115 protein-coding genes and 4 pseudogenes (1 of these 119 cut by a window edge) are annotated in these 109,105 nt (G+C 65.1%); 58 read left to right on the forward strand and 61 right to left on the reverse strand.

The genetic code is table 11. The features are described 5' to 3' along the window. Positions 1–60: 60 nt before the first annotated feature. Genes G584_RS12630 through G584_RS12635 form a run of 3 tightly spaced genes read left to right on the forward strand, consistent with a single transcriptional unit; the run spans position 61 to position 654 of the window. Positions 61–156: a cytochrome c oxidase subunit 3 gene (locus G584_RS12630; protein ID WP_245563314.1), complete on the forward strand. Its 96-nt coding sequence runs from the start codon at positions 61–63 to the stop codon at positions 154–156. An 8-nt stretch (positions 157–164) separates the two neighbouring features. Further along, positions 165–503 carry a cytochrome C oxidase subunit IV family protein gene (locus tag G584_RS0104655; protein WP_028493570.1) on the forward strand — a complete coding sequence of 113 codons (339 nt, stop codon included), beginning with the start codon at positions 165–167 and terminating at the stop codon, positions 501–503. Beyond that, complete coding sequence (locus tag G584_RS12635; RefSeq protein ID WP_157626378.1) at positions 490–654, forward strand: hypothetical protein; 165 nt, start codon at positions 490–492, stop codon at positions 652–654. The genes G584_RS0104655 and G584_RS12635 overlap by 14 nt, the downstream gene beginning before the upstream one ends. Before the next feature lie 9 nt (positions 655–663). Here G584_RS12635 and G584_RS0104665 read toward each other — a convergent pair whose 3' ends face one another. From G584_RS0104665 to pgi, 6 genes are all read right to left on the reverse strand, one after another. Beyond that, positions 664–1,365 (reverse strand): hypothetical protein, encoded by a 702-nt coding sequence (locus tag G584_RS0104665; RefSeq protein ID WP_028493571.1) that lies wholly within the window; start codon positions 1,363–1,365, stop codon positions 664–666. An 84-nt stretch (positions 1,366–1,449) separates the two neighbouring features. Beyond that, on the reverse strand, positions 1,450–3,825 hold the full coding sequence (gene ctaD / locus G584_RS0104670; protein WP_028493572.1) for a cytochrome c oxidase subunit I: 2,376 nt from the start codon (positions 3,823–3,825) through the stop codon (positions 1,450–1,452). Positions 3,826–3,839: 14 nt separating this feature from the next. Next, positions 3,840–4,850 carry a cytochrome c oxidase subunit II gene (gene coxB / locus G584_RS0104675; RefSeq protein ID WP_028493573.1) on the reverse strand — a complete coding sequence of 337 codons (1,011 nt, stop codon included), beginning with the start codon at positions 4,848–4,850 and terminating at the stop codon, positions 3,840–3,842. A 12-nt stretch (positions 4,851–4,862) separates the two neighbouring features. Beyond that, on the reverse strand, positions 4,863–6,686 hold the full coding sequence (locus G584_RS0104680) for a heme o synthase (RefSeq protein WP_028493574.1): 1,824 nt from the start codon (positions 6,684–6,686) through the stop codon (positions 4,863–4,865). A 168-nt stretch (positions 6,687–6,854) separates the two neighbouring features. Then, positions 6,855–8,444 (reverse strand): phosphoenolpyruvate carboxykinase (ATP), encoded by a 1,590-nt coding sequence (pckA, locus tag G584_RS0104685; RefSeq protein WP_028493575.1) that lies wholly within the window; start codon positions 8,442–8,444, stop codon positions 6,855–6,857. A gap of 52 nt (positions 8,445–8,496) precedes the next feature. Further along, entirely contained in the window at positions 8,497–9,762 is a 1,266-nt protein-coding gene (gene pgi, locus G584_RS0104690; protein WP_028493576.1) for a glucose-6-phosphate isomerase, read from the reverse strand. A gap of 32 nt (positions 9,763–9,794) precedes the next feature. Here pgi and G584_RS0104695 point away from each other — a divergent pair, with 32 nt between their 5' ends. The 7 genes from G584_RS0104695 to groL all read left to right on the forward strand — a co-directional run bounded on the left by G584_RS0104695 (position 9,795) and on the right by groL (position 18,160). Beyond that, positions 9,795–12,092: a GNAT family N-acetyltransferase gene (locus G584_RS0104695; RefSeq protein WP_028493577.1), complete on the forward strand. Its 2,298-nt coding sequence runs from the start codon at positions 9,795–9,797 to the stop codon at positions 12,090–12,092. Next, entirely contained in the window at positions 12,070–12,843 is a 774-nt protein-coding gene (locus tag G584_RS0104700) for a TrmH family RNA methyltransferase (protein WP_028493578.1), read from the forward strand. The genes G584_RS0104695 and G584_RS0104700 overlap by 23 nt, the downstream gene beginning before the upstream one ends. Then, positions 12,840–14,159: a DUF4129 domain-containing protein gene (locus tag G584_RS0104705; protein ID WP_028493579.1), complete on the forward strand. Its 1,320-nt coding sequence runs from the start codon at positions 12,840–12,842 to the stop codon at positions 14,157–14,159. The genes G584_RS0104700 and G584_RS0104705 overlap by 4 nt, the downstream gene beginning before the upstream one ends. Then, complete coding sequence (locus G584_RS0104710) at positions 14,111–15,025, forward strand: AAA family ATPase (protein ID WP_015716025.1); 915 nt, start codon at positions 14,111–14,113, stop codon at positions 15,023–15,025. The genes G584_RS0104705 and G584_RS0104710 overlap by 49 nt, the downstream gene beginning before the upstream one ends. An 11-nt stretch (positions 15,026–15,036) precedes the next feature. Beyond that, positions 15,037–16,113, forward strand: coding sequence for a DUF58 domain-containing protein (locus G584_RS0104715; RefSeq protein ID WP_083964861.1), 1,077 nt, complete (start codon positions 15,037–15,039; stop codon positions 16,111–16,113). Positions 16,114–16,210: 97 nt separating this feature from the next. After that, the gene (gene groES, locus G584_RS0104720) at positions 16,211–16,516 is read left to right on the forward strand and encodes a co-chaperone GroES (protein ID WP_015716023.1); all 306 of its coding nucleotides are present in this window, start codon (positions 16,211–16,213) and stop codon (positions 16,514–16,516) included. Between the two features lie 12 nt (positions 16,517–16,528). After that, positions 16,529–18,160 carry a chaperonin GroEL gene (gene groL / locus G584_RS0104725; RefSeq protein WP_028493581.1) on the forward strand — a complete coding sequence of 544 codons (1,632 nt, stop codon included), beginning with the start codon at positions 16,529–16,531 and terminating at the stop codon, positions 18,158–18,160. Between the two features lie 89 nt (positions 18,161–18,249). Here the strand turns inward: groL and dnaE are convergent, their stop codons facing one another. Then, positions 18,250–23,190, reverse strand: coding sequence for a DNA polymerase III subunit alpha (gene dnaE, locus G584_RS0104730; RefSeq protein WP_028493582.1), 4,941 nt, complete (start codon positions 23,188–23,190; stop codon positions 18,250–18,252). A gap of 71 nt (positions 23,191–23,261) precedes the next feature. Between dnaE and G584_RS0104735 the strand changes: the two genes are divergently transcribed. The 3 genes from G584_RS0104735 to G584_RS0104745 are packed head-to-tail and all read left to right on the forward strand — an operon-like array spanning position 23,262 to position 24,550. After that, positions 23,262–23,567: a type II toxin-antitoxin system Phd/YefM family antitoxin gene (locus G584_RS0104735; protein WP_028493583.1), complete on the forward strand. Its 306-nt coding sequence runs from the start codon at positions 23,262–23,264 to the stop codon at positions 23,565–23,567. 13 nt (positions 23,568–23,580) lie between these two features. Further along, the gene (locus G584_RS0104740; protein WP_051209170.1) at positions 23,581–24,009 is read left to right on the forward strand and encodes a type II toxin-antitoxin system VapC family toxin; all 429 of its coding nucleotides are present in this window, start codon (positions 23,581–23,583) and stop codon (positions 24,007–24,009) included. After that, entirely contained in the window at positions 23,990–24,550 is a 561-nt protein-coding gene (locus G584_RS0104745; RefSeq protein ID WP_028493585.1) for a 5-formyltetrahydrofolate cyclo-ligase, read from the forward strand. Before G584_RS0104740 ends, G584_RS0104745 begins: the two co-directional genes overlap by 20 nt. Here the strand turns inward: G584_RS0104745 and G584_RS0104750 are convergent. The 5 genes from G584_RS0104750 to dnaX all read right to left on the reverse strand — a co-directional run bounded on the left by G584_RS0104750 (position 24,547) and on the right by dnaX (position 30,058). Continuing rightward, positions 24,547–25,461 (reverse strand): 2-oxoacid:ferredoxin oxidoreductase subunit beta, encoded by a 915-nt coding sequence (locus tag G584_RS0104750; protein WP_028493586.1) that lies wholly within the window; start codon positions 25,459–25,461, stop codon positions 24,547–24,549. The two genes, G584_RS0104745 and G584_RS0104750, sit on opposite strands and share 4 nt — an antisense overlap. 2 nt (positions 25,462–25,463) lie before the next feature. Beyond that, positions 25,464–27,317 carry a 2-oxoacid:acceptor oxidoreductase subunit alpha gene (locus G584_RS0104755; protein WP_028493587.1) on the reverse strand — a complete coding sequence of 618 codons (1,854 nt, stop codon included), beginning with the start codon at positions 27,315–27,317 and terminating at the stop codon, positions 25,464–25,466. A gap of 75 nt (positions 27,318–27,392) precedes the next feature. Beyond that, complete coding sequence (locus tag G584_RS0104760; RefSeq protein WP_028493588.1) at positions 27,393–27,854, reverse strand: hypothetical protein; 462 nt, start codon at positions 27,852–27,854, stop codon at positions 27,393–27,395. 49 nt (positions 27,855–27,903) lie between these two features. After that, entirely contained in the window at positions 27,904–28,185 is a 282-nt protein-coding gene (locus tag G584_RS0104765) for a metal-sensitive transcriptional regulator (protein WP_028493589.1), read from the reverse strand. Between the two features lie 7 nt (positions 28,186–28,192). After that, positions 28,193–30,058, reverse strand: a complete 1,866-nt coding sequence (dnaX, locus tag G584_RS0104770) for a DNA polymerase III subunit gamma/tau (RefSeq protein WP_028493590.1) — start codon at positions 30,056–30,058, stop codon at positions 28,193–28,195. Between the two features lie 17 nt (positions 30,059–30,075). On the opposite strand from dnaX, the gene G584_RS0104775 reads away from it, so the two are divergent. Then, positions 30,076–30,567, forward strand: a complete 492-nt coding sequence (locus G584_RS0104775; protein WP_028493591.1) for a hypothetical protein — start codon at positions 30,076–30,078, stop codon at positions 30,565–30,567. Further along, a complete protein-coding gene (gene argB / locus G584_RS0104780) occupies positions 30,560–31,306 on the forward strand; it encodes an acetylglutamate kinase (protein WP_028493592.1) in 747 nt (248 codons plus the stop codon). The genes G584_RS0104775 and argB overlap by 8 nt, the downstream gene beginning before the upstream one ends. Here argB and G584_RS0104785 read toward each other — a convergent pair. From G584_RS0104785 to G584_RS0104825, 9 genes are read right to left on the reverse strand one after another with little or no spacing between them, the layout of a single operon-like run. Further along, a complete protein-coding gene (locus G584_RS0104785) occupies positions 31,296–31,799 on the reverse strand; it encodes a type 1 glutamine amidotransferase domain-containing protein (RefSeq protein ID WP_028493593.1) in 504 nt (167 codons plus the stop codon). The two genes, argB and G584_RS0104785, sit on opposite strands and share 11 nt — an antisense overlap. Beyond that, the gene (locus G584_RS0104790) at positions 31,762–32,232 is read right to left on the reverse strand and encodes an NUDIX hydrolase (RefSeq protein WP_028493594.1); all 471 of its coding nucleotides are present in this window, start codon (positions 32,230–32,232) and stop codon (positions 31,762–31,764) included. The genes G584_RS0104785 and G584_RS0104790 overlap by 38 nt, the downstream gene beginning before the upstream one ends. Positions 32,233–32,261: 29 nt before the next feature. After that, on the reverse strand, positions 32,262–32,858 hold the full coding sequence (locus G584_RS0104795) for a MazG family protein (RefSeq protein ID WP_028493595.1): 597 nt from the start codon (positions 32,856–32,858) through the stop codon (positions 32,262–32,264). After that, positions 32,833–33,282, reverse strand: a complete 450-nt coding sequence (locus G584_RS0104800; protein WP_028493596.1) for a hypothetical protein — start codon at positions 33,280–33,282, stop codon at positions 32,833–32,835. The genes G584_RS0104795 and G584_RS0104800 overlap by 26 nt, the downstream gene beginning before the upstream one ends. Before the next feature lie 8 nt (positions 33,283–33,290). Next, complete coding sequence (locus G584_RS13065) at positions 33,291–34,040, reverse strand: hypothetical protein (protein ID WP_028493597.1); 750 nt, start codon at positions 34,038–34,040, stop codon at positions 33,291–33,293. Next, complete coding sequence (locus G584_RS0104810) at positions 34,037–34,540, reverse strand: nitrous oxide reductase accessory protein NosL (protein WP_028493598.1); 504 nt, start codon at positions 34,538–34,540, stop codon at positions 34,037–34,039. The genes G584_RS13065 and G584_RS0104810 overlap by 4 nt, the downstream gene beginning before the upstream one ends. Before the next feature lie 52 nt (positions 34,541–34,592). Further along, positions 34,593–35,288 carry a nitrous oxide reductase accessory protein NosL gene (locus G584_RS0104815; protein ID WP_028493599.1) on the reverse strand — a complete coding sequence of 232 codons (696 nt, stop codon included), beginning with the start codon at positions 35,286–35,288 and terminating at the stop codon, positions 34,593–34,595. Further along, positions 35,272–35,949: an ATP-binding cassette domain-containing protein gene (locus tag G584_RS0104820; protein ID WP_028493600.1), complete on the reverse strand. Its 678-nt coding sequence runs from the start codon at positions 35,947–35,949 to the stop codon at positions 35,272–35,274. The genes G584_RS0104815 and G584_RS0104820 overlap by 17 nt, the downstream gene beginning before the upstream one ends. Further along, positions 35,928–37,115 (reverse strand): right-handed parallel beta-helix repeat-containing protein, encoded by a 1,188-nt coding sequence (locus G584_RS0104825; RefSeq protein ID WP_245563316.1) that lies wholly within the window; start codon positions 37,113–37,115, stop codon positions 35,928–35,930. The genes G584_RS0104820 and G584_RS0104825 overlap by 22 nt, the downstream gene beginning before the upstream one ends. Positions 37,116–37,205: 90 nt before the next feature. Here G584_RS0104825 and G584_RS0104830 point away from each other — a divergent pair, with 90 nt between their 5' ends. Genes G584_RS0104830 through G584_RS0104840 form a run of 3 tightly spaced genes read left to right on the forward strand, consistent with a single transcriptional unit; the run spans position 37,206 to position 38,551 of the window. Then, the gene (locus G584_RS0104830) at positions 37,206–37,619 is read left to right on the forward strand and encodes a copper chaperone PCu(A)C (protein ID WP_028493602.1); all 414 of its coding nucleotides are present in this window, start codon (positions 37,206–37,208) and stop codon (positions 37,617–37,619) included. Next, the gene (locus G584_RS0104835; protein ID WP_028493603.1) at positions 37,616–38,206 is read left to right on the forward strand and encodes an SCO family protein; all 591 of its coding nucleotides are present in this window, start codon (positions 37,616–37,618) and stop codon (positions 38,204–38,206) included. Before G584_RS0104830 ends, G584_RS0104835 begins: the two co-directional genes overlap by 4 nt. Positions 38,207–38,209: 3 nt before the next feature. Then, positions 38,210–38,551: a hypothetical protein gene (locus tag G584_RS0104840; RefSeq protein ID WP_028493604.1), complete on the forward strand. Its 342-nt coding sequence runs from the start codon at positions 38,210–38,212 to the stop codon at positions 38,549–38,551. 8 nt (positions 38,552–38,559) lie between these two features. On the opposite strand, the gene G584_RS0104845 is transcribed toward G584_RS0104840, so the two are convergent. After that, positions 38,560–39,357, reverse strand: a complete 798-nt coding sequence (locus G584_RS0104845) for a ZIP family metal transporter (RefSeq protein ID WP_028493605.1) — start codon at positions 39,355–39,357, stop codon at positions 38,560–38,562. A 66-nt stretch (positions 39,358–39,423) separates the two neighbouring features. Between G584_RS0104845 and prfA the strand changes: the two genes are divergently transcribed. Beyond that, entirely contained in the window at positions 39,424–40,488 is a 1,065-nt protein-coding gene (gene prfA / locus G584_RS0104850) for a peptide chain release factor 1 (protein ID WP_028493606.1), read from the forward strand. Further along, complete coding sequence (locus G584_RS0104855) at positions 40,488–40,955, forward strand: NUDIX hydrolase (RefSeq protein ID WP_015715940.1); 468 nt, start codon at positions 40,488–40,490, stop codon at positions 40,953–40,955. Before prfA ends, G584_RS0104855 begins: the two co-directional genes overlap by 1 nt. 100 nt (positions 40,956–41,055) lie before the next feature. Here the strand turns inward: G584_RS0104855 and G584_RS0104860 are convergent, their stop codons facing one another. Further along, the gene (locus G584_RS0104860; protein ID WP_028493607.1) at positions 41,056–41,745 is read right to left on the reverse strand and encodes a hypothetical protein; all 690 of its coding nucleotides are present in this window, start codon (positions 41,743–41,745) and stop codon (positions 41,056–41,058) included. A gap of 94 nt (positions 41,746–41,839) precedes the next feature. On the opposite strand from G584_RS0104860, the gene G584_RS0104865 reads away from it, so the two are divergent. Further along, a complete protein-coding gene (locus G584_RS0104865) occupies positions 41,840–42,889 on the forward strand; it encodes an NADH:flavin oxidoreductase/NADH oxidase (protein WP_028493608.1) in 1,050 nt (349 codons plus the stop codon). 84 nt (positions 42,890–42,973) lie between these two features. On the opposite strand, the pseudogene G584_RS11955 reads toward G584_RS0104865, so the two are convergent. Then, positions 42,974–43,343 (reverse strand): annotated as a pseudogene (locus G584_RS11955) (nucleotidyltransferase domain-containing protein). Then, a pseudogene (locus G584_RS11960) lies at positions 43,300–43,675 on the reverse strand (HEPN domain-containing protein). The pseudogenes G584_RS11955 and G584_RS11960 overlap by 44 nt, the downstream one beginning before the upstream one ends. A 28-nt stretch (positions 43,676–43,703) precedes the next feature. Here G584_RS11960 and G584_RS0104880 point away from each other — a divergent pair. After that, positions 43,704–44,663, forward strand: a complete 960-nt coding sequence (locus tag G584_RS0104880) for a quinone oxidoreductase family protein (protein ID WP_028493609.1) — start codon at positions 43,704–43,706, stop codon at positions 44,661–44,663. On the opposite strand, the gene G584_RS0104885 is transcribed toward G584_RS0104880, so the two are convergent. Continuing rightward, positions 44,619–45,560 (reverse strand): carbohydrate kinase family protein, encoded by a 942-nt coding sequence (locus G584_RS0104885; RefSeq protein ID WP_028493610.1) that lies wholly within the window; start codon positions 45,558–45,560, stop codon positions 44,619–44,621. The genes G584_RS0104880 and G584_RS0104885 overlap by 45 nt on opposite strands. Before the next feature lie 131 nt (positions 45,561–45,691). On the opposite strand from G584_RS0104885, the gene G584_RS0104890 reads away from it, so the two are divergent. Both G584_RS0104890 and G584_RS0104895 read left to right on the forward strand, forming a co-directional pair. Continuing rightward, the gene (locus tag G584_RS0104890) at positions 45,692–47,518 is read left to right on the forward strand and encodes an aldehyde ferredoxin oxidoreductase family protein (RefSeq protein ID WP_028493611.1); all 1,827 of its coding nucleotides are present in this window, start codon (positions 45,692–45,694) and stop codon (positions 47,516–47,518) included. A 56-nt stretch (positions 47,519–47,574) separates the two neighbouring features. Next, entirely contained in the window at positions 47,575–48,084 is a 510-nt protein-coding gene (locus tag G584_RS0104895; protein WP_028493612.1) for a ubiquitin-like small modifier protein 1, read from the forward strand. Here G584_RS0104895 and G584_RS0104900 read toward each other — a convergent pair. Genes G584_RS0104900 through G584_RS0104910 form a run of 3 tightly spaced genes read right to left on the reverse strand, consistent with a single transcriptional unit; the run spans position 48,081 to position 50,186 of the window. After that, a complete protein-coding gene (locus tag G584_RS0104900; protein ID WP_028493613.1) occupies positions 48,081–48,761 on the reverse strand; it encodes an ATP-binding cassette domain-containing protein in 681 nt (226 codons plus the stop codon). The two genes, G584_RS0104895 and G584_RS0104900, sit on opposite strands and share 4 nt — an antisense overlap. Then, positions 48,758–49,393 carry an ABC transporter permease gene (locus G584_RS0104905; RefSeq protein ID WP_028493614.1) on the reverse strand — a complete coding sequence of 212 codons (636 nt, stop codon included), beginning with the start codon at positions 49,391–49,393 and terminating at the stop codon, positions 48,758–48,760. The genes G584_RS0104900 and G584_RS0104905 overlap by 4 nt, the downstream gene beginning before the upstream one ends. Continuing rightward, positions 49,380–50,186 carry an ABC transporter substrate-binding protein gene (locus G584_RS0104910; RefSeq protein ID WP_028493615.1) on the reverse strand — a complete coding sequence of 269 codons (807 nt, stop codon included), beginning with the start codon at positions 50,184–50,186 and terminating at the stop codon, positions 49,380–49,382. The genes G584_RS0104905 and G584_RS0104910 overlap by 14 nt, the downstream gene beginning before the upstream one ends. 22 nt (positions 50,187–50,208) lie before the next feature. Between G584_RS0104910 and G584_RS0104915 the strand changes: the two genes are divergently transcribed. Continuing rightward, positions 50,209–50,490: a DUF309 domain-containing protein gene (locus G584_RS0104915; protein ID WP_028493616.1), complete on the forward strand. Its 282-nt coding sequence runs from the start codon at positions 50,209–50,211 to the stop codon at positions 50,488–50,490. Continuing rightward, positions 50,487–51,467 (forward strand): asparaginase, encoded by a 981-nt coding sequence (locus tag G584_RS0104920; protein ID WP_028493617.1) that lies wholly within the window; start codon positions 50,487–50,489, stop codon positions 51,465–51,467. The genes G584_RS0104915 and G584_RS0104920 overlap by 4 nt, the downstream gene beginning before the upstream one ends. Before the next feature lie 15 nt (positions 51,468–51,482). On the opposite strand, the gene G584_RS0104925 is transcribed toward G584_RS0104920, so the two are convergent. Together G584_RS0104925 and G584_RS0104930 are read right to left on the reverse strand one after the other, a co-directional pair. Beyond that, entirely contained in the window at positions 51,483–51,803 is a 321-nt protein-coding gene (locus tag G584_RS0104925) for an FUN14 domain-containing protein (protein WP_028493618.1), read from the reverse strand. A 36-nt stretch (positions 51,804–51,839) separates the two neighbouring features. Next, positions 51,840–52,391 (reverse strand): HD domain-containing protein, encoded by a 552-nt coding sequence (locus G584_RS0104930; protein ID WP_028493619.1) that lies wholly within the window; start codon positions 52,389–52,391, stop codon positions 51,840–51,842. Between the two features lie 16 nt (positions 52,392–52,407). Here G584_RS0104930 and ispF point away from each other — a divergent pair, with 16 nt between their 5' ends. Both ispF and G584_RS13070 read left to right on the forward strand, forming a co-directional pair. Further along, positions 52,408–52,866 (forward strand): 2-C-methyl-D-erythritol 2,4-cyclodiphosphate synthase, encoded by a 459-nt coding sequence (gene ispF / locus G584_RS0104935; RefSeq protein WP_028493620.1) that lies wholly within the window; start codon positions 52,408–52,410, stop codon positions 52,864–52,866. A gap of 15 nt (positions 52,867–52,881) precedes the next feature. Next, positions 52,882–53,013, forward strand: a complete 132-nt coding sequence (locus G584_RS13070) for a hypothetical protein (protein WP_272595911.1) — start codon at positions 52,882–52,884, stop codon at positions 53,011–53,013. A gap of 39 nt (positions 53,014–53,052) precedes the next feature. Here G584_RS13070 and G584_RS0104945 read toward each other — a convergent pair whose 3' ends face one another. Continuing rightward, positions 53,053–53,724 (reverse strand): tetratricopeptide repeat protein, encoded by a 672-nt coding sequence (locus tag G584_RS0104945; RefSeq protein WP_038050731.1) that lies wholly within the window; start codon positions 53,722–53,724, stop codon positions 53,053–53,055. A gap of 90 nt (positions 53,725–53,814) precedes the next feature. Between G584_RS0104945 and G584_RS0104950 the strand changes: the two genes are divergently transcribed. Both G584_RS0104950 and G584_RS0104955 read left to right on the forward strand, forming a co-directional pair. After that, on the forward strand, positions 53,815–55,281 hold the full coding sequence (locus G584_RS0104950; RefSeq protein WP_028493622.1) for a tetratricopeptide repeat protein: 1,467 nt from the start codon (positions 53,815–53,817) through the stop codon (positions 55,279–55,281). 64 nt (positions 55,282–55,345) lie between these two features. Continuing rightward, a complete protein-coding gene (locus G584_RS0104955) occupies positions 55,346–56,164 on the forward strand; it encodes an SAM hydrolase/SAM-dependent halogenase family protein (protein WP_028493623.1) in 819 nt (272 codons plus the stop codon). Here the strand turns inward: G584_RS0104955 and surE are convergent. From surE to G584_RS0104970, 3 genes are all read right to left on the reverse strand, one after another. Then, positions 56,112–56,861: a 5'/3'-nucleotidase SurE gene (gene surE / locus G584_RS0104960; protein WP_028493624.1), complete on the reverse strand. Its 750-nt coding sequence runs from the start codon at positions 56,859–56,861 to the stop codon at positions 56,112–56,114. The two genes, G584_RS0104955 and surE, sit on opposite strands and share 53 nt — an antisense overlap. Positions 56,862–56,916: 55 nt before the next feature. Beyond that, positions 56,917–57,123: a cold-shock protein gene (locus G584_RS0104965; protein ID WP_015715977.1), complete on the reverse strand. Its 207-nt coding sequence runs from the start codon at positions 57,121–57,123 to the stop codon at positions 56,917–56,919. Between the two features lie 113 nt (positions 57,124–57,236). Then, on the reverse strand, positions 57,237–57,704 hold the full coding sequence (locus tag G584_RS0104970) for an FKBP-type peptidyl-prolyl cis-trans isomerase (RefSeq protein WP_028493625.1): 468 nt from the start codon (positions 57,702–57,704) through the stop codon (positions 57,237–57,239). Between the two features lie 129 nt (positions 57,705–57,833). On the opposite strand from G584_RS0104970, the gene cysK reads away from it, so the two are divergent. Further along, on the forward strand, positions 57,834–58,748 hold the full coding sequence (cysK, locus tag G584_RS0104975; protein ID WP_015715974.1) for a cysteine synthase A: 915 nt from the start codon (positions 57,834–57,836) through the stop codon (positions 58,746–58,748). Here cysK and G584_RS0104980 read toward each other — a convergent pair. Genes G584_RS0104980 through G584_RS0105000 form a run of 5 tightly spaced genes read right to left on the reverse strand, consistent with a single transcriptional unit; the run spans position 58,745 to position 62,636 of the window. Next, entirely contained in the window at positions 58,745–59,383 is a 639-nt protein-coding gene (locus G584_RS0104980) for an outer membrane lipoprotein carrier protein LolA (RefSeq protein WP_028493626.1), read from the reverse strand. The genes cysK and G584_RS0104980 overlap by 4 nt on opposite strands. 11 nt (positions 59,384–59,394) lie before the next feature. After that, a complete protein-coding gene (locus G584_RS0104985) occupies positions 59,395–60,156 on the reverse strand; it encodes a hypothetical protein (RefSeq protein ID WP_028493627.1) in 762 nt (253 codons plus the stop codon). Further along, positions 60,153–61,274, reverse strand: coding sequence for an ABC transporter permease (locus tag G584_RS0104990; protein ID WP_028493628.1), 1,122 nt, complete (start codon positions 61,272–61,274; stop codon positions 60,153–60,155). Before G584_RS0104990 ends, G584_RS0104985 begins: the two co-directional genes overlap by 4 nt. Further along, entirely contained in the window at positions 61,271–62,128 is an 858-nt protein-coding gene (locus G584_RS0104995; RefSeq protein ID WP_028493629.1) for an ABC transporter ATP-binding protein, read from the reverse strand. The genes G584_RS0104990 and G584_RS0104995 overlap by 4 nt, the downstream gene beginning before the upstream one ends. Further along, positions 62,091–62,636 carry a TetR/AcrR family transcriptional regulator gene (locus G584_RS0105000; protein ID WP_245563318.1) on the reverse strand — a complete coding sequence of 182 codons (546 nt, stop codon included), beginning with the start codon at positions 62,634–62,636 and terminating at the stop codon, positions 62,091–62,093. The genes G584_RS0104995 and G584_RS0105000 overlap by 38 nt, the downstream gene beginning before the upstream one ends. Positions 62,637–62,794: 158 nt before the next feature. On the opposite strand from G584_RS0105000, the gene G584_RS0105005 reads away from it, so the two are divergent. From G584_RS0105005 to G584_RS0105040, 8 genes are all read left to right on the forward strand, one after another. Next, complete coding sequence (locus G584_RS0105005) at positions 62,795–63,457, forward strand: PspA/IM30 family protein (RefSeq protein WP_028493631.1); 663 nt, start codon at positions 62,795–62,797, stop codon at positions 63,455–63,457. Positions 63,458–63,524: 67 nt separating this feature from the next. Next, a complete protein-coding gene (locus tag G584_RS0105010) occupies positions 63,525–64,166 on the forward strand; it encodes a hypothetical protein (RefSeq protein ID WP_028493632.1) in 642 nt (213 codons plus the stop codon). A 13-nt stretch (positions 64,167–64,179) separates the two neighbouring features. Next, positions 64,180–66,027 (forward strand): 1-deoxy-D-xylulose-5-phosphate synthase, encoded by a 1,848-nt coding sequence (gene dxs / locus G584_RS0105015; protein WP_028493633.1) that lies wholly within the window; start codon positions 64,180–64,182, stop codon positions 66,025–66,027. Then, positions 66,014–66,628, forward strand: a complete 615-nt coding sequence (locus tag G584_RS0105020) for an MBL fold metallo-hydrolase (RefSeq protein ID WP_028493634.1) — start codon at positions 66,014–66,016, stop codon at positions 66,626–66,628. The genes dxs and G584_RS0105020 overlap by 14 nt, the downstream gene beginning before the upstream one ends. Further along, positions 66,625–67,635 (forward strand): hypothetical protein, encoded by a 1,011-nt coding sequence (locus G584_RS0105025; RefSeq protein ID WP_028493635.1) that lies wholly within the window; start codon positions 66,625–66,627, stop codon positions 67,633–67,635. Before G584_RS0105020 ends, G584_RS0105025 begins: the two co-directional genes overlap by 4 nt. Before the next feature lie 38 nt (positions 67,636–67,673). Continuing rightward, positions 67,674–68,309 carry an SPASM domain-containing protein gene (locus tag G584_RS0105030; protein ID WP_028493636.1) on the forward strand — a complete coding sequence of 212 codons (636 nt, stop codon included), beginning with the start codon at positions 67,674–67,676 and terminating at the stop codon, positions 68,307–68,309. Between the two features lie 28 nt (positions 68,310–68,337). After that, positions 68,338–68,766, forward strand: coding sequence for a c-type cytochrome (locus tag G584_RS0105035; RefSeq protein WP_028493637.1), 429 nt, complete (start codon positions 68,338–68,340; stop codon positions 68,764–68,766). A gap of 57 nt (positions 68,767–68,823) precedes the next feature. Then, the gene (locus G584_RS0105040) at positions 68,824–69,801 is read left to right on the forward strand and encodes a hypothetical protein (protein WP_245563320.1); all 978 of its coding nucleotides are present in this window, start codon (positions 68,824–68,826) and stop codon (positions 69,799–69,801) included. Here G584_RS0105040 and G584_RS0105045 read toward each other — a convergent pair. From G584_RS0105045 to G584_RS0105070, 6 genes are all read right to left on the reverse strand, one after another. Continuing rightward, a complete protein-coding gene (locus G584_RS0105045) occupies positions 69,788–70,108 on the reverse strand; it encodes a NifB/NifX family molybdenum-iron cluster-binding protein (RefSeq protein WP_015715960.1) in 321 nt (106 codons plus the stop codon). The genes G584_RS0105040 and G584_RS0105045 overlap by 14 nt on opposite strands. A 25-nt stretch (positions 70,109–70,133) precedes the next feature. After that, the gene (gene moaC, locus G584_RS0105050; protein WP_028493639.1) at positions 70,134–70,613 is read right to left on the reverse strand and encodes a cyclic pyranopterin monophosphate synthase MoaC; all 480 of its coding nucleotides are present in this window, start codon (positions 70,611–70,613) and stop codon (positions 70,134–70,136) included. Positions 70,614–70,639: 26 nt separating this feature from the next. Further along, entirely contained in the window at positions 70,640–72,139 is a 1,500-nt protein-coding gene (locus tag G584_RS0105055) for a TRAP transporter large permease (protein WP_028493640.1), read from the reverse strand. After that, positions 72,136–72,675, reverse strand: a complete 540-nt coding sequence (locus tag G584_RS0105060; RefSeq protein ID WP_028493641.1) for a TRAP transporter small permease subunit — start codon at positions 72,673–72,675, stop codon at positions 72,136–72,138. The genes G584_RS0105055 and G584_RS0105060 overlap by 4 nt, the downstream gene beginning before the upstream one ends. 115 nt (positions 72,676–72,790) lie before the next feature. After that, positions 72,791–73,999 (reverse strand): MFS transporter, encoded by a 1,209-nt coding sequence (locus G584_RS0105065; RefSeq protein ID WP_028493642.1) that lies wholly within the window; start codon positions 73,997–73,999, stop codon positions 72,791–72,793. Positions 74,000–74,009: 10 nt separating this feature from the next. Then, the gene (locus G584_RS0105070) at positions 74,010–74,843 is read right to left on the reverse strand and encodes a universal stress protein (protein ID WP_028493643.1); all 834 of its coding nucleotides are present in this window, start codon (positions 74,841–74,843) and stop codon (positions 74,010–74,012) included. Between the two features lie 32 nt (positions 74,844–74,875). On the opposite strand from G584_RS0105070, the gene folP reads away from it, so the two are divergent. The 3 genes from folP (at position 74,876) to G584_RS0105085 (ending at position 76,779) form a co-directional block, all read left to right on the forward strand. Next, entirely contained in the window at positions 74,876–75,694 is an 819-nt protein-coding gene (folP, locus tag G584_RS0105075) for a dihydropteroate synthase (RefSeq protein WP_028493644.1), read from the forward strand. Between the two features lie 2 nt (positions 75,695–75,696). Beyond that, complete coding sequence (gene folB, locus G584_RS0105080) at positions 75,697–76,053, forward strand: dihydroneopterin aldolase (RefSeq protein WP_015715953.1); 357 nt, start codon at positions 75,697–75,699, stop codon at positions 76,051–76,053. A 180-nt stretch (positions 76,054–76,233) separates the two neighbouring features. Further along, positions 76,234–76,779, forward strand: coding sequence for a LabA-like NYN domain-containing protein (locus G584_RS0105085; RefSeq protein ID WP_015715952.1), 546 nt, complete (start codon positions 76,234–76,236; stop codon positions 76,777–76,779). An 8-nt stretch (positions 76,780–76,787) separates the two neighbouring features. On the opposite strand, the gene ndk is transcribed toward G584_RS0105085, so the two are convergent. After that, positions 76,788–77,201, reverse strand: a complete 414-nt coding sequence (ndk, locus tag G584_RS0105090) for a nucleoside-diphosphate kinase (protein ID WP_028493645.1) — start codon at positions 77,199–77,201, stop codon at positions 76,788–76,790. A 21-nt stretch (positions 77,202–77,222) separates the two neighbouring features. Continuing rightward, the gene (locus G584_RS0105095) at positions 77,223–78,155 is read right to left on the reverse strand and encodes a PP2C family protein-serine/threonine phosphatase (protein ID WP_028493646.1); all 933 of its coding nucleotides are present in this window, start codon (positions 78,153–78,155) and stop codon (positions 77,223–77,225) included. A 387-nt stretch (positions 78,156–78,542) separates the two neighbouring features. Here G584_RS0105095 and G584_RS12645 point away from each other — a divergent pair, with 387 nt between their 5' ends. From G584_RS12645 to G584_RS0105110, 5 genes and pseudogenes are all read left to right on the forward strand, one after another. Further along, complete coding sequence (locus tag G584_RS12645) at positions 78,543–79,013, forward strand: hypothetical protein (RefSeq protein WP_157626380.1); 471 nt, start codon at positions 78,543–78,545, stop codon at positions 79,011–79,013. Between the two features lie 118 nt (positions 79,014–79,131). Beyond that, positions 79,132–79,449 (forward strand): annotated as a pseudogene (locus tag G584_RS13205) (RtcB family protein); the annotation flags it as partial. Between the two features lie 33 nt (positions 79,450–79,482). Then, a pseudogene (locus G584_RS13210) lies at positions 79,483–79,587 on the forward strand (hypothetical protein); the annotation flags it as partial. A gap of 1,188 nt (positions 79,588–80,775) precedes the next feature. Then, on the forward strand, positions 80,776–82,008 hold the full coding sequence (locus G584_RS13215) for an RtcB family protein (protein ID WP_420834810.1): 1,233 nt from the start codon (positions 80,776–80,778) through the stop codon (positions 82,006–82,008). 41 nt (positions 82,009–82,049) lie between these two features. Then, a complete protein-coding gene (locus tag G584_RS0105110; protein WP_028493648.1) occupies positions 82,050–83,519 on the forward strand; it encodes a phosphodiester glycosidase family protein in 1,470 nt (489 codons plus the stop codon). A 129-nt stretch (positions 83,520–83,648) separates the two neighbouring features. On the opposite strand, the gene pyk is transcribed toward G584_RS0105110, so the two are convergent. The 4 genes from pyk to dnaA form a co-directional block, all read right to left on the reverse strand. Further along, positions 83,649–85,073, reverse strand: a complete 1,425-nt coding sequence (gene pyk, locus G584_RS0105115; protein WP_028493649.1) for a pyruvate kinase — start codon at positions 85,071–85,073, stop codon at positions 83,649–83,651. Further along, positions 85,060–86,328 carry a phosphopyruvate hydratase gene (gene eno, locus G584_RS0105120; RefSeq protein ID WP_028493650.1) on the reverse strand — a complete coding sequence of 423 codons (1,269 nt, stop codon included), beginning with the start codon at positions 86,326–86,328 and terminating at the stop codon, positions 85,060–85,062. Before eno ends, pyk begins: the two co-directional genes overlap by 14 nt. Before the next feature lie 53 nt (positions 86,329–86,381). Further along, a complete protein-coding gene (gene dnaN, locus G584_RS0105125) occupies positions 86,382–87,530 on the reverse strand; it encodes a DNA polymerase III subunit beta (protein WP_028493651.1) in 1,149 nt (382 codons plus the stop codon). Positions 87,531–87,831: 301 nt separating this feature from the next. Then, the gene (gene dnaA / locus G584_RS0105130; RefSeq protein WP_028493652.1) at positions 87,832–89,145 is read right to left on the reverse strand and encodes a chromosomal replication initiator protein DnaA; all 1,314 of its coding nucleotides are present in this window, start codon (positions 89,143–89,145) and stop codon (positions 87,832–87,834) included. On the opposite strand from dnaA, the gene mnmG reads away from it, so the two are divergent. The 4 genes from mnmG to G584_RS0105150 are packed head-to-tail and all read left to right on the forward strand — an operon-like array spanning position 89,129 to position 93,308. After that, a complete protein-coding gene (gene mnmG / locus G584_RS0105135) occupies positions 89,129–91,003 on the forward strand; it encodes a tRNA uridine-5-carboxymethylaminomethyl(34) synthesis enzyme MnmG (protein WP_276324491.1) in 1,875 nt (624 codons plus the stop codon). The genes dnaA and mnmG overlap by 17 nt on opposite strands. Positions 91,004–91,037: 34 nt before the next feature. Continuing rightward, entirely contained in the window at positions 91,038–91,766 is a 729-nt protein-coding gene (rsmG, locus tag G584_RS0105140; protein WP_028493654.1) for a 16S rRNA (guanine(527)-N(7))-methyltransferase RsmG, read from the forward strand. Continuing rightward, the gene (gene soj, locus G584_RS0105145; RefSeq protein WP_028493655.1) at positions 91,760–92,512 is read left to right on the forward strand and encodes a chromosome-partitioning ATPase Soj; all 753 of its coding nucleotides are present in this window, start codon (positions 91,760–91,762) and stop codon (positions 92,510–92,512) included. Before rsmG ends, soj begins: the two co-directional genes overlap by 7 nt. Further along, positions 92,496–93,308, forward strand: coding sequence for a ParB/RepB/Spo0J family partition protein (locus tag G584_RS0105150; RefSeq protein WP_028493656.1), 813 nt, complete (start codon positions 92,496–92,498; stop codon positions 93,306–93,308). The genes soj and G584_RS0105150 overlap by 17 nt, the downstream gene beginning before the upstream one ends. Here the strand turns inward: G584_RS0105150 and G584_RS0105155 are convergent. Genes G584_RS0105155 through G584_RS0105165 form a run of 3 tightly spaced genes read right to left on the reverse strand, consistent with a single transcriptional unit; the run spans position 93,296 to position 96,283 of the window. Beyond that, positions 93,296–95,365: a DNA internalization-related competence protein ComEC/Rec2 gene (locus G584_RS0105155; protein ID WP_038050738.1), complete on the reverse strand. Its 2,070-nt coding sequence runs from the start codon at positions 95,363–95,365 to the stop codon at positions 93,296–93,298. The genes G584_RS0105150 and G584_RS0105155 overlap by 13 nt on opposite strands. Continuing rightward, entirely contained in the window at positions 95,352–95,660 is a 309-nt protein-coding gene (locus G584_RS0105160) for a ComEA family DNA-binding protein (RefSeq protein ID WP_028493658.1), read from the reverse strand. Before G584_RS0105160 ends, G584_RS0105155 begins: the two co-directional genes overlap by 14 nt. Continuing rightward, positions 95,633–96,283 carry a YcxB family protein gene (locus tag G584_RS0105165; protein WP_028493659.1) on the reverse strand — a complete coding sequence of 217 codons (651 nt, stop codon included), beginning with the start codon at positions 96,281–96,283 and terminating at the stop codon, positions 95,633–95,635. The genes G584_RS0105160 and G584_RS0105165 overlap by 28 nt, the downstream gene beginning before the upstream one ends. Before the next feature lie 23 nt (positions 96,284–96,306). On the opposite strand from G584_RS0105165, the gene G584_RS0105170 reads away from it, so the two are divergent. The 5 genes from G584_RS0105170 to pfkA all read left to right on the forward strand — a co-directional run bounded on the left by G584_RS0105170 (position 96,307) and on the right by pfkA (position 99,860). Beyond that, positions 96,307–96,957, forward strand: coding sequence for a glycerophosphodiester phosphodiesterase (locus G584_RS0105170; protein ID WP_028493660.1), 651 nt, complete (start codon positions 96,307–96,309; stop codon positions 96,955–96,957). 10 nt (positions 96,958–96,967) lie between these two features. Then, positions 96,968–97,498, forward strand: a complete 531-nt coding sequence (locus G584_RS0105175) for an inorganic diphosphatase (RefSeq protein WP_028493661.1) — start codon at positions 96,968–96,970, stop codon at positions 97,496–97,498. Between the two features lie 85 nt (positions 97,499–97,583). Next, positions 97,584–98,081 carry a hypothetical protein gene (locus tag G584_RS0105180; RefSeq protein ID WP_028493662.1) on the forward strand — a complete coding sequence of 166 codons (498 nt, stop codon included), beginning with the start codon at positions 97,584–97,586 and terminating at the stop codon, positions 98,079–98,081. Position 98,082: 1 nt separating this feature from the next. Next, entirely contained in the window at positions 98,083–98,895 is an 813-nt protein-coding gene (gene rsmI / locus G584_RS0105185) for a 16S rRNA (cytidine(1402)-2'-O)-methyltransferase (RefSeq protein WP_028493663.1), read from the forward strand. Further along, positions 98,892–99,860 carry a 6-phosphofructokinase gene (pfkA, locus tag G584_RS0105190; RefSeq protein ID WP_028493664.1) on the forward strand — a complete coding sequence of 323 codons (969 nt, stop codon included), beginning with the start codon at positions 98,892–98,894 and terminating at the stop codon, positions 99,858–99,860. Before rsmI ends, pfkA begins: the two co-directional genes overlap by 4 nt. Positions 99,861–99,887: 27 nt before the next feature. On the opposite strand, the gene G584_RS0105195 is transcribed toward pfkA, so the two are convergent. The 6 genes from G584_RS0105195 to G584_RS0105220 form a co-directional block, all read right to left on the reverse strand. Further along, positions 99,888–100,343, reverse strand: coding sequence for a hypothetical protein (locus tag G584_RS0105195; RefSeq protein ID WP_028493665.1), 456 nt, complete (start codon positions 100,341–100,343; stop codon positions 99,888–99,890). 16 nt (positions 100,344–100,359) lie between these two features. Beyond that, a complete protein-coding gene (gene pheT, locus G584_RS0105200; protein WP_028493666.1) occupies positions 100,360–102,708 on the reverse strand; it encodes a phenylalanine--tRNA ligase subunit beta in 2,349 nt (782 codons plus the stop codon). Next, positions 102,705–103,766 (reverse strand): phenylalanine--tRNA ligase subunit alpha, encoded by a 1,062-nt coding sequence (gene pheS / locus G584_RS0105205; protein ID WP_028493667.1) that lies wholly within the window; start codon positions 103,764–103,766, stop codon positions 102,705–102,707. Before pheS ends, pheT begins: the two co-directional genes overlap by 4 nt. Positions 103,767–103,837: 71 nt before the next feature. Continuing rightward, positions 103,838–104,755: a restriction endonuclease gene (locus G584_RS0105210; RefSeq protein ID WP_211218399.1), complete on the reverse strand. Its 918-nt coding sequence runs from the start codon at positions 104,753–104,755 to the stop codon at positions 103,838–103,840. 15 nt (positions 104,756–104,770) lie between these two features. Further along, complete coding sequence (locus G584_RS0105215) at positions 104,771–105,430, reverse strand: DUF5639 domain-containing protein (protein WP_028493669.1); 660 nt, start codon at positions 105,428–105,430, stop codon at positions 104,771–104,773. A 43-nt stretch (positions 105,431–105,473) separates the two neighbouring features. Next, a complete protein-coding gene (locus G584_RS0105220; RefSeq protein ID WP_028493670.1) occupies positions 105,474–106,523 on the reverse strand; it encodes an MFS transporter in 1,050 nt (349 codons plus the stop codon). A 21-nt stretch (positions 106,524–106,544) separates the two neighbouring features. Between G584_RS0105220 and G584_RS0105225 the strand changes: the two genes are divergently transcribed. Both G584_RS0105225 and alr read left to right on the forward strand, forming a co-directional pair. Next, complete coding sequence (locus G584_RS0105225) at positions 106,545–108,671, forward strand: primosomal protein N' family DNA-binding protein (RefSeq protein WP_028493671.1); 2,127 nt, start codon at positions 106,545–106,547, stop codon at positions 108,669–108,671. 1 nt (position 108,672) lies between these two features. Further along, positions 108,673–109,105, forward strand: the 5' portion of a protein-coding gene (gene alr / locus G584_RS0105230) for an alanine racemase (RefSeq protein ID WP_028493672.1). The gene runs 692 nt beyond the window's last position; the window shows 433 of its 1,125 coding nt (coding positions 1–433); the start codon lies at positions 108,673–108,675; its stop codon lies off the right edge, out of view.

Raw genomic sequence — 109,105 nt, forward strand, 5'->3', positions numbered from 1 at the left:
GCTGGAGAAGATGCTTCAGGAGCGGTATGCCCCCCGTACACAGACTCTTACACATAACTCTTGACACGACCCGTGGGGGTGGAGGTGGCAGGGCTTTACTGGCACTTCGTGGATTTGGTCTGGGTTTTCATCTTTGCCTTCTTTTACCTGTTCTAGGAGGCAGCATGAACCACGGCACGGAGATCCATCGGGGGGAACAGCACCAGCCCATCGGTACCTATCTAGCGGTCTGGGGACTCCTCTTTCTCCTCAGCACCCTGTCCTACCTCCTGGACTACTTCAAGGTGGAACCCGTGAGCTTACGGCGCTTCCTCATCACCGCCTTTGCCCTCCTCAAAGCGGGGCTTATCGTGGCCTACTTCATGCACCTGCGCTTTGAGCGTGTGGGCCTGGTCTACGCCATCCTTTTGCCTCCCCTTCTCCTCCTGGCCCTGGTGGCCATCTTGCTCCCCGAGGGGCAGTATGTGGCGACGGTGCGGCATTTCTTCCTTGGCGGCCCTTAGCCTGGTCCTGGCCCACCACACCGAAACCCGCCCCAGCGACCTGGGATCGGGCTGGTGGGGGATTTTGGTGATGGCCCCGGTTCCCTTCCTCCTGGTGGGGGGTGTGGCCTGGTACCTCTGGCGCCGGCGCTCGAGGCCCAGGAAGCCTTGAGCCCAAAAGCTACCTCAAGCCCCTGAGCCGCTCCAGGAAGGCCAGCCCAAAAGCCTCCTCCCGCACCCTGCGCCTTAGGCCCTCGAGGTCCACTGGCCTCCTCGCCACCACCTCCAGGGCCACCTTGGGCAGGGGAGCCGCCTCCAACAAGGCGAAAAAGCCTTCGTCGGCCCAAGGGGGGACCCAGGCCCCGCTGCGGCAGAGGAACACCCGGTGGAAGACCCCTTCCACTGGCCCCCCAGGATCCTTGACCCTCTCCACGGGAACCGCAGGCACGGGTTCCAGGGAAGGATCGCGCCAGGAAGGGTAGAAAACCCTAAGCCTGGCCCCTTGGCGGGCGTAATAGACCATCCAGTCGTCGCAGGCGGGTTCCACGCCCAAAGGGCGGTAGCCCGCATCATGATGGGCATCAAAGAGCATTACCTCCCGCACTCCCTGGTGCACGTCTGAATGGAAGGCCAAGGCGTTGGAATCCGCATAGTAAAGGCGGGCCTCCGGGGCGAAGGCAAAGCGCTCCCAGAATCCCTCCCATCCCCGGGCCTGGGGCAAGGGAAGCCCCCTTAGGAGGAAGGCCAAGGCCCGCTCCTCCCAGACCTCCCCAAGGTAGTAGGGGGTCTCAAAGTGGGCCCAGGAGTAAAGGAAAGCCAAAGGGTCTTGGGGATCCTGGGGCACGGGGAAAAAGTAATCAAAATCCACCACCAAAAGGCGCATCCCTTCCCATAGATAGCAAAGCCCCCGCCTTTTGGGCGGGGGCTAAGGCCCAGCGTGCTTTCCCGTAGGGAAACACCTCGAGGCTTACCAAACGTAGAAGATGGTGACGATTACCAGCCAGACCGCATCCACCAGGTGCCAGTACATGCTGGCCGCCTCGAGGGTACCGTGGTGGTGCTGGCTGACCTTACCCCTTAGGGCTTGCAGGTAGGCCAGGATCAGGCCAAAGCCCCCGATGACCACGTGCAGGCCGTGGAGGCCCACGATGGTGAAGAAGGTGGCGGTCCACAGATTCTCCTGCCAGCTGGAGTGGCGGTGGAATTCGTAGAACTCGTAGGACTGCACCAGGAAGAAGAGGACACCCAGGATGATGGTGACCAAAAGGCCAAAGCGGAAGGGGCTGAACCGGCCACGCCTCAGGTCGTGGTGGGCAAAGTGCACGGTGAAGGAGGAGCTCACCAGGAAGAAGGTGTTGAGGAGGGCAAGCCAAAGGGCAGGCCGTTCCTCCGGGGGTACCGCCGCCCCGGTGAGGCGCAGGTAGAGGTAGCCGGCGATGAGGATGGCGAAGAGGCCCACTTCCGAAACCATGAACCAGGCCATCCCCATCCAGGCGTTGGACTTGCCGGAAAGGGTGTGGTGCTCCACCGGGTGGCTGTACTCGTCCTCGAGGGCCCAGCGGATAAGGCCGTAGGCGAAGAGGGCCAGGAAGACCCACATCCACACGTTGGGCACGGGCAAGGCTGCCACGGAAACGAAGAAGGCGAAGAGGGTAGCGGCGGAGTAAAAGGGCCAGAAGGAGCTATTGGGCAGGTGGATGTGGCTGGGGTCTTCGGGCTTCAGCTCCACCCCCTTCTTGGCCCAGTCGTAGAGAGGCCGCTCAGAGGGGAAGTCCTTGGGCAGGACCACGTCAAAGTTATGGGCCTTGGGCGGGGAGCTGGTGAGCCACTCCAGGGTGTAGCCACCCCAGGGGTTATCCGGAGCCTTCTCCCCGGAGCGCAGGCTCTTCCACATAACGTAGATCCAGACCAGACCCCCGAGGCCCAGGATGAAGGCCCCAATGGTGGAGATCAGGTTAAGCTCCGGCCAGCCGGCGATGTCCGCATTGTAGGTGTAGTACCGGCGGGGCATCCCCAGGAAGCCCAGGGCGTACTGGGGTAGGAAGACCGTCAGGTAGCCCACCAGGAAGAGCCAGAAGTGGAGCCGCCCCAGGCGCTCGTCGTACATGCGGCCCGTCATCTTGGGCCACCAGTAGTAAAGACCAGCGAAGGCCCCAAAGCCCGAGCCCGCCATCAGCACGTTGTGGAAGTGGGCCACCACGAAGTAGGAGTCCTGGAAGTGGTAGTCCAGGGGGACCATGGAGAGCATAACCCCGGTAATGCCACCCAGGAGGAAGTTGAAGATGAAGCCCAGCACCCAAAGGAGGGGAGTCTTCATCTGCAGGTGCCCACCCCAAAGGGTGCCGATCAAGTTGAAGAGCTTCACCCCTGTGGGCACGGCGATGAGGGCGGTGAAGAAGGCGAAGGCGATCTGGAAGATGGTGGACTCCCCCACGGTGAACATGTGGTGGGCCCAGACCATGGTCCCCAGCACCACGATGCCCATCTGGGCCCAGACCATTTGCTTGTAGCCGAAAAGGGGCTTACGGGCAAAGGTAGAGGCTACTTCCGCCAGGATGCCGAGGTAAGGCAGGAGCATCACATACACCGTGGGGTGAGAGTAGAACCAGAAGAACTGTTGAAAGAGTATCGGGTCACCCCCGATCTCGGGATTAAACCAGGTAAGGCCCACCTTGCGGTCCAAGAGAACCAGCAGGGTAGCCGCAGTAAGACCCGCCAAGGCAAAGAGGTTGAGAACGCTGGCGGCGAAGACGCTCCACACGTACATGGGCATCTTCCACATGCTCATCCCCTGGGCCCTTAGGTTGTAGATGGTGGCGATGAAGTTAGCGTTGCCCAAGAGGCTGGAGAAGCCCAGGAGCAGGATGGCGGCCATGTAGAAGTCCACCCCGCTACCCGACTGCACGGAGAAGGGGTAGTAGAAGGTCCAGCCCACGCTGGGAGCTCCACCGGGGAAGAGGTAGCTCATCAGGGCCAGGATGATGGCTCCCAGAAAAGCCCAGTAGCTGAAGGCGTTCACCCGGGGCAGGGCCACATCCCTGGCCCCTAGCATCAGGGGCACCACGAAGTTCCCAAAGCCGGTGAGCCCGGCCTGGATGATGAAGAAGAAGAGCATGGTGGCCCCGTGCAGGGTGAGAATCTGGTTGTACTGCTCCCCCGTAAGGAGGTTGTTGTTGGGCACCGCCAGCTGCGCCCGGATCAGGAGGGAAAATACCCCGGCCAAAGCGAAGGCGAAGAAGGCGGTGGCCGTGTACAAGAGCCCGATCTTCTTATGGTCTACCGTGGTCAGGAGATCCCAAAGGATCGCCCAGAAACCGGCTTTTGGCTTGGTTGCGATGGCCATCTGCCCATACCTCCTTAGAACTTAGGCAACGCCTTGAAGTCAAAACCCTCCACCTTAAGCCCATCCAGGTAGCGGACCAAAGCGTTCAGGTCCTCCTCGGAAAGCTGGGGGAAGCCCGGCATCTTGACCCCAGGCTTCATGGCCGCAGGATCTTTGATCCAGGCCTTCATATTCTCGGGGGTGTAGTCCACGATCCCCGCCCCCAGGCTCGTGCGGTTGCCGAGAAGCCCAAGCTCCGGCCCGGTGACCGCCGGCGGCACGGACCGCGCCACGCCGTGGCAGGCGGCGCAGTTCTGCTGGAAGACCTGCCTTCCCCGGACGTCGGCCACGGGGGGCGGCGCCTTGGCCTCCGCTACGAAGCGGTCAAAGGCCTCCTTGGGCACCACCAGGACCCGGAAGAGCATCCGGGCGTGGCTGGCCCCGCAGAGCTCGGCACAGAAGCCGTAGTAGTTCCCGGGCTTTTCCGGTGTAAAGGAGAGAAGGGTCTTTTGTCCCGGAATGGCGTCCCTTTTTCCTGCAAGGCCCGGCACCCAGAAGGAGTGGATCACGTCCTTGGAGGTGATCTCCAGCACCACGGGAACCCCCGCGGGCAGGATGAGCTCGTTGGAGGTGCGGAAGCCCAGCTCAGGGTAGTTGAAGTCCCACCAGAACTGGTAACCTGTCACCTCAACCCTTAAAGCTCCGGTGGGAAGCTGGTTCACCTGGATGAGGCTCCGGGCCGTCAAGCCGAAGAGAACGAAAATGATGAGAATGGGAATCACCGTCCAGACCACCTCCAGCCGGTCGTTGCCGTGGATCTGAGGTGGCTCCCCTTCCTGACCGGGTTTGGCTCGGAACTTCCAAGTAATGTAGGCCAAGGATCCAGCCACTACCCCAAAGATGAGAACGGAGAAAACCAGGACCCAGATCAGGAGGAAGTTGGTCTCCCGGTTGAAGGGGGAGACGGGGTGGGTGATGGCCACCCGGTGGGCCTCCTGGGCCAGGGCCAAACCTAAGAGACTGAGCGTCGCTACAACTCTTCTCATCCGCTTCCCTCCCTAAAGCACCCGATCCACCGCCATGGCCGCGAACAAGAGGGCCAGGTAGAGCATGGAGTATTTATACAGCGAAACCGCCGTCCTCCGCTCGGGCTGGCGGTAGAGGGCAAGGCTCTTAAGGATAAGCAAAGCATTAAGGGCGAGGCTCAAGAAGAAGTAAACCAGGCCGAGTTCCCCCAAAAGGAGGGGCATGAGGGAAATCAAGGCAGTGAGCACGGCATAAAGGGCGATCTGCATCACCGTCACCCTTTCCCCCAACACCACGGGCAGCATGGGCACCCCCACGGCCCGGTAGTCGTCCTGGATCATGAGGGCCAAGGCCCAGAAGTGCACCGGGGTCCAGAAGAAGATGAGGGCAAAGAGGTACCAGGCGAAGAGGCTTAGCTCGCCCGTCACCGCCGCCCAGCCCACCAGGGGGGGAAAGGCTCCCGCCGCCCCACCGATGACGATGTTTTGCCACGTGCGGCGTTTCAGGTAGAGGGTGTAGACCAGCACGTACCAGACAAGGCCCATGAGGGCCAGGGTGGCGGAAAGGAGGTTCGCCCCCCACCAGAGGAGAAGGAAGGCAGAAAGGGCAAGGCCAAAGGCGAAGAGAAGGGCATCCCGGCTGGAAATGCGCTGGGTCACGGTGGGACGCTTGGCGGTGCGGCGCATGCGGGCGTCGATGTCCCGGTCCACCACCATGTTGATGGCGTTGGCCGCTCCCGCCATCATGTAGCCTCCCAGGGCCACCACCAGGAAGAGGCCCGTGCCAGGCCAGCCCTTGGCGGCGATGAGCATGGCCAAAAGGGTGGTGAAGAGAAGGAGGCTGATCACCCGGGGTTTGGTGAGGGCCAGGTAGTCCTTCCAGGTGGCTCCCCCAGTGCCCCGGTGCACCTGCCCCGCCTCCGTACCCTCCCCCAGCTCCACCCGCCTAGCCCCCTGGACCAACGCCGCCGCCGAAAGCAGGATGAAAAGAAGCCACACGGCGTAGGCCAACAGAAGGTGCAGGATCTGCATCCAGACCGGGGCCTTGAGCCACACGTTCACCAGGCCCACGAGAAGCTGCACTCCATAGAGGTATGCGAGGGCATGGGCGAAGCGGCGGGTATGGGAGGAAGGCCGCAGATGGGCCACCAGGTAGCCAGCAAAAACCACATAAAGCCCCACGCTCACGGCGATGAGGGGGTGAAGCACCCTGAGGCGCACCAGGAAGTGCTCGCCTGGGGTCAGGGAGCGCTCCAGGGCCTCGAGGGTGTTCCGCACGGGGAAAAGAAGATCGCCCAAAGCGGTCACCGCCCCGCTCATCCCCAGGAAGAGCAAGGCGAGAAGCCCCAGGAGCAAGGCTGCCCCCACCGCACCTTGCCCCCTAAGGCGCAAGGGAGCCCCCCCAGAGGCCCACCAGGCGGTGAGGACCAGGGAGGCCAGGAGGAAATAGGTGTTGGCCAGGTGCACCATCTGCACCACAGCCCGCTCGGGGCTCACATTGTCCGCCACCCAACCAAAAAGGACCAGGGAAGCCCCTACCAAGCTCTCAAGGATCATGAAAAAGAGGGACAACCCTGCCCCGAAGCGCACAGAATGGCCCTTGGGGAACAACCGGAAGGCCCAAAGGAAAAGGAAGAGCACGGCGAGAAAGGCCAGGCCCGAGGTGGCCCGGTGGGTGAACTCAATGAGGGTTTCCACCTGGGGGCTTCTGGGGATAACCTCCCCGTTGCAGGTGGGCCAGTGGGAGCCGCACCCCGCTCCGGACCCGGTGGCCCGCACGTAAGCCCCCCAGAGGGCCACCAGGATGTTCCATCCCAGGACCCCCCAGGCGTAGCGGCCAAACCAAGCTTGACTCATGGCAAACCCGCCCCCCAGACGGTAGTGCTTACCATTCTGCCAGAAGACCTCGTCCAGGGGTGAAGTACATTTGTCCCTTCCATTACCTGCCACCCAAGGAGACTAATACCCCCTGGCCCTACTTGGCAAGGGGCTGGGGCTTTTGCTCAGCTCCACAAAGGATAAGGGCTACCCTACCTTTGGCCCTGCCCGGCGTATGGCTTCCTCCACCCCGTCCGCGTACTTCTGGAAGTTTTCCCGGAACAAGGTGGCAAGCTTCCTGGCCTGACGATCGTAGGCCTCCTTGTCCTCCCAGGTTTCCCGCGGGTCTAAAAGCTCCTTGGGCACCCCGGGGACCTCCAGGGGCACCTCAAAACCGAAGACGGGATCCTTGCGGTAGGGAACCCCCTCGAGGGCCCCGCTCAGCGCCGCCTGCAAAAGGGCCCGGGTCACGGGCAGGGGAAAGCGCCGGCCCACCCCGTAAGGTCCCCCGGTCCAGCCGGTATTCACCAGGTACACCCTGGGGCCATGCTTCTTGATCTTCTCCCCCAGCATCCTGGCGTAGACCCCGGGATGGAGGGGAAGAAAGGGCGCCCCGAAGCAGGCGGAGAAGGTGGCCTTGGGCTCGGTGACACCCCTTTCCGTGCCCGCCACCCGGGCGGTGTAGCCCGAGAGGAAGTAGTACATGGCCTCCTCGGGAGAGAGGCGGGCGATAGGGGGCAGGACCCCGTAGGCATCGGCGGAGAGGAAGAAGATGGCCCTGGGGTGCCCAGCCATGCCGGACTCCACCACGTTCTCCAGATGGGTCAGGGGATAGGAGGCCCGGGTGTTCTCGGTCTTGGTGTCGTCATCCCATTCCACCCGGCGGCTTTCCGGATTGACCACCACGTTCTCCAGGATGGCCTCAAACTGGTTGGAGGCTTTATAGATGAGAGGTTCGTGCTCCGGGGAGAGGCGGATGACCTTGGCGTAGCATCCCCCTTCAAAGTTGAAGACTCCCTCCTCGCTCCAGCCGTGCTCGTCGTCGCCGATCAGAGGCCTCTCCGGATCGGTGGAAAGAGTGGTCTTGCCCGTTCCGGAAAGACCGAAGAAGATAGCCACATCCCCCTCCTTCCCCACGTTGGCCGAGGCGTGCATGGGGAAGACTCCCTGTTTGGGCATGAGGTAGTTCATCACGGTGAAGATGCTCTTCTTGATCTCCCCGGCGTACCTGGTACCCACGATGAGGACGAGCTTTCTCTGGAAGCTGATGCCCACGAACACCTCGCTCCGGGTTCCATCCCGACTGGGGTCGGCCAAGAAGTAAGGGGCGTGGATCACGGTGAAGCCAGGAGCGAAAGGCTCCACCTCATCGTCCTCGGGGAAACGGCGCGGAAGGATGAACATGTTGCGGGCAAAGAGGGCGTGCCAGGGGCTTTCCGTCACCACCCGGACCGCCAGGCGGTGGCGTTTATCGGCTCCCGCATACAGGTCCTGAACGTAGAGGTCGCGCTCAGAAAGGTAAGCGGCCACCCTTTCCAAAAGGGCCTGGAAGGCCTCCGGGGCGAAGGGCTGGTTCACCTCACCCCACCAGATCTCCTCCTCTATCCCCGGCTCCCGCACCACGAACTTGTCGCGGGGGCTTCTCCCGGTATAAGGGGTGGTGTCCACCACCAAGGACCCCTTGTGGGCTAGAATCCCCTCCCCCCGGGCCAGGGTGTGCTCCACTAAAATGGGAGAAGCGGTGTTCCAGAAAACCTGTTTCCTCGGTTTGATGCCCAAAGGCTCCAGTTGGTCCATAGAGACCCCCCTATGCCTAGGGCATCATACACTTATTTCCACGCTTCCAAGGTTAGGAGCTATACCCGGGACGCCCAAGAAGGGCAAAGGTTAACCGCTTGCCCAGCTCCACCCCGGGCTGGTCAAAGGCATTCACCCTCCAAAGTTCCCCTAGGAAAGCGGTTTGCCACATGAGGTGCTGCAAGAGCCAGCCCACGGCATAGGGAGAAACCTCCGAGAGGTAAAGGGTATAGACCCTCTGTCCCCCCTCGGCCAGGGCCTGGTAGGTGGCCTCGGCCTCGGCCTTCAAGAGCTGGAACAAGCCTTTGCCGAAGAGGTAACCTGCCTCCCCCTCGAGGCCTTCCACCTGGGGCAGGAGAAGGTCCTCCGTGGCCCTTTCCGGAACCACCAGAACGATAAGCTTATCCAAGGGACCTTCCCGGAAGAGCTGCACCTGGGCGTGCTGGTCCTGGGGACCCAGGGCGGGCACGGCGGTGGTGCCCACCCGGTTGCCCTCCCCATCCCGCTTGCCCAAGGACTCGTCGTGGAGCTGGACAAACCAGGCGGGAAGGTATTTCAGCCTCTCCGAGTACACCATAAAGACCGTGATGGGAAGGTGACGGTGGAGGTGCTGGAGGAAGGCGGTTTGCAGAGGCAGGTTTTCCTCCAGCGGGGCCAGGGCCAGCTCGTTCGCCTTCCTCGCCCCCATGAGGAGGGCCTCCAAGTCCATTCCGGCAAAGGCCAAGGGAAGGAGCCCCACCGGGGAGAGCACGGAGAAGCGCCCTCCCACGTTTTCGGGAATGGAAAAGGCCTCGAGGCCCTCCTTTTCCGCCAAGGCCCTTAGCGCCCCCCGCCTGGGGTCGGTGGTGAGAACCAGATGCCGCCGCCAGTCCTCCCCCAGGTTCTCCCGAAGCCAGTTCAGAAAAACCAGAAGAGCGGCCAGGGTTTCCGCGGTGGCCCCTGACTTGGAAACCGCGTTCACCAGGGTCTTCCGGGGGTCTAGGCCCCGAAGGAGCCGAAGCACGGGCTCCGGCTCCACGTGGTCCACGTAGTGGAAGCGCACGCCGCTTTCGTTGAAGGCACTCTCCAGGGCCTTAGGCCCCAAGACGCTTCCCCCGATGCCTAGAAGGACGAAGTCCTCCACCCAGGGGTTGGCCTCCCGGTAGCGGCGGATCCGCCTCAGGGTTTCCGTGTCCTCGGGGAGGTCCATCCAACCCAGCATGTTTTGGGGATCCTTCCGCTTGGCCAAAAGGGCCTCCCGGGCCTGAAGAAGGAGGGGCCCGTGCTCCTTAAAAGCCTGGGGGAAATCCGGGAGGAAGCGGGTATCCAGCCGCAGCATACTCCCATGCTACCCGGATGTAGGCTAAAGGCATGGGCTACGTGCCCCCACCCATGCCTCAGCATGGCCTCGAGGAGGGTCCCATCCTCCTTAAGGACGGGCGCACCGCCTTCCTGAGGCGGGCTGGCCCCAAGGACCTTCCCCTCTTCGTGGAGTTCCTGAGGCGGCTATCCCCGGAGTCCCTGCGCATGCGCTTCTTCTCCCCCATCTCCCCGGAGAAGGCGGCGGAGCTCCTCCTTTCCGCCAAACCCGAGGAGGAGAAGGTAACCCTCATGGTCCTGGCGGGAGACCCCCCCAGGATGGTGGCCACAGGGGAGTACGTGCGCCTGAAGGGGGAGGACACCGCCGAGGTGGCCTTTCTGGTGGACGACGCCTTCCAAGGCAAGGGCCTAGGCACCCTCCTTCTGGAGCGCCTGGCCTTGATCGCCGCCAAGCGGGGGGTAAGGCGGTTTCAGGCCTTCGTCTTGGCGGAGAACCAGAAAATGCTCAACGTCTTCATGGAAAGCGGCTTCCAGGTGCGGGCCCGCAGGGATAGCGGCGAGGTGGAGGTGGAGTTTGAAATCCTCCTGGAGGAGAGGGCGGCGGAGCGGTTTGAGTGGCGGGAAAAGGTTTCCACCCTCGCGAGCCTCCATCCCTTCTTCTTTCCCCGGGGCGTGGCGGTGGTGGGGGCAAGCCGCGACCCGGAAAGCATCGGCTACCGGGCCCTGGAAAACCTCATCTTTGGCCGCTTCCAAGGCCCCGTCTACCCGGTGAACGAGGCCATCGGCAAGGAAGGGGGTACGGTAGGGCCCCTTCTCGCCTACCCCAGGGTGGAGAGCATCCCCGGCCCCGTGGACCTGGCGGTGATTGCCGTGCCCAAGGAGAGGGTTTGGGAGGCCCTCGAGGCCTCGGGAAGACGAGGGGTGCGAGCCAGCGTGGTCCTCACCACCGGCTTCCAGGACCAAGAGGCCAAAGAGCTAGCCGACAAGGCCAGGCGCCTGGGGATGCGCCTTCTGGGCCCGGGTTCTTTGGGCCTGGTCCATACCCACCCCGAGGTGCGCCTGGCGGCGGGCCTGGCCCCCCTCCCCAAACCCGGACCCCTGGCCATCTCCAGCCAGTCCGGCACCCTGGGCCGGGCGGTGATGGCCTACGCGGAGGGTATGGGACTGGGCATCTCCTCCTTCGTCTCCTTGGGGGCCAAGGCGGACATCTCCTCCAACGACCTTTTGCAGTTCTGGGAAGAGGACGAGCGAACCCGGGTGATCCTCCTTTACCTGGAGAGCTTTGGCAACCCCCGGCGCTTCTCCCGCCTAGCCCGTAGGATCGGCAAGAAAAAGCCCATCCTGGCGGTGCATCCTTCCCGGGATCCCTTGGTGCGCACCCTCTTCGCCCAGGCCGGGGTGATCCGGGCCAACAGCCTGGAGGAAGCCTTTGACGTGGCCGCCCTTCTGGCCCTGGGGCGCCTTCCGGAAAACAACCGGGTGCGCCTTATCTCCAACGCCTCCGGCCCCTCCAACCTGGCCCTCGAGGCCCTAAGGGAAGGAGGGCTTTTCGTGGAGCACGTGGACCTGGGCTCCACCGCCAAGGCGGAGGAGTTCGCCCGCGCCCTGGAAGAAGCCCTGGAAGGCGAGGCGGGAAGCGTGTTTCTCCTCTTCGTGCCCATGGGCTTTACCAGCGAGGAGGAGTTCCTGGCTCTTTTGGAGAAGGCAGAAGGGAACAAGCTCCTTTTGGCCTGCGTGATGGGCTCCCCTGGGGTGCGGGCCCGGGTTATGGGCCAGGTGGCCCTCTACCGCTTCCCCGAATCCGCGGCCATCGCCTTGAGCCGGGCCTGGGCTTACAAGGCCTGGCGGGAAGAGCCCCTCCACTTCCCCGACTTCCCCGACCTGCGCCTGGAGGAGGCGAGGAAGCTCCTAGAAGGGAAAAAGACCCTGAGCCAGGCGGAGGGGGCCGCCCTCTTGGAGTGCTTCGGCCTGCCCTTGGGGAAGGGGGAAGGGCTTTCCCTCAAGCTCACCGCCAAACCCCACCCCCTCTTCGGCCCCGTCCTCACCCTGGTCCTGCCCACCCCCCTGGGGGACCAGGTGCTGGGCCAGCGGCTTTCCCCCCTCACCCAGAAGGACGCCCAGGAGCTGGTAAGGCCCCTAAGCCACGGGCAAAGCCCGGATCTTTCGGGTCCCCTCGACCCCGCCCCCTACCAGGAAATCGTCCTCAGGCTTTCCCGGCTTCTGGAGGAACTGCCCCAGGTGGAAGAGGTTTCCCTGGAGCTTTCCGGACCCCGGATCGCCCGCTTTGAAGTGCGCCTCGGGGGAAACCCCGAACCGAGGAACCGCCATGCGCATTCAAAGCCCCGCTAACCCCAAGGTGAAGGCCTTGGCCGCCCTGAAGGAACGAAGGGAGCGGGAAAGGACTGGCCTTTTCCTGGTGGAAGGCCGGCGGGAGGTGGAAAGGGCCCTAAGGGCTGGCCTCCTGTTAGAAACCCTCCTCCTCGGCCCCAAGGCCACCCCGGAGGACCAGGCCCTGGCGGGATCGGCCCCTACCCTGGAGCTTTCCCAGGAGGCGATGGAGCGGGTTTCCGTAAGGGAGAACCCGCCTCCCGTCATCGGGGTCTTCCGCCTGCCCCACAAAACCCTAAGGGAGGTCCGGCTCCCGCAAAACCCCCTGGTCCTGGTCCTCCTGGGTCTGGAAAAACCCGGCAACCTGGGGGCCATTCTGCGCTCGGCGGATGGGGCAGGGGTGGATCTGGTTCTGGTGGCGGAAGGGGTGGACCTTTATAGCCCCCAGGTGATCCGGAACTCCACGGGGGTGGTCTTCTCCCTGCCCGTCTTCCCCGTGGCCGAGGAGGAAGCCGCCCGTTTCCTGGAGGAAAAAGGGCTTCTTTTGGTGGCCGCCACCCCCAGGGGGGAGAAGGTTTACTGGGAAGAGAACTACCAAAGGGGGGTGGCCTTCCTCCTGGGAACCGAGGACGAAGGCCTTTCCGAGGCCTGGCTGGCCCGGGCGGGGGTGAGGGTGCGCATCCCCATGCGGGGGGTGGCGGATAGCCTCAACGTTTCCGTGAGCGCTGCCCTCCTCCTCTACGAGGCCCTGCGCCAAAGGGGCGGAGGATGAGGTTGCCCCTCACCCCCTTGCTGGCCCTGGGGCTTTTTCTTTCCCTGCCCGTGTGGGCGCTCCCCTCGGCCCTGGGAATCCTCCTCCTCCACCTGGGCAAGCGGTTCTACCCCGGTGCCTTCCTATGGGGAGCCTTCCTTCCCGGCCTCCTCCATGCCTTTACCCTCCCTTTCCCCACCTGGCTCCAGGGATGGGCCCTGACCTCTGGGCTTCTCCTCCTCTACGGCTTTTTCCTGGCCGCCAAGGCCAGGCCCCTTTCCAGCCTCTTCCTCCTCCCCTTGGCCCTTGGGCTTGGGCCATGGGGCCTCTTCCTCCTGGGCCTCCTGCACGGAGTCAACCTTCTGGAGGAGGCCCATGGGCGGGCCCAGGAACGGGGGGAACGGTTTTGGACTCCCCCTTCCACCCTATGGATCCCAGGGATCCTGGGCCTTTTGCTGGCAGGCCTGGCCTTTCTTCCCCCCCGCCTTCCCGCCCTTCCCCTACCCGCCTTGGCTCCCCCTAGCCTTCAGGCGTCCCCGGAAGCGAAATCCCAGCCGGGAGAGGAAGCAGCCTACCAAGCCCCCGAGGAGGGGTTTTCCCCCTGGGTGGCCTTCCTCAACCGGGCCTTGGCCCATGCCCAGCCCCTGGCCCTCCTTCTTCTCCTCCTGGCGCTTCTGCCCCTTTTGGGCCGGGGGGAGAGGCTTCCCTACCGGGGGCTTCACCTCTTGCCCCTCTTGCTGGCCCTTTTGGCCGGGGTCCTTTTCCTCCTCTACCTGGGCACCCTGGGGGGTGGGGAAAGCGCATGGGGAACCAGCCCCTCAGCCCCCATGCCCACCCCTTCCCAGGAGAGCGGCCTAAAAGAGGCCGTACCAGGACCCAGGCGGTTAGGCGAGGTGGGCATGGCCGTGGCGGGGCTTTCCGCCCTTTTCACCCTGGGGCTTCTCTCCCTCCTGGCCTTCCTGGTTTGGCGCCACCGGGACCGGGAAGAGCAGGAGGCCGCCCAGGGCGTACCGGCCAGGAGCTCTAAGCGCTTTCAAGAAACCCCTCCCCAAGACCGGGTCCGGCGGGCCTATTTCCAGGCCCTTAAAGCCCTAAAGGCCCTGGGCCTTCCCCGCCTGGCCTCCGAGGGGCCCCTGGAGTACCTGGAGAGGGTTTCCCCTTTGCTCCCAGGATTAAGGGAGCCCCTTTCGGAACTCACCCGGCTTTACCTGCCCGTGCGCTACGGGGGAAGGACCGGGGAGGAGGAAGCGGAAAGGGCGGAAGCCCTCTTGGGGGATATCCTTAGGCTATGTTCCTCGCCCGCATCCAAAGGGCCCTTTCGGGCCGGGTCCTCCTGAGGGAGGAAACCCTCAGGCTTTCCCTGGCCACCCTGCTTTCCGGGGGGCACCTTCTTCTGGAGGACGTGCCCGGCACGGGGAAGACCACCTTCGCCAAGGCCTTGGCCCGGGTCCTGGGCCTTTCCTTTAGCCGCATCCAGATGACCCCCGACCTCCTGCCCCAGGACCTCACCGGCGTCTACCTCTACCGGGAAGGAAGCCTCCTTTGGCAGAAGGGACCCGTCTTCGCCCAGGTGCTCTTGGTGGACGAGCTCAACCGGGCCACCCCCAGGACCCAGTCCGCCCTCCTCGAGGCCATGGGGGAAGGCCAGGTGACCCTGGAGGGGAAAACCCATCCTTTGCCCGAGCCCTTTTTCGTCCTGGCCACGCAAAACCCCGTGGAGGAGGAGGGCACGTACCCCCTGCCCGTGGCCCAGCGGGACCGGTTCACCGCCCGGCTATCCCTGGGCTACCCCGACGAAAAGGCCCTCCTCCAGGCCCTGAAGGAGAGGGAACCCCTAGAGGGCCTGGAGGCGGTCACCCAAGGGGAGGAGATCCTGGCCCTTCGCCAGGAGGTGCGCCGGGTGCGGGTGGCCGAGGAGGTGCTGGACTACCTCCTGGCCTTGGCGGGCTGGCTCAGGAGCCGGGAGGAGGTGCGGCTTGGCCCCTCCCCCAGGGCTCTTTTGCAGGTGGAGCGCCTGGCCCAGGCCCTGGCCCTCTTGCAGGGACGGACCTTCACCGTGCCCGAGGACATCAAGGAGGCCTTCCGGGCCGCCATCCCCCACCGCCTTCTCCTACGGCTGGAGGCGGAGCTTTCCGGAGCCAGCCCGGAAGGGCTGGTGGCGGAAGCCCTCAAGGCGGTCCCCGCCCCGGTGGAAAGGGCCTAGGGAAGGACGTCATGGAAGGGGTTTTGGGCCTTCTATCCCTCCTTCTCCTCCTCGCCCTTTGGCGGGCACCCCGATTGGCCCGGATCCGGGTGCAAACCCCGGACCTGGCTCCAGGCTTCCCCGGGCAGGTGCGGCTTGGGCAGGTGGCGGTGGAGGTCTGGGCTCCCCTTCCCCTTTTCTTCCGCCTGGAAAACCTCCCCTCGGCCCCCTTGGGCTTGGAACCCCGGGGCCTTTCCGGGATGGCCTGGGGGAAGATCCGGTTGGCCCTGCCTCTTTCCTGCCGCTACCGCCGGCGGGGAGAGCATACCCTCCGCCTTACCCTACGCTTCACCAGCCCCCTGGGCCTGGGGGAGAGGCTTCTCAGCCTGGAGGCGGGGAGGGTCTTGGTCTACCCCGCCTTGCGGCCCCTACCGCCCTTTGAGCCCGCCCCCAGCTTCTTCCTGGAGGGCAAAACCGAGCCCTTCGGCCTTCCCGATCCCCTCGAGGCCAAGGGCCTCCGCCCCTACCAGCCCGGGGATTCCCTGCGCCTTCTGGCCAAGCCGGCAAGCCTCCGCCAGGGCCGCCCCATCGTGCGGGAAGTGGAAAAAAGCCTTCTGGGAAGCCTCTTCCTTCACCTGGACACCCAAAGCCTCCACCCCGCCTACCTGGACCATGGGGCGAGCCTTGCCGCCTGGCTCCTTCTCCTGGCGGAGAAAAGCGGGGTTTCCTATGGCCTTTCCGCAGGAGAGGTCCTGCCTTTGGGACGGGGAAGGGGCCACCTGGTGAGGGCCCTCTCGCTTCTGGCCCGCCTAGAGCCCACCCAAACCCCCGCCCTCCCGCCCAAGGCCCCTCCTGGAAGCACCTTCTTCCTCATCACCCAGGCGGCGGAACAAGCCTTCCTCAAGGCGGCCTTAAAGGGAAGCGCCCAAGCCCGGCAGGGAGTTCTCCTCCTCCTCCCCGAGGGTTACTTCCTTTACCCAGGGGAAAAGGGCCGGCTGGCCTTGGGCAAGACCCCGGGCCTGGAGCGAGCCCTGGCTATGCGGGGCCTCCTCCTGGCCCATGGCCTCGAGCTGAAGGTGGTGCGGGGCCACCAGCCCCTCACCTTATAAAACCCCCCTCAACCCCCTTGACAGGAACACGCGGGGGCAAAATAATAACCCTTGGTTTGACACTCTCGCCCTTTGAGCGTCAAAGGAGGGAGTGAATATGGCTGCGGAGGTGAAGACGGTGATCAAGCCCCTAGGCGACAGGGTTGTGGTGAAACGGATTGAGGAGGAGCCCAAGACCAAGGGCGGCATCGTGCTCCCCGACACCGCCAAGGAGAAGCCCCAGAAGGGCAAGGTGATCGCGGTGGGCTCGGGCCGCATCCTGGACAACGGGCAGAAGGTGCCCCTCGAGGTCAAGGAGGGGGACATCGTGGTCTTCGCCAAGTACGGCGGCACTGAGATCGAGATCGACGGCGAGGAGTACGTGATCCTCTCCGAGCGCGACCTTTTGGCGGTTCTGCAGTAAGGGAGGTGAGGTATGGCGAAGATCCTGGTGTTTGACGAAGCAGCCCGCCGGGCCTTGGAGCGCGGCGTGAATGCGGTAGCCGATGCGGTGAAGGTAACCCTGGGCCCCCGGGGCCGGAACGTGGTCCTGGAGAAGAAGTTCGGCTCCCCCACCATCACCAAGGACGGGGTGACGGTGGCCAAGGAGATCGAGCTGGAGAACCACCTGGAGAACATCGGGGCCCAGCTCCTCAAGGAGGTGGCCTCCAAGACCAACGACGTGGCCGGTGACGGTACCACCACCGCCACCGTCTTGGCCCAGGCCATCGTGCGGGAGGGCCTGAAGAACGTGGCCGCTGGCGCCAACCCCCTGGCCCTCAAGCGGGGCATCGAGAAGGCGGTGGAGGCGGCGGTGGAGAAGATCCGCTCCTTGGCCATCCCCGTGGAGGACCGCAAGGCCATCGAGGAGGTGGCCACCATCTCCGCCAACGACCCTGACGTGGGCAAGCTGATCGCCGACGCCATGGAGAAGGTGGGGAAGGAGGGGATCATCACCGTCGAGGAGTCCAAGAGCCTGGAGACCGAGCTGAAGTTCGTGGAGGGGTACCAGTTTGACAAGGGGTACATCTCCCCCTACTTCATCACCAACCCCGACGCCATGGAGGCGGTCCTCGAGGACGCCTTCATCCTCATCGTGGAGAAGAAGGTCTCCAACGTGCGCGAACTCCTCCCCATCCTGGAGCAGGTGGCCCAGACGGGTAAGCCCCTCCTCCTGATCGCCGAGGACGTGGAGGGCGAGGCCCTGGCCACCCTGGTGGTCAACAAGCTCCGGGGCACCCTGAACGTGGCTGCGGTGAAGGCTCCCGGCTTCGGTGATCGCCGCAAGGAGATGCTGAAGGATATCGCCGCCGTCACCGGTGGTACCGTCATCTCCGAGGAGCTTGGCTTCAAGCTGGAGAACGCCACCCTCTCCATGCTGGGCCGGGCCGAAAGGGTGCGGATCACCAAGGACGAGACCACCATCGTGGGCGGCAAGGGCAAGAAGGAGGACATCGAGGCCCGCATCAACGGCATCAAGAAGGAGCTGGAGACCACGGACAGCGAGTACGCCAAGGAGAAGCTCCAGGAGCGCCTGGCCAAGCTGGCGGGGGGTGTGGCGGTGATCCGGGTGGGGGCCGCCACCGAAACCGAGCTCAAGGAGAAGAAGCACCGCTTTGAGGACGCCCTGAACGCCACCCGGGCCGCGGTGGAGGAGGGCATCGTCCCGGGCGGCGGTGTGGCGCTCCTCAGGGCCATCAGCGCCGTGGACGAGCTCCTTAAGAAGCTGGACGGGGACGAGGCCACCGGGGCCAAGATCGTGCGGCGGGCCCTGGAGGAGCCTGCTCGTCAGATCGCGGAGAACGCGGGTTACGAGGGCTCCGTGGTGGTCCAGAAGATCCTCTCCGAGACCAAGAACCTCCGCCTGGGCTTCAACGCCGCCACCGGGGAGTACGTGGACATGGTGGAAGCGGGCATCGTGGACCCCGCCAAGGTGACCCGCTCTGCCCTGCAGAACGCTGCCTCCATCGGCTCCCTCATCCTCACCACCGAGGCGGTGGTGGCGGAGAAGCCCGAGAAGAAGGAGTCCACCCCCGCCACCACGGGCGGCGGCGACATGGACTTCTAATTCCACCCACCCCAACCTGGCTTTGCCAGGTTGGGGGCCCCGGTAAAGGGGCAAAGGAGACTGGGCCTAGGCCCAGCCTCCTTTCTTTTCTAAAAGGGCACCACCTCCTCCTTGGGCCCACCCCCACCGTTCCCCTGGAGGAAGGCCTCCCGATCCGGGATCAGGTAGGCGCGAAAGCCCTCGGCCTCGAGAGCCCCCAGGACCTCTTCCCCCACCCGGGTCTCCCGCAAGGAGAGGATGGCCTCTCCAAAGGGCCCCTGCACCCTGAGGTAAAGGGGAAGAGTTCCAGGGTATTCGTCCAAGAGGCTTTTGAGGAGGGCCACGCCCGCCTCGTCCAAGAGGGCGTGGTCCACCTCCACCTCCAGGGCCTTGGGGGCCTCGGCCACCTCCTCATAGGTCCAGGCAGCCTGGGCCATGACCCTAAGCCCCCCCTCCTCCCGCTCCACCTCCGCCAGGACCAGGAGGGGGGTGTCCTCCTTGAGCTTGGGGGAAACCCCTTCGTAAGCCCGGCCGAAAACCACCACCTCGAGGGCCCCTGTCTCGTCGGAAAGGGTAAAACGGGCCATCATGCCCCCGCTGCGGGTGGGTTTGCGCACCACCTCCTCCACCATGCCCGCGAGGAGCACCCTGGGCCTTGGGGGAAGGCCCCGGATGAAGTCGGAAAGCTCCTCCAGGGTGCAGCTCGCCACCTCCCTCAGGCCCGGGTAGCGCAGCACCGGGTGGCCGGAAACGTAGATGCCCAAAGCCTCCTTCTCGTAGCGGAGCCGGGTGATCTCGTCCAAGGGCGGAACCTCCACCAGGGGAGGCTCTTCCACCTCGGTGAACAGGCCCATCATGCCGGATCGCTCCCGCTCCCGGCTTTCCGCCGCCCACCGGAGGAGAGGGTCCAAGGACGCCAGCAACCGGGCTCTGTCCCCAAAGGCGTCAAAGGCCCCCGCCTTGATGAGGGACTCCAAGGTGCGCTTGTTCACCACCTTCTCGTCCAGGCGCTTGAGGAAGTCCCCGAGACTCTTAAAGGGGCCACGGCGCTCCCTTTCCGCCAGGATGGCTTGGGCTGCCCCTTCCCCCACGTTCTTCACCGCGGAGAGGCCAAAGAGGATCTCCTCCCCCACCACCTTGAAGTCAAAGCCCGAGCGGTTGATGTCGGGGGGAAGGACCTCTATGCCCATGGCCCGGGCGTCGCGGATGTACTCCGCCACCTTGTCGGAATCGTGCCGCTCCACGGTGAGGAGGGCGGCCATGAACTCCACCGGGTAGTGGGCCTTCACGTAGGCGGTCTGGTAGGAAAGGAGGCTGTAGGCAGCGGCGTGGGAGTTGTGGACGATCACATCCTCGGCAAGGAAGGTATGGGTTCCCTCCACGGTGAGGTCGTAGACCTCCTCCTCCCAAAGAGGCTCTATGGCCTCCACCCGGTCCCAGTAGATCTCCGCCGTGGCCAGGCGCAACAGGGCCAGGCTTCCCGTGAGGGCCGAAAGGCGCGCCAGGGTGGCGCGGGAAAGCCCCAGGCGGCCCTTGCTGGGCCGCAAAAGACCCTGGGCTAAGCCATGGGCCTCCAGAGAATCCCCCACCCTACCGCCGGAAGCCTGGGCCAAAGCATCCCTTACCAAGGGGAGAAAGGCCAGAGGCAGGATGTCCTTGGTGCTCCGGCCCACCTCCTTCCAGGAGGAAAGAAGAGCCTCCAGGTCCCGCTTTCTCTTGCCAAGAAGGTAAGGCCCCACCAGCTCCCCAAAGCGCCGGGCCGCCTCGAGGCCCCCCAGGAGGTAGACCACGTATCCTTTCCGGCCCCCTCCATAGGGAAAGCGCTTCTCCACCAGGCGGCTTTGCAAGCCCAGGCGGAGGAGCAGGTGCTGGACCCCCCGGGCAAGGGCCTCCGAGGCCGTGGCGTAATGGATGAGCCTACCCTTGGCGTCCACTTCCCCATCCCCCACCCACAGGCGCCCAAGAAGCCGAGCCACCCCTTCCTGGGAAAGGCCAAAGACCCTTTCGGGAAGATGCTTGTCCTTGGCGGAAAGCCCCAAAAGCCCCATCTCCCTCAAGAAGGTTTCCGCCTCCGAAGGCGCCTTGCGGTCCTGCCGGCCCACGTAGATACGGGCTACCCCCCGGCGCCAGACCACCCGGGTGCGGGTGTTGGCAAAGCCCGACAAGGCCTCCTCCATAGCAGCCAGCTCTTCCTCCGAGGAGGTGTAGAGGTAAAAGCCGGAGGGATGGCGGAGGTTCCCCTCGCTCAGGGCGAAGCCCAGAAGGTCCAGCTCATGGGGCCTCAGGTCCTCTGAAGGCTGGTAGGGAAGGTACCTGGGCAGGGCCACGAAGTCCCCTGGGCGAAGGGCGCCCAACTCCCGCCAACCCTCTGGGGTGTAGAGGGGATGGTTGGCCGTGGCTTCCAGGACCCGTCCCGTGGCGGTGCGCAAACGGTAGACCATGGCCCGGCCGCTTTCGAAGGCGGCCACCACCGGCCTTGGCACCAGGCGCAGGGAGCTCTCGTCCAAGGAAACCACCCAGACCCCTTTCGCTTCCCCCCGGACGATGGCCTCTACGGGCACAAGCTTTCCCGTACGGTAGTCCAGCACCCGGGCCCTTCCCGGCAGGCACTTGTTGAAGCCATAGTTGGCGAAGGCCTCCAGCATGTCAAAAAGCCGGTTGGCCTCCTCCTCGGGCACGCCCCGTTCCTTGGCCCCCCGCACGAAGCGCTCCCGGTGCTTTTGCATCTCCTCCACCTTCTTCTTGCCCATGGCCCGCCTCAGAAGGTCGGCCTCCCCCAGGGAGTAGCCCGCCACCTGGGAGGCGATCTGCATGATCTGCTCCTGGTAGACGGGGATGCCGTAGGTTTCCTCCAGGATGGGCCTCAGGTACTTCTCCGCATGGGGAAATTCCACGTAGCTCACCGGCTCCTGGCCGTGGTGGCGGCGGATGTAGGTGGGGATGTGCTCCATGGGCCCCGGGCGGTAGAGGGAAACCAAGGCGATGATGTCCTCGAGGCGCCTGGGCTTAAGCCCCCGCACCGTGGCGGTCATCCCTCCCGATTCCAGCTGGAAAACCCCCTTGGTCTCCCCCCGCGCCAAGAGGGCGAAGGTCTTGGGGTCGTCCAAAGGCAAGCGGTCGTAGTCCAACTCCACCCCCTTGGACTCCTTCACGATCTTCTTGGCCTCGTCCAGGAAGGTGAGGGTGCGCAGGCCCAGGAAGTCCATCTTCAAAAGCCCCAGGGCCTCCACCGCCCCCATGTCGTACTGGGTCACGGGCCGCCCCTCCTGGTCCCGCATGAGGGGCACCAAGTCCGTGAGGGGCTCGGCGGCGATCACCACCCCGGCGGCGTGCACAGAAGCATGGCGGTTTAGGCCCTCGAGGCGCATGGCCACCTCGATCACCTCCCGCACCCGGGGGTCTTTTTCCATCTCGGCCTTTAGCTCCGGCACCAGCTCTACGGCCTCGGCCAGGGGCTTGGGCTTGCCGAACTGCACGGGGATCAGCTTGGCTAGCTCCTCCGCCTTCTTGTGGGGGATGCCGTAGACCCGGGCCACATCCTTGAGGGCTGCCTTGGAGGCCAGGCTGCCAAGGGTGCCGATCTGGGCCACCTTGTCCTCCCCGTAGCGCCCGCGCACGTACTGGATCACCCGGTCCCGCTCCCGGTCGGAGAAGTCCGTGTCAATGTCGGGCATGGAAACCCGTTCGGGGTTCAGGAAGCGCTCAAAGAGGAGGCCGAAGCGCAAGGGGTCGATGTTGGTAATGCCCACGGCATAGGCCACCAGGCTTCCGGCGGCGCTTCCCCGGCCTGGTCCCACGGAGATCCCGTTCCGCCTGGCCCAGTTGATGTAGTCCTGAACGATGAGGAAGTAGCCGGGAAAGCCCATCCGCTCGATCACGGAAAGCTCGTAGAGGGCCCGGTGCAAGATGGCCTCCGCCGTCCACTCCCTAACCCCCTCCAACGGGGGTAGCTTGGGCAGAAGGGCTTCCCAAGCTGCCCCTTCCACCTGGGCCAAGGCCTCCGCCAGGGCTTCCCCGTCCCCATGGGGCGGTATCTTCCCCAGAAGGCGGAAGACCTCCCGGTAAAACCCCTCGGTGATGCGGTCCGGATACCGGGAAAGGAGCCCCTTGAAGGTGAGCTCCCTAAGATACTGGGCCTCGGTCCTGCCCTCGGGAAGGGGAAAGCGGGGGATGCGGTAGACCATCTTGTCCCCAACAGGGAGGTCCACGTTGCACATACGGGCGATCTCTACCGTGTTGTCAAAGGGTTCGTCGCCCCACTCCTCCTCCGGGAGCATGGCCCGCATCTCCTCTGGGGTCTTCACGTAAAACTCGTCGCAAGGGAAACGCCAGCGTTCGGGGTCATCCAGGGTGGTCTTGGACTGGATGGCGAGAAGCACCTCGTGGGCCCGGGCGTCCTCCCTTCTCACGTAGTGGCCGTCGTTGGTGGCCACCATCCCCAGGCCGTACTTCCGGGCAAACTCCCTCAGGACCTGGTTAACCTTTCTCTGCTCGGGCAGGCCGTGGTTCTGGATCTCTATGAAAAAGCGGTCGCCAAAGATGGAGAGGTACTCGTTCAGCCGGGCCTCCGCCAGGTCCAAGCGGTCCTGCAGGATGAACTGAGGAATCTCCGCCCCCAGGCACCCCGAAAGGGCGATAAGACCCTCGGCATGCTCCCGGAGAATCTCCCGGTCAATACGGGGTTTTTCGTAAAAACCTTCCAGGTATGCCCGGGTCGCTAGGCGCACCAGGTTCTGGTAGCCCTTGAAGTCCTTGGCAAGAAGGGTGAGGTGGAAGTACCCCCCGTCCAGGCCCTTCCCCCTTTTGCGGTCAAAGCGGCTTTCCGCGGCCACGTAAGCCTCGTAGCCGATGATGGGCTTGATCCCCATGGCGGTGGCCTTCTGGTAGAACTCCACCGCCCCGAAGAGGTTGCCATGGTCGGTCATGGCCAGGGCAGGGTCCTCGGGGGAAACCGTTTTCACCCACTCAAGAAGGTCAGAAAGCTTTGCCGCCCCGTCCAGGAGGGAGAACTGGGTGTGCTGGTGCAGGTGGGCGAATTTAAGGCGGCCCATAGGGTCCAGTCTAGCAAGCGTCTTGCCCTCCTTAGCTGGAGCCAGGCACCCTGGGTATACTGATTAATGTAATGATTGAGGACATTGGCACCCCCATCAGCGCCACCGAAGCCCGGGTCCACTTTGGGGAGGTCCTCCAACGCGTAGCCCGGGGAGAAACCCTGGTGGTGGAACGGGGAGGAAGAGCCGTAGCGGTCATCCTGTCCCTGGAAGAATACGAGCGGCTCCGGAAAGCGCCTAAGCAACAAGAGATCCTCGATGCGCTTTGGAGGCTGGGCCAGGAGATCCGAAACCACCTACAAGGACCCATCCCCTCCCCAGAGGAAGTCATACGGACCATGCGGGAGGAACGTAGCCTTGAAGTGGGCGGTTCTTGACGCAAGCTTCCTCATGCGAGTTCTTCTGGCAGGCATCCTGGGTGACAGGAGGGCCTATGAAGCTTTTCTTGGCTTGGGTCACAAGGAGGTGGTCGCCCCCACCCTCCTGCCTTACGAGGTGGCCAATGCCCTTCACCGCTACGTTCTGGGCGGGGTCTTGTCAGGGCCCCAAGCGGAAGCCTTTTTGCGAGGAGCCTTGGGCCTGAACATCCGCCTGATGGGGGACAAAGGCCTTCATCTAAGAGCCTTGGCCCTATCCCAAGCCCTGGGTTTAAAGGCCGTGTACGACGCCCATTACCTGGCCCTGGCGGAGAAGCTTCAGGCTGAATTCTGGACAGCGGACGGAAAGCTATCCCGGAAGGTTACGGAAGCTCAAGTTCAAGGCTTGCTGGAAGGCATCACCGTGCGCTATTTAGAACCCCATGACCCTGGGCCAACTTAGGGAAGAAATCTGGAACACCCTGGCCCGCTACGACCTGGCCCTCCACCCCACGCCTCCCCACGGCCACCACCCCAACTTCCTGGGGGCCAGGAAGGCAGCGGGGCTCCTCCTCCGCACCCCGGAGTTTCAAAGGGCCCGGCTCATCCTGGCAGGCATGGATGCGGTTCTGAAACCCTTGCGGGAGGAGGCCCTGAAGGCAGGAAAGGCCCTGATCCTCCCTCACCCCGACCGGCCAGGGGAGTTCGTGCTCCTCAAGGATCTGGACCCAAGGAGGCTCAAACGGGTGCGGGAGGCCTACCGCTATGGGGTGAAGGTAGACCTAAAGAACCAGCCCATAGACCTGGTCCTCATCGGGGCCGTGGCCGTGGACGAGGAAGGGGGATGGGTGGGGAAGGGCTATGGTTTTCCCCAGGCCTGGCTCGCCGTGGAGGCCCCCTTCGCCACCCTGGCCCACGCCCTCATGGTCTACCCCAAGCTTCCCGTGGAGCCGGAGCGCCGGGTGGACCTTATCGCCACCCCGACGCGGCTCATCCGGCCTTAAAGGGCGAACTCCTTAAGGAGGCCCTCGAGGTCCAGGGGCTCCTGCTGCCCTAAGGCAGGGTAGACCTCAGGGTAGCGGGGAAGGTAGGCCTTAAGGCGCTCCTCAAAGGTGGGGACCTCCGCCCTCCAGAAGACCCCTATGGGGATCCGCTCCCCCCACTCCGCCGCCTTTTCCTGGAACTGAGCCATCTTGCGATCCAGCTCCTCCGGGGGCAGGCCTTCGGGAACATAAGGGTCATACCCCTCATCCTGGAGCTTATAGAGCCTGGGGGCGAACCACTCCTTGGTGTGCAGGTCGTTGTAGGTGGGGCAGGGCTGGAGGACATGCAGAAAAGCCAGGCCCTTATGGCTAAGGCCCTCCTTGATGAGCTCCTTCAGGCCCTTCACGTCGTAGGCGTAGCCCCGGGCGATCCAGGTGTAGCCCGAGGCAAAGGCCAGAAGCAGGGGGTTGATGCGCCCCTGGGGGTTGGGCTTGGGAAGGCTTTTGGTCTTCTCCCCTAGGCCCAAGGTAGGCCCCGCCTGTCCCTTGGTGAGGCCGTAGACCTCGTTGTCGTAGAGGATGTAGAGCATGTCCACGTTGCGGCGGCCTGCAGCCACGAAGTGCCCGGCCCCGATCCCAAGGCCATCCCCATCCCCGCCCACCGCCACCACGGTGAGGTGGGGGTTGGCCAGCTTGGCCCCTTGGGCCACAGGAAGAACGCGGCCGTGGAGGGTGTGGACCCCGTACACGTTCAGGTAGTGAGGGGTCTTGGCCGAGCAACCAATCCCCGAGAAGATCACCGTCTGGGAAGGATCCCGCTTCAGCTCAAAAAGGGCCATCTGCAACGCGGAGAGGATGCCGTAGTCCCCGCAACCCGGGCACCAGTCCGGTTGCTTTTCCGCCTTGTAATCGGCAAGCTTAAGTTCCAGCATGGTTAGACTCCTTTCCTGAGCACCAGGCGCTCCGGGGCCCTGCCCGCAAGCACCTGTTCCAAGGCCTGCACCGCCTCATCCAGGGTGATGGGACGGCCGTTGTATTTCACAATGCGGTGATCCACCCGCCTTAAGGTTTCCTGCTGCACCAGGTCCGCAAGCTGCCCCGAGTAGTTGTGTTCCACCGTGACCAGCTTTTTCCCCTCCAGGAGCGCGCCGATCTCGGGGAAGGGCCAAAGGAGCCTGAGGTGCAGGTAGCCCACCCCAGGCAAGCGGTCTAGGGCTTCCAAGAGGGTACCCTTCACCGTGCCCCAACCCAGGACCAGGACTTCGCCATCCCTGTAGAGGGTGTACTGGTCCTCGGGGGGAATCTCCTTGCGGGCGGCTTCCAGCTTGCGCATGCGCTTTTCCATCTGGTATTCCCTTAAGGCGACGTCCTCGGTGATGTGGCCCTCGAGGTCGTGCTCGTCCGAGGTCATCCAGTAAAAGCCCCCCGGGGTGCCAAGGGGGATAAAGGGGGAGATGCCGTCCTCCGAGGGAGCGTAGCGCTCATAGGGGCCAAACCCCTCTTTTCTGGGGGCAAGGCGCTTTTCCCCATCCAGGGAAAGCACCTTCAAGGCTTCCTTGGGAAGGCTTTGCGCCATGGAAGCCAGGAACTTGTCCAAAAGATGCACCACCACCGTCTGGTAGCGCCAGGCCCAGGCTAGGGCCTTCTGGGCATCCAGGAAGGCATCCTGAATGTCCCCAGAAGCCAGGACGATCCTGGGGTACTCCCCGTGACCGCCCCGGATGGCGAACATCAAGTCGCCCTGCTCGGTGCGGGTGGGAAGGCCGGTGCTCGGGCCACCCCGCTGGTAGAGGGTCACCACCAAGGGTGCCTCGATCATGCCGGCAAAGCCCATGCCCTCGGCCATGAGGCTGAAGCCTGGGCCGCTGGTGGCGGTGGCCGCCCTGGCCCCGGCGAGGGCCGCTCCAATGGCCATGGTCACCGCGGCGATCTCATCTTCCGTCTGGACCACGGCCACGTCCGCCCCGGCAAAGGCGGTATGGGCCTCGAGGTAGGTGGACTCGTCCGTGGCCGGGCTTATGGGGTAGTAGGTCTGGAAGCGCAGCCCGCCAGCCAGCTTGCCCAAAGCGGCCGCCTGGGCCCCGGTGAGGTAGACCCGGCCCGGCTCGTACCCGTTTAGGTGAAGCTGGAAGGAAAGCCTGGGCACCTCCTCCCGGTACACCGCCTCGGCCACCTTCTGGTTCAGCTCCAATACCTTGCCCTTAAACTGCAGGGCCAGGGCTTCCAGCAAGGGCTCCAGGGGGAAGCCCAGGAAGCGGAGGCTTGCAGCCACAGCGATGGTGTTCAGGGTGCGCCGGGCTTGAAGGGAAGGGACACCCAGCTCCACCCCGATCCGGTCCGCCACCTCCTCAAAGGGGTAGGGCAGGGGCTGGACCCCCGACTCCACGTAGGCGGCAAGGAGATCCTTCAAGCTGGGGTCCAGCTTGCCAAAGCGCCCCGAAAGGGCCTCCGCCACCCGGTGGTCCAACATGGGAAGCTTGTGCACTGTAAGCTCCAGAACCCGGGGATCGTAAAGGAGCACCCCTCCAGACCGGACCTCGTCCAGGTGGCGGGCCAGGGTCTCCCCATCCAGGGCCACCAGCATGTCCACCTTCTCTCGGAAGGCCGCCACGGGTTTTCGCGAGAGGCGCACATCCAAGTAGGAGTGCCGCCCCATGATGTTGGAGTGGTACTCCCGCTTGGTGGCCACCCACCAACCTCCCTTGGCCACCGCCCGGGCGAACAAGGTGGCCGCCGTCTCTATCCCGCCCCCTTGGGGGCCGCCCACGCGCCAGGTGAACTCTTCCATAAGCCCTCCTTTGCTCTTTGATACCCTACTCCTTAAGGGTCCGGCTTGGCTAGGGGCATTTGCCCAAAGGGGGGTTCATTCCTCCTGGTCCGCCTGGTGAAGCCGCTTGCCCCAGAGGCTTTGCGGGCGGTGGTGCTCCAGTACCAAAGCCCGTACCTCGGGGTCCTGAATGCGCTCCGCAGCGTACAGGGGATGGTGGCGGCGCACCTGGAAGGCCCCAAAGATCCCCCTCCGCAAGGGGTAAGGGGACACAGGGAGGGCGTAAAGCCCGGTGAGGATGCGCTCCAAGGGACAGTAGGGCCTCAGGGCCTTTCCCGCATCGTGAAGAAGGGCAGCCCGGATGGCGAAGGCAGGGGCGTCAGGGTAGTGCTGCAAAAGCCGGCGGGCCACCCGCACCGCATGGGCCCGGTCCCTGGGATCCATGGAGAGGTAAAGGGTGCGCTCCTCCCCCTGCAAAAAGGCCAGGGCAAAGGCATCGTCCGGCTCCTCCCTTCGGGGAAAAAAGGCATGAAAGAGGCGCCTAAGCCTCCTCTGCACCTTTCCGAACCCTCGTCCGAAGCTCTGGTTCCTGCCACCCGCCAAGGGGCTAGATGAACTTCTTCAGCATGGTGGCGATCTCCTCGGGCTTTTTGGGGTCCACCTTGCCCTCGGAAACCTCGGCAGCGCAGATGTTGAGGAACTCCTCCAGGATCAAGGTGGCCGCCGCCTCCATGGCCTTCTTGGTGGCGGTCATCTGGGTGAGCACCTCGTCGCAGGGACGCCCCTCCGCCACCATCTTCTGCAAACCCCTCACCTGGCCTTCAATACGCCGCAGCCGCTTGAGGATGTTCTCCACGATCTCTTGCCCCAGCTCGGTGGTCTTGGTCATGGAGGCATTATATACCAGTACCCCCTATGTCGTCTTCACTCAGCGGTTCCTCGGCCTCGGGAAGCCTAGGCCTGCGCACCCACAGAAGCCGCGCCCCCAAAAGCCGGGTGATCTCCGCCAGGCGCCGGTTGGGATCCTCAGGGGGCCTAATGGGTTCCCCTGCCGGAGCGCCTTGGCCGGAGGGGTCCGCCTGCCCTCGCCAAGGAACCTCTGCGGAAGGTGACCCTTCGGCTGGCTCGGGCCAGGCATCCCACGGCTCCTCCTCCCCTTCAGGAAAACCCCTGGCCTCCTGGACACTCCCTTCGGGTAGGGCCGGGGAAGCAGGCTCAGAGGCCTTGGGCTCTTCCGAACGCCCACGTTTTTCCCCGGACAAAGGAAGGTTCCGGGAAGGGGGCCTAGGGTCTAGGCTTTTTTTTTCCAGGAGAAAGGCCACCTCCTCCACCCCGAAGTGGGCCCGCACCAGGGGGAGAAGGGCGGCTCTTTGCTCCTCAGCCCGCTTGTGGTGGAAGGCCTTGCTCTCGGGGAAGCGAAGCACCAAGCGCCCTTCTTCCAGGTCCGGCCGGGCCTCCCTGAGGAAGGCCCTCAGGGTGGGCTTCAGGGCCTCGAGGAACGCCCGCCACCTCCCGGCCAGGTCCCTTGGCACCTCCCCGGAAAGGCCTGCTTCCCTGGCACCTGGCGGCACCAGGGGCTTGGTGGGATGGAACTCGGGCAGGTCTTCCCGGGAAGCCCCTTGCCTACGCACATGGGCTGGCTCTTCAGGCAAAGCCGCCTCGGCCCGCACCGCTTCCCCGGAGGAAGGGCTGGCCGGGGGCTGAACCTCCCCCTTGCCCGGCTGGAACAAGGAGGCCGCCGGGAAAACCCTGGCTGCCTGCAACAGGGCTGCCTCCAGGGCCAGGAGATCCGAGCGCTTGGCAAGGCGCTCCATGGCCTCGTCCAAGGCGGTGAGGGCCCCAAGCAAGGCTTCAGGAGGAGCCTCGAGGCCCTCCCCCGGCAGGCCGTGGGCGGCGTAGAGGGCCTCCCGGAGCACCTCCATGAGCCCTCCCACCAGGCTCCTTGGGGCGAAGCCCTTGGCGTAAAGCCCCCTGGCCTCCGAGAGCACTTCCTTGAGGTCCCCCCGGGCCAGGCCCCGGGCCAGGCGGGAAAGAGCCTCTCTTGGCGGAAGGCCCAAGGCCTCCTCCACCCGCTTTCGGGTCAAGGGGCCCTCCAGGAGAAGCAGGCGGTCCAAAAGGCTTTCCGCATCCCTAAGCGCCCCGTCCGAAAGCCTTGCCACCAGGAGAAGGGCGTCTTCCTCCGCCTCCCTCCCCATCTCCTTGAGGATGCGCCGGAGCTTAAAGGCGATCTCCTCCTCCGTAAGGCGGCGGAAACGGTAGTGCTGGGTGCGGGAAAGGATGGTGGGGGGCATCCTTTCGGGCTCGGTGGTGGCGAAGATGAAGAGCACGTGGGGCGGGGGTTCCTCCAGGGTCTTGAGGAGGGCGTTGAAGGCGCTTTTGGAGAGCATGTGGGCCTCGTCCAGGATAAAGACCTTCCTGGGGGCGGAAAGGGGGGCAAGGAGGATCCTCTCCCTAAGCTCCCGCACGTCCTCCACTGAGTTGTTGCTGGCGGCATCGATCTCCACCACATCGGGGTGGGCTCCCTTTTGCACCGCCTGGCAGTGGGCGCAAACCCCGCAAGGGCGCTCCGCCCCCTGGCACCCCACGGCCATGGCCAGAAGCCGGGCGGTGGTGGTCTTCCCCACCCCCCGCGGACCGGAAAAGAGGTAGGCCTGGGCGAGGCGTCCTTCCCGGATGGCCCGCACCAGGGGCTCCTTCACGTGCTCCTGGCCCACCAGCTCCTCAAAGGTGAGAGGGCGGACCCGGCGGTAAAGGGCGCTCACAAGGGCTAGTATAGGGCTTGGTGCGGAGCTTTCTCTCCCTCCACGTGGAGGCCCCGCTGGAAAGGGTGCTGGCCTGGGCTCAGGGCAAGACCCTGGGGGCCGGGGTCTACCTGGTTCCGGATCCTCCCTGGGTGAGCCTCTACCACGAGGCCCAGGAGGCCCAGGAGGACCCCCAGGCCATCCGGGCCTTCCTGGAGGAGCTCTCCCAACTGGGGAAGGCCCTGGCCTTCCTGGTCCTGGCGGAAGAGGAGCTTCTTTTTCTCCTGGCCGAGGGGGGAAAAGTCCAGGCGGAGCTGGCCCAGGGAACGGAGCTAGGGGAAAGGCTCATAGCCCCTTTGGAGCTGAAACCCCTGCTCGAGAAGGCCAGCCGCATGCCCCCCGTAAGCGCGGTGCAGGCCCTGGCGGCCCATTTCGGCCTCCACCCCGACCACGCCGCCTTGGGCTTTTTGGACCTCCTGGAGGCCGAGGAGGAAGGGGACCTGCCCGAGGAGGTGATCTACCTTGAGTGAACCCTTGCTGGTGAAGGTGGGGGGAAGCCTAAGAGGTGCCGAAACCCTGCTGGACGAGCTCGCCAGCTACCCCGGCCCCCTGGTTCTGGTGCACGGGGGCGGGCCGGAGATCGGGGCCTGGCTTACCCGCCTGGGTCTGGAAAGCCGCTTTGAGGGAGGCTTGCGGGTAACGCCTCCTGAGCACATGGAGGTGGTGGAGATGAGCCTGTGCCTCACGGGGAAACGCCTGGCGGAGGGACTTTCCCGAAGAGGGAGAAGGACCCTTTCCCTTTCCGGGCGGGATGCCCTGTGCCTAAGGGGGAGGGCCCTCCCCCACCTGGGCCGGGTGGGGGAGGTGGTGGGGGTGGAAGTGGGCTTGCTCCTGGACCTCCTGGAAAAGGGCTACACGCCCCTCCTCGCCCCCATCGCCCTGGACGAGGAAGGCCCCTTGAACGTAAACGCCGACACCGCTGCCGGGGCGGTGGCCGGGGCCTTGGGGTGGCCTGCCCTTTTCCTCACGGATGTACCCGGGGTCTTAAGGAACCCCAAGGATCCCACCACCCGCTTCCCCCACCTCACGCCGAAGGAAGTGGAAGACCTGAAGGCCCAAGGGATCCTCCAGGGGGGCATGATCCCCAAGGTGGAAGCTGCCTTAAGCGCCCTTAGGGCAGGCGCTCCCTGGGCCGCCATCGCCCAGGGGGAAAGGGGCGTAGTGGCCGGGGTCTTGCAGGGGGAGAGGGGAACCCGGTTCACCCTTTAGCCAGAAGCTCCAAAAAGGCCAGGACGAACCCAGGCAGGTCCTTGGGCCCCTGGGCGGTGACCAGGTTTCCATCCACCACCACCCCAGTTTCCTGGTAAAGCCCCCCGGCGTTCTCCAGGTCGTCCCGGATGGAGGAAAACCCCGTGACCCTCCTGCCCCGCACCAGCCCGGCGCTGATGAGAACCCAGCCTGCATGGCAGATGGCCCCGATGGGCCTTCCCTCTTCCGCCACCCGGCGCACCAGGGCCAGCACCTCAGGGCTTCTCCTCAGGTAATCGGGGGCGAAGCCTCCGGGGATGAGGAGGCCCGCCAGCTCCGGCGCCTCCCGGGTGCTTACCTCCGCCTTCCAGGAAAAACCCGACTTGGCCCTGTACTCCCGGGCCTCAGGACCGATGACCACCGGGGTATACCCGGCTTCCTGCACCCGGTAGTAGGGGTACAGGAACTCCCGCTCGTCAAAAAGGTCCGCCAGAAGAATCCCCACTCGCTTCACGCCACACCTCCAGGAACTCCTTAAGGATATTCCCCGTCACCCCCCAGATGTCCACCCCCCGCCAGGGAAAATGCCAGACGGTGCGGCCATGGCGCACCTCACTCCAGGGGTTTACCTGGAGAAGCTCCTTCAAAGGGGCCAGGAAGACCTCGGCCACCTCGAGGGGATTGGGCCTTAGGGGAGGAAGGTCCTCCCGGAAGACCACCACCGGCTGGACCAGGAAACCCTGGGGGGAAAGCACCGGGGCAAGGTACCCCAGGGGCTCCACCCCCAAAAGGCCCACCTCCTCCGCGGCCTCCCGCAGGGCTGCCTCCAAGGGGGTTTCCCCCGGTTCCACCGCTCCTCCAGGGAAGCTGATCTGGCCGGCGTGGGTGGGGAGGTGGGGGCTCCTTAGGGTGAAAAGGAGGCTTTCCCCAAGAAGGGGCACGGCCACCGCCGCCAGGCGGAAGCCCTCGGGGAGGGCTAGTCCTCCTGGCAGGCTCTCTGGAAGCGCCTTCTTAAGGCGGTCTCGGGGTCCAAGCCCCTCTTGGCGAAAAGCCCCACCAGGTTCCAAAGTGCCTCCTCGAGGTCCCCTTTCTCCAGGGCCGCCCTCAGGCCCTCCTCGCTTCCCGGATCCACGCCCTTTCGCTGGAGCTCATAGGCCCGAAGCAGGGTGGGAAGGTGCTTGGGTAGCCCACAGGGCTCCTCCCTTTTCCCCTCCTCCGCCTTCAGCTCCTCCCAGCGGGCCTTCACCTCCTCCGGGGTTTTGGCCATGCCCTCCCCGAACACATGGGGGTGGCGGCGGATGAGCTTTTCCACAATGCTTCTTTCCACGTCCTCGTAGGAGAACCGCCCCTCCTCCTCGGCGATGACGCTGTGAAAGGCCACCTGCAAAAGCACATCCCCAAGCTCCTCCGCCATCTCCTGGGAATCCCCCTTCAAAAGGGCATCCGCCGCCTCGCTGGCCTCCTCCAAAAGGTACGGGATGAGGCTTTCATGGGTCTGGGCCCGGTCCCAGGGGCAGCCCCCAGGGCCCCTGAGGCGGCGCATCACCTCAAGAAGCCGCTCCATGCCCCCCATTCTCCCTCAGGAGGAAGCCCCCTGCCAGGGAAAAGCCCACCAAGACCAGGGAAAGGAGGTCCACCGGGGCCCGCTCCAGCACCCACCCCCCGGGCCCCGGGGCGGGTAGACCCGTGGTGCGGGTGAGGAGGAAAAGCCCCCCCATCACCCCCACCAGGTACCGCCCCAGGCGCCGCCAGCCCGGGCCTACGGGCACCTCTAGAAGGGGCAGGAGGAGCAAGGAGAGGCCGTAGCCCAGCTCGAGGGCCAACAGGACCATGAAGAGAAGGGCGTACCAGAACCCCGGGGTCTGGAAGGCCAAGGCGGGGTTTTGCACCAGGAAGAGCTCCCCGCATAGCCCCCCGCCCAAGGGGGTCTTCCCGAAGCCAAGAAGCTGAAGGAAAAAGGGAAGGATGAGCAAAAAGGCCGCCAGACGGAGGCGCATGCCCTATGCTACCGGTCCCGACGGGCAAAGACCAGGGCGCCCAGCAGGGCCAGGGCAAGCCCCGAGAAGGCCAGGTAAAGGAAGCCCAGCCAAGGCCCCACCTCCCCAAGCCGCTCCGCCACCAGGTACCCCATGGGCCCGGTGAGCACCGGGGCCTTCAAGCTGGCCAGAAGCCCCACCCGGTGGATCTCCTGGGGGTTGAGAAGCAGGGCCAGGGTGAGGAGGCCCTCCAGGGGATAGTCCTTAAGGCGCACCGCCAGGGCCACCACCAGGGGTCCATAAAGGATGTTCAAGAGGCCGAAAAGGCCAAACCCCAGGCCCAGGGCCCGCTTTTCCTCCAGGGTCAAGGCGGAAAGCAGGGCGGCAAGGCCCACCCAGAAGGCCAGGAGGCCAAGGCCGGAAAGCAAAAGCCATAAGGCGGCCTTTCCGGAAAGCCCCAAGAACCCCGCCCCCAGGAGAAGGCCGGGCATGAGGGGAAGCCCTAGCCCCAGGAAGATCCCCAGGATCCCCTGGCCGAAGCCCCGGAAGGCCCCCACGGGAAGCCCGAGGAGGAAGGCCCACTCCTCCCTCGAGGCCAAAAGGGGCACCGCCAGGGCCAGGACCAAGGGGGGAAGGAGAAGGAGAAGCCCCGAGTAAAGCCCCACCAGCCCCACCCCCTCCCCCCGGCCCAGGAAGCCCAGGGCCAGGAGGAAGGGAAGGAGGAACAGACCGAAGGTCCAGGGGTTGCGGGTGATCTCCCTGAAGAAAAGGGGGCTCATGGGGCCTTGGAAGGGGAAAAGATGTCGGCGGGCACCCAGGGGCGCTTCTCCCCCTCCTTAAGCGCCTGGGCCCAGGTGAGGATCCGTCCACCTCCCCGCCCGGGCCGCTCCTTAAGGTGCCCCTCCAAAGCCTCCCGGCTGGCGAAGGCCAGAAGCCCCGAGCCCATGGGGGTGCGGATCCTGGGATGGTGGTAGAGCACCACCCCTTCCGCTGGGATCCACCTGGGGGCCGTGCGGGTGCTGGCCGCAAAATCCGCCAGGTACACCTCCTTAGGGGTAAGGCCAGGCCCGCCCCAGCCGTTAAGCTGATCCAGAAGGCAGGCCGGGTCATCGTAGAAGAAGGCCTTCCCCTGGGGGTTCACCGCCTGGGCCGCATGCCGGGCATCCAGGATGGTCATGAAGCAGTAGGAACAGGCCTCCACCCCTACCCTCAGGGCCCGGGGAGCCGCCAGGGCCTGGAGAAGGAAGGGCAGGGAAAGGATAAAGGTCCGCCGGTGCATAGGTCCTTAGGCTAGGGTACGCCCTCGAGGAACCCCCCAAGCCCCCATCAGGCTAATGGCCATGGCTCCCCTCGCCCTCTCCACCCAAAAGCCCTGCATGCTGGGCCAGAAGGGCCACCAGGTTCATCTCCGGCAAGGGAGCCAGGTCCCAAAGGGTCTGGAAGCTGTAGAAGCGCTGGCGACCGTGCTGGGCCCGGTTCCTCTCGGCGAACTCCTGGGCTGCCCTGGCGCTGGCGAAGGCCAGGAGCCTGGCGTTCATGACCACCATCATCCTCTCCCCCCAGTAGTAGGTGGCCTGGCGGGCGGGGATGAGGCGCACCGACTCCTGGGGCCTCCCCGGGTCGTAGGCCCCCCGGTCGGTGACGTAGAAAGTAGCCCCCTCCCCATCCTTAAGCCCGTGCACCCAGGCGTAGTTCACCATGCAGGCGATACTTTCAAAGTGCAGGGCCTCCACCGCTTGCTTGGGATTATGGGGGGCAGGCGTAGGCCTGCCAAAGGCGATCTGGCTATAGGTCTGCTCAAAGAAGCCCTTGGAGAAGGTGCGGCCCCGCCACTGCCCTTCCGGGGTCTTGATGGGCATGCCGCAGAAGGCACAGGCCCCCTCGTCCCAGGGAATGGGCTTAGGGGAAACCCGTATCCCCAAAGCACGAGCCGGGGCCTCCATGCCGTGCCCCATGGGCTGGGCAAGGGCCGGCCCCGCCACCACCAGTCCACCCAAAGCCTTCAGCACCTCACGCCGGTTCCTCATAGAGCACCTCCATCAGCCAGGAAAGACGCTCCCCCATTGAGCCGAGAATCCCTCTTGGGGAGCCATCCTCCAGGATGCTTCCCCCCTTCAAGAGCAGAAGCCGGTCTGCCCGCTGGGCTTCCTCCACGTGGTGGAGGGCCACCAGGACCACGCCCTCCTTCTTCCCCTCCACCCAGGCCCAAAACCGCTCCCGCCCCCTGGGGTCCAAGGCGGCGGTGGGCTCATCCAGAAGCCAGACGGGAGGGTCGCCCATGAGGCTTGCCGCCAGGGCCAGGCGCTGGCGCTGCCCCCCGGAAAGCTCTCCCACCCGTTTTCCCAGGAGCCCCTCCAGCCCCATACGCTCCAGGGCTTCCTCGAGGGCCTCCTGGCCCAGCCCCTTCACCCGCCTCGCTCCCTCCAGGACCTCGAGGGCCCTGAGATGGGGGAATAGCCTGGGGGTCTGGGGCAGGTAGGCCCTTAGGGGAAGGACCCTGGGATCCCGGGGGGCATGGGAGAAAAGCGCCGCCTTGCCTCCATCCGGCTTGAGCCGCCCCGCCAAAAGGGCCAAAAGGGTGCTCTTCCCCGCCCCGTTGGGGCCCAAAAGCCCCACCACACCCCCGGCCACCTGCAGGGTGACTTCCTTAAGCCTTCCCTTCTTGCTCAGGTTCTCCGCCACCACCACAGAACACCTCCAAGAAGGCCCAGGATGATCCAGTGGCCCCGGAAAGCCACCGCCTTGGGTAAGGAGGCCGCCCGGGCATCGGCCAAGGCCACGAGCCTCAGGCCCGGCACCTGGGCCTCCACTGCCTCCCAAAGGACAATCCCCGGGGAGAGGGCGAAAAGGGAAAGCTCCGGCTGCCGGGCGAGGAGAAGGGCGAAGCTCCCGGTGGGCAGGTGGGGAACAGGAAGGCCAGAAGCCCGGTCGTACAGGTTCCCCACCACCCGGGCCTTGGCCTCGGGATCGTCCACCGCAAGGTCGTAGAGGTTTCCCTGGAAGGCGTTTTTCTCTACCCAAGCCGAGTTCCCTCCCCGCTCCCGGGTGATGCGCAAGGCAGTGCCGTTTTCCCGGAAGCCGTTGCCCCCCACCCTCACCCCCTGGGCGTCCATGAGGACCAGGCCCAGGGTGTTTTCCACAAAGAGGTTTTCCCGAACCTCCGTTCCCCGCTCCTCCTGGACCAGAAGCCCGTAGCCCACCGGGCTTTTGTGCCCGTAAAGCCGGTTTTCCCGCACCAGGTTCTGCGCCCCATGCATCACCGCATTGCCCACGCCGTTATTCCGGGACAGGTTGCCCTCTATGCCCACCTGCCAGGAGAACATCACGTGGAAACCATAGCGGCCGTTTCTCTCCAGAAGATTGCCCCTAATCCCCATCCCCGGGCTGTACTCCACGTAGATCCCATCCATGAAGCCCTGGAGATGGCTTCCCTCCACCCGGGCCTTGGGGCTGGAGTAGACCAAAACCCCCGGGGAACCCCCGAGGCCCCGGGCCTTAAGCCCCCGGATGGTGGCCCCCGGGGAATCCTCCACCCGCACCGCAGCGGGGGCCTCCTCCACCCTCACATCCTCCAGCAGGCATCCCTCGCACCCCGAGAGGTAAATGGCGGCGTCCGGCCCAAAGAAATCCCCCTCGGGCCCCGCCCCCACCACCCTTAGCCCTCGCACCTTGATCCCGGGGGCGAGGAGGCTCAGGGCATGCCCCTTGTTCCCCCGCAGGACTGCTCCCTGCCCCTCCACCACCAGGTTTGGGGTGGAAAGCACCAATGGACCCCTTACCTCCCCTTCCAGGCGAAGCACCGGAGCAGCCAGCCCTGGAAGGGCCAGGAAGCCCAGGATAAGAACGGGCCGCATCGCCCCTAGGGTAGAAGGGAAGGGCGGGACATCCGTACTCCTCACCCCTGGGGAGTACATATGTCCTTCCCCTCCTGGTAGCCTGGAGGGGTGAGGTGGCTTTTCCTGTTGCTGGGAAGCGTGGCCTTGGCCCAGGCTGTGGCCACCCCGGGCTGGGTCCGCCTGGTGCCCCCGGTGGTGAAGGACACCGCCGCCTACCTGACCCTGGAAAACCGGGGCAAGCTTCCCTTGCGCCTGGTGGGAGCTGAAACGGACGTGGCCGAGCGGGTTTCCTTCCACCAGGACCACCGGGAACACCGAGGAGGCCAGGTGGTCCTGGGCATGCGTCCCCTTCCCTACCTGGATATTCCCCCGGGAGGCCGGGTGGAGTTCCGCCCCGGTAAGTACCACCTCATGCTGGAAGGGCTTAAGCGCCCCCTGAAAGCAGGGGAGAAGGTGGCTTTGGTCCTGAGGTTCCAAGACGGCAGCAGGCTCAAGGTGATCCTGCCGGTGGAGATGCGATGAAAGGGAAACTCCTCTTGCCCGTACTCCTGGTCCTCGCCCTGGTGGGGGTGGCCTACCTCCTCCTGCCCAAGGGCCCCCATGCCTTCTACGGCACCCGGCTTCTGAATCCCAAGCCCGTGGACTTCACCCTCGAGGGGCCCCAGGGCCCGGTACAGCTTTCCCAGCTTAAGGACAAGCTGGTCCTCATCTTCTTCGGCTTCGTCCACTGCCCCGACGTATGCCCCACCACCATGCTGGCCCTGAAGCGGGCCTACGAGAAGCTCTCCCCCAAGGAGCAGGAAAGGGTGCAGGTAATCTTCATCAGCGTGGACCCCGAGCGGGATACCCCACAGATCTCTGACCAGTACGCCAAGGGCTTCCACCCCAGCTTCCTGGGCCTCACGGGAAGCCCGGAAACCATCCAGGAGGTGGCCCGGACCTTCGGGGTTTACTACCAGAAGACCCAGTACCGGGGCCCTGGGGAGTACCTGGTGGACCACACCGCCACCACCTTCGTGGTGAAGGAGGGCAACCTGGTCCTCCTCTTCAGCCCGGACAAGGTGGAGGAAACGGAGAAAGTGGTAGGAGACCTCAGGGCCTTGCTGTAAAGTATGGAGGACTTCCTCAGGGATTTGTTGCAAAGGGTTTCGGAAAAGATCCGTTCCGCCACCGCAGGGGCGGAAAAGCGTCTTTGGAAGCTGAAGGAGAAGCTAGACCAGGATAAGGACGGCAAACCCGACCTGGTGGAAAAGGCTCTTCAGGAGGCTAAGAAAGCCCTCGAGGAGGCCAAGGCCCGCCTGGCGGAGCTGGACCAGGACAAAAACGGCATCCCCGACAAGCTGAAAGAGCTTTCGGAAAAAGCGGCCCAGGCCGCCAAAGCTGCCAAGGCCAAGGCAGAGGAAGCCGCCCGCCTCCTAAAGGAACGCCTGGGCAAGCGGGGCTCCCAAGCCTAAGGAAGGGATCAGCCCAGGGCCACATCCAGGGCCATCATGAGGGCAAAGCCCGTCATCACCCCGAAGGTGGAGATGTCCCCGTTGCCCTCCGCCTGGCTTTCCGGGATGACCTCCTCCACGATCACGAAGACCATGGCCCCTGCCGCCAAGGCCATGAGGTAGGGCAACAGGTAGAGCATCTGCGTGACCAGAAGGGCTCCCAAAAGGGCTCCTAAGGGCTCCACGATGGCGGAGAGCTGCCCGTAAAACCAGGCCTTACCCGCCCCAATTCCCGCCCGCCTTAGGGGCCAGGCCACCGCCAAGCCCTCGGGCATGTTTTGCAAGCCGATGCCCACCGCCAAGGCGATGGCCCCGCCCAGGGTGGCTGCCCCTGTGGGGTCAAGCCCCGCAGCCCCAAAGGCTACCCCCACCGCCAAGCCCTCGGGGAAGTTGTGAAGGGTGATGGCCAGGATCAGCAAGGTGGTGCGCCGCCACAGGGTGCGGACTCCTTCCTCCTGGGCTCCTGGATCCAGGTGAACATGGGGAAGAAACCGATCCATTAGGCGCAAAAGGGCTCCACCCAGGAGGAAGCCCACCACGGCAGGCACCCAGGGAACCCTACCCTGGGACGCAGCCATCTCCATGCCGGGAAGCAGGAGGGAGAAGACGCTGGCCGCCAGCATAACCCCCGCGGCAAAGCCCAGCATCCCATCCAGGAGCTTGCGGCTAGGCTCTTGCGCCAAGAACACGCTGGCCGCCCCCACGGCGGTGAGCCCCCAGGTGAAGAGCCCCCCTAAGAGGGCGTAGAGGAAAACCGGGGTTTCCATACCCCTCTAGTTTAGGCATACCTAAAACCGAAGGCAAGCCCGGGTTGGAGTATCCTGAGGTAAGGTATGCTGGATAAGCTCGCGCGCCTAGAAGAGGAACACCGGGAGCTGGAAGCGCTCCTTGCCGACCCCGAGGTCCTCAAGGACCCGAAGCGCTACCAGGCCCTCTCCCGGCGCTACGCGGAGATGGGGGAGGTGATCGCCCTCATCCGGGAGTATCGGAAGGTCCTCGAGGACCTAGAAGGAGTGGAGAGCCTCCTCGAGGACCCCGAGCTCAAGGAGGCGGCCAAGGCGGAGAAGGAAGCCCTCCTTTCCCGGAAGGCGGAGCTGGAAAAGGCCTTGGAGCGTCACCTCCTGCCTAAGGACCCCATGGACGAGCGGGACGCCATCGTGGAGATCCGCGCGGGAGCGGGGGGCGAGGAGGCTGCCCTTTTCGCCCGAGACCTCCTGGAGATGTACCTGCGCTTCGCCGAAGAGATGGGTTTTGAGACCGAGATCCTGGACTCCCACCCCACGGACCTGGGAGGCTTCTCCAAGGTGGTCTTCGAGGTGCAGGGGCCTGGGGCCTACGGCACCTTCAAGTACGAAAGCGGGGTCCACCGGGTGCAGCGGGTACCGGTCACGGAAACCCAGGGGCGGATCCACACCTCCACGGCCACGGTGGCGGTGCTGCCCAAGGCGGAGGAGTCCGACTTCCAGCTCAACATGGACGAGATCCGCATCGACGTCATGCGGGCCTCTGGGCCTGGGGGCCAGGGGGTGAACACCACGGACAGCGCGGTGCGGGTGGTGCACCTGCCCACAGGGATCATGGTCACCTGCCAGGACTCCCGCAGCCAGATCCGAAACCGGGAAAAGGCCCTGATGATCCTAAGAAGCCGCCTTCTGGAGATGAAGCGGGCCGAGGAGGCGGAGAAGCTTCGAAAAACCCGCCTGGCCCAGATCGGCACCGGGGAGCGTTCGGAGAAGATCCGCACCTACAACTTCCCCCAGTCCCGGGTCACGGACCACCGCATCGGCTTCACCACCCACGACCTCGAGGGCATCCTCTCGGGGCACCTCCAGCCCCTCTTGGAAGCCCTCAAGCGGGCCGATCAGGAACGGCAGCTGGAGGCCTTGACGGAAACGTGATGCGCCGCGAGATCCTGGTGGTGGCGGCCATCCTGTTGGACCGCCAAGGCCGGGTCCTTCTGGTGGGGAACGACTGGGGCAGGCGGGGCATGGTGCGCTACACCCTTCCTGGGGGCACCGTGGAACCTGGGGAAACCGTTCTGGAAGCCCTGGTGCGGGAGGTGCGGGAGGAAACCGGCCTGAAGGTAAAGGCCATCGAGCACCTGGCCTATGCCATCCAGGTGGAGGACCGTCGCAAGAACGAGCGCACCCTGGCCATGGCCTTTAGGGCCAGCTACGAGGGGCTTTTGAACCCCAGGGACCCCGACGGCCACATCGTGGAAGCCCGCTTCTTCACCCCGGAGGAGGTGGCGGTCAAACTTTCCGGCCACCGTCCCCTCCTGGAACCCCTGCTGGACTACCTTGGGGGGGAGCGGGGCCGGTTTTACGCCTACACCGGCTGGAGCCAACCGGGAACACGGGTCTAACGCCACCCCACCCTGGCCTCGCCGGGGCGGGGGCCCCGGCGGATCCTTCACCTAGGCCATCATGGACCAGGATGGAGCGGGAAAGGGTATAACCCCAGGATTAAGGGCCCAGTTTCCGCTTCAGGTAGGCGGTGAGCTCCTCTATGGCCTTCCTCAAGGCCCGCTGCTCCTCCGCCAGGGCCTCGAGGGGGTCCCTGGCTCCCTCCACTGCGGAAAGGGTCTTGAAGAGGAGGGTGGGGTTGCCGCACCGGGGGCAGACGAGGCCCGCGGGGCGGACCGAGGGAGCGTAGAAGACCCGGGTGCGGCACCGGGGGCATAGGAGGTACTTGACCCCCGAGGCCTCCCCCTTGCGCACCGCCTCCTCCAACTCCAGGGCCTCCTCCCGCGGGAAGCCCAAGAAGAAGTCCTCCCCCACTTGGACGGAAGCTGGGTCCTCTCGGGTGGGTTTCAGTTCCCCCTGCCTTCCCTCGGGGGTTTCCCAGGTAAACCCGTTCCAGCGAAAGTGGCGAAGGTGCTTATTCCCCTCCAGATCCTCAATCTCCACGATGAGCTGCAGGACGGGATCCTTGGGATAGTAGTACAGGCGCACCGCCTGCACCCCGGAAAGGCTCTTGCTGCGGGGCAGGGTGTAGGCCAAAGGACCCTCCCCCTTGGCGGGGTAGCCCACCAAGCGCTCCAGGTCATAGAGGGTGAGGCCAGGGCGCTCCATATCTCCGAAGAGGAGGCTTTCCACGTAGCGGAAGGCAGCCGCCAGGTCGGAGCCTTGCCCCTGACCGAAGCCGGGGTTCATAAGACCAGTTTATCCCAAAAAACAGTACGGGGGAACCTGGCCCCCACGGGGCTGGTTCCTTTGCTTTCCTTCAAGGGCCCTCCATAATGGAGGTATGGCCTTGCTCTTCACCCCCCTGGAACTCGGCGGCCTCCGGCTGAAAAACCGCCTGGCCATGTCCCCCATGTGCCAGTACTCCGCCACCTTGGAAGGGGAGGTAACCGACTGGCACCTCCTCCACTACCCCACGCGGGCCCTCGGAGGCGTGGGGCTCATCCTGGTGGAGGCCACCGCCGTGGAACCTTTGGGCCGTATCAGCCCCTATGACCTTGGCATCTGGTCGGAGGATCACCTTCCGGGCCTGAGGGAGCTAGCCCGGAGGATCCGGGAAGCAGGAGCGGTGCCGGGGATCCAGCTGGCCCACGCCGGGCGCAAGGCGGGGACCGCTAGGCCCTGGGAAGGAGGGAAGCCCTTGGGCTGGCGGGTGGTGGGGCCAAGCCCCATTCCTTTTGACGAGGGCTACCCCGTACCCGAACCCCTGGACGAAGCGGGGATGGAGCGCATCCTCCAGGCCTTCGTGGAAGGAGCCAGACGGGCCCTTAGGGCAGGCTTTCAGGTGATCGAGCTCCACATGGCCCATGGCTACCTCCTTTCCTCCTTCCTCTCCCCTCTCTCCAACCAGCGCACCGACGCCTACGGGGGAAGCCTGGAAAACCGCATGCGCTTTCCCCTTCAGGTGGCCCAGGCGGTGCGGGAGGTGGTGCCCAGGGAGCTTCCCCTTTTCGTGCGGATCTCCGCCACGGACTGGGGGGAAGGAGGATGGAGCCTCGAGGACACCCTGGCCTTCGCCCGGAGGCTTAAGGAGCTGGGGGTGGACCTTTTGGACTGCTCTTCAGGCGGGGTGGTGCCCAGGGTGCGGATCCCCTTGGCCCCGGGCTTTCAGGTGCCCTTCGCCGACGCCGTGCGCAAGAGGGTGGGCCTGCGAACGGGAGCCGTGGGCCTCATCACCACCCCCGAACAGGCGGAAACCCTTTTGCAGGCGGGAAGCGCCGATCTGGTGCTTCTGGGCCGGGTTCTCCTCAGGGACCCCTACTTCCCCTTAAAGGCCGCCAAGGCCTTGGGCGTGGCCCCGGAGGTGCCCCCCCAGTACCAAAGGGGGTTTTAGCGCTACCCCAACCTGGCCCTGCCAGGTTGGGGATTCCGGCCAGTCCCTAACGCGGCAACCCAAACCGCTTAGGGACACGGTGGGCTAGGGGAAAAGGGCGGGGTGAGGAAGGAGCCAGCGCACCTCCCGCCTCAGGGTTTCAGCAAAGCGGGGGCTCCTTTCGGGCAGGGCCTGCCTCGGCCAGGGTATAGACCAAGGCCTCCGCAGGCACGGGAAGCTCCTCCAGGGGCAAGGTCAGGGCCCGTTGCCAGGAAGGAAGGGAAGAGGACTCCACCACCAAAAGGAGATCCAGGTCGCTTCCCACCCCGTAGTCGCCCCGGGCGTAGGAACCGAAGTAGCCCAGGGCCAGGAGGCCAGGGATGGGGTGGCGGACCATCCAGGCCTGAAGGGCACCCTCCACTTCCTCCCGGCTAGGCCATCTGAGCACGGCAGAATTCAAGGATTTCACGGGCATAGCGCACCGCCTCCTGGCTTTGCAAGGGGCCATAGTGCTCCGCAGAAGGCCCCTCGGGAAAAGCATCGGGGTATCGGGTGGGTATGTAGAGCCCATCCAGGTAGCGGGCCTTTTCCACCAGGTCTTGAGGAACCTCCAAGGGTAACTCCTTGAGAAGCCGGGACATGCCCCCAAGCCTCCTGGTCCAGGTGGAGGTGGAGGGCTTTTACCGCCTTCTCTGCGGCCTGCTGGGCGGCAAAACAGGCCCACTCGTGCCGGCCTGCCTTCCGGGCGATCTCAGCCATCTCCAGGTCCCTTTCCGCCTGGAGAAGCCAGTCCTTAGCCCGATTCACCCCTCCAGTTTACCGTAGACTGTTCCCCATGAAGGCCGTACGGGTGCATCAGACAGGCGGGCCCGAGGTCCTGGCCCTCGAGGACCTCCCCATCCCCGAGCCAGGGCCAGGGGAGGTTTTGGTGAAGCTTTTGGCCATCGGGGTCAACTACATCGACACCTACAAGCGCAAGGGTCTTTACCCCATGCCCCTTCCCTTCACCTTAGGGGAGGAAGGAGCCGGGGTGGTGGAGAAGGTGGGGGAAGGTGTGGTGGGGGTACGCCCTGGGGACCGGGTGGCCTTCGCCAACGTTCAGGGTGCCTACGCCCAGTACCAGGTGGTGCCAGCGGAGAGGCTCGTACCCGTGCCCGCAGGGCTGGATCCCAAGCTGGCGGCAGCGAGCCTCCTGCAGGGCATGACCGTCCACTACCTTCTGAAGAGCACCTACCCCGTCCGCCCTGGGGATCAGGTCCTGGTCCACGCGGGGGCCGGGGGGGTGGGGCTCCTCCTCATCCAGTGGGCCAAGCGGCTGGGGGCCACGGTCTACGCCACCGCCAGCACCGAGGAGAAGCGGGCCCTTTGCCTCGAGGCGGGGGCGGACTACGCCCTGCCCTACGAGGGCTTCGCCCAAGCGGTGAAGGCCCTTTCCGGAGGCGGGGTGGACGTGGTCTATGACGGGGTGGGGCAGAGCACCTTTGAGGGAAGCCTCGAGGCCTTAAGGCCCAGGGGCTATCTGGTCCTCTTCGGCCAGTCCTCGGGGCCCGTGCCCCCATTTGACCCCCAGGTCCTGAACCGGAAAGGAAGCCTCTTCCTTACCCGCCCCACCCTGCACCATTACACCGCCACCCGCAAAGAACTCCTCTTTCGGGCGGGGGAGGTTTTTGAGGCCATCCGGGAAGGGTGGCTACGGGTGCGCATCGGGGCGGAGTTCCCCTTGGAAAAGGCCAGGGAAGCCCACGAGGCCCTAGAGGGGCGGAAGACCACGGGCAAGGTCCTCCTCATCCCCTAGGTACCGGGCCTGCCAGGACCTGAGCCCCCTTTCCGGAAGGTAGGCTCCCCGCACGGTGCAGGCCAGGGCGGATAGGGCAACGGCGCCCTCCAGGATGTCCTTTAGGTCCGGTAAAGACAGGCGGGGAAGATTCCCTTTACCGTAGCCCTTTCGGAGAAGAAGGGCCAAGAGCCCGGCGGTGAAGGCATCCCCTGCCCCCACGGTATCCTTCACCCTCACCGCCTTTCCGGGGAGGCGCACCGCCTCCTCCCCAAGAAAGGCCACCGCCCCTTCCCGGCCCAGGGTGAGGACCTTTAGGGGTATATCCAAGGTCTTCACCGCCCCCACGGGGTCCTCAGGGAAAAGAAGTTTGGCGTCTTCTAGGGAAAGCTTCAACAGGTCTATCCGGTCCAGATAGGCTCTTATTCGCTTCCTTTCCTTGGGGGTAGGGGAATGCCGGAGGTTGGGGTCGTAGGAAACCAAAGCCCCCTCCTCCGCCGCTTCCTGTAAAAGGAGGCCTAAGCCTTCCTCCACGCGATCCTCGAGGGCCAGGAGGGAGCCGAAGTGGAACACCCTGGCTCCCCGGGGGCTTTCGGGCCCTGGGCGGTAGGGCAGGCGGAAGGGGCGGTGGAAGCTATATTCCCCATTTCCCTCCGCATCCAGGCGCACCAGGGCCAAGGGCATGGGAGCGGGATGGCGGAAAAGCCTGAGCTCGAGGCCCCGCCTTCTCATCTCCTCCTCGCTCCAGGCGGAAACCCAGTCCTCCCCCACCTCGGAAAGGAAACGCACGGGAAACCCCAACCGGGCCAGGGTGGCGGCGGTGTTGAGCGCCGAGCCCCCAAGGACCCCCCTAAAGCGCAAGGGGTCTTGGCTTTCCTGAATGAGGTCCACCAGGACCTCCCCCAAAAGGGCCAGCATGGCTCCATTATGCCTGTCACCTTCTTTACATTCCCCTGGGGCTTGGGTAGTATAATCCTCTCGAACTTGGGCAATGGCCTGTGGTTTTCTTGGCGACAGGTGTCTTCCCTTGGCCCAAGAGGAGGTGAAGGATGCTCGGCGGATATGCCCATAGGATCGCCCGTATCAACCTCTCTACAGGCCAGGTGGAGTACTTCGCCCCCGATCCCAAGGACCTGGAGATGTATGTGGGCGGAAGGGGTCTAGGGGTTAAGTACGTGTTTGAAAACGGGCCCAAAGTAGACCCCCTGGGCCCCGATAACCTCCTCTGCATCATGAATGGCCCTCTTTCCGGCACGCGGGCCAAGATGTCGGGGCGCCTGGCCGTGGTCACCAAAAGCCCCCTCACGGGCACGGTAACGGATAGCCACATGGGGGGTTGGACCGCGGCCAAGCTGAAGTGGGCGGGGTTTGATGGACTCCTCATCAAGGGAGCCTCGGATAAACCCGTTTACCTACTGGTGAAGGATGGGGAGGTCACCATCCACGATGCCTCGGACCTATGGGGCAAGACCACCCATGAAACCCACCGCATCCTGCGGGAACGCCACGGGGAGGATGCCGACGTGATGGCCATCGGCCCCGCTGGGGAGAACCTGGTCCGCTTCGCCAACTGGATCAACAACGACGAGCGTGCTGCGGGCCGAGGGGGCACCGGGGCGGTGGCGGGAAGCAAAAAGCTCAAGGCCATCGTGGTGGTGGGCAAGCAGGAGAACATGCCCCAACCCAAGGACCCCGAGCTCTGGCGGGAGGCCGACCGCCAGGCCTCGGCCACCATCAACGACCCCAAGAACGTGACCGCCCCCAAGAAGGGTGGGCTTTCCCTCTACGGCACCAACGTGCTCATGAACATCACCAACGTGATGGGAGCCCTGCCCACCTTCAACGCCCAGCACACCTGCATCGAAGGGGTACAGACCATCTCCGGAGAGTACATCCGCGAGCACCGCCTTATCAAGGACAACACCTGCCACGCCTGCCCCGTGGCCTGCAAGAAGATGGTGGAGATCCACATCAACGGCAAGACCATCCGCTTCGAATCCTACGAGTACGAGTCCGCCTGGGCCTTGGGGGCCCACTCCGGCCACACCGACACCGACTGGACCGGGTACGCCATCTACCTCTGCAACGCCTACGGCCTGGACACCATCGAGACAGGCAACGCCATCGCCGTCCTCATGGAGGCCACGGAGAAGGGCTACTACCAGGGTCCCGATGGGATCCGCTTTGGGGACAAGGAGGGCGAGGCCCGCATCATCGAGGCCATCGCCTACCGCCGGGGAGTAGGGGACGGCCTGGCGGAGGGCCCAGCCCGCTGGGCCAAGGCCATCGGCCACCCCGAGATTGCCCTCGAGGTCAAGGGGCAATCCATCCCCGCCTACGACCCCAGGGGGCTCAAGGGCATGGGCATCGCCTACGCCACCTCCAACCGGGGGGCCTGCCACCTCCGGGCCTACACCCCTGCCTCGGAGATCCTAGGCATCCCCTACAAGACCGACCCCTTGGCCTGGGAAGGGAAGGGGAAGCTCACCAAACTCCTTCAGGATCTTTCGGCTTTCACCGATTCCTTGGACCTTTGCAAGTTCAGCCAGTTCGCCGAGGGTCCCGAGGAGTACGCCAAGCAGCTTTCCGCCTACTGGGGCCGGCCCGTGACCCCCGAGGAGATCCTCCTCATCGGGGAGCGCATTTATAACCTAGAGCGCTACTACAACAACCTGGCAGGCTGGGCGGAGGGCTCCGACTACCTGCCCGAGCGCTTCCTCAAGGAACCCTCCGACTGCGCAGGCTCCAAGGGCCAGCTCACGGAGCTGGACCTGATGTTGCAGGAGTACTACCAGGAGCGGGGTTGGGAGAAGGGGGTGGTGCCCCCGGCCAAGCTCCAGGCCTTGGGCATCCTGTCCGCCGCCGCGGACGACTAAGGGGTACCCTAAGGAGACCCGGGCCACCGCCCCCGGGTCTCCTTTAAACTCTTCCTATGCCTAAGGTGAACCTGTACGCCACTTTCCGAGACCTGGTGGGCAAGGGCCAGGTCCAGGTGGAGGGAAGAACGGTTGGGGAAGTTTTGGAGGCCTTGATCAAGGCCTATCCGGCCCTAAAGGAGGAGCTCTTCGAAGGCGAGGGCCTAGCTGAACGGGTCTCGGTTTTCCTGGAGGGCCGGGATGTGCGTTACCTAAATGGGCTTGCCACCCCCCTGACGGAGGAAGCCACCTTGGACCTCTTCCCCCCGGTGGCGGGCGGAACCTTCGCCCAGCGCTTCGGGGCTTTGCCCGCCTGGCTCTTGGAAAGGTACCTCAGCGAATGGGGTGGGAGAAAGCTGGAGGAGGGAGTCTACGCCCTCCCCGGGGCCCGGGTGCGCTTTGCCGAGGCGGAACCCTTAAGGGTGGGAAGCCTCTCCCTCCCCCAGATCGAGGTGGAGGTGGAAGGGGAGGCAGCGGAAGCCTGGTTCGGCCGCATCCACCTGGCGGCAGCCCGGGGGGGAGGTTAAGGAAGCAGCCGTCCCTCCAAAAAGGCTTGGCTCCTCGAGTCCCTTGGGCTTTGGAAAAACCGGTCCACGGGGGCTTCCTCCACCACCTGGCCCTGGAAGAGGAAGACCACCCTATGGGCCAGCCTGCGCACCTGGAAGAGGTCGTGGGTGGCCAGGACCACCCCCCGGCCTCCCCTGGCCGCCTCCTGGAGCAAGGCCTCCACCTTCAGGGTGTTGGCGGGGTCCAGGCTGGCGGTGGGCTCGTCCAGTAACAGGGCTGCAGGCTCCACCAGAAGCGTCCTGGCCAGGGCCAGGCGCACCACCTCCCCCCCGGAGAGGAGATGGGCGGGCTGACGGGCCTTGCCCTCCAAACCCACCTGTTCCAGGAGCCTAAAGGCCCGGGCCAGGGCCTGGCGCCGGGGCACTCCCCGGAGCAACAGGCCAAAGGCAGCGTTTTCTAGGACGCTACGCCGAAGAAGGGGTGGGGTCTGGGGCAGGTAGGCCCGGAACTCCCCTTCCACCTGCCCCTCCTCCGGGGGCAGGAGGCCGGCAAGGAGGCGGAGAAGGGTGGTCTTGCCGCTTCCCGAAGGCCCTAGCACCGCCAGGATCTCCCCGGGGTGCACCTCGAGGTAGGGAACCTCGAGGCGAAAATCCCCGTAGCGGTGGACCAACCCCTGGGCCTTTAAAACCGGACTCATTCCCGCTCCAGGATAACCAGCAGGGCGGTGACCAAGAGGGCCACCCCCAGGAGAATAAACCCTAGGGCCAAGGCGCTTTCCAGCTCCCCCTTTCGGGTTTCCACCACGATGGCCGTGGTAAGGACCCGGGTGTGGTGGCGGATATCCCCGCCCACCAAGGTGGCCGCCCCCACTTCGCTGATGGCCCCGCCGAAGCCGGCGGCCAAGGCGGCGGCCAGGATGCGGCGGCTTTCCCAGAACAGGGTGGGAAGCACCTGGCCCTCCTTGCCCCCCAGGCTCCGCACCAAAAGCCGCACCTCCTCCACCCTGCCCCTGGCCCCCGAAAGCACGAAGGCGGCGATGAGGGGGAAGGCCAAGACCGCCTCCGCCAGCACCATGGCATAGGGAGTGTAGAGGAGGCCCAAGGATCCCAAAGGGCCCGAGCGGGAAAGGAGGAGGTAGAAGAAAAGCCCCACCACCACGGAGGGGAGGGCAAGGCCGGCGTAGAGGAGAATCCGCCCGAAAACCCCCCCACCCCCCTTCAAGGCCAGCCAAAGTCCCAAGGGCACGGCGGGAAGAGCCGCCAGCAAGGTGGCAAGCCCCGCCACCCAGAGGCTGCGCAAGGAAATCTCCAAAAGCTCAGCGGCCGCCACCTCTGGGGATGATACACCGCCCCCTCAAGGGCTTAAAGAGCGGGATCCCCCCCACCCGCAAACCCTCCACCAACCGGGCCGCCTCCTCCGTGGCCAGGAAGCGGCGCAGGGCCTCCGCCTCCTCCGCCTTCGCCCCCTGAGGCACCAGGTAATAGGTGTACTGGTTCAGGAGAAGGGGATCCTCCCGCTGATAAAGGGCCTCCAGGCCCCGTTTGCGGCCCACGGTGAGGTGGGTGGCCAGGTCGGAGAGGGTGTAGGCTCCCTTCTCCGCCGCCAGAACCAGGGTCTGGCCCATGCCCGCCCCCGACTCCAGGTACCAGCCTCCTCGGGGGGTTAGGCCTGCCTTCCGCCAGAGCTCCAGCTCCTTCAGGTGGGTGCCCGAGCGATCCCCCCGGGACACGAAGGGAGCCTGGGCCCGGGCAATCCGCCGCAAGGCCTCCAGGACATCCCCTACCCCCCGGATCCGGGCGGGATCCCTTTTTGGCCCCACCAGGAGGAAGCTATTCTGGGCCAGGCAGAAGGGCTGGGCAATGATGCCGCGCTCCAAGGCTTCCCCCTCGAGGTCCGGGGCATGGACCAGGACCGCATCCACATCCTTACGCTCGGCCAACCGCAAGGCCTGCCCCGTGCCCACGGCCAAAACCTCCACCCGAACCCCCGTAGCCCGCCCGAAGGCCGGCAAAAGCCGGTCCAAAAGCCCCGAGTCGTAGACGCTGGTGGTGGTGGCGAGCCTAAGCCCCAGGGCTGGAACCGAAGCCAGGGCCAGCAGCAAGGGCGCTAGGACAAAGCGCATGGCCCCAGTTTAGCCTTAAGGCGTGGAAGCCTTGGGTGAGGCCTGGCGTCTTTTGCAAGAGGGCCAATACTTTGAAGCACACGAGGCCCTGGAGGAAATCTGGCGGGAGGCGCAGGGAGAGAAACGGCGCTTTTTGCAGGGGCTCATCCTCCTGGCGGCGGCCCTGCACCAGGCCAAGACCGGGCGGAGAGGCCTGAGGAACCTGAAAAAGGCGGAAGGGAAACTCCTGGGCTTCCCCTCCCCCTACCTTGGCCTGGACTGGCGGCCCCTTTTTGAGGAAGCCCGGCGTAGACTTGGGGCGTGAACGCTTGGGTCTACGCCTACCGCGGCCAAGAGGTGGAAAACCGGCACCGCATTTCCCTGGCCATCCACGGGCCAAAGGGCCTACTGGCCTATGCGGGAAACCCCGGGTTATGGGCCTACATGCGCTCCTCGGCCAAGCCCTTCCAGGCCCTGGCCCTCTTCCTCACGGGGGCGGTGGAGCGGTTTGGCATCACGGAGGAGGAAGTGGCCCTGGCCACCGCCAGCCACGACGGCACCCCCCGCCATGTGGCGGTGGCTTCCGGCTTCTTAACCAAGCTGGGCCTCGGCCCTGAGGTCCTGGTCTGCGGGGTCCACCCCCCCTCCTCCAGGGAGGCCCGGAAGGCCCTGGAGGAAGCCGGGCAAAGCCCCACGCCCCTCCACCACAATTGCTCGGGGAAGCATGCGGGCATGCTGGCCGCAAGCCTGGCCCTGGGGGCTAGCCCCGAAGGCTACGAGAACCCCGACCACCCGGTCCAGGTCCTGAACCGGAAGACCCTGAGGGAGCTCTCCGGGGTGGAGCCCCTCCTGGCCATCGACGGGTGTAGCGTCCCCACCTTTTCCCTACCTCTTTCCCGGGCTGCCCGGGCCTTTTACCTCCTGGCGGTGCCGGAAAGGGCCCTCGAGGCGTACCGGGAACCCCTCCGCAAGGTGCAGCAGATCATGCGCCGCCACCCCGAGCTGGTGGCAGGACCCGGGAGCATCGACACCCTCCTGATGGAGCGCCTGCCGGTGGTGGCCAAGCGGGGGGCCGATGGCTACTACGGCCTGGCCCTTCTGGAAAGCCCCCACGGGCCCCTGGGGATCGCCTTGAAGGTGGAAGACGGCTCGGCCCAGGCCCGGGAGGTGGCGGTGGTGGCCCTCCTCCGGCTCCTGGGCTTGGATCCCGGGCCCACCCCTTGGGACCAGCCCGAACGCAGGAACTACCGGGGGCTCCAGGTGGGCTATCTGAAGGCCCACCTGGAACTCACCTGGGTCTAGGGCGTCTCCTACTCCTCAGCCGGCCCGCAGGCCCAGGATCAACCCACCCACGAAGCTAGCCCCGAAGGGCAGGTTGTAGGTGAGGGTGGTGAGGAGCCTCTCCCACAGGCTCTGCAAGCCCGGTTGCTGGAGGAGAGGCTCCACATCCCTTTGGATGCGGGTCCAGTCCACCTGGATGTAGCCCGCCTGGGCCAAAAGCTGCACGGCCACGAAGAGGAGGCCGAGGGCCACGGCCAGGAGGCGGCCCAGCTTTTTCAAGGCGTAGCCCACCGCATACCCCGCCAGGCCGCCAAAGGTCACCTGCCCCAGGTAAGGGCTTAGGTCGGGTAGCTCCACGCCCTCCACCCTAGCGGAACACAGGGGCGAAGGCAACTACTTTAGGCCCAGTAGCTCCGCTTCCTTCCTCATGGCCTCGAGGACAAAGGCCATGTGCTCGTCCAGGGAAAGGCCCAGGTCCTCGGCCCCCATCCGGATCTCCTCCCGGTTCACCCCCCGGGCGAAGGCCTTGTCCTTGAACTTTTTCTTCAAGCTGGAAAGCTCCAGGCCCAGGATGGAGCGGTCCGGGCGCACATAGACCGCGGCGGTGATCAAGCCCGTAAGCTCGTCCACCGCGAAGAGGGCCTTGGCCATCAGGGTCCTGCGGGGTACCCCGGTGTAGGAGGCGTGGCCCAGGATGGCCTCCAAGACCTCCTCCGGGTAGCCCAGGCGCCTCAGCTCCTCCACCCCCCGGTAGGGATGCTCCTGGGGGTACTTCTCGTAGTCCATGTCGTGCAGGACCCCGGCCATGGCCCAAAGCTCCTCGTCCCCCCCGAAGCGGCGGGCATAGGCCCGCATGGCCACCTCCACCGCCCGCATGTGCCGCCTCAGGGACTCGCTTTCCGTCCAGGCTTCCATGAGGGCTAGGGCTTCCGCAAAGCTCGGCATGCCCTAAAGTATAGCCATGCGCCTAGGTTACGGGGAGGATAGCCACCGCCTTATAGAGGGAAAACCCCTATACCTCTGCGGCCTCCTGATTCCAAGCCCCCACGGGGCCCTGGCCCACTCGGATGGGGACGCTCCCCTGCACGCCCTCACCGACGCCTTGCTCTCCGCCTTTGGCCTTGGGGATATCGGCCTCCTCTTCCCCGACACCGACCCCAAGTGGCGAGGAGCCCGCAGCGAGGTCTTTCTAAAGGAAGCCCTCCGCCTCGTTGAGGAAAGGGGGGGAAGGTTGATCCAGGTAAGCCTGGCCATCATCCTGGACCAGCCCAAGCTTTCCCCCCACCGGCAGGGCCTTCAGGAAAATCTCTCCCGGCTTCTTGGCCTACCCCCGGACCGCATCGGCCTTACCTTCAAGACCTCGGAGGGCCTGGCGGTAGCGCACGTGCAGGCCCGAGCCATGGTGCTTTTGGAGGGTTGAGCCTCCGCTGCCCTGGTGGGAGCCCTTGTGGTCTATGCCCTCTACAGCACCCATCCGGAAGGGGCCCTTTTCGCCGGGACCCTGGCCACCGTGCTCTTGCATACCTTCGGGAGGCGGCTTGGTCTTAGGTTCCCCACTCCAAGGTAAAAGGAGGCCGGGCGTGCCCGGCCCCTGAACTCCTTGGGTCTACTTCAGCTTGGCAAGCTCCTGCCGGGCCCTCTCCTGGTCGTAGCGGTCGGCGGCGGTTTTGGCGGGAAGGGAGAGGGCGGTTTCCAGCTGCTTTCTGGCCTCCTCCTTCTTGCCCCAGGCGGCAAGGACCCTGGCGTACTCCACCCGGTGGATGATCCCATCCGGCTCCAGCTCGATGGCCTTTTGCATGAGGGGCTCCACCCTGGAGCCATCCGCCCCCTGGGTGGCCGCCACCAGCCAGCCCTTCTGCACCAGCTCAAAGTGCCAGAGGGCCAGGGCCACCATGGCCCCAGCGTGGTCGGGCTCGAGCTTCAAGGTCTTCTCCAGGTCGCCTCGGATCCTGGGGGCCAAGCCCTCCGCCAGGGCCTCGAGGATCCCCTTGAACTGGGAAAGCCGCCCTAAGGCCCGGGCCCGCTCAAAGTAGCCCTCGGGGTAATCCGGAGCCTTGGCGATGGCCTGGGAGGCCGCCTTCTCCGCCTTTTCAAACCAGGCGCGCTTCTCCTCGGGCTTGGCCTGGTAAAGGGCGTAAAAGCTGGCTCCCTTGGCCGCCAGGGCCAAGGCCTCGGGGGTACCCAGTTTCAAGCCCAGCTCATAGGCTTCCTGAAACCGCCCGGCATCCACCAGGGCCGACACCTGGGGGGCCTGGGCCAGGCCAGCAACCCAAACCATCGTGGCAAGTACGGTTATCCAGCGCCTCATGGGCTTCACCGCTGAGGGATTATACCCGGTACAAGAGAGGTGGGGCGTAAACTGGAAGGCATGAGGCTTATCGGGGGATTGCTGGTTCTCTTGGGCCTACACCTCCTCTCTCTCGCTTGGGCCCAGGAAGCCGAAGAGTTTTTCGCCCGTTGCCAGCGCCTATACCAACAAGGGGCGCTGGAAAGCGCCCAGGCCACCTGCGAGCTGGCCCTCACCAGCGATCCGGAGCACCGGCCAAGCCTCCTCCTTCTCGCCCGCATCCACCTGGAAAGGGGGGACCTCGCGCAGGTGGAAGGCTACCTGGGACGCCTGGGGGATGAGCCGGAGGCCCAGCTCCTTCGCGCCCGGCTGCTTTTGCAAAAGGGCCAGGCCGCCGAGGTGCTAAGGCTTTCCCTCCCCCCGGGGCCCGAGGCCAACCTCCTCCGGGCCATGGCCCTCGAGGCCCTCCACCGGTACGAGGAAGCCTTGAAGCTGGCCCAAGGCTTGCCCTCCACCCCCGAGGCACGCCTTTTGCTGTCCCGGCTCCATCTAGCCCTGGGAAGGCCCCAGGAGGGTCTCACCTTTCTGGGCTCCACCCTTGTGGAGAGGCTGGAGCGAGGCCGCCTCCTCTTCCTCTCGGGGAAGCCCCAGGAGGCCATCCCCCTTCTGGAAGGGCTCTTGCCGGAGCTTTCGGCCCAGCCAGGGTTGCAAGGCCAAGCCCTTTCCCTCCTGGCCTTGGCCTACCTGGGGCAGGGGCAGCTCGTCCAAGGACAAGCGGCCTTGAAACAGCTTTCTACCCTGGAAAACCTCCCGGCCCGCTTCCTGGCCCAGGCTTGGCCTTGGCTTCTCGTCTTCCTGGCCTTTTTGCTCCTGGTCCTCCTGGGGGAAAGCCGCATAGAGCCCTTGCGCACCCTCGAGGTGGTGGAGGATCCCCTGCCGGGTCCGGGAAGCCTTTACCTGACCCTCCTGGGCACCCTCCTCCTGGCCCTCCTCCTGGCCGCCTTCCTAGGCAAAATCCTTTTCGCCAACGCCCTGGCCCTGGTCACCCCTTACCAGAAGGACCTGATCCTCCCTGGCTTTTACCTGTTCTATAGCCTCCTGCTCTTCGCAAGCCTCTTTCTCCAGAGAGGCTTCCGCAAGCGCCTTCCTGCCCTTCTGGGTCCCTGGCCAAGCTGGATCGAGGGGTTTTGGGTGGGGCCGGCCCTGGTCCTCCTCCTTTTCCTCTACGGGTGGATCCGGGAGCCCTTGGGGCTAGGCACCCTCCCCTTAAACCTCCTCGCCTTTTTGGGCCTAGCCCTCATGGAGCCCTTCTTCCGGGGTCTGGTCCCCTTGGTCCTTAAGGAACGGTACCGGGACCTTGCCCCCTACCTGACGGCCTTGCTCTTCGCCGTAGCCGTACCCGGGCCCACCTTCCTTCTCCTCCTCCTGGGGGCGGGCCTCCTCTGGGCCAAGGAGCGGGCAGAGGGCACCCTGGGTCTGGCCTTGGGCTGGGTGGTGGCGGGGGTGATCCTGGCCCTTTTTCCCGCCGCCTGGCTCCGGAGCTTCTGATGCCGCCCTATCCTGGCTTTGCCAGGGTGGGGGCCCAGGTAAAACCCCGTAGGCTAAGGGCAGGATGCGCCCCGTCTTCTTCCTCTCCGATTTTGGCCTCGAGGACCCCTACGTGGGCGTGGTCAAGGCCGTCCTCTGGGAAAAAGCCCCCGGGGTACCCGTCCTGGACCTGGCCCACGCCTTACCCCCCCAGGACCTGCGCCGGGCTGCCTACGCCCTTTTTGAGGCCCTCCCCTACCTGCCGGAACAGGCGGTGATCCTGGCGGTGGTGGACCCTGGGGTGGGCACGAGCCGGCGGGCCATCGCCGCCCTAGGGAGGCGGCTTTACGTGGGGCCTGACAACGGCCTTTTCACCCTGGCCTGGCTTCTGGACCCACCCACCCGAGCCTACGAGATCGCCCGCATCTCCCCCCCAAGCCCCAAGGGCGTCCTCCCCCTGCCAGGCTGGGCCCCGGGGGGCCACACCTTCCACGGCCGCGACCTCTTCGCCCCCGCCGCTGCCCACCTGGCCCTAGGGCTGGCTCCGGAGGAGCTTGGACCGGAGGTGCCCGCCCAGGATCTAACACGCCTTCCCCTCACCCTCACCCCAGGCCCAGAAGGGGAGATCCTCACCTTTGACCGCTTCGGCAACGCCATCACCACCCTCCTCGAGGCTCCCTTGGACAGCCTGGTGGAGGTGGCGGGGAAACGCATCCCCATCCGCAAAACCTTCGGCCAGGTGGAAGTGGGGGAGGCCGTGGCCTACCTGGGAAGCGGAGGCCTCCTGGAGATCGCCCTCAACCGGGGAAACGCCAAGGAGGCCCTAGGGCTAAGGGAAGGGATGCCCGTGGTCATACTTCCTCCACCCAGCGGGCCACCTCACCCAACAGATCCGCCGCCGTGAAATCCAGGCTCACGGGGGTGATGGAGATGTACCCCCTGCGCACCGCGTAAAGGTCCGTTCCCTCCTCCTCCTCCCCCACGGGAGTGCCGGCGATCCAGTAGTAGGGCCTCCCCTCGGGGTCCAGGCGCTCCACCACCGTGTCCTCCCAGTGGTGGGTGGAAAGCCGGGTAACCATGACCCCTTTGGGCACCCCCGCTGGGAAGTTCACGTTGAGGAGAACCCCCTTGGGAAGCCCCTTTCGCATCACCAGGCGGGCGATCCTCACCGCCCACTCCGCCGCCAGGGTGAAGTTGAGCTCCTCCCCCGAGGTGTCCAGGCTGAAGGCGATGGAGGGAATGCCCAAGGAGGCACCCTCCAAAGCCGCGGCCACCGTGCCCGAGTGGGTGAGGTCCAAGCCCAGGTTGACCCCGATGTTGATGCCGGAGACCACCAGATCGGGCCGGCCCAAAAGGTGAACACCCAGCACCACGCAGTCCGCAGGAGTGCCGTCCACCCGGTAGGCGGGGATCTCCCCGAAGCCCGCGCTGGCGGTGTGCTTGAACCGTAGGGGCCGCCTCACGGTGATCCCGTGGCCCACCGCGGACTGTTCCACATCCGGGGCCACCACACAAACCTCCCCCAGAGCCCGCATGGCCAGGCCCAGGGCCTTGATCCCGGGGGAAAAGATGCCGTCGTCGTTGGAAACCAGGATGCGCATGGCTTAAGCCTAAAACAAAAAGGCCCCCGAAGGGGCCTTTGGGCGGAAAGATCCTTTAGAGGCGGCGGACCTTCTTGGCCTGGGGGCCCTTGCCGCCCCGGCCGGCCTCCACCTCGAACTCCACCCGGTCCCCCTCGTTCAGGGTGCGAAACCCCTCGGCCTCGATGGCCGTGAAGTGCACAAACACATCCGGACCCTCTTCCTGCTGGATGAACCCGTAGCCTTTTTCCGCGTTAAACCACTTGACGGTACCCTTCTTCATGCTTCTCCTTCATCCCGAAAACCCACCTGGCTTTCCAGGGACTCTTCACTATTCCACGGATTACCCAAAAAGTCAAGCCCCAAAGCACAAGGGGCCTGAGGGAGGCTTTGGGCTTAGTGGTGGTGCCCGCCCTCGTGCACGTGGCCGTGAAGGATCTCCTCGGGGGTAGCCTCCCGGACCCTTACCACCTCCACCTCGAAGTCCAGGTCCTTACCCGCCAGGGGGTGGTTGAAGTCAATGGTCACCTCTTCCCCCTGGACCTCCACCACGGTGAGGGGCATGGGGTTCCCCTCCATGTCCTGGGCATAGAACTGGGCCCCGGGCACCACCTCCGCGTCCTCGGGGAAGGCGGAGAGGGGCACCACCTGAACCCCCTCGGGGTCGCGGGGTCCATAGGCCTTGTCCGCAGGCACACGGGCCTGGAAGATCTCCCCCTCCTCGCGGCCTTCCAGCTCCTCCTCGAGGCCCCGGATCAGGTTGCCGTGCCCGTGCAAGTAGGAAAGCTCCCCCTGGTCCAAGACCTCCCCCTCCACCTGGAGGGTGTAACGGATGGTCACTACCTTGTCTTGTTCCACCTTCATGGTCACCCTTTCGCAAGCCAGGCTTGCTCCCCTTAGCCTAGCAGACCCGCCCCTTGGAGGAAAGGTGGGGGAAGCTTTCCCCGTATCCAAGCCCCTTTCCCCTGCCCTTGCAAGCCCTATAGTAGGGGTATGCGGGTGGAAACGATCATCGGCAAAACCCCGGTGGTGCGCCTTTTCAAGGTGGTGGAACCCGATATGGCCGAGGTGTGGGTGAAGCTGGAGGGCCTCAACCCCGGGGGGTCCATCAAGGACCGGCCCGCCTGGTACATGATCAAGGATGCCGAGGAAAGAGGCCTCCTCCGCCCCGGCTCCGGCCAGGTCATCGTGGAGCCCACCAGCGGCAACACCGGGATCGGCCTGGCCATGATCGCCGCAAGCCGCGGCTACCGCCTCATCCTCACCATGCCCGCCCAGATGTCCGAGGAGAGGAAGCGGGTGCTGAAGGCCTTCGGCGCCGAGCTGGTCCTCACCGACCCGGCGAGGCGGATGCTGGCCGCAAGGGAGGAGGCCTTGCGCCTTAAGGAGGAGCTTGGGGCCTTCATGCCCGACCAGTTCGCCAACCCCGCCAACGTGCGGGCCCACTACGAGACCACCGGGCCGGAACTCTTTGAGGCCCTAGAAGGGCGGATCGACGCCTTCGTCTACGGCTCGGGCACCGGGGGGACCATCACCGGGGTGGGGCGGTACCTGAAGGAAAGGATCCCCGGGGTGAAGGTGATCGCCGTGGAGCCCGCCCGCTCCAACGTCCTCTCCGGGGGCAAGATGGGCCAGCACCAGTTCCAGGGCATGGGACCCGGCTTCATCCCCGAGAACCTGGATCTTTCCCTTCTGGATGGGGTCATCCAGGTGTGGGAGGAGGATGCCTTCCCCCTGGCCCGGCGGCTGGCCAAGGAGGAAGGGCTTTTCCTGGGAATGAGCTCGGGAGGGATCCTGTGGGCAGCCCTGCAGGTGGCCAGGGAACTGGGCCCTGGCAAGAGGGTGGCCTGCATCAGCCCGGATGGCGGCTGGAAGTACCTCACCACCCCCCTCTACGCCGAACCCTAGCGCCGCACCACCTGGGCGTCCTTGGGGTAGCGCTTGAGATCCTGGGGGCGTAAGGAGGCTTTCTTGAACTCCACCACCCGCAGGTCGGCCATCACCTTCCCCACCTCGTCCCGAAACACGAAGCGCACGGGCCTGGGATCGTTCTTCAGGATGTAAAGCTCCAGGGTGGCGAAACCCTGGCCCTCCTGTGCCCGGCCCACCAGCTTCCAGACCACCCCCTCCGGCAGGCGCTCCTCCCCCACAAGGCGAAGGCTCACCCGTTCGGAAAGCCCCTTCAGGTCCCCAAGGCCCTGGGGGCTAAACCCCAGGCCCTGCACCTGGGCCTTTTCCTTGGGGCTCACGATGAGCTGGTTCGTGAGGTAAAGGTAGTTCCAGACCTCCTTTTCCGTGATCAGGGTGAAGTTGCCCTCTAGAGAGCCCGGTTTCTGAAACTCTATGCGGAAGAGGTTTTCCTTGGGAATGGCCAGCACCCGGGCTTTGAGCTCCTCCTGCCCTCCGGGTCCCTGGATCTGGCCCTGCACCACCGCCTGCCAGGGGTCCTGCAGGTTCCTCTCCACCCGGTCCAGGATCTCGGAGACGCTTTGCGCCAGAGCCAGGCCCAGGGCCAGGAGCAAAATACCCCAGGGTTTTTCCATAAATCGCCTCCTCATGGCCACCTCCAGGCGTACCGGACCCAGGCGTAGGGAGCCTCCCTGTACCCTCCCTCGAGCCCCAAGTCCCCAAGCCACACCCCGAGGCTACCCGCAAAGGGATAGGAAAGGGTGAGGAAAAGGCTAGCCTCCCCTAAGTAAAGCCCCGCCTCGAGGCGATTTAACCCCCCTAAGCGCAGGGCGAGGTCCAGAACCTCCATCCCCTCCCCCACCTCGCCCTTCCAGCCCAAAACCAGATAGGGCAGGCCGGAAAAACCCGCCCCCAGGGTATAGGTGGCCTCCTCCCTCAGGGCGTAGCTCACCTCGGCCCGCAAGACCTCTCCCCTTTCCAAGAGCAGGCCCACCACCTCCTTGGGCACCAGGCGGTAACGCAGGGAAAGCCGGCCGAACACCCCCTCCTCGGGGAACAGGGGGAAAACCCTCTTGGAGCGGTAGCCGAGCCGCGCCGCCAGGGCCAGGGGGCCGGCACCCCCTTCGGCAAAGGCCATCCCCCCAAGCCCCCCCACCCCCACCTCGGCTTGCAGGCCATAGGCCAGGTACCCCAGGGGCCCTAGGGCGAGGCTCGAGGAAAGCCCCAAGGCCCCCCGGCTTTCCTGCCCCACCTGGAGCTTCCCGTAGACCTCCCCCGGCTCCAGGGTGAAGCCTCCCTCGAGGGTGGAGGCTAAGCTTCCCGAAACTCCATAAACACCGGCCTCGAGGCGCCCTTGGGCCAGGGCCAAGCCCAAAGCCACCCACCCCGCCCACCAGATCCTCTTCATGCCACCACCTGCCTTTGGAAGCGCACGGAGGCCAGGAAGAGGACCAGGGCGGAAAAGAGGAGAAGGGCTGCCAGATGGGGCCAGAGCACCGCAAACCCCACTCCCTTGAGCATCACCCCGCGGAGGACCTCTATGAGGTACCGGGCCGGCACCAGATAGGAAAGAAGCTGGAAAAAGCGGGGCATGCCGTCTATGGGGAAGACGAAGCCGGAAAGGAAGATGGTGGGAAAGGCGTAGGCATAGGTGCCGAAGACCGCCTGCACCTGGGTCCGGGCCAGGGTGGAGATGAGAACCCCTGCGGCCAACGAGCCCAGAACGAAGAGGAAGATGGCCAAGAGGAGGAGGGCCAGGCTCCCCCGCACCGGGACCCCAAACACGAAATGCCCCAGGCCCAGCACCAGCAGGGCCACCCCGAAGGCGATGAACAGGTAGGGCAGCACCTTGCCCAGCACCATCTCATGGGGGCGCAAGGGGGAGGCCAGCAGGCTTTCCATCATGCGGCTTTCCACCTCCCTCACGATGGACAAAGCGGTGAGGAGGACGGTGAACATGGTGAGCACCAGGCCGATGATGCCGGGGATCATGAACCAGGCGGTCTTGTTCTCGGGGTTGTAGAGGGTGTGGAGGTTGGGGTTCAAGGGAAGCAACACCGCCTCCCCCGCCATGGCCCGGCCCACCAGGATGCGGGCGTTGACCTCCTGGATGGCCTTCCGCAAGGCCGCCTGGGCCTGGAAGGCGAAGTTGGGGTCGGAGCCATCCACGTAGACCTCCAGGCTCACGCTCTCCCCCCGCCGCACCTTGTCCAGGGCCCCAGGGGGCACCACCAGCCCCACCCGGGCCTGGCCCCGGTCCACCGCCTGCACCACCGCCTCCGGGCTTGCCGCCCGGTGGACCAGGCGGAAGCGGTCCTCCTTCGTGAGCTCCGCCAAAAGCGCCTGGCTGATGCGGTCCTGGGAGGCATCGTAAACCGCCAGGGGGATGTGGCTAAGGGTGAAGTTGATGGCGTAGCCGAAGAGGAGGAGCATCAAGGTGGGGAGCAAGACGATGAGCCGCGGCAGGACATGGTCCCTCCGGATCTGCAAGAACTCCTTCTCCGCCAGGGCCAGGATGCGGTTCATAAGACCTCCTTGGTAAGGAGGGTGAAGACGTCCTCGAGGCTGGGCTCCACCTCCTCCAATCCTCCCAAGGGAGCCTCCCTCCGGGCGATGAGCCGGACCCCGGCTCCGCTCGGCCAGGCCTCGAGGACCCCCGGCATCCCCCGGGCCTCCCTCAGGGAAAGCCCGGGAGCGTAGAGAAAGCGGGCCCTTGCCTTGGCCAGGGCCTTCAGCTCCTGGGGTGTGCCCGTGGCCAGCACCCGGCCGCCGAAGAGCAGGGCCAGGCGGTGGCAACGCTCCGCCTCGTCCATGTAATGGGTGGTGACCAAGACCGCCGCCCCCCTCTCCGCCTCCTGGTGGATGAGCTCCCAGACGCTTCTCCGGGAAAGGGGATCCAAGCCGGTGGTGGGCTCATCCAGGAAAAGCACCTCGGGGCGGTGCACCACCGCCTGGGCCAGGGCCAGGCGCTGCCGCCATCCCCCGGAAAGATGCCCGGCCAGGGTGTGGGCATAGGGCAAAAGGCCAAAGCGCTCCAGGACCTCCCGGACCAGGGGGCGGGCCTCCTTGGGCCGGTACAGGCGGGCGCGGAAGAGGAGGTTCTCCTCCACCGTGAGGTCGCGGTAAATGCTTTGCTCCTGGGTGGCGTAGCCGATCCTGGCCTTCACCCGGTGGGGCTCCCTTCCCACCTCCAACCCCGCCACCCAGGCCCTTCCCCCATCGGGCTTGAGAACCCCGGTGAGGATCCGCACCAAGGTGGTCTTCCCCGCCCCGTTGGGCCCCAGGAGGTCGAAGACCTCCCCGGGGCGCACCTCGAGGCTCACCCGGTCCAAGGCCTTGAGGCTACCGAAGCTCCGACTGACCTCCTCTGCCTGCACCATATCTGCCCTCCAGATACCCCCTCAGATAGGCCGCCTTATCCAGGGGCAGGCGCACCCCCAAGGCCTCCCCCAGAAGGAAGCGGGCCATCAAGGGTCCCACAAAGGCCAAGGCCATCTCCTCGGGAGGCTCATCGGACCGGAGAAGACCCTTGCGCTGCTGGGCCCGGAAGAAGCCCACCACCCTTTCCAAGACACCCAGGATGCCTTTCGGAGGTCCTGCGCCCCTTAGCCCCGGGTGGCGGAGAAGCTCGGCCAGCAGCTTGGGCAAAAGGGCCTGGTGGGCCTTTAGGAGGTCCAGGTAGGCCTCCAAAAGCTCCTTTAGGCCCTCCTCCAAGGGAGCCTCCTCCGCGGGGAGGCGTTCCAGAAACCCCGCCGGGATAAAGCGGGAAAGGGCCGCCCGCAAAAGGGCCTCCTTGCTGCCGAAACGCCGGAAGAGGGTTACCTCGTTCACCCCGACCCGCCGGGCGATCTCCTTGGTGGTGGCCCCCCGGTACCCCCGCTCAGCCAAAAGCTCCAGGGCCGCAAAAGCAGCCCGCGATCCGGATCCTTGCCCCAGCCCTGGTCCTCCGGCCCTGCAAGTAAGTGCATACTTACAGCGCAAGCCTACCCCCTTTCTCCCCCAGGGTCAAGGGTGGGTGTGGCATACTCAACCTAGGAGGAAAAACCATGACCCTACTGGACCGCCTAAGCCGTCTCATCCGGGCCAACCTGAGCGACCTGCTGCGCCGGGCCGAGGACCCCGAGAAGATCATCAACCAGGCCCTGGAGGACATGAAAGAAGCCCTAAGGGAGGCCCGGGAGCAGGTGGCGGCTGCCATGGCTGAGGGCAAGCGCCTGGAACGGGAGGTGGAAAGCCACCTGAAGGAAGCCGCCCTCTGGGAGGAAAAGGCCAAGGAGGCCCTGAAGGCAGGCCGGGAAGACCTGGCCAAGGAGGCCCTTAAGCGCAGGAAAAGGGCTTTGGACCTGGCCGAGGGCTTCAAGCAGCAGGCGGAGGAGCAGAAGGCCCTTGTGAACCGCCTCATGACCCAGCTCAAGGCCCTCGAGGCCAAGATCGACGAGGCCGAGGCCAGGAAAAAGCTCCTTCTCGCCCGCAAGAAGGGGGTGGAGGCCGCCGAGGCAGTGCGGCGGATGGAATCCAAGCTGGACGCCCACCCGGCCCTCGAGGCCTTTGAGGAGATGGAGGCCCGCATCCTCTCCATGGAGGACCGGCACGAGGCCCTGAAGGAGCTGGATGGCCAGGACCTGGAAAAGGAGCTCGCCGCCCTCTCCGCGGAAAAGGAGCTGGAGGAGGAGCTTTCCCGCCTCAAGAAGGAGCTTGGCCAGTCCTAATCCGGGCATCCCTCCTTGTGGGCAGCGTGAGCCGGCCCACCGGGGCTTAAGGGGTAAACTCCGTATCATGAGGCGGTACCTTATGGCCCTCGCCCTCCTTCTGGCCGCCTGTGCCCCCCAGGCCACCCAGGCCCCCGAGGCCCGGCCCCTTCTTAAGGAAACCGCCTTTTATCCTGCCACCACGGGCCTGGAGTGGGTCTATGTGCCCGAGGGGGAGGCCCTTTCCTCCCCCCCCTACCGGGTGCGGGTGGAGGGCCCGGCCCTTTACGAGGGACAGGAGGCGGTGCGCTTCCGAAGCTTCGGCCGGGGGGAGGACAGGGTCTACTACCGGCAGGTGGGAGCCTTTGGCGTGCGGCTTTTGGGCTTCCAGGACCCCTCCGCCCGGGTGGTCTTCACCCCCCCCATCCTGGAGTACCCCCCGGAGGCCCTCCTAGCCGTGGGCTACCGCTGGGGGGGCAGGGTGACGGTGCGGGTGGAACTCCTCACCCCTGGGGGACGGGAGCCCCTGGCCCAGGGAGGCCTGAGCTATGCCATGGAGGTGTTGGAGGAGCGGGAGGTGCGCCTGCCCGCCGGGGTCTTCCAGGTGTACCGCATCCGCCAGGTCTACCAGGACGAGCGCGGCCAGGATGCCCGGGAAGTCTGGTTTTCCCCCAGGGTGGGGGAGGTGCGCACCCGGGAAGGCCGCGTTCTGGTGGAGAAGAACTTCTAGCTAGGGGGAAACGATGGTACTGGACAAGGTGAATAGCCCGGACGACCTGAAGGGCCTGACCCTCGAGGAGCTCCTGGCCTTGGCCGAGGAAATCCGGAGCGAGATCATCCGGGTCACGGCGCAAAACGGAGGCCACCTGGCAAGCTCCCTAGGAGCGGTGGAGCTCGTCCTAGCCCTGCACAGGGTCTTCCAGTCCCCTAAAGACCGCATCCTCTTCGACGTGGGCCACCAGGCCTACGCCCACAAGCTCATCACCGGGCGCAAGGACCGCTTCCACACCCTAAGGCAGGAAGGGGGGCTTTCCGGCTTCACCAAGGTTTCCGAGTCGGAGCACGACGCCATCACCGCCGGGCACGCCAGCACCTCCTTGGCCCATGCCCTGGGCATGGCCATCGCCCGGGACCTGGCGAAGGAGGACTACCACGTGGTGGCGGTCATAGGGGATGGGGCCCTCACCGGAGGAATGGCCCTGGCCGCCCTCAACAAGATCGGGGAGCTAGGCAAGAGGATGCTCATCATCCTGAACGACAACGAGATGAGCATCTCGGAAAACGTGGGGGCCCTCAACAAGTACTTCAAAGAGCTTCAGATAAGAAAGTGGGTCCAGGACGCCGAGAAGCTGGGCCGGAGCATCCTGGAACACATCTCCCCCAAGCTCTTCGGCCTGGTGGACCGGGCCAAGGAAGCGGCCAAGCTCATCCTCCACCAGGAGAACCCCTTCTACGCCTGGGGGATCCGCTACATCGGCCCCGTGGACGGCCACGACCTCAAGGGGCTCATCCACATCCTGGAGCACCTCAAGGAGCTGGACGGCCCCACCCTGCTCCACGTGGTCACCAAGAAGGGAAAGGGCTACAAGGTGGCCGAGGCCGACCCCATCTACTGGCACGGGCCCTCGGGCTTTGACCCCCTCAGGCCGGAGAAGGTTTCCAAGGGCTACACCTGGAGCCAGGCCTTTGGGGACGCCGTCACGGAGCTGGCCTATCTGGAACCCCGCCTCTTCGTCCTCACCCCGGCCATGCGGGAGGGGTCGGGCCTGGTGCGCTACTCCGTGGAGCACCCGGACCGCTACCTGGACGTGGGGATCTGCGAGGATGTGGCGGTGACCACGGCGGCGGGCATGGCCCTACGGGGCCTCAAGCCCATCGTGGCCATCTATTCCACCTTTTTGCAACGGGCCTACGACCAGGTGATCCACGACGTGGCCATAGAGGCCTTGCCCGTGATCTTCGCCATAGACCGGGCGGGGGTGGTAGGGGCCGACGGAGCCACCCACCACGGGGTTTTTGACATCGCCTACCTGCGCACCATCCCCAACCTGCAGATCGCTGCCCCCAAGGACGCCTTGGAGCTAAGGGCCATGCTGAAGAAGGCCTTAGAGATCGGGGGGCCCATCGCCATCCGCTACCCCCGGGACAACGTGGAACGGGCCCCGGAGGGCGCCTGGCCCGAGATCCCCTGGGGCCGGTGGGAGGTGCTCAAGGAGGGCACCGAGGCCTACATCCTGGCCTTCGGAAAGACCTTGAAGTACGCCCTCGAGGCCGCCTCGGACGACCCCAGGATCGGAGTGGTGAACGCCCGGTTCCTCAAGCCCCTGGACCGGGAGATGCTCAAGGCGCTTGCCCGCTACCGGCTCCTCACCGTGGAGGACCACCAGCGGATGGGGGGGTTTGGGAGCGCGGTCCTCGAGGCCCTAAACGAGATGGGCCTGAAGCCTCAGGTGAAGGTCCTGGGCCTGCCCGACCGCTTCCTGGAGCACGGCTCCATCCCAAGCCTCCACCGCCAGGCTGGGATCGACGCCGAGGGCATCCGGAAGGCCCTGGCGGAAATGGGCGTCCCTCCCACCTATGAGAGGGCTTGAGGCCCTCCCCTTCGCCGCCAACCTTTACAGGGTTCCCGTAGCGGAAGGGTACTTCCTGGTGGACGCCGGGCTTCCCTGGGAGGCGGGAAGGCTTCTAAGGCTCCTCAGGGAACCCCCCAGGCTCCTCTTCCTCACCCACCACCACACGGACCATAGCGGCGGGGCCCGGGCCCTTTGGGAACGGTTTGGCCTTCCCATCCTGGCCCATCCCAAGGAGTGGCCCTACCTGACCAAGGAAAAGCCCCGCCCTCCCCTACCCATACCCCTCCTGGGTCCCTGGCTCGCCAACCTGGCCCCGCCCCTTCCCCGGGAGGCCTTGAGGCCAGTGGAGGAAGGGGAGGAGGTCCTGGGCTGGCGGGTGGTGGAGCTTCCCGGCCACACCCTGGGGCAGGTGGGGCTTTTCCGGGAAGGCCTCCTGATCGCCGGGGATGCCTTAAGGGGCAAGGGCCTTCCCCCCAGGTTCATCAACGAGGACCCAGAGCTTACCAAGAAGACCGTGCGCAAGATCCTGGACCTGGGAGCAGAAACCGTCTACCTGGGCCACGGAGGGCCCCTCTCCCGCCAGGAGGTGGAGGCCTTGGCCCTTAAACTGGGGGTATGAGAAAAGTCCAAGCGGGCCTCCTAGCCCTCCTTTGGAGCCTGGGCGCCTTGGCCTGGACCCAGGAGGTGGTGGTCTACCCCGGCTTCGCTGAGGTCAAGGAACCCGTGCTCCTTCCCCCTTCCGCCTGGGTCTATTTGGCCGGGGAGAAACTTTCCCGCATGGCCCCGGGATCCTTAAGGCTCCTTGGGGTGGAGGAAAAGGAGCGCATCTACCAGGGAACGGCGGTCCTTTTCCGTTACCAGGGGGAAGGACCCGCCACCCTGCGCTACCTTTACACCGGGCTTTCCGGGGAGGTCTTTTACACCCTGGAGGAGGGAAGGCTCACCCTCTGGGCCCGGCTCCGGCTGGAGGGAAGCCCCCTGGAAGCCAGAAAGCTCACCCTGCTCGCCGGGGAAGCCCCCCTTCTCGGGGTGGCCGAGGCCAAGGAGGTACCCATGCGGGCTCTGGCCGAGGCGCCTTTGGGGGAAAGCCCCTTTGGCCTCTTCCGCTACCCCCTGCCCCCGGGCCGGCTGGAGCCCGGCACCACGGAGATTCCCGTCCTCAAGGCCCAGGTAAGCCCAACCCGGCTTCTTCGCTACCAAGGACCCTTCCGCACGGGCAGGTTTCTGGCCCTGGAGCGGGGCTACCGCTTTAAGGCACCCTTCCCCCTGGCTCCGGGGAGCCTCGAGGTGGTGGAGGAAGGCTTCTTTCTGGGCCAGGCCCCGCTTCCCGCCACCCCTGAGGGAGAGGTGGCCGAGGTGTGGCTGGGGCGGGACCTCGAGGGCCGGCTGGAACGGTCGGTGAGCCTGCTGGGCCAAAGCGAAAGAGAAGCCACCTACCGGGTGGAAACCCGCTTCAAAAACCCCTACCCCTACCCCATCGCCCTCCTCCTCTCAGAAGCCTTCCCCCAGCCCTTCCGCCTGGACTTCCCCGAGGCCGCCCACCTGCCCCAGGGCTACCGCCTGGAGGTCCCCCTTAAACCCGGGGAGGCCCTTACCCTGGTCTACCGCCTCACCCTTCCCCGCTAGGGACATCTGCCCCCACCCCCAGGCGGCATCCTGGAGGCATGAAGCCCGACCTTCACCGCTTCCCCCTCCTGGTGGCCTGGGAGATGACCCGGGCCTGCCTGCTCGCCTGCCAGCACTGCCGGGCCTCGGCGGTGCCGGACCCCTTACCCGGGGAGCTCACCCTGGTACCCGTGGGCCGGGGAGCGCTTTTAGAGCAACTTTCCCCCGAGGAATACGAGGAGGTGATGCACCTCCTTTACGATCTCTCCCGCCGCTACCCCTTCAAGGTGCGCACCACGGAAGGCCCCATGTTCCGCCGGGTGGCCTTGGAGCGCCGCAAGAAGGAAGGAGGGGAGGACGGGGCCCTGGTGGGGGAAGGCCGGGGGGTGCACCTCTCCGACGGCTTCGGCTTCGTCTTCGTTTCCTCCACGGGGGAGGTGTATCCTTCGGGGTTTCTTCCCCTCTCCGCCGGCAATGTGCGGGAGAAGCCCCTTCTGGAGATCTACCGAAATAGCCCCCTTTTCCTCGAGCTCCGCAACAAGGCCCTTCTAAAGGGCAAGTGCGGGGTCTGCGAGTACCGGGAGCTTTGCGGGGGAAGCCGGGCCCGGGCCTGGGCGGAAACCGGGGACCACCTGGCCGCCGACCCCCGCTGTGCCTACATCCCTAAGGGCCTAGGACAAATGCCCCTGGCCTAAGGGGAGCGGGGTTCCCCATAATGGAGCCATGAAGCGCCTCTTGCCCGCCTTGCTCTTCCTGGGCCTTCTGGCCCTTGGGCAAAGCCCTGGGGCCAAGCTCTACTCCGCCAACTGCCAAAGCTGCCACCAGGCCACGGGCCAGGGGGTCCCTGGAGCCTTCCCGTCCCTCACCCACCTGGACAAGGTGGTCCAGGCCAAAGGGGGCCGGGAGTACCTGATCCGGGTGGTCCTCTACGGCCTCCAGGGAAGCCTTACGGTGGAGGGCAAGACCTATAACGGGGTCATGCCCCCCTTCCGCCAGCTCAAGGACCAGGAGGTGGCCGACCTCCTGAACCACGTCCTCACCACCTTCGCCAAGTCCAAGGCCAAGCCCATAAGCGCCGAGGAGGTGAAGGCGCAAAGGGCCAAGGCCCTCTCCCCCCAGGAGGTCCTCAAGTCCCGTCCCCCGGTCAAGTAGACCGGTGTACTCCCTCCCCCCGGGGCCTTTAGGCCCCGGGCACCTTTTCCTTAGCCCTTGGCGGGGGATAATGGTCTTGCCGTGGGGCCTGGGTTCCACCTTCTCTACGCAAGGCGCCTGGCCTGGCGCCACCGGCTCCTCTTGGCCCTTCCCTTGGCGCTTCTGGGCTTTCTCCACCCCTTCTTCGCCCTGGCCTCCCTCCTACCCTTTTTGCTTCCCGCCCGCCTTTGGGAAGGGCGGGCGCTACGGGAGATCGCCCGGGCCAGCCTGGCCTATCCCACCGCCTTGGCCTACGGGGAGGAACGGCTTTGGCAGGAGGCCCGCAAGGTGGAGATCCCTCCTCCCCCCTTCCCCCTGGGCCTTCTTGCCCTCTACCTGGTCCTCCTGGCCTTGGCCCTGGGCTCGTGGACGGGGCTTCCTCCCAGGGAAGCAAGCCCCTTCTGGTCCCTTCCCAGCGCCGGGCGCCCCGCAATCCCCCAAACCCCCTCGGAAAGGGAGAAGCCAGCCGAAGCACCCGGGGCTTCACCTGGGAAAACCACGCCGCCCCCGGATTCCCCAGAGGCCCTCAGGATCCCGCAAGGGAAGGAACCAGGCCAGGGCCATTCCACCCCAACCCTCCAGGAGGGAAGGGAACCGGAGCCCAGCCCCCAGGGATCTTCCCCCGGGGGTTCCCCCCGGGCCCCGGGGCAGGGAACCCAAGCGCCAAGCAGGGGGGAAGGAAAGCCAGAAACCACCCAGGAGGTCCCAGGTCAGGAACCGGGCCAGCCTAAGGAAGCAGGCACCCCCACCCCAGGTGCCTCAGGACCCTCCCCAACCCTGGAGGCTCCCGCCTCCTTGCCCCTCCCACAGCCCACCGGACCCGGGCAGGAGCTCCTCGGGCCCGGCCGGGAAGGAAAGGGCCGGGACCTACCCTCCCCCTGGCGGGAGGGAAGCCCCCCAGAGGAGGTGCGCCGGGGAGTGGAGGTCTACCTGGAGCGCACCCCCCTCTCCCCTGAGGCCAAGGAGCTTCTAAGGCGCTACTTTAGCGGGCCCTGACCTTTTCTAAAGCCTCGGCCACGCTCACCGGACCCACCTCCAGCCGCTCCGCCATGGGGAAGGCCCCCATGGAACCCCCGTGGCCGAAGCGGGCCCCCACCCGCAGGTCCACATCCTTGAGAAGCTCCCGCATGAGCTCGTGCTTCCTTCCGCCCTCCATGGCGGCGTAGGGGTTTTCCCGCACCTCGAGGAGGCTCACCTTTCCTCCCCCTTCCACCTCGTAGATGGCGAAGCGGGGGGCGTGCCCGAAAGGACCCGGGTAAACCTTCTGGTCGTCGTTTTTGGATAGGGCGATGGCGATGCGCATAGCCCTAGGATACACCCCGGAGGTATCAAGGGTCAGGGGTGCGCCGCCACTCCCCGCTCTTCCCCCCCGCCTTGTGCAAAAGCTGCACCCTCGAGATCACCAGGCCCTTGGAGGCTGCCTTCAACATGTCGTACACGGTGAGGGCCGCCACGGCGCAGGCGGTTAGGGCCTCCATCTCCACCCCGGTTTCCGCCTTGGTGCGCACCGTGGCCTCGATGCGCACCCGCCTGGCCTCCCTTTCCAGCTCCACCCTCACCTCCACCCCGGTGAGGGGCAGAGGGTGGCAAAGGGGAATGAGCTCAGAAGTCTTCTTGGCCCCCATGATGCCCGCAAGCTGGGCCACCGCGAGGGGATCCCCCTTCCCCACACCCCCCTTTTCCAGGGCGGCCAGGGCCTCTTCCGTGAGCTCCACATAGGCCTCGGCGGTGGCGGTGCGGAAGGTGGCGGACTTCTCCGTCACGTCCACCATGTGGGGCCTGCCGTCCTTAAAGTGGGTGAGGTCCATGCCTCCAGTCTAGGGCCTGGGCAGGGCTACCCGCCAAAACCCATCCCGCTCACAAAGCGCAGGATGGGATCCCGCATGAAGTAGACAAAGAGCAAGACCAGCAACTGCAACCCGATGAAGGGGATCCCGCCCAGATAGATATCCGTGGTCTTCACCTCCTTGGGGGCCACGTTCCGCAGGTAGAAGAGGGCAAAGCCAAAGGGCGGGGTGAGAAAGGAGGTCTGCAGGTTCACCCCCACCATAAGGCCGAACCAGAGCTTGTCGATGTTCAAGGCCTCGGCCCCGATGGCCAGAAGGGGCAGGGCGATGAAGGCGATCTCAAAGAAGTCGATGAAGAAGCCCAGCAGGAAGACCAACACCATCACGAAGAGGATGAAGCCCACCTCGCCGCCGGGCAAACCGGTAAGGAAACCTTCCACCCAGAGGTCCCCATCCACCCCGCGGAAGACCAGGCTGAAAAGGGTGGAGCCGATAAGGATGAAGATGACGAAGGCCGTGAGCTTGGCCGTACCCTCCATGGCCCCGTAGAGGACCTGGAAGGAAAGCCTGCGGTTCAAAGCCGCCAGGATCAAGGCCCCCACCACCCCCATGGCCCCGGCCTCCGTGGGGGTGGCCAGGCCGATGAGCACCGTACCCAGCACCAGGAAGATGAGGACCAAGGGGGGCACCATGGAAAGAAGGGCCCTTCGGAGGAGGGGATTCCTGCGGATCCAGGGAAGGAGGACCAGGGTCCAAACCCCCAAGGCCAAGACCACCTCCAGCCACTCCGCCCAGGCGGGCAGGAAGCGCCCCACCGCATAAGCCCCCACCCCCACCAGCAGATAGGAGAGAAGGGCAAAAGCCGCCTGGGCTTCCTTACCGGCGTCTGGCCGGGCTTCCGGAGGAAGGGCGGGAACCCACCTTGGGCGGAAAAGGGCCACGTAGATCACGTAAAGGAAGTAAAAGCCCACGGTAAGGGCGGAGGGAATCAAAGCGGCCTTGTACATATCCCCCACGGAAACCCCTAGCTGGTCCGACAAAACAATGAGGACCACGCTTGGGGGGATGATCTGGGCCAGGGTGGCCGAGCCCAGGATCACCCCGCTGGCAAAGCGGGGGTTATAGCCGTACTTCAGCATGATGGGCAGGGAGATAAGGCCCATGGCCATCACGCTGGCCGCCACCACCCCAGTAGTGGCGGCCAAGATGGCCCCCACGAAAACCACGCTTAAGGCCAAGCCCCCGCGAAGGGGTCCGAAGAGCTTCCCCATGGTGTCCAGGAGGTCTTCGGCCAGGCCGCTTTTCTCCAGGATGATGCCCATGAAGGTGAAGAAGGGAATGGCCAGGAGAAGCTGGTTGGACATGATGCCGAAGATGCGGTCGGGCATGGCCTTAAGGAGGGGTGCGGGGAAGATGTCCAGGGCGATGCCCAAAAAGCCGAAAACGATCCCCACCGCCCCCAAGGAGAAGGCCACGGGGTAGCCGGAAAGCAAAAAGACCACCAGGGCCAAAAACATCAGGGGAGGCATGAGGCTTTCCAGGTTCATTCCACCACCTCCCGTTCCTCCTCCGCCAGTTGCAGATGCCCCGTGAGGTAGGCGATCCGCTTGATGAGCTCGGAAATTCCTTGGAGGGTCAATAGGGCAAAGCCCAAGGGCAAGGCCAGCTTGATGGGCCAGCGGGGAAGCCCTCCCACATCGGGGGACATCTCCTTCCCCAGGAAGGAGTTCATGGCCCAGGGCCAGGAGAGGTAGATGACCCCCACCGCCATGGGCAGAAGGAAGAGCACCGTCCCCACCACGTCGATCCAGGCCTGGGCGCGCTTGGAGAAGCGACCGGAAACGAGGTCGATGCGCACGTGGGCGTTGTGCTTCAAGGCGTAGGCCCCGCCCAGGAGGAAGATGAGGCTAAACATGTACCACTGGGCCTCGAGGTAGGCGTTGGAGCTGTAGCTGAAGCCGTAGCGCATGACGGCGTTGCCCGCAGAAAGCAGGGCCACCAAAAGCACCAGCCACACGGTGATTCTGCCTATGGCCTCAGTTAGGGCATCGATGGCTTGCGAAAGACCCAAGAGAAAGCGCATTCCCAACCCCCCTTAAAAACCCGCCCCATCCTACCCAGGACAACCTGGGATGTCAACGTGGGATTGCGTCCAGAAGGGATTTTGCCTTTCCCCGGCCTCCTTCCACCCCAAGCCCTTAACGTGCCCGGCGGATCGGGGCTACCAGGAAGGCCCCCAGGAGAAAGCAGGTCCCCGCCAGTAGGAAGAGAACCAGATAACCCAGACCCTCTCCCCGGGCGTTCAGAAGGTCCAATGGCCGCCCGAAGGCTCCCGCCAGCACCTGGGGCACCACGATGGCGGTCTGCCATAAGCCCATGTCGGTGGCGTGGGCCTTGGGATCCCTCAGCACATCCGCCACCAAGGCCCAGTCCACCGCCAGGTAGACCCCGTAGAAAAGGCCAAAGAAAAGGGCCAGGAACAGCATGGCGTCATACCGGGGGAAAAGCAGGATGAAGGGCATGAGCAACCCAAGGCCCGCCCCCGAAAGGTAGATGAGGGGCTTTCGGCCCAGCCGGTCCGAGGCCTTCCCTGCGGGAACGCTGGCCAAGGCCGCCCCCAAGGAGATGAGGAGGCCCAAAAGGGCCACCGCCTGGAAGGGCTCTTTGGCAAGGGTCCGCCCGAGGGCCTGGAAAACCCGCACCACATCGGCCAGGTAGTACTGCAGGTAGGTCTGGGCCAGGTAAAAGCCCAGCATCACCAAAAAGCGGGTCAGGTAGACCAAAAGAAAGTCCCGGTCCCGCCAGGGCCCCGCCATGGCAGCGAGAAAGGGACGGGGATGGACCCCTGAGGGTCGGTCGGGGGTAACCCGGAGGCTAAGCCCAGCCCCCAGAAGGTTCAAAAAGGCCACCAGATAGGCCTGGAAGGCCAAAGGGAGAAGAAACCCCACCGCACCCCCCAGGATCTGGCCGGAAACCTGCAACACCCCCATGTACCCCGAGGCGGTGCCCCTTTCCTTTCGGGGCACCAGGTCGGGGATGAGGGCGGAGTAGGGCCCGGTGGCCAGGTCGTCCGCCACCTGCAGGAGGAGGTAGGCCACCAGGAGCCAGAGGTAGCTTGGGGCATGCGCCAAAAGGAGGAGGGCTATGACGGTGAGGAGGCTACCCGCGAGGAGGAAGGGCTTTCTCCTGCCCAGGCGGTCCGAGAAGTAGCCCATGATGGGGGGTCCAAGAATGGCCATCACCGCCCCCAGGCCGAAGAGGAAGCCGAGGCGGCTGGCCTTCTCCTCGGGAGGGGAAAGCTCCGCCACCTTGGCGGGCAGGATCACCAGAAGGACCAGGAACCACTTGAAGCTGGTGGCGAACCAGTAGGCGGAAAGGGAAAGGTACCAGCCGGGCCCGTGGCGCATGGGCCTTACCTTACCAGACCGTGGCCTCGGGAACCACCAGGAGGGGCAGGGAGCTCCGGTGGGAAAGCACCTCCACCATGCGCCCAAGCCGGTGGCGCCAGGTGCTCTTGGCCTTGGAACCCAGGACCAGGAGGTCCGCCTCCCGGACCTTGGCCAAGCGCAAAAGGTCCAGCTCCTCCTCCCCCTTGGACACCTCCACCACCCCGGTGGCCTTGAGGAGGCTTTCCAGATGGGCTTTGGCCTGGGCTAGAACATCCGCTAGCCCCAAGGTTTCAGGATCCAAGTAGGTGGGGAAGCAACACCCTCCTTGCCCGCTCACCAGGTGCAGGCCGAAGACCTCAGCCCCCAAGGCCCTTCCCCAAGCCTCCGCCACCCGGAAGGCGCTCAGGCTTGCCGGGCTATCGTCCAGCCCCACGGCGATGCGGCGCACCCCCCTGAGGGCCCTGGGGAGCAGCAAAACCGGAACCTCCCCTCGGTGCAGGAGATAGCGGGCGAGCCCACCCCAGGCCAGGACCTCGAGGCCATCCGTGCCCCGCTGTCCCAAAAGGACCAGGCGGCTTCGCAAGGCCTCCCCAGCCACCACCTGGGCAGGGAAACCCCGGAGCACCCGGGCCCTGAGCCCGGTATCCGCCAGGGTTTTTTGCACCTCCTTCTCCACCCGCCTAAGGGTTTCCTCCAGCCCCGGCCTAAGATGGGGAAAGCGGCGGCCAAGGGCCTCAAAGTACGGGGTGGGCACCACGTGGATAAGCTCCGCCGGGATGCCAAGCCCCTCCTGAAGGAAGCGGGCGCTTTCCACCACCGACTCCAAGCCCTCCCCCAGGTCCACCGCAGCCAACAGGCGCATGCTTTACCCCCTGGCCCCAATATAATCCTTGCGTGCTCTGGCTTCGCGACCGCACCCTGGACCTCTCCCGCCCCCGGATCATGGGAATCCTCAACCTCACCCCCGATTCCTTTTCCGATGGCGGCCTCTACCTGGACCCGGAAAGGGCCCTGGAAAGGGCCAAGACCCTGGTGGCCGAGGGCGCGGATCTTCTGGACCTGGGGGCTGAATCCACCCGCCCCGGGGCGGAGCCCGTGTCCGTGGAGGAGGAGAAGAAAAGGCTTCTCCCTGCCCTCGAGGCCATCCTGGAACTGGGGGTGCCGGTGAGCGTGGACACCCGCAAGCCCGAGGTAGCGGCGGAAGCCCTGAAGCTGGGAGCGCACCTCATCAACGACGTGACGGGCCTTCGGGACGAGCGCATGGTGGCCCTCTGCGCCCGGTATGGGGTGGCGGCGGTGGTCATGCACATGCCCGTGCCGGATCCCCAGACCATGATGGCCCACGCCCGCTACGGGGACGTGGTGGCCGAGGTGAAGGCCTTCCTCAAGGCCCAGGCGGAAAGAGCCCTGAAGGCTGGGGTGCCCCAGGTGGTCCTGGACCCGGGATTCGGCTTCGGAAAACTTCTGGAACACAACCTGACCCTCCTCAAACGCCTAGAAGAGATCGTGGCCCTGGGCCACCCCGTCTTGGTGGGGCTTTCCCGGAAGCGCTCCATCGGGGAGCTCACGGGGGTGGAGGAACCGGCAAAAAGGGTCCTTGGCTCCGTGGCCGCCCACCTTTTCGCCGTCATGAAGGGGGCCAGGATCCTTCGCGTCCACGACGTGGCCGCCCACCGGGAGGCCCTTGCGGTGTGGAACGCCCTTTGGGGATAGATATGGGGGAGATCGCCCTTTTGGGTCTGGAGTTCTACGGCCGCCATGGGGTAAGGCCCGAGGAAGGCCGGCTTGGAGCCCGGTTTGTGGTGGACCTCTGGCTTAAGGTGCCCTTTGAGGGCAAGGGGGACAGGCTGGAGGAAACCGTGGACTACGCCGCCGTCTACGCCCTGGTGGAGGAGGTGGTGCGCCACCGCCGCTTCTACTTGATCGAGGCCCTGGCCGACCACCTGGCGGAGGCCCTCCTGCAAGCTTTCCCTCGCCTCGAGGGGGTGCGGGTGCGGGTGCACAAGCCCCACGCCCCCATCCCAGGAGTCTTTCGCGACGTGTACGCGGAAACCGAAAAAACGCGCTCCTAGAAACCGTTTCGACCACTCATCTTGCGCTCATGGGAAAACCGTGGTAGGATAGCCCCGCCCAAAAGGGCTACGTGAAGAAGACCTATCCCTTCCCCCACTGCTCCCTAGGGAGCGGTGGGTTATAAACATTCTCACCCCCTTGGGCTAAACTGAAGGAGCCCGGCAAGGGGCGGGTCTATTATGGAAAGGGTAGCGATATTCATTGACGGCTCCAACCTGTACAAGGGGTTGGTGCAGCACCTGGGGCCGGATTATCGGCTTAACTTCGTGGAGTTTATCAGCCTTCTCACCGCCGGGCGCAGGCTTTTGCGCGCCTACTACTACAACGCCCCCCTTCCTCCGGAAGACCCCGCCGCCAAGGCCCACCAGAGCTTTCTCAACTACCTGAAGCGGGTACCCTATGTGGCCGTGCGCCTGGGAAGGCTGGAAAGGCGGGCGGATGGCTTCGTGGAAAAGGGGGTGGACATCCAGATCGCCATAGACATCCTGCGCCTGGCCTATGCCGACGCCTATGACGTGGCGGTGCTGGTCTCCGGGGATGGGGACTTCGCCGAGGTGGTCAAGGTGGTCCAGGACATGGGCAAGCAGGTGGAGAACACCACCTTCCACGCCCTTTCCTCCCACCGCCTGGCCCAACAAGCGGACCGCTTTTATCCCCTGGACGACTTCCCCTGGGAGCGCCTCCGGGCGCAGAGCCTGCCCCAGGCCCCCGAAAGCGGCGAGTAAACCCCAGCCTAGAGGAGTTCTTCGGGGCGAAAGAAAAGGGCGATCTCCCGGCTGGCATCCTCGGGGCTCGCCGAGCCGTGGATCACGTTCTCGTCGATGGTGGTGGCGAAATCCCCCCGGATGGTGCCGGGAAGGGCATCCTTGGGGTGGGTGGCCCCCATCATCTTCCGCACCTCGGCCACCACGTTTGGCCCCTCCAGCACCATGGCCACCACCGGACCCGAGGTGATGAAACGCACCAGGCTGGGGAAGAAGGGTTTCTCCCGGTGCTCGGCGTAATGCCTTTCCGCAAGCTCCTGGGTGATCTGTAAAAGCTTAAGCCCCACGATACGAAAACCCTTCCGCTCAAAACGGGCAAGGATCTCCCCCACCAAACCCCTTCGCACGCCGTCAGGTTTCACCATGACAAAGGTACGCTCCATACCCTTAGGAGTCTAACAGGCCTAGGGTCTTTTGAAGTAGCCCAGCAGGATGTAGGCCACCACCACCACCCAAAGGAGCACCAAAAGGGCATCCCGCCAGGTCAAGCGAACCCTGGGGCGCTCAGGTTCCAGGACCTGAGTGGGCAGTTCCTTGGGCTCTTCCCCCAGCTTTAGGCGCACCGGGGCTCCCCCAGCCGCCTCGAGGGGCAGGGCATAGGGACGGGTACCCTGGGGGAGCTCCTCGGGCACCCGCACCACGATGGCGCTCACGTTATCGGGCCCTCCCCACTCGTTGGCCAAGGCCACCAGGCGCCTGGCCGCCTCCTCCGGGGGAAAGCTCTTCAGAACTTCCCCCAGGGTGCGGTCCTCCAACACCCCGGAAAGGCCATCACTGCACAGCAAAAATACGTCACCGGGCTCCAACTTGAGCCCCAAGAGGTCCACCCGGGCCTGGGGAAAGGAGCCCAAAGCGTTGGTGATCACGTTGCGCCAGCGGTGAATCTTGGCCTCCTCGGGGCTCAAAAGGCCCTGGCGCACCCTTTCCGCCACCCAGGAGTGATCCTCGGTGAGGAGGGTAAGCTCCCCTTTCCTGAGGAGGTAGGCCCTGGAGTCCCCCACATGGGCGATCAAGGCATAGGGCAGATCCAAAAGGAGGCAGGTGGCGGTGGTGCCCATACCCCGGTTCTCGGGGCGTTGCGCCTCCTGGTAAATGCGCTCGTTGGCCTTTTCAAAGGCTTGAAGCAGGGCCCTGGGGCTTGGGTCCACAGTGCGCAGGTTCTCCAGGATCATCTCCACGGCCAGCCTGGCCGCCACCTCTCCTGTGCGATGCCCCCCCATCCCATCCGCCACCACGAAAACCCCTCCCCACGGGGTCAGGGCATGGCCCACGGCGTCCTCATTTTTGGGCCGCTTGAGGCCGGGGTGGGTTTCCAGGGCAAAGGCCAGGCCGGACACGGGGGGATTTTACCGCCTTTCGCCCGTGGACAACAGGAGGCGGCCGCGCTATGCTGAAGAAAAGGGAGAAAGGAGGTAAATATGGCACGGGGCTGGCTTCTTTTTGCGGGTGCGCTCCTGGGTCTATTGGGAGCTTGCGCCCCTAGGCTGGTCCTCGAACCCCAAGTACCCCTGCCCCAGGTAGAGATGGGGAAAGGACCGCTTCCGGTTCCCCAATGGGTTCTCCCTGGAAACCCCTTGCCCCATGTGGATGACTTCGAGTCCTATCCGCTGGGCGCAGTCCTAACCACGATAGCCCCCAAGCGGTATGGTCTGCTTGGGAAAGAAGCCCGCTTCACCATCACGGAAGCCCTGAACCCTCAGAACGCGGTAACCCGAGCCGTCCGCTTGGCGCGTTTTGATGGCGCCCTTCTCACAACAGGGGCGGGGGATTGGACCAACTACCGGGTCCGCGTGGACGTCAAGTCCCTGGGAAATCCCTATTGGGGCTCTGCTGGCCTTCTTCTCCGGGTGTTTCTGGATCCTGCGGGAACCCGCGCCTTGGAGTTCTATTTCGGCCTGGAGGGCATAGAGCTCACCAAGGTCCTCGGGGAACAGCGGCAGGTGGTGGCAAAAAGGCCGGAACTGAGGGAAACAGGGCGGGGATTCATCATGGACAAGATGTGGCATCGCCTTCAGGTCGTCGCCCGGAACACGGGGGAGGTTCGGTTCAGCATGGACGGAGGGGAACTCCTCTCCTGGCAAGACCCCGACTTCCGCCAAGGGGGGTTGGGAGTCGGCGTTCACGATCCCGATCTGGTCTTTCACCTGGATAACCTGGAGGTTACCCCTCTCTCTGAACCCTCCAAGGCCCCTTAGGTCCGCATAGCCTTGACGCATACCGTATACCGCGGTACCGTAAAGGTAGCCCGGGCCCGAAAGCCCGGCCTTTTGCTTTGGGTTGCTTGGCCCGGAGGGCCAACACATGGAGGGCGCCATGCGCTTTGAGAAAATCGCCCCCTACACCTACCGCATCCCCCGCCAGGGGAAGATGCGGGTGGATGCGATTTTCTTCGCCTCGGAGGAGATTTTGAAGGACCTCGAGGGGGAAAACTACGCTTCCCTGCAGCAGCTCATGAACGTGGCCACCCTGCCGGGGATCGTGGAACCCGCCCTGGCCATGCCCGACATCCACTGGGGCTACGGCTTCCCCATCGGGGGGGTGGCGGCCTTCGACCCCGAGGAAGGGGGGGTGGTGAGCCCGGGAGGGGTGGGTTTTGACATCAACTGCCTTCCTGCCGGCACCCGTGTACTCTTCCATGACCGCTACACCCGCCCTATAGAGGAGGTGGCGAGGGAACAAGAACCCCTCCTCACCGTATGGCGGCTTGGGGAAAAACCTGAGGCAGGAAAAGCCTTCCTCCTCCTCTCCCGAGAAGCGGAAACGCTGGTGCGCCTCCGCACCGAGGGAGGGTTCATCCTGGAGGCCACCCCCGATCATCCCGTCTACACCCCCTCGGGAATGCGTCCCATAGGTACCCTGAAAAAGGGAGACCAGGTGGCCGTCCACCCCTTCCAGGGCTTTCCCCACGAACCCCCTCCATCCCTGATCCTTCTCAGCGAGGAAAGGGCCCAAGCCCTAGGCCTTGCCCTGGGGTTCCCGCGGGCGGCAGACGTGCTGAAAGAGAAGGGGCTCCTTCCCCTGCAGGCGGACCACCCTCTCTTGCCAGCTATCCTACGCCTTTTGGGCTACGCCTTGGGGGATGGAACCCTTTACCGGTCCCAGGGCAGGGGGTACCTGGTGCTCTATGGGGACGAAGAAGGACTCCTAGAAGCCAAGGAGGACCTTAAGCGTCTGGGCTTCCAGGCTGGGGGCCCTTACGTTCGGGTACGAAACCACAGCTTCCGAGGACGGACCTTCACCTACCGAGAGGCTAGCCTTAAGGCCTCCTCCCGGGCTTTGTTCCTCCTTCTCCACGCCTTAGGCCTTCCCGAGGGTCCCAAGGCGCAAACGGCTTTTGCCTTACCTCATTGGCTCTTCTCCCTTCCCCCTTGGCTTAAAGCCAACTTTTTAGCAGGGCTATTCGGAGCGGAGCTCTCCGCTCCGAAGTGGGTAAGCGGACATGGGTACAACCTCGCTCCTCCCGTGCTCTCCCAGTCCAAGCGGAAAAGCCTTTTGGGGATTGGCCGAACCTTTATGGAAGACCTGGCCCGCTTAATGGAAAGCCTGGGCCTGGAAGTTCAGTCCCTACGTGAGGAAGTGGATTGGGAAGAACCCGCTGATCCTTCCCACCGCTTCAAACTGATCCTCCGGAGTACACCGGAAAACCTCAGCCTCCTTTACGAGAGGGTGGGCTATGCCTACGCTCCCCAAAAAGCCTGGCTAGCCCAGGTGGCCGCTTTCTACCTGCGCCTGAAAAAGGCCCACTTAGAAGCTCGGGAAACCCAGGCCGAGGAGGTCTTGGCCCTACGGCAGGCAGGCCTGGGACCAAAACGCATCGCCGCCACCCTAGGCCTCCCTCGGCGCTTCGTGGAGCGTACCCTTTACGAGAAGCGAGGTGGATTCCGCCCCTGGGGATTTCCCACCTTCCCTGAGTTCCTCCAAAGGGCCGGCCCCATGCTTTTTGACAGGGTGGTGGCTATGGAAACCGTTCCCCACAGGGGAAGGGTTTACGACCTCTCCATGGCTCATGAGGGACACAACTTTGTGGCCGAAGGGTTTGTGGTCTCCAACTGCGGGGTACGCCTCCTGGCCTCTGCCCTCACCCTAGAAGACCTCCTCCCCCGCCAACGGGAGCTGGCCGATACCCTCTACCGCCTCATCCCCTCGGGGGTGGGAAGCGAGCGCAAGGACGTGCGCTTCAGCAAGAAGGAGCTTAAGGAAATCCTCAAGGAGGGAGCTGGCTGGCTCATCCGCCGGGGCTTCGGCTACCCGGAGGACCTCCACTTCATCGAGTCGGAAGGCCGCCTCCCCTGGGCCAACCCCGACAAGGTCTCGGAAAGGGCCTTCGAACGGGGGGCTCCCCAGATCGGCACCCTGGGAAGCGGGAACCACTTCCTCGAGGTCCAGTACGTGGACCAGATCTACGACGAGGAAGCCGCCGAAGCCTTCGGCCTCTTTCCCAACCAGATCACCGTCCTCATCCACACGGGAAGCCGGGGCCTCGGCCACCAGGTCTGCCAGGACTATGTGGAAAGATTCCTCAAGGTGGCCCCCCGCTACGGCATAGAGCTGGTGGACAAGCAGCTGGCGGCAGCCCCCATCCAGAGCCCGGAGGGCCAGGACTACCTCCAGGCCATGGCCGCCGCCGCCAACTTCGCCTTCGCCAACCGGCAGCTCATCGCCCACTTCGTGCGGGAGGCCTTCGAGGCGGTGGGCTTCCCACCCAGGGAGCATGGCCTAAGGGTCCTCTACGACCTGGCCCACAACAACGCCAAGTTTGAGGAGCACGGGGGAAAAAGGGTCCTGGTACACCGCAAAGGGGCCACCCGGGCCTTCGGCCCCGGAAACTCCGAGATCCCCCTGGAGTACCGGCATGTGGGCCAGCCCGTGCTGGTGCCCGGGGACATGGGCCGCTACTCTTATGTGCTTTCTGGAACGGAAAAGGCCATGGCGGTATCCTTCGGCTCCAGCTGCCACGGGGCCGGACGCAAGATGAGCCGCCACCAGGCCAAGCGGGTGGCCCGGGAGCGCAACCTGATCAAGGAACTGGCGGAAAGGGGCATCCTGGTGCGGGCGGCCACCAAGGCCACTGTGGACGAGGAGATGCCCGAGGCCTACAAGGATGTTTCCGTGGTGGTGGAGGCGGTCCAGGGAGCGGGGATCGGCAAAAAGGTGGCCCGCTTAAGGCCCCTCATCGTGGTGAAGGGATAAACTCTAAGCGCTTTCTCACCGCCATCTGCTCCCATGGAGGGATGAGGCTCCTAGCCCTCCTCCTTTTCCTCCCCTGCTCCCTGGCCCAGACCCTGCTTCCCGCCAGCACCTTCGGCCTTTCCTTTCGGGAGGAGGCTTCGGCCTGGATTTACGAGGGGGAGGGGGTGCGCTTCGTCTACGTGCCGGGGGTGGGCTGGGCGGAGCCTTTGGACCCCACTCTTCCCCCACCCGATGGCGAAAGAATTCCCCTCGAGGCCCTGAAAGCCCTGGGCTACTTCCGCACCCCGGAGGCCGGGGTACGCCACGGCACCCAAGGACGGGCTCTCCGCTTGGTGCTGGACCTCCCCGGGCCCGAACCTGCACCCAAGCCCCCCTCGGAGGGCCAGGCTCCAGGAAGCCTTTCCCTCCTTCTCCCCTACCTGGCCCCGGGTATGACCCAGGTTCCCTGGCCCAAGGGCATGGAGGCCCGGGTGCGCCTCTTGCCAGGGGGCACAGAGCTCAGCCTGAGCTTCCCGGGAAAGCTTCTTCGCTACCGCCTCTTTCCCCTGAAGGACCCCGCGCGCCTGGTCCTGGATCTCTATGCCCTCGAGGCCGAGGTGGAGGAACCCCTGGCCCCAGGGATCCGCTACCGGGAAACCTGGGCCTTTACCCCAGAGCCCCTAAGGCTTTACCTGGTGGAGGCGGAGAAGGGCAGGCTGGTTCCTGTGGGCAAGCCCGGAGTCCGGGCCCTACCCAAGGACCTTGCCCCACACGCCCTGGCGGTGCTGAACGGGGGGTACTTTGACCCCAAAACCGCCACCCCCATCGGCCTCTGGGTCCAGGACGGGGTTACGGTTTCCTATCCCAGCGGCCGCACGGCTCTCTTATGGGATGGATTCAGCTTCTTCCTAGGGGTTCCCCGGTTTGAGGCAATGGTCCAGGGTCCTTCCGGAGAGCGGGTGCGGGTGGGCATCAACACCTCCCGGGCCCGCTACACCGCCCACACGGTCCCGGGACCCGTGGGCAAGCCTGGGGAGGAGGTGGCCTTGGTGATGGGGAGCCGGGTGCAGGCCATCCTCCCCGCTCCCCAGGAACTCCCTCCTGGGACCTGGGCCCTTACCTTTCCTAAAGGAGCCCCTCCCTTTCCCTTAAAGCCCGGGGACACCCTAAGCCTCTACGGGCGCCTGGACCCCCCTTTCCGCTACGCCCTGGAAGCAGGCCCCCTCTTGGTCCAGGAAGGCCAGTACGCCTTTGACCCCAGCCGGGAGAACTTCCGCGACCTAAGGCCCCTCCAGGCCATAACCCCCCAGGCGGCCGTGGCCTGGACCCGGGAGGGAAAGCTTTGGCTTTTGGTTTCCGAGCCCACCACCCCGGGGGTCCTGGCCCGGGCCCTCCTCACCTTGGGGGCGTGGAACGCCCTAAGGATGGACGGGGGTGGATCCGCCCAGCTCTGGGTCAAGGGGAGGCTACGGAACCCTTACCAGGGCTCTCCCAGACCTGTGGTTAGCGCCTTGGCCCTCTACGCCCCCTGAGGGCGCCTCCCCCCAACGGGAAGCGGGAAGTTAATCCCACATCCCGACTTCTTCGGTTGCTCTGGAGAGTACGCCTGCAACAAAGCCCTTCCGGGGTCCCCACCCCGGCAAGGCCAGGGTGGGGTGATGCTAGCTCACCCGCTCCACCCGGATGAGGTTGGTGGTCCCCCGCACCCCAAAGGGCACACCGGCGGCGATCACCACCCTCTCCCCCACCTGGGCTAGCCCACAAGCCTTCACCTTCTCCAGGGCGATGCGCACCATGTCGTCGGTGTCCTGAGGATCGGGGGCCAGATGGGGCAGAACACCCCAGACCAAGGCCAGCTGCCGCTCCACCTCGGGGTTCGGGGTGAGGGCCAGGACAGGCACCCTGGGCCGCGTGCGGGCAATGCGCCTGGCGGAGCTTCCCGTGGCGGTGAAGACCACGATGGCCTTGGCTTCCACCGCCTCCACAATGTCGTCTGCCGCCTGGGCGATGGCGTCCTGGGTGGTGGGGGTAGGGGCCGGGCGGAGGACGTTGAGCTTTTGCAAGAACTCGGGGGAGGACTCCACCACCCGGGCGATCCTGGCCATGGTGGCCACCGCCTCCACCGGGTAGGCCCCGGCGGCGGTTTCCGCGGAGAGCATCACGGCGTCCGTGCCGTCGAAGATGGCGTTGGCCACATCCGAGGCCTCCGCCCGGGTGGGGCTGGGGTTCTGCACCATGGACTCCAGCATCTGGGTGGCAGTGACCACTGGCTTGCCAGCAGCTATGGCCCTGAGGATAAGGCGCTTTTGCACGATGGGAACCTCCTCCAGGGGCATCTCCACCCCTAGGTCCCCGCGGGCCACCATGATTCCGTCGGCCTCCTCGAGGATCTCCTCAAAACGGTGGACGGCGGAGGGCTTTTCTATCTTGGCCATGAGCCGGGCCCGGGAACCATGCCGGGCCAAGTAGTGCCGGGCCAAGAGCAGGTCATCCCGGCTGCGCACGAAGGACACTGCCACCCAGTCCACCCCGAGCTCCGCTCCCAGGGCCAGGTCCTGAATGTCCTTTTCCGAAAGGGAAGGGATGGAAAGATCCGAGCCCGGGACGTTGATCCCCTTGGTGTCGGAAAGAACCCCTCCCACCTCTACCACGGTGTGGATCTCATCCCCCTGGACCCTCTCCACCCGAAGGCGCAGGCGGCCATCGTCCAAAAGGAGCAGCTGCCCAGGAGCCACATCCTCAGGAAGACCCTTGTAGGTGATGGAAACCCGGGTCTCGTCCCCCTCCACGGGAGCCCGGGTGAGGATGAAGGGCTGGCCCACCTTGAGCTCTACCCGCCCCCCCTTGAAGCGACCGATGCGGATCTTGGGGCCCTGGAGGTCCTGAAGGATGGCCAGGGTCTTGCCCAGCTCCTTCTCCACCTCCCGCACCCAGGCCACCCGTTTCCGGTGCTCCTCGTGGGTGCCGTGGCTAAAGTTCAGGCGAAAGACATCCGCCCCTGCCTCTGCCATGGCCCGGATGGCCTCCTTAGAGTCCGAAGCGGGCCCCAGGGTGGCCACGATCTTGGTGCGCTTAAAAGGCCTCATATCCTAGAAAGCGCGCCGCACGCCCCAGCTCCTCCTCAATGCGCAGGAGCTGGTTGTACTTGGAAAGGCGATCCGAACGGGAGAGGGAACCCGTTTTGATCTGACCGGCGTTCACCGCCACCGCAAGATCGGCGATGAAGCTGTCCTCGGTTTCCCCGGAGCGATGGCTGATCACCGCCCGGTAACCGGAGCGCTGGGCCAAGCGGATGGCCTCGAGGGTTTCGGAAAGGGTGCCGATCTGGTTCACCTTCACCAGGATGGCGTTGGCCACACCCAGCTCGATCCCTTGGCGAAGCCTGTCCGGGTTGGTGACGAAAAGATCATCCCCCACCAGCTGGACCTTGCCACCCAGGCGCTCGGTGAGAAGCCGCCAGCCCTCCCAGTCGTCCTCGGCTAAGCCATCCTCAATGGAGCGGATGGGGTACCTCTCCACCCACGTGGCCCAGAACTCCACCATTTCCTCCGAGGAGAGGACCCGCCCTTCCCCCTCTAGATGGTACCTACCATTCCGATAAAGCTCGCTGGCCGCAGGATCCAAGGCTAAGGAAACCTCCTTCCCCGGGGTGTACCCCGCCCGCTCGATGGCCAAAAGAAGAAGCTCTATGGCCTCCTCGTTGCTCCTGAGGTCCGGGGCGAACCCCCCCTCGTCCCCCACGTTGGTGCTGTACCCCTTCTCCTTCAGCACTCCCCTCAGAGCGTGAAACACCTCGGCCCCCACCCGCAAGGCCTCGGAAAAGCTTTCCACCCCTGCGGGAACCAGCATGAACTCCTGGAAATCCACCCGGTTGTCGGCGTGTTTTCCGCCGTTAATCACATTCATAAGGGGAACGGGCAGGACGCTGGCTTGGATCCCACCCAAATACCGGTATAAAGGCAGACCCAAGGCCTCGGCCGCCGCTCGAGCCGTGGCCAGGGAGACTGCCAGGATGGCATTGGCCCCCAGGTTGGACTTGTTGGGGGTGCCGTCCAGCTCCAACATGGCCCGATCCACCCCCTCCTGGTCCAGGGCATCCCGGCCGATAAGCTCCGGGGCGATGCGTTCCAGGATGTTGGCCACTGCTCGGCGCACCCCTTTCCCCAGGTAGCGCCTGTCCCCATCCCGTAGCTCCAAGGCCTCATGAGTGCCCGTGGAAGCTCCAGAGGGCACCATGGCCCTTCCCCTCGCACCTCCTTCCAGTTCCACCTCGGCCTCTACCGTGGGAAAGCCCCTAGAGTCTAAAACCTCCCTGGCTTTCACGTTCACAATCGTGGTCATGGACTCCTCCCCTAACCGTTTATGGAAGCGCTTCCTGCCTCCCGGATACAAGTTTACACCCGCAGGGGCACCACCACTGCCTGGTACCCCTCTGTAGGGGAAGCCTCCGCTGGGCGCACCAGGCTAGGGCTGGTGGATCCGGACAACAACAACACCGCCTGGCCAGAAAGGGGGGAAAGGGCCTCCAAAAGATAGCGGGCGTTGTAGGCCACCGTTAGAGGCGTGCCCTCGAGGTGTACGGGAACCTCTTCCTGGCCCTTGCCGTAATCCCCCTCAGCGGAGAGCAACACCCGCCCCTCCTCAAAGAGGAGGTCCACGCGATGGTTCTGGCGGTCCGAAAGCACGCTCACCCGACGTAGGGCCTCGCGGAAGGCCTCCACCTCGAAGGCCGCCTTTAGGGGAAACTCCTTGGGGATCACCCGCTCATAGTCTGGGAACTCCCCTTCCATAAGCCGAATGGCCATGCGCAGTTGTCCCTTACCGGCGGTGCCAGCGCCCTGCGAACCGTTGGTGGCCAGGCCCAAAACCCCGGGGCCCAGGGCCAGGGCCACTTCCCCTTCGCCTATGCCCTTCAGAACCCTTACCATCTCATCCACACTCCGGGCGGGCACCACCACCTTCTTGACAAAGGGCTGGGGCTTGGGAAGTCCGTAAAGGGCCAGACGGTACCCGTCGGAGGCCACGGAGCGCAGTCCCCTTTCGGAAAACTCCAGCTGGACGCCCCGAAAGATCGCCCGGTACTCCTCGTTGCTGGCCGCGTAGCGCACATGGGAAAGCGCTTTTAGAAGCTCCTCCACGGGCAGAAGGGTCTGGAGGGAATAGGGCTCCGCGGGACCTTCTGGGCTGGGGAAGAATAACTCCGGATAACCCTCATCAGGGGCAAGGCTCAGCCGGGTACTGAAGGAACCTGAAGAAAGGGAAAGCTCTGCACCGAAGTCCAGTTCTACCTGATCCCCAGGAAGGCTACGCACCAGCTGGAAAAAAGGCTGGGCGGGAACCAGAAAACGCCCTTCTCCCTCCGTGGGAAGTTCCAGGCGTACTTCCAGGTCCACCTCGCCGTTGGTTCCGAACAAAACTAGGGCATCCGGTAAAAGGGACAGGCCCAAATAAGTGAAAAGGGGATTGGAGCTTCGCGTGGGGATGACCCGCTCCAACAAGGCCACATGCTCGGTAAGCAGGGTTTTTGGAACTCTCACCTTCACGGGATTTGCCTCCTCCTTACTGCTCTTACTACGGACTTCTTAAAGATCTTAAAGGGATAGTAGCCGTAGTAGTAGGGGCTGTGGATTTGTGGATAAGGGGTAGGAAATGCCGCGTGGGAGCCAAAAGGGCTTGTGGAAAACTCCTGTGGATAACCTGCCTCCAGCTGTGGATAAGCTGTGGATAACCGCCCGGTTATCCACAAGCTCGAAGGGGGGGTGGGTTTTCCACAACTTATCCACAGGGTTATCCACAGGAAAACCCAGGTTATCCACAGGGTTATCCACAGGTTATCCACAGGGGTCATGTCAGGGCCTCTTTCAGGCTGCGGAGCAGCTTCTGCACCTCGCGGTCGCTTTCCGAGAGCTCCTGAACCTTTTGGATGGCGTAGAGGACGGTGGTGTGGTCCCGCCCCCCGAAGAGTTGGCCGATCTCTGGGAGGGAGGAGCGGGTGAGCTCCCGTACCAAGAACATGGCGATTTGTCGAGGCAGAACTACCTCCTTGCGCCGACCCCCTCCCACCAGATCCTCCGGTCGCAGGGCGAAGTACTCCGCCACCTTGCGCACGATTTCGTAGGGATCCACCTCCACTTCCTTGGAGGCGAAGATGTCGGAAAGCGCCTTGGCGGCCACGGCGCGGGTGAGTTCCACCCCGTTTAAGGAAGCATAGGCAATGGTGCGCATCAGGGCGCCTTCCAACTCGCGGATGTTGGAAGTCACCTGCCGGGCTATGTACTCCAACACCTCCTCGCTGATCTTCAAGCCCCGTTGCTCGGCGTTCATCTTGAGGATGGCAATACGGGTTTCCAGGTCAGGGGGCTGGATGTCGGTGATGAGGCCCCATTCGAACCGGCTTCTTAAGCGGGCCTCGAGGGTCAGGATATCCTTGGGGGGCCGATCGGAGGAGAGGATGATCTGTTTGTGGGCCTCGTAGAGGGCGTTGAAGGTGTGGAAGAACTCCTCCTGGGTGCGCTCCTTGCCGGCGATGAACTGGATGTCGTCCACCAAGAGGAGGTCCACGGAGCGGTACCGCTCGCGGAACTCCGTCATGCGGTCCTCGCGGATGGCGTTGATGAGCTCGTTGGTGAAGGTTTCCGTGGATACGTACTCGATCTTAAGGTGAGGGAAACGCTTGGCCACGGAGTGTCCCACGGCATGCATGAGGTGGGTCTTGCCCAGGCCCACGCCCCCGTAGATGAAAAGGGGATTATAGGCCCGCCCCGGGGACTCGGCCACCGCCACTGCTGCTGCGTGGGCCATAGAGTTATTGGGCCCTACCACGAAGTTTTCAAAGGTGTACTTGGGGTTGAGGTTGGGCTTATTGGCTTGGGGAGGGGTAGGGGTGTGAAATATGTCCTCCTGAACGGCCACGCTGGGGACCACCCTGAGCTCGAACCGGGGAGGCTGGGCCCCCAGGAGGCTTAGAGCTTCCTGGATAAGCTCGGCGTAGTGGCGCTTGATCCAGTCCAGGGCGAAGGAGGTAGGCACCGCCAGCTGGAGTACCCCATCCTGGATGCCCAGCGGGCGGATGCGCTCAAACCAGGTGTGGAACTCCACCTCGGTGATGTTGCGGCGGATGTGTTCCAGGATGTGTTGCCAGATGGCCTCGTGGGTCAAGGCTACCCCCCGCGTTTCCGGAGGAACATTCTACGTCAAGGCCTTGGGTAAAGTGGAGGGTGGGATGCGCTACGACGTGGTGGTGGTGGGAGGTGGGCATGCAGGGCTGGAGGCGGCCTGGGCGGCTGCGGCCCTCGGGGTGCGGGTGGCCCTGGTCACCATCAACCCCGAGCGCATAGGCATGATGCCCTGCAACCCGGCGGTGGGCGGACCCGGCAAAAGCCAGCTGGTGGCGGAGCTCACCGCCTTGGGGGGGCTTATGGGCCGGGCGGCGGACGCCACCGCCATCCACACCCGGGTGCTCAACCGCTCCAAGGGACCGGCGGTGCAAAGCCTGAGGGTCCAGGTGGACCGGGATCTCTATGCCTTGAAGGCGCGGGAGATTCTGGAGGAAAGGCCCATCGAGGTGATCCGGGGAGAGGTGGCGAGCCTCTGGGTGGAGGGGGGAAGGCTTCTTGGGGTGCGCACCGTGGATGGGCGGGGGATTCCCGCTAAGGCGGTGGTGGTGGCGGGGGGAACCTTCCTGGGCGGGGTGGTCTGGTACGGAAGGCGTTCCCGGCCAGCGGGGCGGCAGGGGGAGCCGCCGGCCCGGTTCCTTTCCCGGAGCCTCGAGGCCGTCGGCCACACCCTGCGCCGGTTCAAGACGGGGACCCCGCCCAGGATCCGGGCGGATTCCGTGGAGTTTTCCGAGCTCTTGGTGGTGCCCCCGGAGGTACCCCCGGGAAGCTTCACGGGAAGCCCCGGACCCCATGCGGCCAAGCTTCCCACCTGGCAGACCCGGACCACGCCCCGCACCCACCGCCTGATCTTGGAAAACCTGCACCTGTCTCCCCTTTATGCGGGGGATATCGTGGGCATCGGCCCCCGCTACTGCCCCTCCATCGAGGACAAGGTGGTGCGTTTTGCCGATAAGGAGAGCCACCTCCTCTTCGTGGAGCCGGACGGGCTCGCCACCAGCGAGGTGTACCTGCAGGGGTTCTCTTCAAGCCTGCCGCCGGAGCTCCAGGAGGAGATGGTGAGAAGCCTGCCGGGGTTTGGTCGGGCGGTGATCCAACGCTACGCTTACGCGGTGGAGTACGACAGCCTGGACCCCACGGAGCTCACCCGGGGGCTCCAGTCCCGCTTCCTCCCTGGGTTGTTCGCTGCTGGGCAGGTGAACGGCACCTCGGGGTACGAGGAGGCTGCGGCCCAGGGCCTCCTGGCGGGGCTGAACGCTGCTCGGTACGCCCTGGGCCTCTCAGAGGTGCACCTCCCCCGGGAAAGCGGCTACATTGGGGTGATGGTGGACGACCTGGTGGGCCGGGGCACGGACGAGCCCTATCGGATGATGACCTCACGGGTGGAGCTCCGCCTCCTCTGCCGGGCGGACAATGCGGACGAGCGCCTGGTGCCCTTGGCGGTGGAGTGGGGCCTTAGGCCCAGGGAGGACCTGGAAGCGGTGAGGGAAAAGTACCGCCGGGTGGAGGCGGAGCTAAGGCGCCTCGAGGCTCTGCGGGTGGATGGGGTGAGCGGCCTGGTGTGGCTGAGGCGTCCGGAAAACACCTACAGGACCTTGGCGGAACGCTTTCCCCCACCCGTCCCCTTGAGCCCCGAGGAGGCCTACCAGGTGGAGGTGCGGGCCAAGTACGCGGGGTACATAGAGCGGCAGGAACGGCTGCGGGAAAAGCTGAGGGACCTGGAGGCCTTTCGCATACCCGAGGGTTTGGAGTTCCCCCGGGTCCCGGGCCTTTCCCGGGAGGCCGTGGAAAAGCTTTCCCGGGTGAGACCCCGCACCGTGGCGGAGGCTGCCCGGATCCCCGGGATACGGGACTCAGATCTCACGGCCCTGTTGGTGCACCTTAGGGTGCTTTCCCGGTAAGGGGAATGTTTCCCGTGAAACATTGGGGGTGGGGGTGGGTCTAAGCCCAAAGGGCGTTCGGCTTCTTCTGGAGGGTGGAAGGGCCTTGGGGCTAGACCTGGAGGCGCACCTTTCGGCTTTCTCCCGCCTGTACGACCTCCTCATGGAGGCTAATCTGCGCACCAACCTCACGGCCTTGCGCACAGAGGAGGAGGTGGTGGTCAAGCATTTCCTGGACTCCCTCACCCTCCTCACCTTGCCCCTCTTCCAAGGAGCATGGCGGGTGCTGGACCTGGGCACGGGGGCGGGGTTTCCCGGGCTTCCCCTGAAGATCGTGCGCCCTGAGCTGGAGGTCACCCTCCTGGACGCTACCAAGAAGAAGGTGGCCTTTGTGGCCCATGCGGTGGAGGCCCTTGGGCTGAAGGGCGCCTACCCCCTCTGGGGTCGGGCGGAGGAGCTGGCCCACCTTCCCGAGCACCGGGAGGCCTACCACCGGGTGGTGGCTCGGGCGGTGGCTCCCCTTTGCGTCTTGGTGGAACTGGGCCTGCCCTTTGTGGCCCTGGGGGGGCGTATGGTGGCCCAGAAGGGTCCGAGGGTGACGGAGGAGGTGACCCCCTTGCCCAAGGCCCTAGCCCTCCTGGGAGGTGGCTCGGTTACCGTCCATACCTTGGTCCTTCCCGTGGTCCAGGAGGAGCGGAACCTGGTGGTGGTGGCCAAGGAGGCCTCTACCCCAGCCAAGTATCCCCGGCGGCCGGGGGTGCCCGGGAAAAATCCTTTATGCTAGGGTCCAAGGTGTTGCGGCGGATCGCCCTGGTGAACCAGAAAGGGGGGGTGGGCAAGACCACCACCGCCATCAACCTGGCCGCCTACCTGGCCCGCATGGGGAAGAAGGTGCTCTTGGTGGACCTGGACCCCCAGATGAACGCCACCAGCGGCCTTGGGCTCCGGCCCGAGCGGGGGGTGTACCAAGTGTTGCAGGGGGAGCCCCTGGAGGCCTTGGTGCAACCCGTGGACGGTTTCTATTTGTTGCCTTCCACCCCGGAGCTGGTGGGGGCCACGGTGGAGCTCCTGGAAAGACCCCTGGCCCTGGGGGAGGCCTTACAGGACGAGGGGTACGATATCACCCTTTTGGACGTGCCTCCCAGCCTCACCCCCCTAACCCTAAGCGCCCTGGCGGCGGCGCACGGGGTGGTGGTCCCGGTGCAGGCAGAGTACTACGCCTTGGAGGGAGTGGCGGGGTTGCTCTCCACCCTGGACGAGGTGCGCGCCCGGCTGAACCCGCGCCTTAGGCTTCTCGGCATCCTCATCACCATGTACGACGGCCGGACCCTTTTGTCCCAGCAGGTGGAGGCCCAACTTCGGGCCCACTTCGGGGAGAAGGTGTTCTGGACGGTGGTACCCCGGAACGTGCGGCTGGCGGAGGCCCCGAGCTTTGGCAGGACCATCGCCCAGCATGCCCCCACCTCGCCGGGGGCCCACGCCTACCGCCGTCTGGCCGAGGAGGTGATCGCCCGTGTCCAAGAAGGCTAGCGGTTTAGGGAGAGGCCTCGAGGCCCTCCTGCCCAAGGGCGGCGGAGGGGTGGTCCGGCTTCCCTTGTCCGCCATCCGGCCCAACCCCCACCAGCCCCGCCGAAGGTTCTCCCAGGAGGGTTTGGAGGAACTTGCCGCTTCCATCCGGGAGAAAGGCCTGCTTCAACCCCTGGTGGTTCGTCCCAAGGGGGAGGGGTACGAACTGGTGGCCGGGGAGAGGCGCCTTAGGGCCGCGGAGATGGCGGGCCTAAAGGAGGTTCCCGCCATCATCCGCGATCTCACGGACCAGGAGGCCATGGAGGTGGCCCTGGTGGAGAACCTGCAGCGGGAGGACCTCACCCCGTTGGAGGAAGCCCGGGGTTACCAGGCCCTGTTGGGTTTGGGCCTCACCCAGGAGGAGGTGGCCAAGCGGGTGGGTAAGGCCCGCTCCACGGTGGCCAACGCCCTGAGGCTTTTGCAGCTTCCCGCAGAGGTTTTGGAGGCCTTGGAACGGGGGCTCATCAGCGCGGGCCACGCCCGGGCCCTTTTGATGCTGGAGCCTGAGGACCGGCTTTGGGGCCTGAGGGAGATCCTGGAAAAAGGGCTTTCCGTGCGCCAGGCGGAGGCCTTACGGGAGCGTTTGGTGCGGGAACGGGAGCGCAAAACCCAGGAACCCTCCCCCCTTTCCCTGGAGCTCTCTCGGCACCTGGGCCTGCCGGTGCGGGTGGTGGGGGGAAGGAGGGGGAAGGTGGTCATCCACTACCGCTCCCTGGAGGAGCTAGAGGCCCTTTTAGAGCGGCTGGGTTACCAGGCGTAGCCAAAAAGGACCCGCACCGCGCCGTTTTGGTCGGTGCGGTAGACCTTTACCCCATGGTGGGCCAGGCGCTTCAAGACCTCGGGGTAGGGGTGGCCATGGGGGTTCCTTCCCACGCCTATTAAGGCCACCTGGGGCCGGGCGCGTTCCAGGAGACCGGCTTCCGTGCTCGTGCGGGAGCCGTGGTGGCTCACCTTAACCACGGCCACCCGTGGGGGGCTTAGCCTTTTCTCCACCTCCGCGGGTACATCGGCCAGGAGGAGGGCCTTGGGCCCGGCGAAGTCCAGGAGGAGGACCAGGCCGCTTTGGTTGTCGTCTGCTTGCGGGCCAGGGGGCCAGAGGACCTCGAGGCTCCCTTTTCCCACGCGAAGCCGGGTACCGGTTCCGGGGAAGAGGATGGGCACCTTCCGGCTTTGCAGGGCCTGGACCAGGGGGTGCTCCTTTGGGAAGGCGGGGGAGAGGAGAGCGAGGCCGATGGGAACCTCCTCGGCCACCTTAAGGAGGCCTCCGTGATGGTCGGCATCGGGGTGGGTGGCCACCAGGACCTCGAGGGCCTCCACCCCCAGGGCCCTTAGGGCCCGCACCACCTTTTCCCCTTGCTCGGGCCGGCCCCCGTCCACCAGCACCTCGGCCCCACCCAGCCGGGCCAGCAGGGCATCCCCCTGGCCCACGTCCAGGGCAAAGAGGTCCAGGGGCTTGGGCCAGGAGGCGAGGAGGCTGACCAGAAGGGGAAGGCTGGCAAGGAGGAGGGCTTTCCGCCAGGGGAGAAGCCGGTGCAGGGCCAGGGCCAAGGGGAAAAGCCCAAGGTAGTAGAGGGCGAAGCCCAAAGGGGAGATTTCCCCCCAGCTTAAGAGTGGGCCACGGCTTGCGGCCTGAGCCAGGAGAAGGAGGGCCCTGGCCAAAGGTTCCAGAAGGGGTGCCAGAAGACCCCCAAGGAAGAGCTTGAGGAATCCCAGGGGTACCAGGAGGGAGGCCAGGGGCAGGGCCAGGAGGTTGCTGAGGGGGGAGAGGAGGGGTAGGAAGCCGAAGCGGTCAAGGAGAAGGGGAACCAGGGGGACCTGGGCTGCCAGGCTGGTGAGAAGGGCTCCTGTTAGGTACCCCCGTGCCCCCTGGGGTCGGGGAAGGGCGGGCAGGAGGAGGGCGATCCCCGCAACCGCCAGGTAGGAGAGCTGGAGGGAAAGGCTTAGCAGGCTTGCGGGCCACCACAGGAGCTGGAGAAAGAGGGCGAGGCCCAGGGCCTGGAGCACCCCGGCGGCTCCAAGGCCGAGGAAGAGGCCCAGGAGGGATAACCCGGCCATGAGGCTGGCCCGCACCAAGGAGGGGCTTGGCCCCGCCAGCCAGAGGTAAAAGGGTAGAGCGAGGAGGGCCAGGAGGTAGCGCCATCGGCCCAAAGGGGTGAGAAGGAAAACCAGGCTTGCCACCAGAAAGCCCACGTGGAGGCCCGAGAGGGCCAGGAGATGGGCGATCCCTGCCTTTTGGAACTGGGCGTAGGTGTCCTCGAGTTCCCTTTTGTCCCCCAGGACCAGCCCCTCCAGTACCTCGAGGGCAGGGGGCGAGAGCCCCTGCGCCAGGCGGGCACGGAAGGGAGCCCGAGGATCGGGAAGCGGAGCCAGGGGTTCCGCCCGTTCCACGTGAAACACCCCCCTTATCCCCCGGGAGAGGAGCCAGGTGCGCTGGTCAAAGCCCCCGGGGTTGCGCTTGCCCTGGGGTGGAGCCAGGTACCCCCGCAGCCGGTAGCGGCCATCCTCCAGGCCCGGGTAGTGCTGCACCCAAAGCCTGTGTCCCTGCCAGAGGATCGTGCCTTGGTGGAGGGTGAAGACACCCTCGAGGCGGGTGCCGTAAGGGGGTTCCGGTACGGGGAAGAGGAGGCCCCGGAGGAGGACCAGAACGAGCCCAAAGGCCAAGGGAAGTCGGAGGAGGGGGAGGAGGAAGGGCGCTAGGAGAAGGACCCAGGGATGGAAAAGTCCCCAGGCTCCCAGGAGCCCGCCTAGACCCAGGCCCACCCCTGGACCCCAGGTGGAGAGGAGAGGCTTGGGGAAGACTGCCCTAGGGCCGGACATAGGGCCTGAGCCGTTCCAGGGTGGCGGGGCCGATGCCCTTGACCCTCAGGAGGTCCTCCACCCGGGTGTAGGGTCTTCCCTCCACGATCCTCTGGGCCAGCACGGGGCCGACCCCAGGGAGGGTCATGAGTTCCTCGAGGGTGGCTTGGTTCAAGCTGATGGGTTCGGGGGCTGGGGGCTCGAAGCTGGCCTCCGCCAGGACTTCCACCCGCACCGGTTGGGGTTTGGGGGCCAGCTTGGGCCAAAGGTTGAAAAGACCCAGGAGGGCTACCGCGAGGAGGTAGAGGAAAACCACTCCGTCAAGGCCAAACCAAGCCCGCCTAGGAGAACCCCGGCCAGCACCCAAGGATCTGCCCCTGGGTTCAGGGCCACGAAGGCCACGGTGTAGGCCAGGGTGAGGAGGGAGAGGACCTTCAAGGGGAGGGCCAAAGGGTTTCTCCCTCCCTGGGCCTTGGGTATGGGAGCCGGAGAAGGGGGTTCCGGCTCCGGAGCTAGCTCCACCGAGTTCCGTTTGGGAGGGGGTTCCTCCTCCCACACCGGGGTTTTGGGGGGCTCGGGAGGAGGGGGTGGGGGAGGGGTTTCCTGGGTCAGGGGGGTCTTGGGGGCGGGGGCTGGAACCGAGGTGGCCTTGCGGGCCCGGGCCACGTGGGGTTTCAACCCTTCCAGAAAAGCCTTAAGCTCCTCCAAGGGGAAGGCCTTCAGGGGGAGGACCAGGGAATCCCCCTCCCCTTGTACCAGGAGGGTACCGGCTTCTCCCTTGCCTACCCGGCGGATCCTGGCCAGCTCCATACGCTTTACCCCGGCGTCGTCCACAAAGACGAGATGGGTTTCGGTGATGGCCAGAAATCCACCCGGCCCTTCCAGCTTGGCCAAGGCTTCCTCGCCCAGGCGGGAAAACGCCGCTTCATACTTACCCATGGCCCCATTGTATACTCCCCCTCGTGCCCTTGCGCTTGGGACACCGCGGCGCCCCTCGCCTGGTGGAAGGCGAGGCCCAGGCCTATGTGGAAAATACTCTGGAGGCTTTCCGCCAGGCTTTGGAGGCTGGACTGGATGGGTTTGAGCTGGACGTGCACCTCACCCGGGATGGGGTGCTGGTGGTGCACCATGACTTTACCCTGGGGGGCATCCCTATTAACGGGGTTTCCTCTAGGGAACTCCCGGCTTATGTGCCCACCCTCGAGGAAGTGCTGAGGACCTTCCCCGGGGCCTGGATCAACGTGGAGCTGAAAAGCCTTCCCCCGGAAACCGACGGCCGGGAGGAGGCCTTGGCCAGGCTCCTGGCCCGCTATCCCTCGGATAGGATCTGGGTGAGCTCCTTCGATCCCTTGGCCCTGGTGCGCCTTAGACGGCTTGGGGTGGGTCCCCTGGGCCTTCTTTACCAGCACGAGGAGGCGGAGGCCCTGGCCCCCTGCCTGGGGGTGGAGTGGGTGCATCCCGAGGCCTCTCTGCTCACCGAGGCCAAGGTGAGGGAGCTAAGGGGCCGCTACCGGGTACTGGCCTGGACGGTGAACCGCCGCCAGCAAGCCCAGGAATTGGCCGCCTGGGGGGTGGATGCCCTGGTCACCGATTTCCCGGGGGTCCTCGTATAATGGGGGGGCTATGGCGAACCTGAAGAGCCTTCCTGTGGGTAAGGGTGCCCCCGAAGTGGTGCACATGGTCATCGAGGTGCCCAGGGGTTCCGGCAACAAGTACGAGTACGATCCAGATCTTGGGGTTATCAAGCTGGACCGGGTTCTCCCCGGGGCCCAGTTCTATCCCGGGGACTACGGGTTCATTCCCTCGACCCTGGCCGAGGATGGGGATCCCCTGGATGGCATCGTTCTCTCCACCTACCCCCTTTTGCCCGGGGTGGTGGTGGAGGTGCGGGTGGTAGGCCTCCTCCTCATGGAGGACGAAAAGGGCGGGGACGCTAAGATCATCGGGGTGGTGGCGGAGGACCAGCGCCTGGACCACATCCGGGATATCGCTGATGTGCCTGAGGGGATTAAGCAGGAGATCCAGCACTTCTTTGAAACCTACAAGGCCCTCGAGGCCAAGAAAGGCAAGTGGGTGAAGGTGACGGGCTGGCGCGACCGGCAGGCGGCCTTGGAGGAGGTGAGGGCCTGCATCGCCCGCTACGGGGCCCGTTGAGGCCGGTCCCTGGGGAAAACCGGAAGGGCCTAGCCGAGGGGCCAGGCCCTTTTTAAGCGGCTTACAATGGGGTTGGAGGAGGCTTATGGTTTGCCCGGCGTGCGGGGAAACCCTGGAGCTGGAGGGGTACAAGGCGGGGGACCTGGTGGACTGCGAGGCCTGCGGGGCGATTTTACGCCTGATTTCCGACGGCACCCTGGAGCTGGTGGAGGCTCCCCCCGAGGAGGAAGGGGAGGCCCTTTGGGGAATCACCGCCTATGGGGAAGGGGAGGAGGCGGTTCTGGTTTTTTCCGACGGCACTTTGGAAGAGGAGGTGCGGGCTCTTAAGGCCGATCTCTTGGAAGCCCTTCGCCGCTTGGATGAGGGAGTGGGGGAGGAACCCCCCAAGGAGGCCGAGGACGAACCCAATCTGGAGCCCGACTACCTGACGGCCCATGTGGAAACCGACCAGGGCCCCATGGCCCTGCGCCGCATCCTCTTTCCGGGGAGCCCGGATCTTTTGGAGTTCACCCTGCCCTCGGGCTCGGTATACCAGTTCACTTTCCACGAGGTCCAAGAGCTTCTGAGGCCCGTGCTTCTTTAAGGTGCGCCTGGTACTGGTACCCACCCCCATCGGCAACCTGGAGGACATCACCCTAAGGGCCCTGAGGGTGCTCAAGGAGGTGGAGGTGGTGGCCTGTGAGGACACCCGGCGTACCGGGCTTCTCCTCCGCCACTACGGCATCTCTACTCCTACCCTGCGCTTGGACCAACACACGATGGGAAGGGCCAGGGAACTCCTTGCCCCTTACGCTTACGTGGCCTACGCCACTGACGCCGGCACCCCGGGCATCTCCGATCCCGGGGCGGAGCTGGTGCGGCTGGCGTTAGAATGGGGCTGGCGGGTGGAAGCGCTTCCGGGTCCCACCGCCCTCATCCCCGCCCTGGTGGCCTCGGGCCTGCCCACCCACCGCTTCACCTTTGAGGGGTTTCTGCCCAAGGGGGGCAAGGAGCGCAAGGAACGGCTTTGGGCCCTGGCCCGGGAAGGGAGGACCGCGGTGCTGTACGAAAGCCCCCATCGCCTGCAAAAAACCCTGGAGGACCTCATGGGGGTCTACGGCCCCGGGCATCCCGTGGCCGTGGCCCGGGAGATCAGCAAGGTGCACGAGGAGATCTTCCGGGGGACCCTGGAAGAGGCCTGGAGGCACTTTAAAAATCCGAGGGGTGAGTTCGTTTTGGTGCTGGGGCCTAAGGAGGCGCCACCTGTGGAGGCCAAGCGGGTCTTGGAGGAGCTAAAAGCCCAGGGCCTTAAGGGTAAGGCCCTTTTCCGGGCCCTTCTGCAGAGGGGGGTTCCCAGGAACGAGGCCTATCGCCTGGCTTTGGAAGGGGAGAAGAAGCCCTTTGAGGAGGGAGAATGAAGCGCATAGGGGTGTTTACTTCCGGCGGCGACGCCCCGGGGATGAATGCGGCCATCAGGGCGGTGGTGCGCCAGGCCTATGCCTTGGGCCTCGAGGTGATCGGCATCCGCCGGGGCTATGCGGGCATGATCCTGGGGGAGATGGTGCCCTTGGGGGTGCGGGATGTGGCCAACATCCTTCAGCGGGGGGGAACCGTCCTCCTCACCGCAAGAAGCCAGGAGTTCCTCACGGAAGAGGGCCGGGCCAAGGCGGCGGAGAAGCTCAAAGCGGCGGGCATCGAGGGCCTGGTGGCCATCGGAGGGGACGGTACCTTTCGCGGGGCCATGCGGCTTTTGGAGGAGCATAAGGTCCCCGTGGTGGGGGTGCCCGGCACCATCGACAACGACCTTTACGGCACCGATTACACCATTGGCTTTGACACCGCGGTGAACACGGCCCTCGAGGCCATAGACCGCATCCGGGACACCGCAGCCAGCCACGAGCGGGTCTTCTTCATCGAGGTCATGGGGCGGGACTCCGGGTTCATCGCCCTGGATGTGGGGCTGGCTGGGGGGGCCGAGGTGATCGCCGTGCCCGAGGAACCCGTGGACCCCAGGGCCATCGCCGAGGGGCTTCTGGAATCCCTGCGCCGGGGCAAGTCCAGCTCCATCGTGGTGGTGGCGGAAGGGGCCTATCCCGGAGGGGCGGCGGGGCTTCTTGCCGCCATAAGGGAGCACGTGCCGGTGGAGGCCCGGGTCACGGTCCTGGGCCACATCCAGCGGGGCGGGAGCCCCACGGCCAAGGACCGCATCCTGGCAAGCCGCCTAGGGGCGGCAGCGGTGGAGGCCCTGGCTGGGGGGACCAGCGGGGTCATGGTGGGGGAGGTGGAGGGGGAGGTGGAGCTCACCCCCCTCAAGGAGGCGGTGGAGCGTAAGAAGGACATCAACCGCTCCCTTCTGGCCCTGTCGCGGATTCTGGCCCTCTAGATAGCCTTGCGGCTGACCTAGATAGCCTTACGGCCGATCTAGGCCGAGGGCCCGCCTGAGCCATGGGGAGGTCCAGGCCAGGCGGAAGGCTTCCCGGGTGAAGGGGCTCTGGCTCACCCCGTCGTAGACCGGGGTGGGAAGGTTCAGGGAGGGGTAGCGGAGGCTCCCGGCGGCGGTTTTTTCCCAGGGATAGCCGGTCCAGATGGCCAGGGCCACGAAGAGGCCCAAAAGGAACCCTCCCAGGGAGCCCAGGAGGACCTCGAGGCCCTGGGAAAGGGAGGGAAGGGGGAGGCTTTTGGCCAGAAGCCCCAGGAGAAGCCCGAGGCCAAGACCCCACCAGGGGCCGGCAAACCCCACCTGGGCCAGGAGGAGGTAGAGCACCACCCCAAGCCCGGCGAAGGCCCCCTGGAGGCCGTTCCGGTAGCCCCAGGCCAGGGCCACGGCCAGGCCTAGCAGGGCCAAGAGGTCCACCCAGGTAAGCATGGCCCTAGTTTACCGCCTAGCCCCGGATATCCCAGCCCCGGCTTCTTAAAGCCGTCAGGAGGCGGGCCATGGCCTCCTCCACCTCCTCGTCCTTGAGGGTGCGCTCGGGGTGGCGGAAGCGCAGGTGGAAGGCCAGGCTCTTCTCCCCAACCCTAAGGGGTGGGCCCTGGTAGAGGTCAAATAGCCGTAGGCTTTCCAGGTAGGGTCCCGCTGCCTGGCGAAGGAGGGCCTCCACCTCCCCGTAGGGCGTGGCCTCGGGAACCACCACCGCCAGGTCCCTGAGGGCTAAGGGGTAGCGGGAGGGGTCTTGGAAGCGGAAGGGTTTTTCGGGAAGGGGGAGGTGAAGCTCAAAGATATAGACCGGGGGAAGCTCGAGGGCCTTGAGGATCTCCGGGTGCACCTGGCCCAGGAATCCCTTTTCCTCCCCGGCCACCCGCACCTTTCCCGAAACGCCGGGATGGAGGAAGGGGTAGGGATGGGCCTCCACCCTCAGGTCCAGGCCCAGCCGGTTCAAAAAGGCCTCCAGAAGCCCCTTGAGGAGGGGGTAGCCGGAAAGCTTCTTTCCATGGGGAAGCCCCAGGCCTTCCCCGAAGAGGAGGCCTGCCAGATGGGTTTCCTCCCTCACCCAAGCCCCCTCTCGCCCGAAAACCCTGCCCACCTCAAAGAGAAGAGCTCTTTCCGGGCGGTCCAGGGCCAGGTTTTCCTTGAGGAGCCTGAGGAGGCCGGGGAAGAGGTGGGTCCTCAGGGCAGCCTTTTCGGGACTCAAGGGATTTTTGAGGCGCCAGGGGGGCGGGGGCAGGCGGAAGAGGGAAGCCTCCTCGGGGTCCATGAAGCTATAGGTGTAAACCTCCTGGAAGCCAAGGCCCGAAAGGAGTTCCCGCAGGCGGCGCTCCCTTTGGTAGGGCTTCTCCACTCCCCGGTTGTCGGGGGCGGGGAAGAAGGCAGGAAGGTCCAGGGGAATGCTTTCGTAGCCCTGGATTCGGGCGATTTCCTCCACCAGGTCCTCTTCCAGCTCGAGGTCCAGGCGGCGGCTAGGGGGTGTGATCCGATAGGGACCTTCCCCCTCTACCCGGCAGCCCAGGCGCCTTAGGATGGCAAGCTGTACCTCCTCCGGGTACTGGGTGCCGAGGAGCTGGTTGGCGTACGCAGGGCGGAAGGGAATGGGCTTGGGTGCCTGGGGAGTTCCTTCCTCCAGGATGGTCTCCGCCACCCGGGCCCCTGCCAGGGTCTGGAGGAGGCTTAGGGCCCTTTGGGCTGCGGGTACCTGGCCCAAGGGGTCCACCCCTCGCTCGAAGCGGTAGCTGGCTTCGGTGCGGAGGCCATGCCGCCTGGCGGTTTTGCGGATGGAAACGGGGTCAAACTGGGCCACCTCGAGAACGATGGCCCGAGTGTCCTCCTTCACCTCGCTTTCGGCGCCCCCCATGACCCCGGCGAGGCCGATGGGGAAACTTTCCTCTCCCCGGTAACCCGCGATCACCAGGTCCTCCGGGTGGAGTTCCCTTTCCACGCCATCCAGGGTGACGAGCTTTTCCCCGGGTTTGGCCCGGCGCACCAGGATACCCTCCCCCACGAAGCGGAGGTCAAAGGCGTGCATGGGCTGGGCCCGTTCCAGCATCACGTAGTTGGTGATGTCCACCACGTTGCTTATGGGCCTCATCCCGCAGGCGAAAAGGATGCGTTGGAGCCAAAGAGGGCTCGGCCCCACCTGGAGGCCAAAGGCGTAGGAAAGGGTGAAGTGAGGGGCCCCGTGAGGATCTTCCACCCGGAGGCTAAAGGGTAGGGGTACCTTCTCCGTTTCCAGCCGCACTTCGGGCAGGACCAGGCTGTAGCCCAAGGCGTGAAGGTCAAAGGCCAAGCCCAGGATCCCCAGGGCATCCGGGCGGTTGGGGGTGACCTCTATGTCCAGCACCTCCTCCTCCGGCCAGGCCTCGGCCAGGGGGGTGCCGGGAGGAAGGGTATCGGGAGGGAACTCCAGAAGCCCACCGCCGTATTCCCCTACCCCGAGTTCCTTAGGCGATAGGGCCATGCCGTGGGAGACCACCCCCTGGATGGTTCTTTCCCCGATGGCTAGGCCTCTTACCTCCGTGCCGGGAAGGGCCAGGGCCACCCCGATTCCCGCCCGGGCGTTTCCCGCTCCCGAGACCACCTCCACCACCTTTCCTGCATCCAGAACCAGGCGTTTCAGGCCGGTGCCGGGGATGGGGTGGGCCTCGAGGACCCGGGCGAAGACCACGCCGCCGGGTATCTGGAAGATCCTTTCCATGCGGTCGGTCTCAAAGCCGAGACCGGCGAGCCGCTCCTCCAGGACCTCGGGGCTTTCCAACTCGGGCACGTAGCTTTTTAGCCAGGAGAAAGGCACCCTCATAGAATCCCCCGGAACTGCTCCAGGAACTTAAGCCTTCCCCCGAAGAAGTAGCGGATGTCGGGGATGTTGTAGCGGAGCATGGCCAGGCGTTCGATTCCGAGCCCAAAGGCGAAGCCTGTGACCCCCTGGTAAGCGGGGGGAAGGCCCAGGGCTTTTCGGTACTCGTCCACCGCCTGGAAGACCTTGGGGTGGACCATCCCGGCCCCTCCCAGCTCCAGCCATTTCCTTCCCTCGGGCCACCAGATGGCGAACTGGGCCCCGGGTTCCACGAAGGGAAAGTACACGGGCTGGAAGCGCACCCGGGACTCGGGGCCGTAAAGGGCCTGGGCCAGCTCGTAGATGGCTCCCTTCAGATGGGCCATGGTGATCCCTTCCCCCACCACCAGGCCTTCCAGCTGGTGGAAGACCGCCTCGTGGGTGGCGTCCGTCTGCTCAAAGCGGAAAACCCGCCCCGGCACCACGATGCGGAAGGGAGGGGTGTGAGCCACCATGTAGCGCACCTGCATGGGGGAGGTGTGGGTGCGAAGAAGGAGCCTTCCCCTCACCTCTTCTCCCAAGGGGCCAGGAAGGCTATGCTCCTCCCCTTCCAGCCAGAAGGTGTCCCACATGTCCCGGGCCGGGTGGTGCTCGGGGATGTTCAGGGCGTCAAAGTTGAAGAACTCGCTTTCCACCTCGGGGCCTTCCACCGCCTGGTAGCCCAGGGAGCGGAAGATCTCCACCAGCTCCCGCTCCATGAGGGTGATGGGGTGGAGTCCCCCCGTGAAAACCTGCACCCCTGGTAGGGAAACATCTTGGCGCTCCCTTTCCAGGGTCCTTCTCAGCTCCTCTTCCACCAGGGCTTTTTCCCGCTCCTCCAGGGCCCGTTCGATGGCCTCCTTGAGGGCGTTTAGGGCCTGGCCCTTCGCTTTCCTTTCCTCGAGGGGAAGGCTGGCAAGGGCCTTCATCTCCTGGGTGAGGAGGCCCTTTTTGCCCAGGTAGCGGGCCTTCAGGGTTTTTAAGGCCTCGAGGTCCCGGGCTTCTCGGATGGCGGCTAGGGCTTCTTGCTCGAGCTCCTGCATCTTTAAGAGAATACCTTGCCTCGTCCAGGGCGTGGGGAGGGTGGGGCAAGGAGATGAAAGCGCCGGTTCCCCTACTCTCCTTCACCAGACAGGTCGGAGAAATAGTCCGTGTCCACCCGCTTGATCTCCAAGGTACGGACTACGGAAACCCCGAGCCCATATTCGTACATAAGCTGGGCTAAGTCTCTACCATCTAGCAACACAACCTTTTCACTGAGCCCCTTTGCATAATCGCGGGCATCCTTGGTGAACTCTGACGTGGTAAGAAAAACCCCCTTTTTTGCCTTCTTCCCCGCCAAGGCGCCGACAAACTTCTGGATCTCTGGCCGACCCACACTCTGGGACCAGCGCTTTGCCTGCAGGTAAATGGTGTCCAGCCCCAGGGGATCTTGGCGAATAACTCCATCGATGCCTTCGTCGCCACTACCCCCGGTTAGTTCACCCGCTTCCAACTGGGGGCCACCATAGCCCATTTTTAGCAGCAGATCCAAAACGAGCCTTTCGAAGGCGCTGGGGGATAAGTTCCTTATCCTTTCCAGTAACTCCCCTGTTACCGCGGAGCGGAGCTGTTCAAGAGCTCTATCTATTTGCTCTTCTGGGGGATCAACGGGATCAACCTTCGTCCTTTTCCTGAAATCTTTAAATTCTGGAAACCGCATGAGATAATCGTTGTCTATTCGGTCGGGATTTTCTCTAAGAACTTCCTTACCACGCTCGGTGATGCTTACCCGACCCCGTTCGGGGCTCTGTATTAGCCCGGCCTTTTTCAAATAGGTTCGTGCCCACCACACCCGGTTTTCAAACACGGTTCGCCTACCGCTTGCAATTCTAGCCGCGCGCTCTTCCTCTGTAAGCTTAAACTCGTCAGCTAGTTTTTGAATGAGGTTCGTCATGGAGTGGATTTGCCCATCCGCAAGCTTTAGCAGTAGGGGCTTCATCAAAGTTTGGTAATCAGGTATAGGCATGAGGACCTCCCCGTCTAAGGGCATCTCGATTGTGAAAGATTATAAAGCTTCTGCGAGTTTCCGGAAGATCTCTGGTGGCTCCGGGGCCCTGCCCCCATCCGTCCAGGAGAAGCGAAGGTCCCTGAGAGGACCCTCCCCCACCCCCATCCCCTGGGGGAAGAGGGGCCGCAGGTCCAGGGGTCCGGCCTCCTCCCCGCCGAAGGCCTCTTGGAAGCGGGCCACCTCCTTCTCGTGGCCGAAGTGAAAGGCGTAAAGCCACCACCTCCCTCCCTCCAGGAGGGCAAAGAGGAAGCGGGGATGGGGGGTAAGCTCGGGAAATTCTCCGGTGAAGGGCCTCTTTAGAAAGACGGAGGCCTGCCCCGGCCTCAGGCGAAAGACCACCTCGAGGGCCTTTCCTAACAGGCCAAAACTCCCCACAAAGGGCCGCACCAGGTCGTAACCCTGCACGTTCTTCACCACCACCCCCCCGGCCCGCACCACCCTTCCCTTGGGGGTCTTAAAGGTCAGGCCCAGGACCTCCGCCGGAAAGAAGAAGGTTTGGCCAAAGCCCCCCCGTTCCAAAAGCCCCCCCACCCCTCCAGGGAGCTCCACAGGGGGGAAAGGGGGATAGAGCCGGGTGCCGGAAAGCCTTTCGTAGACGGAAAGAAGCCCGGCCTCCCCAGGGGCCACCAGGTACTGATCGGCGGCGTGGAGTTCCATGGGGTTATGGTAGCGCGGGTGGAGGATTCTGGGACAAAAGAGCCTACCTGACGGGGGCCAGGAAGAGGGCCAGAAGGGCCAGGGCCATGCCCACCGCCACCGCCAGGGGGAAGCTATGGAGGAAGAAGGGATAAAGAAGCCCTGCCAGGGTGCCCCCCAGGTAGAAGGCGGCCACGTAGGTGCCGCTTACCCCCGCTCCCCTTCTTCCTGCAGCTCCTGAGGCCAGGCTTTGAGCGGTGAAGAGGGCGGCCATCAGGAGCACGAATCCCAGAACCAGGCCTGGGGGTGGGAGGAGCAACAGCCCCAGGGCGAGGAGGACCAGGGAGAAGGCCAGGCGAAAGGTGGCCACCGCCCCGAACCGGCGGGCCAGAAGCCCCGAAAGGGCGCTTCCCGGGATGCCGAAGAGGTAGGCCAGGTACACGAGCCCCACCTCGCCTGGGCGGAAGCCCAGCTCCAGAAGGCGGTAGGGGAGGAGGTTGGCCAGGAAGAGGTTCAGGAAAAGGAGGATGGAACCCGCCAGGTACAAGGGAAAGGCGGAAAGGTCGTATTGCGGCCTACCCAGGGTGGGAAGCCCTGCAGGAGCCCGGATGAGGAGAAGACCCAGGAGAAAAGCGGGTAGGGAGAGGAGGAAGAGGGCCTCCCTCACCCCGACGATTTCCGCCAAAAGCCCTGCCAGCACCCGGCCCATGCCCCCGCCTAGAACATTCCCCGCCATGTATACCCCGGCCATCTCCCAGGCCTTTTGGGGGAAGAGAAGGGGAATGAGGGCGATGGCCAAGGTGGGTACGAGGGCAGCCCCAACCCCCTGGAGGATGCGGCAAAGGGTCCAGAGGAGAAGGCTTGGACTAAAGGCCCCGAGCACCCCCCCTAGGCCCACCAAAAGAAGGCCCCCGCCCAACAGGGTGCCTGCCGGCAGGCCCAGGCGGGGTACCCAGGGGGAAAGGAGCACCAGAAGCAAAAGGGGCAGGCCCATGCCTGGACCCGCAGCCCCCGGAGGGGCAGCGAAGAGCTTTTCCAAAAGGGGAAGCAGGGGCACCACCGCGTAGAGGGCGCTGTAAAGGGCTACCCCAGAGAGCACCACCGCCCACCGCATCCCCCTTATCCTATGGGCAGCATGCGCCTTCTTCAGGTGGCCTTACCCCTGCCCCTTCCCCCTATGACCTACCTGCCTCCCCTGGGCCAGGAGGAAGTAGATGGGGAAGAAGCCTTGGGGAAACGGATAGCGGTGCCTTGGCGAGGGGAGGTGCGGGTGGGGGTGGTGGTGGGGGAAGGAGGCAGGCCGAGCCATGCCTTGCGGCACGCCATCGCCTATCTAGACTCGAGGCCCTATTTGCGCCCGGAGGAGATCCTGTTTCTGGAGGAAGCCGCCCGCTACCTCTTTGCTCCCTTGGGCCAGGTGCTTGCCGATTTCCTGCCCCCTTTTCCCGAACTAAGGCACCGGGTGCGCCTCTACCCGGGGGCGGACCCAGCCCTTTTGCCCAAGGGGTTGGAGGGCCTTGTCACCTGGCAGGAGGCTAAGGGATTTGACCCCAAGCTTTTGGATTACCTGCGGGAGGCAGGGGTCTTGCAGGAGGAGGTGGCCTTTAAGGAGGGGAGAAAGGTTCTTGTCCCCCTGGAGAAGCGGCATCCTGACCCTCTTCTGGACGCCGTTTTGCAGGTCCTTTGGACCCTGGGCCAAGCGGAGAGTTTGGCAGCCTTGGCCCGGGCTGCTGGGGTAGGGGTGGGCCGGGTGAAGAGGCTTCTCGCCGAGGGGTATATCGGCTACGGGACTCCTAGGGAGCCTTCCCCTGCGGGCGAGCCCCTAAAGCCCCTCTTCCTTCCGGAAAGGCCCGAAAGGCTCAACGGGGGGAGGCTTGGGGAGAGGATGCGTTTCCTGGCGGGCCTGGTGGCCAAGGGAAGCCACCTGGTGCTCTTTCCCGAGGTAAGCCTTTTGGAACGCTTCCTCCGCCACTTCCCCCAGGCCAGGCCGTACCATGGGGGCCTTTCCCGGGAGGCGCGGGAGGCCCTTTTTCGGCAGCCTGGGGGCTTGATTTTCGCCACCTATGGCGGGCTTCTCCTCCCCTTCACCCCGGATTCCCTGGTGGTGGTGGAAGAGGGAAGCGAAAGCTACAAACTTCCCTCGGGGACTCGCGCCTTTGTGCCTCCCCTGGCGGAGCTCAGGGCGAGGCTTCTGGGAGTGCCCCTCACCTACCTTTCCCTGGTGCCCGCGGTGGAGGTCTTGGAAAAGCCCGGCCTGGCCTTCCCTGTACCCAAGCCAAGGGTTCTCCTGTTGGACTTGAGGAAGGAGAAGGGGTATCCCCTGGTGGGAAGGGCCTGGGCCCTTTTGAGGCAGGTGGAGGAGAAGGGGCGGCAGGCCCTGGTCCTTTCTCCCCGCTTGGGCTATAGCGCCCTCCTCCTCTGCGCCGACTGCGGGTACAAGCCCACCTGCCCCAACTGCGCCCTTCCCTTGCGCTACCACAAGGGGGGCAGGGGGGAGCTGGTCTGCCACCAGTGCGGCCACCGCGAGCCTCCCCCGGTCCTATGCCCGGAGTGCGGTTCCCCCCTCCTCGAGCCCAAGGGACCAGGGCTGGAATGGCTGCAGGAGGAACTAAAGGAGCGCCTTTCCCTACCCGTGTACCGCTACTCCAAAGAGGGGAAGGACGACCTGGGCCCCTTGCTCAAAGGAGAGCCGGGGGTGGTGGTGGGCACCACCGCGTTCCTCCGGGGCCCGGTGCTTCCCGAGCTGGCCTTGGTCCTCCTGCCCTATGCCGATGGCTTCCTCTACGATTCCGATTTCCGCGCCGCCGAGCGGTACCATCGCCTGCTTTGGGCCCTCACCGAGCTGAGGCCGGGGAGAAGGCCCCTTCTGGTCCTGCAGACCTACACGCCCGACCACCCTGTCCACCAGGCGCTTTTGGAGGGAAGCGTGGAGGTCTTTCCCTGGAGGGAAAAAGCCCTGCGGGAGGCCCTGGATTACCCTCCCAAGGTGCGGATGGTGAAGCTGGAGGTGGCCCACCGCAAGGAGGAGCGGGCCCTCGAGGAGGCCTATGGCCTCCTTTCCGCCTTGAAGGGTGTGGCCCGGGAAGGGGAGGTGCTGGGTCCGGCCCCTGCCCCGGTGCCCAGGGTGAAGGGGATGTACGTCTTCCACCTTCTCCTGAAGGGAAGCACGGAGCGGCTTAGGGAGCTTCTTTCCCACCTGGACCGCCGTCGCTTTAAGCTGGACCCCGATCCCCACCGCTTTGTGGGGCTTTTGGAGGATTAGCATGGGTCACGCCACAGCGCACCCCGGTCACGGGCGAAGCTCGTACCTTGAGGCCCGCGCCTGGATAGAGGTGGACCTTAAGGCCCTCGAGGCCAACTGGCTCCTCCTTAAGGCCAAGGCCAGGGGAGAGGTCATCCCGGTCCTCAAGGCCGAGGCCTATGGGCATGGAGCCTTACCCCTGGCCCGGTTCCTCTTCCAAAAGGGGGCCAGGTGGGTGGCGGTGGCCACGGTGAGCGAGGGAAGGACCCTGCGGGAAGGCGGGGTGGATGGGGAGATCCTCCTGTTGGGAAGCCTCCATCCCCTGGAGGCGGAGGAGGTATTGCGCCTTAACCTGCTGCCCACCCTCTCCACCCTCGAGGCAGCCCAGGCCCTGGCGGGTAGGGCCCGGGCCCTGGGCCTAACCCCCAGGGCCCACCTCAAGGTGGACACGGGGA

The sequence above is a fragment of the Thermus antranikianii DSM 12462 genome (assembly GCF_000423905.1).
GTDB classification, from domain to species: domain Bacteria; phylum Deinococcota; class Deinococci; order Deinococcales; family Thermaceae; genus Thermus; species Thermus antranikianii.

Bases quoted from the DNA above. Each gene is read 5' to 3' on its own strand.
- G584_RS0104990 (WP_028493628.1), bottom strand. From the start codon at position 61,274: ATGAACCGCATCCTGGCCCTGGCGGAGAAGGAGTTCTTGCAGATCCGG.
- folB (WP_015715953.1), top strand. From the start codon at position 75,697: ATGGGGGAGATCGCCCTTTTGGGTCTGGAGTTCTACGGCCGCCATGGG.
- G584_RS0105045 (WP_015715960.1), bottom strand. From the start codon at position 70,108: ATGCGCATCGCCATCGCCCTATCCAAAAACGACGACCAGAAGGTTTAC.
- G584_RS0104750 (WP_028493586.1), bottom strand. From the start codon at position 25,461: ATGCTGGAACTTAAGCTTGCCGATTACAAGGCGGAAAAGCAACCGGAC.
- ndk (WP_028493645.1), bottom strand. From the start codon at position 77,201: ATGGAGCGTACCTTTGTCATGGTGAAACCTGACGGCGTGCGAAGGGGT.
- G584_RS0104740 (WP_051209170.1), top strand. From the start codon at position 23,581: ATGCGAGTTCTTCTGGCAGGCATCCTGGGTGACAGGAGGGCCTATGAA.
- groL (WP_028493581.1), top strand. From the start codon at position 16,529: ATGGCGAAGATCCTGGTGTTTGACGAAGCAGCCCGCCGGGCCTTGGAG.
- G584_RS0104705 (WP_028493579.1), top strand. From the start codon at position 12,840: ATGAGGTTGCCCCTCACCCCCTTGCTGGCCCTGGGGCTTTTTCTTTCC.
- soj (WP_028493655.1), top strand. From the start codon at position 91,760: ATGCTAGGGTCCAAGGTGTTGCGGCGGATCGCCCTGGTGAACCAGAAA.
- G584_RS0104755 (WP_028493587.1), bottom strand. From the start codon at position 27,317: ATGGAAGAGTTCACCTGGCGCGTGGGCGGCCCCCAAGGGGGCGGGATA.
- G584_RS0105005 (WP_028493631.1), top strand. From the start codon at position 62,795: ATGACCCTACTGGACCGCCTAAGCCGTCTCATCCGGGCCAACCTGAGC.
- G584_RS0104970 (WP_028493625.1), bottom strand. From the start codon at position 57,704: ATGAAGGTGGAACAAGACAAGGTAGTGACCATCCGTTACACCCTCCAG.
- G584_RS0104710 (WP_015716025.1), top strand. From the start codon at position 14,111: ATGTTCCTCGCCCGCATCCAAAGGGCCCTTTCGGGCCGGGTCCTCCTG.
- G584_RS0105220 (WP_028493670.1), bottom strand. From the start codon at position 106,523: ATGCGGTGGGCGGTGGTGCTCTCTGGGGTAGCCCTTTACAGCGCCCTC.
- G584_RS0105165 (WP_028493659.1), bottom strand. From the start codon at position 96,283: ATGGGTAAGTATGAAGCGGCGTTTTCCCGCCTGGGCGAGGAAGCCTTG.
- G584_RS0105020 (WP_028493634.1), top strand. From the start codon at position 66,014: ATGAGAGGGCTTGAGGCCCTCCCCTTCGCCGCCAACCTTTACAGGGTT.
- G584_RS0104865 (WP_028493608.1), top strand. From the start codon at position 41,840: ATGGCCTTGCTCTTCACCCCCCTGGAACTCGGCGGCCTCCGGCTGAAA.
- G584_RS0104950 (WP_028493622.1), top strand. From the start codon at position 53,815: ATGAGGCTTATCGGGGGATTGCTGGTTCTCTTGGGCCTACACCTCCTC.
- G584_RS0104765 (WP_028493589.1), bottom strand. From the start codon at position 28,185: ATGACCAAGACCACCGAGCTGGGGCAAGAGATCGTGGAGAACATCCTC.
- G584_RS0104695 (WP_028493577.1), top strand. From the start codon at position 9,795: ATGGGCTACGTGCCCCCACCCATGCCTCAGCATGGCCTCGAGGAGGGT.
- G584_RS0105180 (WP_028493662.1), top strand. From the start codon at position 97,584: ATGGTTTGCCCGGCGTGCGGGGAAACCCTGGAGCTGGAGGGGTACAAG.
- G584_RS0104965 (WP_015715977.1), bottom strand. From the start codon at position 57,123: ATGAAGAAGGGTACCGTCAAGTGGTTTAACGCGGAAAAAGGCTACGGG.
- dxs (WP_028493633.1), top strand. From the start codon at position 64,180: ATGGTACTGGACAAGGTGAATAGCCCGGACGACCTGAAGGGCCTGACC.
- surE (WP_028493624.1), bottom strand. From the start codon at position 56,861: ATGCGCATCCTGGTTTCCAACGACGACGGCATCTTTTCCCCCGGGATC.
- ctaD (WP_028493572.1), bottom strand. From the start codon at position 3,825: ATGGCCATCGCAACCAAGCCAAAAGCCGGTTTCTGGGCGATCCTTTGG.
- G584_RS0104835 (WP_028493603.1), top strand. From the start codon at position 37,616: ATGAAAGGGAAACTCCTCTTGCCCGTACTCCTGGTCCTCGCCCTGGTG.
- G584_RS13065 (WP_028493597.1), bottom strand. From the start codon at position 34,040: ATGAGCCCCCTTTTCTTCAGGGAGATCACCCGCAACCCCTGGACCTTC.
- G584_RS0105035 (WP_028493637.1), top strand. From the start codon at position 68,338: ATGAAGCGCCTCTTGCCCGCCTTGCTCTTCCTGGGCCTTCTGGCCCTT.
- G584_RS0104745 (WP_028493585.1), top strand. From the start codon at position 23,990: ATGACCCTGGGCCAACTTAGGGAAGAAATCTGGAACACCCTGGCCCGC.
- G584_RS0104995 (WP_028493629.1), bottom strand. From the start codon at position 62,128: ATGGTGCAGGCAGAGGAGGTCAGTCGGAGCTTCGGTAGCCTCAAGGCC.
- G584_RS0104840 (WP_028493604.1), top strand. From the start codon at position 38,210: ATGGAGGACTTCCTCAGGGATTTGTTGCAAAGGGTTTCGGAAAAGATC.
- G584_RS0105195 (WP_028493665.1), bottom strand. From the start codon at position 100,343: ATGCTTACCTGGGTGGACCTCTTGGCCCTGCTAGGCCTGGCCGTGGCC.
- G584_RS0104815 (WP_028493599.1), bottom strand. From the start codon at position 35,288: ATGAGGAACCGGCGTGAGGTGCTGAAGGCTTTGGGTGGACTGGTGGTG.
- pheT (WP_028493666.1), bottom strand. From the start codon at position 102,708: ATGAGGGTGCCTTTCTCCTGGCTAAAAAGCTACGTGCCCGAGTTGGAA.
- G584_RS0104825 (WP_245563316.1), bottom strand. From the start codon at position 37,115: ATGCGGCCCGTTCTTATCCTGGGCTTCCTGGCCCTTCCAGGGCTGGCT.
- G584_RS0104735 (WP_028493583.1), top strand. From the start codon at position 23,262: ATGATTGAGGACATTGGCACCCCCATCAGCGCCACCGAAGCCCGGGTC.
- G584_RS0105155 (WP_038050738.1), bottom strand. From the start codon at position 95,365: ATGTCCGGCCCTAGGGCAGTCTTCCCCAAGCCTCTCCTCTCCACCTGG.
- G584_RS0104810 (WP_028493598.1), bottom strand. From the start codon at position 34,540: ATGCACCGGCGGACCTTTATCCTTTCCCTGCCCTTCCTTCTCCAGGCC.
- G584_RS0105025 (WP_028493635.1), top strand. From the start codon at position 66,625: ATGAGAAAAGTCCAAGCGGGCCTCCTAGCCCTCCTTTGGAGCCTGGGC.
- G584_RS0105085 (WP_015715952.1), top strand. From the start codon at position 76,234: ATGGAAAGGGTAGCGATATTCATTGACGGCTCCAACCTGTACAAGGGG.
- G584_RS0104945 (WP_038050731.1), bottom strand. From the start codon at position 53,724: ATGGTTTGGGTTGCTGGCCTGGCCCAGGCCCCCCAGGTGTCGGCCCTG.
- pgi (WP_028493576.1), bottom strand. From the start codon at position 9,762: ATGCTGCGGCTGGATACCCGCTTCCTCCCGGATTTCCCCCAGGCTTTT.
- G584_RS0104890 (WP_028493611.1), top strand. From the start codon at position 45,692: ATGCTCGGCGGATATGCCCATAGGATCGCCCGTATCAACCTCTCTACA.
- G584_RS0105065 (WP_028493642.1), bottom strand. From the start codon at position 73,999: ATGCGCCACGGGCCCGGCTGGTACCTTTCCCTTTCCGCCTACTGGTTC.
- G584_RS0104955 (WP_028493623.1), top strand. From the start codon at position 55,346: ATGCGCCCCGTCTTCTTCCTCTCCGATTTTGGCCTCGAGGACCCCTAC.
- pyk (WP_028493649.1), bottom strand. From the start codon at position 85,073: ATGAGGCCTTTTAAGCGCACCAAGATCGTGGCCACCCTGGGGCCCGCT.
- G584_RS0104980 (WP_028493626.1), bottom strand. From the start codon at position 59,383: ATGGAAAAACCCTGGGGTATTTTGCTCCTGGCCCTGGGCCTGGCTCTG.
- G584_RS0104845 (WP_028493605.1), bottom strand. From the start codon at position 39,357: ATGGAAACCCCGGTTTTCCTCTACGCCCTCTTAGGGGGGCTCTTCACC.
- pckA (WP_028493575.1), bottom strand. From the start codon at position 8,444: ATGGACCAACTGGAGCCTTTGGGCATCAAACCGAGGAAACAGGTTTTC.
- G584_RS0105215 (WP_028493669.1), bottom strand. From the start codon at position 105,430: ATGGAACTCCACGCCGCCGATCAGTACCTGGTGGCCCCTGGGGAGGCC.
- G584_RS0104795 (WP_028493595.1), bottom strand. From the start codon at position 32,858: ATGGGGGGCATGGAGCGGCTTCTTGAGGTGATGCGCCGCCTCAGGGGC.
- G584_RS0104680 (WP_028493574.1), bottom strand. From the start codon at position 6,686: ATGAGTCAAGCTTGGTTTGGCCGCTACGCCTGGGGGGTCCTGGGATGG.
- cysK (WP_015715974.1), top strand. From the start codon at position 57,834: ATGCGGGTGGAAACGATCATCGGCAAAACCCCGGTGGTGCGCCTTTTC.
- G584_RS0104700 (WP_028493578.1), top strand. From the start codon at position 12,070: ATGCGCATTCAAAGCCCCGCTAACCCCAAGGTGAAGGCCTTGGCCGCC.
- G584_RS0104715 (WP_083964861.1), top strand. From the start codon at position 15,037: ATGGAAGGGGTTTTGGGCCTTCTATCCCTCCTTCTCCTCCTCGCCCTT.
- G584_RS0105110 (WP_028493648.1), top strand. From the start codon at position 82,050: ATGAGGCTCCTAGCCCTCCTCCTTTTCCTCCCCTGCTCCCTGGCCCAG.
- G584_RS0105060 (WP_028493641.1), bottom strand. From the start codon at position 72,675: ATGCGCTTTCTCTTGGGTCTTTCGCAAGCCATCGATGCCCTAACTGAG.
- G584_RS0104880 (WP_028493609.1), top strand. From the start codon at position 43,704: ATGAAGGCCGTACGGGTGCATCAGACAGGCGGGCCCGAGGTCCTGGCC.
- G584_RS0104885 (WP_028493610.1), bottom strand. From the start codon at position 45,560: ATGCTGGCCCTTTTGGGGGAGGTCCTGGTGGACCTCATTCAGGAAAGC.
- G584_RS0105030 (WP_028493636.1), top strand. From the start codon at position 67,674: ATGAAGCCCGACCTTCACCGCTTCCCCCTCCTGGTGGCCTGGGAGATG.
- dnaE (WP_028493582.1), bottom strand. From the start codon at position 23,190: ATGGGCCGCCTTAAATTCGCCCACCTGCACCAGCACACCCAGTTCTCC.
- coxB (WP_028493573.1), bottom strand. From the start codon at position 4,850: ATGAGAAGAGTTGTAGCGACGCTCAGTCTCTTAGGTTTGGCCCTGGCC.
- mnmG (WP_276324491.1), top strand. From the start codon at position 89,129: ATGGCCTCGTGGGTCAAGGCTACCCCCCGCGTTTCCGGAGGAACATTC.
- G584_RS0104985 (WP_028493627.1), bottom strand. From the start codon at position 60,156: ATGAAGAGGATCTGGTGGGCGGGGTGGGTGGCTTTGGGCTTGGCCCTG.
- G584_RS0105225 (WP_028493671.1), top strand. From the start codon at position 106,545: ATGCGCCTTCTTCAGGTGGCCTTACCCCTGCCCCTTCCCCCTATGACC.
- G584_RS0105210 (WP_211218399.1), bottom strand. From the start codon at position 104,755: ATGCCCTTAGACGGGGAGGTCCTCATGCCTATACCTGATTACCAAACT.
- eno (WP_028493650.1), bottom strand. From the start codon at position 86,328: ATGACCACGATTGTGAACGTGAAAGCCAGGGAGGTTTTAGACTCTAGG.
- G584_RS0104900 (WP_028493613.1), bottom strand. From the start codon at position 48,761: ATGAGTCCGGTTTTAAAGGCCCAGGGGTTGGTCCACCGCTACGGGGAT.
- G584_RS0104910 (WP_028493615.1), bottom strand. From the start codon at position 50,186: ATGCGCTTTGTCCTAGCGCCCTTGCTGCTGGCCCTGGCTTCGGTTCCA.
- G584_RS0105175 (WP_028493661.1), top strand. From the start codon at position 96,968: ATGGCGAACCTGAAGAGCCTTCCTGTGGGTAAGGGTGCCCCCGAAGTG.
- G584_RS0105055 (WP_028493640.1), bottom strand. From the start codon at position 72,139: ATGAACCTGGAAAGCCTCATGCCTCCCCTGATGTTTTTGGCCCTGGTG.
- G584_RS0104800 (WP_028493596.1), bottom strand. From the start codon at position 33,282: ATGCGCCTCCGTCTGGCGGCCTTTTTGCTCATCCTTCCCTTTTTCCTT.
- G584_RS13215 (WP_420834810.1), top strand. From the start codon at position 80,776: ATGGAAACCGTTCCCCACAGGGGAAGGGTTTACGACCTCTCCATGGCT.
- G584_RS0104895 (WP_028493612.1), top strand. From the start codon at position 47,575: ATGCCTAAGGTGAACCTGTACGCCACTTTCCGAGACCTGGTGGGCAAG.
- G584_RS0104665 (WP_028493571.1), bottom strand. From the start codon at position 1,365: ATGCGCCTTTTGGTGGTGGATTTTGATTACTTTTTCCCCGTGCCCCAG.
- G584_RS0104855 (WP_015715940.1), top strand. From the start codon at position 40,488: ATGCGCCGCGAGATCCTGGTGGTGGCGGCCATCCTGTTGGACCGCCAA.
- moaC (WP_028493639.1), bottom strand. From the start codon at position 70,613: ATGGACCTCACCCACTTTAAGGACGGCAGGCCCCACATGGTGGACGTG.
- ispF (WP_028493620.1), top strand. From the start codon at position 52,408: ATGCGCCTAGGTTACGGGGAGGATAGCCACCGCCTTATAGAGGGAAAA.
- pfkA (WP_028493664.1), top strand. From the start codon at position 98,892: ATGAAGCGCATAGGGGTGTTTACTTCCGGCGGCGACGCCCCGGGGATG.
- pheS (WP_028493667.1), bottom strand. From the start codon at position 103,766: ATGCAGGAGCTCGAGCAAGAAGCCCTAGCCGCCATCCGAGAAGCCCGG.
- G584_RS0104860 (WP_028493607.1), bottom strand. From the start codon at position 41,745: ATGAACCCCGGCTTCGGTCAGGGGCAAGGCTCCGACCTGGCGGCTGCC.
- prfA (WP_028493606.1), top strand. From the start codon at position 39,424: ATGCTGGATAAGCTCGCGCGCCTAGAAGAGGAACACCGGGAGCTGGAA.
- G584_RS0105010 (WP_028493632.1), top strand. From the start codon at position 63,525: ATGAGGCGGTACCTTATGGCCCTCGCCCTCCTTCTGGCCGCCTGTGCC.
- groES (WP_015716023.1), top strand. From the start codon at position 16,211: ATGGCTGCGGAGGTGAAGACGGTGATCAAGCCCCTAGGCGACAGGGTT.
- G584_RS0104655 (WP_028493570.1), top strand. From the start codon at position 165: ATGAACCACGGCACGGAGATCCATCGGGGGGAACAGCACCAGCCCATC.
- G584_RS0104930 (WP_028493619.1), bottom strand. From the start codon at position 52,391: ATGCCGAGCTTTGCGGAAGCCCTAGCCCTCATGGAAGCCTGGACGGAA.
- G584_RS0105070 (WP_028493643.1), bottom strand. From the start codon at position 74,843: ATGCGCCTGTTGGCTGCGGTGGACCTGGGGGAGGGCTTGGAGTCGGTG.